Source organism: Veillonella faecalis, from assembly GCF_024677885.1.
Classification (GTDB): Bacteria; Bacillota; Negativicutes; order Veillonellales; family Veillonellaceae; genus Veillonella; species Veillonella nakazawae.
This window is the reverse complement of the sequence record NZ_JALBWL010000005.1, coordinates 1-103845: the sequence shown is the minus strand read 5'-3', so window position 1 is coordinate 103845 and position 103845 is coordinate 1. Positions and strand designations below refer to the sequence as shown.

Here is a 103845-nt window from a genome sequence, read left to right as displayed (position 1 = left end):
TACATTTAAGTAACTTTGAATTATGGTTGGTTTTGACTTTGTCAAAACCCGCACTCTGGCATATGTTCAATCGTATTGATTGATTACCTATCATTGTTCAGTTTTCAAAGATCTGTACCAGTTTCCACTACCTTCTTTCGAAGTGTTTCATCAACTGGCGACTTGATTATTCTATCAAGTTCAGCTCATTACGTCAAGCACTTTTTAAAACTTTTTCAGAAGTTTTTTGTGCTCGTCGTTTGTGCTGTGTCCTAACGACTTGTATAAGTATAGCACAAATAAAATAATCGTCAACATATAAAAACCTTGTTTTTACAACTTCATTTTAAATTCACTACATCTCATTATAAGCACGCCTTAATTCCTTATTAATTCAGGTTTTAAATTGTATAACACTTTTTTTCAATTACTTTAGTTCATTTTATTTTTAACTAACTTTCACTAATTACTACTAAAGCAAAAAAATCCTTATAGGATACTTTCAAAAGTATCCTATAAGGATTTATGGTTTTATCTAAATCTACGAAGGGAAACTTTCACAAATAAAATCCCTATATAACTATATTTCTAATGGAGTATATTTTTTAATCCATACATGATATAAACTGAGCGCTATGACCATAACTAACGCAGCAATAATATATAGGTATTGATATCCTAATGCATTTGCCAGTAATGCAAGTATAATTGAACCAGCGCCTACACTTATATCAAGAGCTAAGAAATATGTCGCCGTTGATACACCTGCTCGTTCAATAGGTGCTGATTGTATGGCTAACGCTTGAAATGCCGGCTGGGCCGCCCCATAGCCTAAGCCCAATAATGGGGCTGTAAGAATAATAGCCATTGGTGTTGTGGCAAGGCCTAAGCCAAATAGGCCTAATATAAATAAGCCTAACCCAGGATAAATAATGAATTTAGATCCATAACGAGCATAGACTTTCCCCACCAAAGGTCGACTGATTATAATCATCAAAGCAAAGATAGCAAAAAAAGCACTACCCCAAATACCTGCGCCCATACTATTCAGCTCGATAGGAATAAATACTAAAACACCTGAATAAGTAAAACCTATGAATAAACCCATTAATGCCCAAGGCAAACTTTTACTTTCTATAAATTGAGAAATATGCCAGCCTTTGCGCTTAGACAGTTTTGGTAAGGCTAACTCTTTTGAAAGAGGAATAACATTACTTAACAGCATAGCCAACCCTGTCATAGCAGTTAAAAATATATACAGTGCTATACTACCATATAATGATAGCGCATATAAACCAATAGCAGGCCCCAATACCATGGCTACGTTCGAAAAGATGGCAAACATATTAATCCCCTCCCCTTTTCGACTAGGAGGTAGTACTAATACAGCTAAAGCAGACATTACTGTTGTACCAAGGGCAAAGACAACACCATGCAAACCGCGTAGTACGAATATAGCATCTAAAGATGTAGTGAAATTAAAGAGCCCCATAATAATAAAAAACAATGCTGTTGATATTAGTAAAACAATGCGCTTATTAAATCCATCAATCAATCGTCCTGCAAAGAGTCTACATATAATGGTGCCGATTTGAAAATACGTCATCGCCAGTCCTGCATCTAAATCACTACCACTTAGTTCAGAAGTAATCACTATAGGTAATGCAGCTACCAATACATAATGAGTCATATATAATATGCCACAGACTAAAAAGAACCTCTCTAGACTGTATGCTAGAGAGGTTCAGTACTTTTACCATTATTATAGTAAAAGCAGTTATATATTATTGTTGATTGCGGATATCGTTTTTATTGCGACTTTTCCACATAACCCATAAGGATGTAGCTACACAGATAGAGGAGTACGCACCACTAGCAAAACCGATGATCATACAAAGAGCAAAGTTCTTTGTAGTGTCCCCGCCGAATAGGTAAAGGGATACACAGGCAAACATAACGGTAGCCAATGTATAGAAACTACGGTGAATACTTTGTGTAATAGACGCATTCGCCAAATCGGCAAATGTATCAGAACGTTTATGTGTATGTGTATTTTCACGAACACGGTCAAAGATAACTACAGACTCATTCATGGAGTAACCTACAACCGTTAGAATAGCAGCCAAGAAGGATGCATCAATTTCCAATTGGAAATAAGAGAATACGCCAAGCACCATGATTAAATCGTGGAAAATAGCAACAAGAGCAGAAATAGCAACTTTATATTCAAAACGATAAGAAATATACAATGCTAATGCTGCGAATGCTATAACAAGATTTAACAACGCATGTTCTGTAACCTCAGAACCAATTACAGCACCTACAGTTTCAATACGTTTAACTGTATTGTTTCCAATAGATTTAGTCAAAGACTCTACAACAGCGGCACTTTCACTAGACTCGAGATTACGTGTACGAATCATTACGTCTTCGCCCGCTGTTTCACCAGTAGTATCACCAGAAAGCTGAATTTGTGCATTTTCAAGATTATATTCTTTCAAAACGTCACGAACTTGACTAACCTCTACAGGTTGATCAAATACAACTTCAACAATTGTACCACCAGTATAATCAATACCAAAGTTAAAGCCTTTAGTAAAGATAGAAATCAAACTGATAATAACAAGTGTGGAGGAAATAGCAAACCACCAACGATGATGTTTAATTACGTCTAATGTCATTTGCGTTTACCTCCTTTCAAAGATTTTGGTGCAAATGCGTCAGCACTTTTGCTTGGAGAGATATTCGCACCAAACCAGAATGGATGGTTCGTAAAGTTACAGTCAATAAGTAAGCGCAACAAGAAATGACTCACTGTAATCGCTGTAAACATACTTACAACAACACCTACGCCTAAGCTGATAGCGAAGCCTTTTACCGGACCAGAACCTAAGATTGTCAAGATAGCAGCCGTAATAATAACGGATACGTTCGCATCTGTAATTGTTGCTAAAGCACGACTAAAACCAGCTTCCATTGCTACACGCATGGATTTACCAGAGAATACCTCTTCCTTAAATCGTTCAAAGATAAGGATATTAGCATCTACAGCAACACCCATGGATAAGATAATACCAGCAATACCTGGCAATGTCATAGTCGCATTAAAGCCTTTACCTAATACAAGTAATAAGAGCATTACATATACAAGTAATGCGATATTAGCTACGATACCAGAAAAGCGATATAAAATAACCAAGAAAATCATGATCATTGCAATACCAGCACTGAAGGCTACAACAGATTTATCCTTAGAGTCTTGACCTAAAGAAGGACCTACTGTACGAACTTCCAATACATTAATTTTAACAGGCAATGCACCGGAACGTAATAAAATAGCTAAGTCTTTAGCTTCTTCTAAGCTTTGACTACCAGAAATTGTTGCTTTACCACCTGTAATTGCTTGTTGCACTACAGGATTAGTCAATTCTTTACCATCCAAAGTAATGGCAATGCGACGGCCAATATTTTTAGATGTTAAGTCCGCAAATTTCTTAGCCCCTTCATCGCTTAATTCAATAGCAACGAGTGGTTGTTTATTTTGACCTAACTCTTCTTTCGCATCTTTTAAATCATCACCAGTCATAACAGTTTGACCTTGGTCATTTTTAAATTCTAAGACCGCAGTTTTACCGATACGTTTTATCGCTTCGTCAGGATCTTTTACGCCTGGCAATTCGATGATAATACGGCGAGCACCTTCACGTTGTACTAATGGTTCAGACAAACCCATTTCATTAATACGACGCTCTAAGATTTGCTTCGCCCGTTCCACTGCATCATTGTCAGCTTGACCAGTTGCAGAATCCTCTGCTTCCAATACGATATGCGTACCGCCTTGTAAGTCTAGGCCTTGTTTCAAAGAACCTGCTAAAGGTTGAATGAAATACGCAAATAATCCAATGATGGCAGCAATGACTACTAAAAACTTGATAATAGCTTTACCGTTCAAAATAGTTGCTCCCTTCTACTACTATACGCAATGTATAACGCCTTGCTCCGTTACAATCTTGTTCATCCGTTGGTCCAATTCATCCATAGGGATTGGTTCATCCCAAATTTGGATAGCCCAACATACGCCCATATATGTACTTGGTGAAAGTTCCTTGAGAAATCGATCATAATACCCATTCCCCATCCCCATGCGACCACCTTGACGGTCAAAGCCAGCACCAGGCACTAAAATCAAATCCAAGTCATGTGGATTAATAACCTCGTATGGCTCAGAGGGAATGCGTATATTTAACACACCCCGAGTGATAGATTCTAGAGACTTGAGACGAACTGCAATCATTGTCGTCTTATCTGTACAAACTGGAACATATACGGATTTACCATGTTCTAAAGCATGACGAATCACATCGTCTAAATTGGCCTCCTTGGGCATCGCCAAATAGGCCATAATGCTATTGGCTGATTTATATTCAGGAGTATTGACGATTTGCTCCGTCAACATTGATGTCCATGTATTACAATCAGCAACGGATAAAGCAGCGCGCTTGGACTTGCACGCCCGGCGCACTGCTTCCTTTGTATTCATTATTTTTCTTCCTTGTTTTTCTTGGAAAGTACGTTAGCAATTGCAGAACGCGCAAATGTTAACTCCACTTTTTCAGATACTTGAACCTTTACTTTTTCATCATCAAGTTCAACGATTTCACCATAAATACCGCCAATTGTAACGATTTTTTGGCCTTTTTTCAAGCTACCTAACAAATTAGCGCGCTCTTTTTGTTGTTTCTTTTGTGGACGCCATAATAAAAAATAAAAGATTACGACCATCAACAAAATAGGCCAGCTAGTTTGCAACACTTGTAAAATATCTTCCATTTTATCCTCCTAGTATAATAAATATATTTTTCTTTTCTAGTATAGCCACCTAATATAGATTTGACTAGACTTAATTACTATTTTTTAAAGCTATCCCAAAACTGCATTCTAAATTGAGGGAATCGATCTTCCAAAATAGCTTGTCGCATTTGACGCATAAACTCAAGCAAGAAGTAGAGATTATGGTATGTTACGAGACGCAATACCAAAATTTCTTCCGCCTTATACAAGTGACGAATATAAGCGCGGGAATAATTTTTACATGTATAGCACTGACAGCCTTCTTCTAAAGGACCCCAATCATGAGCAAACTGCGCATTTCGAATGTTAAGGCGCCCCTTCCAAGTCATAGCCATCCCATTTCGAGCAACACGTGTTGGATATACGCAGTCAAACATATCAATACCACGTGCCACGCCTTCAACAAGACAATCCGCTGTACCAACGCCCATCAAGTAACGAGCCTTGTTAGTTGGCAACAATGGTGTGGTATATTCCAAAATCTCGTTCATTAAATCATGAGGTTCCCCAACGGATAAGCCGCCAATACTATAGCCTTCAAAGTCCATGGCTACTAGCTCTTCCGCACTTTGTTTACGCAAGTCTTTATACATGCCGCCTTGAACGATACCAAACATACCTTGACGGTCATGAGCCTTACGAGCCTCTTGGCAACGATGAGCCCAACGTGTGGTACGCGCTGTAGAACGCTTCGCATAATCATGATCTGCTGGATATGGAATACATTCATCAAAGGCCATCGCAATATCAGAACCTAATTGCTCTTGTACCTTTGTGGCAACTTCTGGAGATAAAAACTGTTTAGAACCATCAATATGTGATCTAAAAGTTACACCTTCTTCAGTAATCTTACGCATGTCGCCTAAGCTAAATACTTGGAATCCACCGCTATCAGTTAAAATAGCTTGATCCCAATTCATAAACTTATGCAACCCACCTGCTTCTTCCACAAGTTCAGGACCAGGACGAAGGAATAAATGGTACGTATTACTCAAGATAACTTGAGAACCAATAGCCTTTAATTCTTCAGGTGTCATTGTTTTAACAGTTGCCTGTGTACCTACAGGCATAAACATTGGGGTTTGGAAGGTGCCATGTGGTGTATGCAATAAACCTGCACGTGCCCCCGTATGAGGACATGTCTTTTGTAATTCATAAGTAATACTTGGCATAGTCCCTCCTAACGAATAAACATAGCGTCGCCAAAGCTAAAGAAGCGATAACGTTCTCGAACAGCTTCTTCGTAGGCCGCTAAACAATGTTCACGACCGGCTAATGCACTAATCAACATTAACAATGTAGATTGAGGCAAATGGAAATTCGTTACTAATGCATCAATCATCTTAAATTTATAACCAGGATAGATAAAAATTTGAGTCCATCCACTAATACCTTGTAGTATACCGTCATCATTGGTAGCAGACTCGAGTGTACGTACAGATGTAGTACCTACCGCAATAATACGGCGTCCGTTTCTCTTAGCTGCATTAATACGGTCAGCGGTTTCTTGAGATACAACGAAGAACTCACTATGCATCTCATGATCTTCAATCGACTCTGCCGATACAGGTCTAAAAGTACCAAGACCAACATGCAATGTTACAAACTCAAGCTCTACGCCTTTAGCTTTTATTTTTTCTAAAAGCTCTGGTGTGAAGTGTAGACCTGCAGTTGGAGCCGCAGCAGAACCTTTCTCCTTAGCATATACCGTTTGATAACGGTCTTTATCTTCTAACTTTTCATGAATATATGGAGGTAATGGCATTTCACCAATTTCTTGTATCACATCATCAAATACACCATTGCAAGTGAACTCAATGATACGGCCTCCAAATTCAGTCTTATCTATTACAGTCCCACTTAAGCGGTCGTCAAACTCTATGACTTGACCAACAGGACATTTTTTACCAGGTTTAACAAGGCATTTCCACCGGTTTTCACCACATGGAGTGAGGAGCAATACCTCTACCTTGCCACCAGAACCTTGCCGTTGACCATATAATCTTGCAGGAATAACCTTTGTATTATTAAATACAAGTACATCCCCTTCATGAAGTTCATCAAGCAAATCGTAAAAATGCTCTTTATGCGCAACCTCACCGGTAACCTTATCCAAGGTTAACAGTCTTGCTGTATCGCGAGGTTCTACAGGATGTTGCGCAATTAGTTCCTCTGGCAATTCATAATCAAAATCTGTAACTTTCATCGTAATCCTTATTAGTACATTTTCTTTAATGTAATGCCACTATAGTAGTGACGCAAAATAGTTTGGTAATAATTTGTATCCCCTGGGGTAGCACGTTTCGCCATTTCTGCGGCACCCCATTGAGACATACCAAGACCATGCCCCCAACCGTGGCCTTTAATGTAGACAGTATCATTACTACCAGTAAAGTTATGATATGCCTTCCCCGCACCTTTAGTCGGGTTATGATTAACATAGAAATCAAATAGTGTAGATTTTAAACCTAAAATGCTACGTAGAGAATCCCCATCTATTGTCGTTTTTCCAGAAGTACCTATGAAAGTAGCACTCTTAATGCGACCAGATACACCGCGATCAGATGTTTGTTGACCTGGTTTACCAAGTGGTGTCAATTGAATACTCTTCAATTTCCCCACCCCTTTACTTGCTGCATTGAGCTTACTTTCAAGGGCCTGACGAGATGTAGTAACCGTCCAATTCGATGTAGATGTACCAGTACTAAAATCCTTTACACCTTTCAAATATGGTACATCACTGCCCCACACATTAACACTATCCTCAGTATAGCCACCACCATCAGAATGGAATAAGGCATTAATAGGGCGTTGATCATATAGCATAACCATCCCCTTTGTCTTATTTACTGCATTAGTAGTAGCCTGAGTTTCACCACTAACCCCATTATAGACTTGATGATCTGTGGACGTACTCACATCATACAATTTCCCTTTATTTTCTTCCATTGTATGAAGCGCATAAGTGCGAGCTGCTACAGCTTGTGCTTCCAATGCTGCTGCAGGCCAAGACGGAATGACTTCCTGTGGAACTACGCCATAAAGATAATCTTCAAGAGGTACAGAGTTGATAACCATCATTTTACCATTATTAGCACGTAATGTAAGTCCACCGCGATAACCTTTACCTTCAAACAAGAATGGCGCATCACTATTAGCTGGTTTTAAGGTAACTACACTATCAATAGCCTTGCCATTAACAACAATTTTACTACCTTGAACGCCAACAGAGGTACCACGGTTTGCACTGATTGTGCTAACTTGACCATTAGCACTATTTAACACAACCATATTAGCAGTAGATGTCACCTTAGCATCGGAGCTACGGCTTCCTAATAGAACACGTACATTTGGTACATGCTCTATGCGCTCCGTAGCAGGTGTTACTACAGAACCTACCTTATTGCGCGTAATAGCAGCTGTATTAGCTTGAATACTATTTGCATTAGATGTTTTTACAACCTTAGATGCAGTAGACTTAACACCAGTAGATGTAGTTTTTGCTACAGGTTTTGGAGCTACTGTTTTCTGAGCTTTCGTTGTAGCACTAGATGCTGCAGGTTTAGCAGCTGGCTTCGACGACACTTTTGACACAGGCTTTGGGGCCGGTTTAGTTACAAGTGGTCGAAAAGTTGACTTCTTAGTCGAATTTACTTTCGATACATTTATTGTAGATACTGTTGATTTCGGCATTGGCTTTTTAGTTACTACTGTACTTTTATGTTGCAATGTTGCCCCTTGCGCAACAGAAGCACCGCCAATATTTACACCTAAAAACAAAGTTGCCATTATCATCAATTGTAATCGTTTCGTTTTCATTGTTATTTCCCTGTCTGTGAAATACCTAAATGCTCATAGGCAAGTTTAGTAGCCACCCTCCCACGCGGTGTACGTCCTAAAAATCCTAGTTGCATCAAATATGGTTCATACACATCTTCGATGGTATCTCTCTCTTCGCTGATAGCTGCCGCAATAGTATCGATACCTACTGGACCGCCATCATACTTTTCAATAATACACTCCAACACACGTCGATCGATTCGATCGAGTCCTTCTTTGTCTATATATAAACGTTGTAACGCATCATCTGCAATGTCTTGAGTAATAACCCCATCACCAATAACTTGTGCAAAATCACGTACCCGTTTAAGTAGACGATTTGCGATACGCGGCGTCCCCCTTGAACGACGCGCAATTTCGCTAGCCCCAGTTGGCTCAATACCAATATTGAGTATTTCTGCGGCCCGAGTCACAATAAACTCTAATTCCGGTTGTTTATAATATTCCAACCGGTTAATAATACCAAAGCGGTCCCGCAAAGGCGCCGCCAAAGCCCCGGCCCGTGTAGTGGCACCTACCAAAGTAAACTTTGGCAAATCAATGCGCACCGTTCGAGCACTTGGGCCCTTACCGATGATAATATCGATAGCATAGTCCTCCATAGCAGAGTACAATACTTCCTCTACACTGCGAGACAAGCGATGAATTTCATCGATAAATAGTACATCGTGGTCATCTAAATTTGTTAAGATGGCAGCCAAGTCACCAGACTTTTCAATGGCAGGCCCAGAGGTTATGCGAAAATTAACACCCAATTCATTCGCAATAATCCCTGCCAAAGTAGTCTTCCCAAGACCTGGTGGACCATAGAGCAATACGTGATCTAAGGCTTCACCACGTTGCTTAGCCGCCTGAATATACACATTTAGATTACCTTTAGCCTCTTCTTGACCTACATACTCATTAAAGAACTTTGGTCGTAGACTATATTGCCACATATCTTCTTCGTGCTCGCCATTTCCGACAAGGCGTACTTCTTCGTTCATCCTTATCGTCCTTTCCCAAGCTCAATCAAGCTGACTTTAATCAACTCAGATACATCGCGCTTACCATCATCTAAAGACTCTACAATATCAGCTACATCTCGTTCTGAATAGCCTAGCGACACAAGAGCCTCAATGGCCTCACCAGCAGCACCACTAGCGGAAACACCAATCGGCTGTATAGCTGCTGGAGATTCTGCAGATATATGAGTCATTTTCGCTAACTTATCCTTTAATTCAAGAACAAGTCGCTCTGCAGACTTCTTACCAATGCCCGGCAATTTCGTTAATTGCTGCACTTGTCCATTGATAACAGCTAATTTGAAAGCCTCTGGTGTCATGCCAGACAAAATGCCAAGCCCCACCTTAGGCCCTATACCAGAAACAGAAATGAGTAAAATAAACAACTCATATTCCTCTTCCGTCCAAAAGCCATAGAGTTGCATCGCATCTTCACGTACGTTGAGATACGTGAATAGCGTTGCCTCATGACCTTCGATCAATTGTTGACGCGTAGTGGTCGGCACATAAACGCGATACCCTACGCCATGTACATCTACGTAACAGGACTCTTTAAAGAGATGTGTTACGATGCCCCGTACATACCCTATCATTATACCAACCTCTTCAATCTATCATTGTGAGAACTATGGGCCGTACAGATGGCAACAGCTAATGCATCTGCCGTATCATCGGGCTTAATTTTCTCACGAATCCCCAAAATATTCATGGTCATATAAATAACCTGATTCTTATCAGCCTTACCGTATCCTGTAACAGCTTGCTTGATTTGTAGCGGTGTATATTCATAAATAGGAATACACTGTTGTTCAGCTGCTAACAAGATAACTCCACGTGCTTGCCCAACCTTAATCGCCGTCGTTACATTGCGATTGAAGAACAATTCCTCTACGCCGAACTTATCCGGTTTAAATTCCTCTAGAATATCACTTAGATCATTAAATAAAATTTCTAACCGTTGTGAATCAGTTAATTCCTTAGGAGTTGTAATAGCCCCATAGGCTACTGGCGTTAATTTGCTGCCCTTCACGTCAATAATGCCATATCCACATATAGCCGTGCCTGGGTCAATACCTATTATTCGCATCTCAACCCCCTAGTTTAAAAATGAGATAAGCTGTCGCCTACCTCCATTACATAATCTATTTTATTATAGCACAATACCACATCGAAGTTCATGAATTTCAATATAAAATTTATAAGAAATCTATTAGTATTCTTAACATTTACAAAAACTCTAAATTTCATGAATCAATAAAAAAGGAGCACCCCTCAGAGTACTCCTTAATATTATTCTTCTTCGTCGTCTGGCAAAATACCATTGTGATATACATTTTGTACATCATCAAGATCATCCAATACGTCTAGCATTTTTTGCATTTTTACAGCATCATCACCAGTCAATTCAATTGTAGTATCTGGAATCATTGTGATTTTCGCTACTTCTGTTTCAATGCCCGCATCAGCAAGAGCTGATTCTACCGCATCATAATCTTCAGGAGTAGTATAAATTTCAAATACATCATCTTCGGACTTAAGATCTTCTGCGCCCGCTTCAAGAGCTAACATAGTCAATTCATCTTCGTCATGACCTTCTTTATCGATAACGAATACGCCTTTAGATTTAAACATCCAACCTACACAACCGCTTTCACCAAGGTTACCACCTTGTTTAGAGAATGCATGGCGTACATCGGCAGCCGCACGGTTACGATTATCCGTCATAACCTCTACAGTAACAGCCACACCAGCTGGACCATAACCTTCATATACGATTTCTTCGTATGCGTTCATATCCGTAGCACCAACGCCTTTATCGATGGCACGTTGAATATTATCCTTAGGAATATTATTTTCACGAGCTTTTTGCAAAGCCAATTTCAAACGCATATTACCTGTTGGATCGGCACCACCCATGCGTGCTGCAACGGTAATTTCGCGACCGATTTTCGTAGCTAATTTAGCCTTCAAAGCATCAGTTTTGCCTTTTTTATGTTTAATATTTGCCCATTTTGAATGTCCTGACATAGACGCCTCCTATTTATTCCACCATGCTTCGCCTCGTAACCGATCAAGAATGATTGATACAGCACTGCGCACGGATAAATGATTGTATTCACCATGGCCATATATAGGTTCTAAAATATAGTCAAAGCTTTCCATCGTTTCTTTTGTCATACCATAACCGGTACCGAATAATACTAACACAGGGCGGCCCTCATTTTCAAGGTGTTCACGCATCCGTGCATAGGAAATTGTATTATCATAAGTTCTAGCATCGGTAGTTGCTACGATAGGTTTTACCCCTTCTAGCTCCTCGATAGTACGCACCGCAACAGCGATGGAATTAACGAGTTCAACGCCTGTGAAAGCATCTTTTCTGTCCGGATTATAGGTACTACCAAAGCCTGACTTCCAATGCTCCATAATGGTAGCGGCTAATTCTCGTTGAGCCGGTATATTATGAATCACAAAATATTTAGATACATCATAGGTGATAGATGCGCGTGCAATATCGTGAATATCATAATTGGTAATGGCCGTCGTAATGACCTCTTTATGTTTGTTCATAATCGGATAATGAACAAGTCCGATATATAAATTAGCCAATGCCTTATATCTCCTATAACCTAACAACAAATATAAACAATATTAATAGAAATACCAGCTTTACAACAAATAGAAACTATAGTAACACTAGCCTAATAACTTTATGCTCCTAACCCTATAATTTATGTACCATTAATCATTCTACATAGTTTTTAATCAATAACTAAAGGTAAAAAATAGGCTTCTGTACCAGCAATTTCTTCAGGAGAGAAACGGGCTCCCACAGCAGAGGCTTGGTCCCCAAGCATAAAACAAGACAGCGTCAAGCACCCTTCTTTTGTACCACTATCTACAGTGTGAATAAAACGTTTTTGCTTAATAAAATCTTGGTACATAACCTTCTTACTGTCACGGCAAACAATGTCATCATAATTATCTACAAACTTTTCCATAAAGACCTTTGCTTGATCCCCATGTTTTTCAACGACTTGTATATTGCGCCCCTCACGACCCCAGATTTCCTTTTGAATATAAAGCCCCTCATCGAGGTTAGGAAAATCACTTTCAAAATAGGACGGAGTCAAATAACGTTCAATAATATCTCGCTCAGGACCCGTAAAAAATTGATTAGTTAAGTATAAGGCATACACCAAGGACATAAATGACTTATTTTGCAAAATGATCGCTTCTGGAGGATTAAATAAATTAAATCGCCCCTCATTATATAAATCTAAGAACATTTCACCTAACGGTTCTCCCGTTGCCGTCGTCTCATCGATTAACAATTCCATGGGATGCAAACGATACAGGTTTGATGCATGACTGCCATCAGGAAGTAAAATCCCTTCATCATCAATGACCATATCATAAAATGATAAGAATCGTACATCTGCCTCAGGACAAGCGGATTTCATCGTATTCATTAAAAACTTAGTGGTTCCTAAATCTTCTAAATAATCATGAAAGCAAGCAAACACAAATGGATTCGCTTCACCACTCTTTACCGTATTATATTTACTATTTTCCTGAGAAGTGCGTTCATAAACACGTTTCAAAAAACGCTCTAGCTCATCCCTAGCCCCTTCATTTGGATGCTCTTTATCAAAATAACGGGCGCCTACCTCATTAGCATAATAACTTTCAATCAAAAAACAAGGGGTATCCGCATTAATTTCCACCATGCGCAATCGCCCCTGTGTATCGAGAACAAAATCAAAGCGAGACAGCCACGTAGGTAGGCCTAACGGATTCCCTCGGTGAAGATAAGGAATCAGATTTTCCGGCATATCCATATTGAGAGCAAACTCATCAGGTGCCTGCTGAAAGACTTTAGTAGCCTTATAAAATATTTGGAATAACATACGAGATGCATGTCGTATTTCATCGTAAAACTCAGCAGGAAAAGATTGTACTGAAAGCGTTGGATATCGATCGTCATATCCTTCATAATCTACAAAAGGCAGTATGCCCGTATCTAACTCATCAATATAGGATTGCATAGTACCGCCTCCCATTACGAGCCACCAGAGCGTGAGCCAGCACTACCAAAACCCGACTTTTGACCTATAGAAGAGGCTTTTTGACTTCTTCTCTTTTCATAGTCTTTATAAGTTCGTCGCCCCAACGTACCATGCGTATTAGAGCCTGTGGTTGTATATACATTAGGCTCCTCATAGGGTTTCAAAGGTGCTGCCACACGATAGGTCATAGTTCGTCCATCCATACGTGCCGTAGGAGGATTAAATCCATGAAAAATATAGTAACCTGCTGCAATACTAGGCAAAAGTCCTGCTAGCCCTGCATCCCACACTAAATTGCCGCTAGTATCACGATGAAAGGTAACAGACCGATTGTCATCATATAAAGCTGTCTCTTTACCATCACCATGATTCAATAAAGAGTAGCGATTTCCTTGATTATCCTTTAATCGAACTTCCCCATCATTTGCTTCCGGGTAGATTTTATCACATACGGCATAAGCGATGTCATTCCAGTATGAAGACACACCAACGATGCCCGCCACAGCGGCAAAGGCACTCGTTATGTATATAGTTTTCTTACTTGGCTTATACATAGGACACTCCCTTAGTGCACAGCACCACTAACAACGAGAGCAAGACCTACAAAGATACCAAATACGAGAATACCAGCAGCTGTATTACCACGCATAATCTCTTCAGATAAATTATATTTACGATGCCATAGATTAATAAACATATAGCCTGTTACAAATAGTACAATACCAAGAATAGCATAAACAACACTTGCTACTACACCGTGCAATAAAGATGTATCTGCTGTAGTAACTACAGGAGACATGATAACAGCACGCAATATTTCACCAATACCGATAAAGGAACCTGCAGATAGCCATGCTACAGCACAGTTACCACGTTTGATTTCTTCACTAAATTTACCAGGTACAAAGAAATCAATAACCGTATTGGCAGTTAACATTAAGAAAATTCCAAAACAAGCATAAAAAATCGTCAATAATACATCTGGAATAAAAATCATGATAAACCTCCTAATATTGTCCCGTTATATTCATAGTCAACGGTTAAACATATAAGCCTTATCGGCTTCATTAAGATTGTGTATATTAAGGAATTTCTCGCGCCCACTACTATCCCGTTGGCGAACCATATAGGCATAGGAATCAAGCACATGTGTCTTGCGTATTGTACTATTAATGAGCTCCTGTTCTTCTGGTGTCAACTTTCCTGGTTCACACACCTTAACGCGGGTTTGCCCATCTACGTTAGTGATAATATAGGCAGACTTAGCATCATAAAATACAATAACTTCACGACCTTCTGCTAAGCTCTCACCTTCATTTTTAATATCCCCGTTTAAAGAATCTATTAATTCTAATGCTGTACTAACAGGATCTAAACTAGAAGTATATTCATTATCCGAATCCGTCTTAGTATAATAGACGGATGTATCATGCATATGCTCCTTTGCAGTATAAGGGAAGCCAAAGGTACCACGTATACCATGCCAAGTTAGGTCAGAATCCCAACTAACAAGGCACATCAAAAATAATGCGCCGCAGCCAATGGCCATGGCAACTCCTTCGAGTCGTTCTTTCAAACGTTGATTACGTTTCTTTTTACGAATAGCGTTAGCTGCCGCATCATTACAGAGTTTAATATTCACCAACTGTACTCGAGAGCCTTCGGCAAACATTTTTTCTCCTTTGAACCAATTTTCTTCAAAGAATACGCTAGCGCCGCCTTCACAGGGCAATTGATATTCCTTATACCCAGCTCGATCACCTACGGACGCACCACTATCACCATCTACGGCTACAACCTTTTCCAAACCGATTTGATGTAATGTAAAGCCTTTTGGCGCACGCTTCTTATAGGATGTTCTAGATACAGTGCACCACACATTATCATTGTACTCAATGGTAAGCCATATTTTATCAGTTCCCTCAACAGCCTCTAGGCCATATTCATGCCAATAATCACCAGGAGACTTTTGCATAGATGGTTTAGCCTTATAGGCTTGTTCCTGATCAGCTTTTGGAATAATCTCATTATATTTAATTTTTTCAGTTATTATATAACGGCTGCCCTGAACCTCAAGGACATCGTAACAATTAAACTCCATAAACAACCTCGTTAGAGTAGCAATACCTATTTACGCATATAAACTACTCTCTCTCCTAAACGGGATTTAATGAAATTAAGCTTTAAAGTAGCCTACACGTTCATGAATCGTTTCATTTTCAATAATAGAAATACCATATTGTTGTCCTATAGTAGCTGTTACAAGCACCTTAGCTACATCAGCAGTTTTTACAGGCTCTTGACTCATTAATACACGTGCTTTATTAATGACCCCAAATACAGCACAGCTAATACGTTCTACCAATTTAGGTTCCTCTCGAATCAAGGTGGCTGGACGAACAATAACAATCGCTTCAAATGGAAGTTCTAAGATAACCTCTTCCAATTGTCCTTTCATGGACATATAAAAGAATTTCGATTTTGGATTCGCCCCTAAAGAGGAGACTAATCCATATTTTTTTACTCCATTTTGAGCTGCAATGCGAGCCATTTCGTACTGGTAGGTATAATCGACTGTCCATTGTGCTTCTTTAGAGCCTGCTTGTTTACGGTTTGTGCCCATAGCAGAGAATAAAATATCTCCTGTTACTAGGTGTGCCCATTCACGAGGTTCATCAAAATTAACGATATGAACGGTTACCTTTGGAGATGTATACGTAACTTGACGACGTACAAATACATGAATTTCTTGAATTTCATGATTGTCAATCAATGATTCTACAATATGGCGCCCTACTGCACCAGTAGCACCTAATACTAAAGCTTTCATACTTCACCTGTATCTCTTTCAGACTCTTCAGCAATAATCTCTTTTAAAAGTTTAACATCCTCTTTTGTTAATGGTCGTTCCAATAAATCGGGCCGCAACAATCGTGTCCGTTTTAGTGCTTCTTTTTGACGCCATGCAGCAATATTTTTATGATGACCACTGCGTAATACATCTGGTACAGTCCAACCTCTAAATTCTGGTGGTTTTGTATATTGAGGGCATTCTAAAAGAGGCTCATAAAAGGAATCTTCTTGGGCCCCACTAGCTGCACCTAACACGCCAGGAATCATACGAGACACTGCATCGGCTACAACCATAGCTGGCAACTCGCCACCAGTTAATACATAATCCCCAATTGAAATAGTTTCATCTACTAAATATTCCTCTACGCGATAGTCTACGCCTTCATAATGACCACAAATAAGCACCAATTGGTCGTACGTCGCTAGTTCACGTGCCTTTTCTTGTGTAAAAGGTTGACCTGTAGGTCCCATAAAAATAACACGACGTCGTATACTTTCACTAGGATTACCAATAAGGCTCATTTCATCACACATCTCATCTGTAGAATAGGCGCTATTAGTTTCGCTATCATATTGAGCAATAACAGATTCTACCGCTTCAAAGATGGGAGGTGCCATCATAAGCATACCAGCCCCACCACCATACGGCGTATCATCAACTTGACCATGTTTATTATGACTAAAGTCCCGAGGGTTAGTTACGCCCATAGATAAGCGTTCCGCTTCGATAGCCCGTTTTATGATGGAATGACTAAAAAAAGCATCAAAAAACTCAGGGAATAAAGATACGATATCAATACGCATAGACCGTCCTCTGTACTTATTAACTCACATAAACTCATTAGCATTATCTATATATAGCTATATTATATAACTTTTACCATAATATACCTATATGTAGATAAAATAAAACCGCCTAAAGGATTATATCCATTCAGGCGGATCTACGATCATTAATTTATTTTCCACATCGATGTCTTTAACGACCTCTTCAATGGCTGCAAATAATTGATCTGGTTCTCCATCTTTGGAAACCACATAGACATCATTAGCACCAGGTTGCAATACATCAGTCACTGTGCCAAGCACATTTCCTTTTGTATCTTGTACTTCAAGACCAATGATATCAAAGATGTAGTAGCGACCTTCTGGTAATTCTACCAAATCTTCACGACGTACTTGAATCTCTTTCTTAGCGAATAATTCAGCTGCGTTGCGATCAGGAATTTCCTTAAAGGATGCTAGTACAAATTGTTTATGAAATCGTGCGGATGCAACGTGGTATTCTTTACCATCGATGTAACAGGCATCCATATGCATGAACCGTTCTGGAAAATCGGTTCTAGGCATAATACGAAGATCACCCCGCACGCCGTGCGGGGCGATGATAACACCTATTGTGATGAAATCGTTATGCTTCATTATTGACGAAACGCAACGATTTTACCGTCTTCTAATAGGATTTCAGCGCCCATCATGGCATCCAAATTATCCCCGATTTTAACGGTAACTGTTTGCTCTAATGTGCCTTGAGGAATTTCAGTTCCCAAAGACAATTCTTGAGCATCTTTCAATTTAGCTGTTACTTCTTCTTTGAAAGCCAAGCGTTTATTTTTCTCTTCGTCGATTTGTTGACGAATCGCAGTAAGACTTGTAGCATCAACTTTAGCCGCATCAGCCAAAATACGTTGAGCTTGGAACTCAATTGCTTCCAAATCTTTATTCACCATATCAAGGCGAGTTTCAAGATCGGATACAATCTTCGCTTTCAAGTCTTCTGTTACTTTTGCTTTTACTGCTACAGGGACACGTAATGTCATTTCTTCCATTGGAATACTCCCTTTTAGACAATATCAACAGATATCTTTTTGTTCTCTTTAATAGCCGCCGCTTTCACCACAGCGCGAATCGCTTTCGCAATTCGTCCTTGCTTTCCGATGACTTTGCCCATATCCTCTGGGGCTACATGAAGTTCGTAAACTTCCATATTCCCCTTTTGGACCATGGTAACAGATACGGCATCAGGCTGCTTCACTAATGATTTCGCAATTAATGAAATTAATTCTATCATCACAGTATGCCTCTCTATTAATTACTTTTTAGCGTCAGCAAATTTTTGCATAACGCCTTGTTTTTTGAACAAGGAGCGAACAGTGTCAGTAGGCTGAGCACCTTTAGCTAACCAAGCCAAAGCTTTTTCTTCGTCTACATTAACGATAGCTGGTTGTTTAGTAGCATCATATTGACCAATAGTGTCAACAGGACGACCTTCACGTGGAGCACGTGCGTCAGCAACAACGATACGGTAGAAAGGAGCTTTTTTAGCACCTAAACGAGTCAAACGAATTTTTAACATGTGAAATTCACCTCCTTATACTGATGTGGGTGGACAGGTTCAGCGCCCCTGCCCATGTATTACATAAACGGTAATTTAGGCATTCCAGGGAAGCCGCCCTTACCGCCACGTAAACCTTGCATGCGCTTCATCATTTTCCGCGCTTCTTCAAATTGTTTCAACAAGCGATTAACGTCTTGTACTTGCGTACCAGACCCCATTGCAATACGCTTGCGGCGAGAACCATTAAGAATACTTGGGTTTTCTCGCTCTGCTGCCGTCATGGATGTAATGATGGCCTCAATGCGGCGCACCTCTTTACTATTCAAATCAAGGTCTTTTAATTGATCCTTAATTTGACCCATACCTGGCAACATACCAATAATATTTTGTAATGGCCCTAACTTTCTCACTTGATTCATCTGTTTCAAGAAGTCATCCAAGGTGAAATTGTTTTTCGCCATTTTCTTAGCCATTTCACGAGCTTCTTCTTCATCGATAGCGCCTTGAACGTTTTCGATCAATGTTTTGAAATCGCCTAAGTCGAGAATACGAGAAGCCATACGGTCTGGATAGAATACATCGAAACCATCCATTTTTTCGCTCACACCAGTGAACTTAATTGGCAAACCTGTTACAGCTTTGATAGATAACGCAGCACCACCGCGCGCATCACCATCGAGTTTAGTAAGGATAACACCATCAACGCCTAATTTTTCATTAAATGTTTGTGCTGTTGTTACCGCATCTTGACCGATCATGGAGTCTACAACGAGTAAAATTTCATGAGGTCGGACAGCTGCTTTGATGTTGGACAACTCGTCCATGAGGACTTCGTCAATAGCCAAGCGACCAGCTGTATCGATGATAACAACATCTTTCAACATATGCGTACTTTGCTCTACGGCACGGCGCGCAATGTCTACTGGATTAGCACCAGGTGTTTCATCAGCAAATACGGGGATGTCGATTTGCTTACCTACAACTTGCAATTGAGTAATCGCGGCTGGACGATATACGTCGGCAGCTACGAGCATTGGATGTTTACCTTGTTTGCGAAGGTATACTGCCAATTTACCAGCTGTTGTAGTCTTACCAGCACCTTGTAAACCAACAAGCATAATAATTGTTGGTGGCTTACTGGAGATCATGATACGACTTTGTGTACCACCCAACAAGGCTGTTAACTCATCATTTACGATTTTAATAACCGTTTGCGCTGGATTTAAAGAACCGAATACCTCTTCACCGAGGGCCTTTTCCTTAATGGACTTCACAAAGTCCTTCGCAACCATAAAGTTAACATCCGCTTCTAATAGTGCTGTACGTACTTGACGCAACGCAAGATTGACATCATCTTCAGTAATTTTGCCCTTCCCTTTCAAGGATTGAAAGGCTTCTTGCAGTTTTTCTGACAAGCTATCAAATGCCATAATATCCCTCCATTTGCGCCAATACTTTTTGTACCTTGGTTTCAGCTAACACCTCTTCAGGCAAGTTCTCTTTCAACTGTGAAAGCAAACCTTCACGTTGTTCATATTGTTCTACCAAGTGCAATTTTGATTCGTAATCATTTAAAATGTGTCGAGCACGCTGTAAGTTATCGTGTACAGCCTGTCGTGATACGCCTAATTCCTCAGCAATCTCGCCAAGGGACATATCGTCTTCGTGGTGAAGTTGTAAGGACATGCGTTGCTTATCCGTCAATAGTGGCCCATAGAAATCTAAGAGCAAACTGATAAGTACTCGTTCTTCCATTTCGCCACCTCCTTCACTGTCAAGTCATATTACTTTACATATGGTACAGTATAAAAAAAGATGTGTCAAGTAGAAATACTTAACATCTAAATTATAGAGAATTATTTTCATATTTTACTTTTATATCTACTGTAATATGCTATAATAAACATATCTAATATTTTCAATATAAAGACAGGAGGTATTGTATGAATACCAAACATTATGATCTTATCGTTCTAGGTTTCGGCAAAGCCGGTAAAACATTAGCTGCTAAATTTGGCTCTATGGGTAAATCCGTAGCTATGATTGAAGAAAACCCACTTATGTATGGTGGCACATGTATTAATATTGCATGTATCCCAACTAAAACGATGATTATAGCCGCATCAAAAGGCTTATCTTATGATCAAGTATTAAACCAACGCGAGGTAGTTACATCTCGTTTACGGAATAAAAACTTCGGTATGCTAGACACTAATGAACATGTCGATGTATATACTGGACATGGTGAATTCATTAGTAATAAAGAAATCGCCGTTACAGCTGGGGAAGACAAAATCATCTTATGTGGTGAAACAATTATTATTAACACTGGTGCTGTAGCGATTAAGCCTAACATTGATGGCATCAGCGCAGCAACAGGCTTCTATAATAGCACAGATATTCAACAATTATCCCCTCAACCAAGTACACTAGGCGTCATCGGCGCGGGCCCAATCGGCCTTGAATTTGCCAGTCTATATGCTAAACTAGGTACAAAGGTAACAGTATTTAATATTGAATCTGGCATCTTAAAACGGGAGGAACCGATCGTACAAGAATTAGCTAATGAGTACTTGACTGAGCAAGGTATTACTATTCTTAACGATGTAACATTAAACTCTGTATCTAATGATGGCAACAAACCTGTTATTACTGCAAATGGTCAAAACTATACGTTTGATGCTGTTTTATATGCTACAGGTCGCAAGCCAAATACAGCTAACATCGGTTTAGAAAATACAGATATTACTACTAACGAACGCGGCGCTATCGTAGTTAATGATACGTGTGAAAGCTCCGTTCCTGGTGTATATGCAGTAGGCGATGTAAACGGTGGTCCTCAATTTACGTATATTTCTCTCGATGACTTCCGCATTGTATTTGGTGCACTTACAGGAAATGGCCAATACACATTAAAAGATCGCAAAAATATTCCTTACACAACATTTTTAACACCTCCACTGGCTCGTGTAGGTCTCACAGAAGAAGATGCTATCAACAAAGGATATACAGTTAAAACTAAAGAAATACTCGTAGCCACCATGCCAAGAGCTCATGTAAACGACTATTTAAAAGGTGCTTTTAAAATTGTAGTAAATGCAGATAACGATTTAATCCTTGGTGCTACACTTTATTCTCAAGGTGCTGAAGAGTTGATTAACCTCATTAAAATGGCTATGGACAACAACATTCCATATACATATTTCAAAAATCAAATCTTCACACATCCTACCATGGCAGAAAACCTAAACGACCTTTGTAACTTTTAATGCCATAAACAAACTCAATAACAATTGATATATACTGAAAAATAAAAGGGCGTTCATTAGCATATATATTAGCTAATGAGCGCCCTTTAACTATTTAGAAAATATCTAGACTGCCATAGGTAGGTTTTTCTGCGGCCGGGAGAAATTCTGCAAGCTTCGTATGAATATTAAGATAGTTCCATATAGCATCTGCAATTGTTCTCTCTATTAGTTTTTTGTAAATAATCTACGTACTACCTTTTGTAGTTTTGGTGTCAATATAATAGCCACCACAATACCTGCAGCACTTGTAATCAAGGAGTATTGAATTTTGCTAGCTGCTACGGCTGCACTTTCAAGAACAAACCACCATGCTAAGAAATAGCCAAATGCAGTCCAAATTGTACCAATAATAAGAGCAATCAAAATACGTGTAAAGGATGCTGTGGGCTTTGTGATGGATGGTGGCAAGTAACCTGCTGTCATACCACCTACAATAAGACCTGCAATACCTTTAATAAAGAAAGAGAATACAATGTATTGAGTATGTCCACCAAAGAGGTCAAATAATGCAGAACCAATAGCCGCACCTAAACCACCATATAAACCGCCAAAAAGAATGGATGACGTAAATAATGCAGCAGATCCTAAGTGAACCATGGCCCCACCTGGTATTTCAATGCGAATCGTTGTTGCTACTGCACATAAGGCAGCAATAAATCCAATATATACAATATCGCGCGTCTTTAATTTCATAATCTAGCTCCTCTCTTTTAGCTGAATAACTATATTTAGTATAACAAATCTCACTCAGTCTAAAAACACTAATTTCATAGGATTTAAATATATAGTCAGATTTAAAATAAAGCACCTATACCATGGTATAGGTGCTTTATAAACTTTAATCAACGCTATCAATTATTATATCTTATATGTTATACGATACAAGTTAAATTAAATCTTAGCTCGTTTCAAGCGAAGGGAGTTACCTACAACTGTTACAGAGCTAAATGCCATTGCTGTACCTGCAATCATAGGATTTAATGCACCGATAGCAGCCAATGGAATACCAATGCAGTTAAAGATCAATGCCCAGAATAGATTTTGTTTAATATTAGTCATAGTCTTACGACTGAGGCGTACTGCTTGTACTAGTGTGTGTAAATCATTTCTTACAAGGACGATATCTGCTGCCTCTACGGCAATATCTGTACCACTACCGATAGCAAAACCAATATCTGCCGTTACAAGAGCTGGTGCATCGTTGATACCATCACCAACCATGCCCACTACCAGACCTTTATCTTGTAACTCTTTTACCTTGCTAGCTTTATCTTGAGGCAACACTTCAGCAATAACGTGAGTAATACCTGCTTGTTTTGCAATATATTGAGCTGTACGGCGATTATCACCGGTAAGCATCCACACATCGATACCTTGAGACTGTAATTCTTTTACCACCTCAATAGTTTCTGGACGCAATTCATCCTCTACAGCCCACAAAGCACTGATTATACCATCTACAGCTAATACAGAAACGGAAGCACCTTGTTCTTCAAAACGAAGAATATCGTCTTGAACGGCACTTAAATCGTAACCTAATTCAGTCATCCAACGGCTATGACCAAGCTGTACAGATACACCTTGATAAGCCCCTTGTAAACCTTTACCTGGTACATCCCCAAAGCTTTCAAGTTCTACAGCGTTACCTTTATAACCATGATCTTCGCCATAATAAACCATGGCCTTTGCAATTGGATGCGATGTACCACTTTCAAGGGCCATCATAATAGACATATTTCTACTTTCATCACCATTATAGTTTTTGAAAACCGTTACATCGAGAACACCTTGTGTAAGAGTGCCAGTTTTATCCATAACGATGGCATCGAGTTTTCCTGCTTTTTCAAGATATTCTGCACTCTTGATGAGAACACCATGCTCCGCACCTAAGCCAGAGCCTACCATAATAGATGTTGGTGTAGCGAGACCGAGTGCACAAGGACAAGCGATAACAAGCACTGCTGTAGCATTAATGAGAGCTACATTAACAGAATCGCCTACAATAAAATACCATACAAGGCCAGTCAATACAGCGAGGCCAATAACGGTAGGCACAAAATATTGAGCAACGATATCTGCAATACGTTGAATACTTGCTTTAGAGGTTTGAGCTTCTTCAACGACCTTAATGATTTGAGATAACATCGTGTCGCTACCAATGCGTTTTGCTTCCATTGTGAAAGCACCGCTCAAGTTAATAGTCGCACCGATAACATCAGATCCCACTTGTTTTTCTACAGGCAAACTTTCACCGGTAAGCATAGCTTCATCTACAGTAGAATAGCCTTCAGTAATAGTACCATCCACTGGAATTTTTTCGCCTGCCCGAACTTGTAAGATATCACCTGCTACAACCTTAGATGTAGGAATATCTAAGAACTCACCATCACGCAATACATGAGCTGTTGCTGGTTGCAAGGCAATCAATTTTTGAAGTGCTTCAGAGGTACGCCCCTTAGCAATTTCTTCTAAAAGTTTGCCAAGAAGAATGAATGTAATGAGCCAAGCTGAGGTTTCAAAGTAAATGCCATGAGGCCCAAGTTCTGGATGGAACTGCCAATTATAAATACTGAATAGATACGCTACTGTCGTACCCATTACTACGAGCACGTCCATGGTAAGGGCACCATTCTTCACCGCACTCCACGCACTCTTATAAAACATGAGACCAGGTCCAAACTGAGCGATGGTAGCAAGAATGAACTCTACCCATACTGGCAACGCTTGAATGCCAAAGCGATGTAATGTCATGTTAATCATCATCGGTACAGCCATACAAGCAGCAATGATAAGACGTGTAATATGAGGTTTTAAATTAACCTTTTCTATTTCTTGTTTTGTTTCATCTGCCTCTGCAGCACCGAAACCAATATTTGTAATAGCATCGATAATTTGTTGTGGTTCTACAGTAGAACCGTCTTTATATTCAACGCTTCCCTTACGAGTGAGTAGATTAACCTTTACAGACTCTACGCCATCGACTTTAGAAACAACATTTTCAACACGCTTTACACAGGCGGCACAATGCATACCTGTTATATCAAACTCTTGTTTCTTCTTACTCATCATATCACTTCTTTCTAACATAATCTTCAAAGATATATGTTCCTATATATCTATATAAGTCAGAAACTCATAGTAGACATATCATACATCGGTAACAGAGTATTTTATAAACACGTATAGTTTATTATATGAACACATTTACATGAGGATACATTCATACGTGTTTATTCTATAATAACATAAATTCTCATTACGTCAATATCCTACTAAAACTAGGGGACTATTCCTTTTTCATAGGGGAATTAACATGTCCCCACCTATACACAACATTCACAAATAGATTATAATAAAGTGATGATGAATAAACATAAACTTTGATTCTAAAGGAGGTGAATATATGTGTGAATCAATAAGCCCTATAGTAGAATTTACTTCAGTAGCGAAGGAATTTCGCCATGAATATGTTGTTGAGAAGTCACGTTTTATCACAACTGTATGCCCTTGTTCTACAGAAGAGGAAGCACAGGCTTTTATTGGCCGTATCAACAAAGAATTTTGGGATGCACGCCATAATTGTACAGCCTTTGCATTAGGACCAAAACAAGAACAACAACGCTCTTCTGACAATGGTGAACCATCTGGTACAGCCGGTAAACCTATGTTAGAAGTACTCAAAAAAACAGGTATTACCAATGTGGCCGTCGTAGTAACGCGCTATTTTGGAGGTATTAAGCTAGGCGCAGGTGGTTTGATTCGTGCATATTCACACTCCGTTGCAGAAACATTACGTCTTTCCCCTAAAGAACTACACACAACACGAACTCAGTTGCAGGCTACCATAGACTATTCCATGTATGGAGCTATAGAAAGATATGTGCAAGATCAAAAACTACATTATGAAGCAAGTTTTGGCGAACATGTAGATATTACTATTTTAGTACCTCCTACTGATGTAGAGCGCATACAAAAAGAGCTCCAAGACATGAGTCATGGAGCTGCTACTTGTACTATATTAGATTCTATTGAAGTGGTGCTACCGCTAGAACAATAATCTTACTGACAAACACATTAATTAGTTATCACTATGGACTAATCCACTTATGCCTTGACTTAGTTCGTGACGTTTTTCATTAGTCAATGGATGAGGCCATACGCGTTCTAGTTGTTTTTTACGACTAAGACCTGTATTATGTGCAGTCATTAATCTACGTGCTTCCCAGTTGCGAATTGCTTTACTTAATGTTCTTTTTACTACGCCCATGATAGTACCTACTTTCTTAATCACTATATTATATAAAAATTTGTGATAAGGATAGAAAGTTTATTTTAAACACATTATTCTTTCTCTTTCCTTGATAACTATAGTATATATACCATTTTATTAAATGTGAAATTACTATTACTTAGTTCGTTATAAATTTTATTTATCTTATTTTGTGTATAATAGGGAGATTCTATGGATACATCTTACTACCACAATTTTATTACCCTCGTTCAAACGGGCAATATGACACAGGCCGCAGAGATTCTTCATATTACACAACCAGCTTTAAGTAAACAATTAAAATACTTAGAAGCTGAATTTGGGGCTCAACTCATCAATATCAAGCGCGGTCAACGAGGATCGAACTTACAACTTACTGATGCAGGTAAAATCTTCTACGAAAAAGCCCAACAACTATGTTCTATTGAAGAATCTACGTATAATGCGGTACATCAATTAAATTCACGCATTGAAGGTACGTTGAGAATCGCTACCTCTGCATCTCGTTCCACACCAATCGTACAACAATATTTACCAGCCTTTTCCATGAAATATCCATCAGTTCACTTTGAAATCTATGAAGGACTGATGACGAATGTAGTTAATCAACTGATTAATGGTAATGCTGAGCTAGGAATTGCCAACATCCAAATGGTAGACACTGACAAATTTGATATTCTTCTCACACAAGAAGAACACTTATATGCTATCTTCCGTCGTGATGTATTCTGGATAGACCGCGAACATGATACAATCACTTGGGATGATATCAAAAAATGTCCATTATCCCTTTCCGGCGGCTCTGTGCGAATGATTATGCAATCTAGCTTGACAGATATGGACCAACTCAATGCCGTTGCTATCACTACAACTAAGAGTTCTGCCATCGAATGGGCCTCATCTGGTAGAACCGTATCTTTGGTTCCAATGGATGCAAAGGAACTCATTAACCATCGTAAAATGGCCCGCATTAAATTACCAGAATTCTCTGGAGATTTCAAAAAAGCATTTATTACCCTCAAAGGACATGCTTTATCTCCGGTAGCACAGCAATTTATTGATTTCTATAAAGCTTATGTATAATTAAAGTTCTACATATGATTACTATTATGATATCAACAGTTTCTACGATTGGTACCTACCCTATGTTAGATACCAATACAATACATAAGAAAAGACCTAGTACATTATGTACTAGGTCTTTTCTTTGTCATCTTAATCTGTATGGTAAGCCATCTAAGCCGTACAAGTAAACTTTTAGTCATTACATTTACTAAATAGAAACTATTACTACCCTTGATGTACAGCACCTACTATATCAGTAATACTGTTTAGATTATATTGTTCCACATAATCGCCCATTTCACGAGCAATACGAGAAATCGCCGTTGGATCTACCATTGTAGCAACCCCAACTTGGACTGCTTGTGCACCAGCCATCATAAATTCAATAGCATCAGTGCCTGTCATAATGCCACCAAGGCCCATAATAGGAATATTGACCCCTTTATACACTTGGTGCACCATGCGAAGTGCAACCGGTTTAACAGCTGGACCAGATAAACCACCATAAATATTACCCAATACAGGTTTACGACGATGGATATCAATGGCCATACCAAGAATGGTATTAATGAGACTGACCCCATCACCGCCACCAGCTTCTACAGCCTTTGCGATTTCCACAATATCCGTAACATTTGGTGAAAGTTTTACAATAACGGGCTTATCTGTTACTTTACGAACCGCTTTTGTTACCTGTTCTACTACCTTTGGATCTATACCAAAAGCCATGCCTTCACAGGCAACATTTGGACAAGATACATTAACTTCAAGGCCTGCAATACCATCTACAGATAGTGTTTCTGCCATCCACGCAAATTCCTCTACCGTACCAGCAGACATATTTGCTAGCAATGGTACATCATATTTCTTGAGGTCTGGCAAAATCTCTGTAACAAAATGTTCTGCCCCTGGATTTTCAAGTCCAATACAGTTTAATACACCAGATGGTGTTTCTGCAATACGAGTTCCTGGATTACCATGACGACCTTTCGGTGTTAATCCTTTTACAGAAATAGCACCTACTTCATTACTAAGGTCTAAATAACCAGCATACTCAGGACCATTACCAAAGGTACCAGATGCAGCGATAATAGGATTTTTCATCTTAATCCCGCAATAATCTACAGCAAGCTTTGGATTAGGCGTAACGGTGTTATTTAAATCGCGTTCACTCATTAAAAGAACACCTCCTCAGCTGGGAATACAGGACCATCTTTACAGACTTTATAACGTTTGCCACCGGCACCATCACAAGCGCAGCCTAAACAACCGCCTGTACCACATCCCATGCGTTCTTCAAGAGATACTTGGCATGGTACATTGAGCTCTTTAGCAACTTGTGCGACACCCTTCATCATAGGGGTAGGACCACAAGTCATAACAGATGTGAACGTATTAGCATTAATAAGTTCTGGCATGATTGCTGTAGGGAAACCTTTTCTACCTACGCTACCATCATCAGTAGTGATATGCACCTCTACAGGCGTATCTTTGAATAAGTCTGCCCAGAAGGTTTCACTTTCATTTCTAAAACCTAAAATAACTTGTGCTTCTTCACCGTTTTGCAAGTGAGACGCGATGCATAGCATCGGTGCAATACCAACACCACCACCAACAAGTAGCATATTATTAGATGTTACAAATGGTTCACCCAAAGGTCCTAAACAATCTAATGTATCACCAGGCACGAGATGTGTCATAATTTCAGTGCCCTTGCCTACGACGCGATACAAAAGGGTAATAGTCCCCTTTTGTACATCGAATCCAGCATAGCTAATAGGGCGACGCAATAATGGCGCCGTAGAGTTCGCTACGCGAACATTACAAAACTGTCCTACCTTTGCTTCTGCTGCCTGTTTTGGTGCGTGAATATCCATAATCCACACATCAGAGCCTATTTGCTCATTGCGAACGACTTCGCCCTGTTCTACATAGCCACTCATGGTTTTACTCCAATTCAAAATCTTGTAATGCTTCTACATTGTAGTTAGCATCATCTTTACGATTAGCTACAACGCGCAATACTTCACGAGCTGTATCAAGGCTTGTTAAGCATGGTGTACCCATTTCTACAGCGAGACGACGCAATTGGAAGCCTTCACGTTCAGGGCGTTTACCTGCAGTCAATGTGTTAAGTACAAGATCTACTTTATCTTGACGAATGTGGTCAGCACAGTTGTCATCACCTTCAGAGATTTTGTTAACTACCTTGCAGTCAACACCATGTTCTTTGAAGTATTTACCAGTACCGCCAGTTGCTTCGATGTGATAGCCCAATTCAATAAAGCCTTTTGCTAATTGACTCGCTTCCTCTTTATCGCGATCTGCAACAGTCATAAGGATTGTACCATCTTCTGGGATACGCATGTTAGCGCCATTGATTGCTTTAAACAAAGCTTCAGAATATGTGCGACCAATACCCATAACTTCACCAGTAGATTTCATTTCAGGTCCAAGAGCAATTTCTACAAGGCCCATTTTGGAGAAGGAGAATACAGGTGCTTTTACAGCTACATATGGTTTGTTAGGTACAAGACCAAGTGGCAAGCCTAATTCTTTTAAGCTTTCACCAAGGGCAATTCGTGTTGCACATTCAACCATATTGATACCTGTAACCTTAGAAATGAATGGTACAGTACGGCTAGACCGAGGGTTAACTTCGATAACATTAAGTTCCCCATCAGCCACAATATATTGGATGTTAAGAACACCTTTAACATTAAGGCCAATTGCAATACGGCGTGTATAATCAACAATTTGATCGATAATTTCTTGACTTAAATGTTGAGCTGGATAAACGGCCATGGAGTCACCAGAGTGAACACCGGCGCGTTCGATTTGTTCCATAATGCCAGGGATACAAACATCAGTACCATCGGAAATAGCGTCAACCTCTACCTCCATACCAACCATGTAACGGTCGATAAGTACTGGATGTTCCTTAGATGCTACTACGGCTTCCTTCATGTATACATCGAGTTCTTTATCGTTGTATACGATTTCCATGGCACGACCACCCAATACATAAGAAGGACGAACGATTAATGGATATTTCAAGTTTTTAGCAGCTGCTTGCGCTTCTTCATCAGAAGTTACAAGAGCACCTACTGGACGAGGAATACCAAGTTTTGCCAACAATTCATCAAAGCGTTCACGGTCTTCTGCCATGTCGATGCTATCTACGGATGTACCTAGAATTTTTACACCGCGCTTAGCCAATGGACCCGCCAAGTTGATTGCTGTTTGACCACCAAATTGAGCAATAACGCCAGCTGGTTTTTCTTTATCAATGATTTCCATTACATCGTCCACTGTTAATGGTTCGAAGTACAAGGAGTCAGAAATATCGAAGTCTGTAGACACTGTTTCTGGGTTATTATTGATCATAATAGATTGGTAACCCGCTTTACGAAGTGCCCAAGAGGAATGTACAGAGCAGTAGTCGAACTCTACGCCTTGACCGATACGAATTGGACCGGAACCAAGTACTACAACGGATTTTTCACCTAGTGGTTTAACTTCGTCTTCTTGTGCATAAGCACTATAGTAGTACGGTGTTTTAGATTCGAATTCGGCAGCACATGTATCTACATATTTATATGTTGGAAGAATGTTCCATTCTTTACGTTTTGCACGAACGTCTTCTACGGTTGTATTAGCATAACGAGCGATAACAGAATCAGTGAAGGAATAACGTTTTGCTTTGCGCAATACGTCTTCTGTTAAACCATGTTCAGCTAACGCTTTTTCTACATTAACAATATTTTTGATTTTTTCAATAAAGAATGTATCAATTTTTGTAATGTAATGAATTTTTTCTACACTAATGCCCTTGCGAAGTGCTTCTGCTACAACATAGATACGTTCATCATCTACTAAATGTAAACGTTCAATCAATTGTTCCATGGACTCATGAGAGATTTTCTTAAGCTCAATATGGTCTAAACCAATTTCCAAGGAACGAATTGCTTTAAGTAAGGATCCTTCCAAGGAGCGGTCGATAGCCATAACTTCGCCAGTAGCCTTCATTTGAGTGCCCAATGTGCGATCTGCCAAATTGAATTTTTCAAATGGCCAACGTGGGAACTTAGTTACTACATAGTCCAGTGTAGGCTCGAAGCATGCTTTTGTTTCGCCTGTTACAGCATTTGTAATTTGATCCAATGTCATGCCTACTGCAATTTTTGCAGCTACCTTCGCAATTGGATAGCCAGTTGCTTTAGATGCTAATGCAGAGGAACGGGACACACGAGGGTTTACTTCGATAACGATATATTCATTGCTATTAGGATCCAAGGCGTATTGTACGTTACAACCACCTTCGATTTTCAAATAACGAATGATTTCTACAGATGCAGTGCGAAGCATTTGGTATTGAATATCGTTCAATGTTTGGCTTGGTGCCACAACGATGGAGTCACCAGTATGTACGCCAACAGGGTCGATATTTTCCATGTTACATACGATGATACAGTTATCTGCACTATCGCGCATTACTTCGTATTCGATTTCTTTCCAACCTGCTACAGAACGTTCTGCTAGGATTTGGTGAATTGGTGAAAGTTTCAAACCACGGCGTGTGATTTCATACATTTCATCTTCGTTATGCGCAATACCGCCACCAGTACCGCCCAATGTATAAGCAGGACGAATGATGATAGGATAACCAATGCGATTAGCAAACGCTACTGCTTCTTCAAGATCGTTAAAGATATCGGATTCAGGAACTGGTTGATTGATTTCCTTCATCGCTTCTTTAAAGAGCTCACGGTCTTCGGCTTGTTTAATCGCTTCAAGAGTTGTACCTAGAAGTTTTACACCGTATTCTTCTAATACGCCAGCTTCAGACAATTGTACGGCCATGTTAAGACCTACTTGGCCACCTAATGTAGCCAATAAGCCCCAAGGGCGTTCTTTTTTGATTACTTCTGTTACGAATTCAAGACTAATCGGTTCTACATATACGCGGTCTGCAATATCTGTATCAGTCATAATTGTAGCAGGATTGGAGTTAACCAATACTACTTTATAACCTTCTTCACGAAGGGAACGGCATGCTTGTGTACCAGCATAGTCAAACTCTGCAGCTTGGCCGATAATAATTGGACCAGAACCAATTACAAGTACTTTTTTTGCTTCTGTGGTCATATTATTTTCCCTTTCTCATTAAGTCTTCAAATTCGTCAAATAAATATAGATTATCAGTAGGTCCTGGGGATGCTTCTGGGTGATATTGTACAGAGAAAATAGGCAATTCTTTATGGCGCATACCTTCCACAGTGCCATCATTTACACTGCGATGTGTAATTTCTACAAAGTCTGGTAAGGAAGTATCATCTACTGCATAGCCATGGTTTTGAGATGTAATATATACACGGCCTGTACGTAAATCTTGTACTGGATGGTTAGAGCCACGGTGACCAAACTTCAATTTAAATGTTGTACCACCATAAGCTTGCGCCAATACTTGATGACCCATGCAAATGCCGAAGATTGGTTTTTTGCCGAACAATTTCTTTACTTCTTCTACGGCATAGCCAAGATCTTGAGGGTCTCCAGGGCCATTGGATAAGAATACACCATCTGGATTTGCTGCTAACACATCTTCAGCTTTAGCATCTGCAGGGAATACTGTAAGACGGCAACCAGCAGCTTCTAAAGAGCGAAGGATATTTTCCTTTACACCATAGTCCATTACAGCTACATGGAACTCAGCATTTTTATCGCCACGCATACCTTGCCATTTTGTAGTTACACGCATAACTTGATCTGTTGGCAAGTCTTGTTTAAATAATTTTTGAATATCTTCCATAGGGTAGTCAGAACGTACAAGTACGCCTTTCATTACACCATGGTTACGAAGAACACGTGTAATAGCACGTGTATCTACATCATAAAGGCAAGGGATGCCGTGTAAACGAAGATACTCACTAAATAGACCTTCATTTTGCCAGTTAGATGGGAAATCACACAGTTCGCCTACAATAAAGCCTTTACAATATGGTTTAGGACCTTGAGTAATAGCATTCAATGTACCATAATTACCAATCAAAGGATATGTTAATGTAATAATTTGATCCGCATAGGACGGGTCAGTCAAGATTTCTTGATACCCTGTCATACCTGTGTTAAATACAACTTCCCCTAATGTAGGAGCGCCACCTAATAAGGAACCTTCAAACACGGAACCATCTTCAAGAACTAACTTGCCTTTCATTATAAGACTACGCCCTCCTTCATAACTACTTTGCCATCAACTACTGTGAGTTTGGCCTTACCTGTAACAGTCATACCATCAAATGGGCTGACTTTGCCTTTTGTATAGAATTTATTGCGATCTACTGTCCACTCTTCAGTTGTTGAGAATACAGTAATGTCTGCTGGTTTACCAACTTCAAGAACACCTGCATCAAGGCGCATTAATTCAGCTGGACGTGTACTCATGTAGTACACAACTTGGTCGATACTAAGTTTATCAGGACCATACGCATTAGTAATAACCGCTGCTAAAGATGTTTCGAGACCACTGAAACCATTTGGTGCACAGCAGAACTCGTGGTCTTTTTCTTCATACGCATGTGGTGCGTGGTCTGTAATAATTGCATCAATTGTGCCATCTTTCAAGCCTTCTAATAATGCTTGACGATGATCTTCGGAGCGAATTGGAGGCGCCATTTTGAACGCTGGGTTATATTCGCGTAAATATTCATCTGTGAAAGATAAATGTTGGCTTGTAACTTCACAAGTTACATTAAGACCTTTTGCTTTTGCACGACGAACCATGTCCACTGTATTTTTACTACTTACGTGTGCAATATGAATGTGACCACCTGTCATTTCAGATAACAAGATGTCACGAGCAACCGCTAAATCTTCAGCTACTGCAGGACGACCAATAACACCTAATTCATAGGAAACGATTCCTTCATGCATATGACCATTTTTAGTCAATGTAATGTCTTCTGCATGGTCGATAACCATTTTATTAAACATGGAGGAGTACTCTAAGGCACGACGCATAAATGCAGCATTTTCTACATAGTGGCCATCATCGGAGAAGGCTACTACACCAGCTTCCGCCATATCGCCCATTTCAGCAAGTTCTTTACCTTCAAGGCCTTTTGATACAGCACCAATAAATTCTACTTTTACAACACCTGTAAGCTCAGCCTGTTTTTGTAAGCCTCTTACAAGAGCAGCATTATCTACAACTGGATTTGTATTAGCCATAGTGACAACACGTGTGAAACCACCTGCTGCAGCCGCTTGTGTACCGGAGTGGAAGTCTTCTTTCGCCTCTTGGCCTGGTTCACGTAAATGTGTGTGAATATCGATAAGGCCAGGTGCTACGATAAGACCTGTTGCATCATATACTTCAGCGCCTTCAGCACTCAAGTTTTGTCCGATGGCTGCAATTTTACCATCTTTTACAAGAACATCTGCCACTTCATTTTGTTTTTTTGCCGGATTAACTACCGTACCATTTTTAATAAGCAAGCTCACTACCGTCACCTCCGATAATAGTTAAGTACAATACAGCCATACGTACAGCTACGCCATTACGTACCTGTTCTTGAATTACGGATTGATCAGAATATGCTACATCTGGTGCAATTTCAAGGCCACGGTTCATAGGACCTGGATGCATTACCATTACATCATCTTTAGCCAATTTCAATACATCATTGTTAATACCGAAGATACGTGCATATTCTCTATTTGTAGGATACAACGCAGAATGAATACGTTCTAATTGAATGCGAAGTACGTTAACCACATCTGCATCAGCCACTGCTTCACGAATATCGTGGTGTACGGTAACACCTAATTTTTCGAGCTCTGGATATACCATAGTACGAGGACCAGCCAAATGTACTTTAGCACCCATTTTTGTAAGGCCATAAATGTTAGATCTTGCTACACGGCTATGCATAATATCGCCTAAGATAACAACTTTTAAGCCTTCAATAGATTCTTTTTTCTCTAAAATGGAGTACATATCTAATAATGCTTGTGTTGGATGCTCATGAGCGCCATCACCAGCATTGATGATGATAGGATCTACTGCTTTAGTAGCATATAGAGGAGCCCCTTCAGCACTATGACGCATTACAATAGCATCTGTGCCCATATAGGACAAAGTTAGCAAGGTATCACGGAAGCTTTCACCCTTCCCCATGGAAGAACCGCTTGGAGAAAGATTAATAACGTCAGCCCCTAAATATTTGCCGGCTAATTCAAAGGAACTACGGGTACGAGTACTAGGTTCCATAAAGAGGTTAATAATGGATTTCCCCTTTAAAAGTGGAACCTTCTTATCATCAGAAAGAACGATTTTTTTCATTTTCTTTGCCACATTTAAAATCAATTTGATTTCTTCAGGTGACACATTTTGCAAACCCAATAAATGTTTGCCTTTTAGGCTAACTTGTCCCATGATTTCCTCCTAACTCACGTAACAAAAAAGACCTTTTGCCCAGGGCAAAAGGTCAAATAGTTTGCACAAAGAAGCCCTTATGGGGCGCTTCAACTATATTCCTTTCTCAGCCTCTCTGGACTAAATTAAAAGGTTTTGTAATATGCAATGGTCTCTCGTACCATGGATGCATTTTCTTTATTTATTGTACTGAATCTCCTCTTGAAAGTCAATGTGAAAGCAAAAGTTCATAAGTATTTTAAAAAGAGGACAAACCCTTAAAAGTGGCTTGTCCTCTCTATACTTTACCAATTGTTTCCTTATAATCAATCTATAATTAGATACAAATAATTTTCATTATTATAAGCTAATATTACTGACCCATAGGATATAATTTTGGTGGATTTTGATCATCATTTTGTTGATCTTGCTGTGAACTATAAGGAGCTTGATCTTGTTGACCATTAGTCATTGGATTTTGCTGTGCATATTGTTGATTTTGTTGTGGTTGCCGTTGGTCACGACGACGTGTATTTTGAGATGCAGTCGGTCTAGGTTTAGTCAACTCATCAATAGATACAGCATTTGGAATAGTTACACTTGGTGTATCCTCATGTACATCATCAAGTTCACTGAAGGAAGGTCCTGTTTTAGCAGCTTGTGCTGCCTTACGTTCTGCCTCAATTTGTTGACGTGCAAGTTCTGCGCGATGACGAGCATTTTCTTGTTGTTCTTTGACACGTTGAATTGCTTCAGCTCGCTCTTTAGCTTTACGTTCAACTTCGGCTTGCGCAAGAGCTTGCTGACGTGCTTCTTCCGCCTTACGTTCCGCTTCTAAGTGAGCTTGGTAACGTTCTTCAGCAATGCGTTTTGCCTCTGCTGCTTGGCGTTCAGCCTCTGCACGTTCTGCAGCCAATCTAGCTTGCTCTGCTTTACGTGCCTCAGCAGCTATACGAGCCTCTTCTGCTTTGCGGGCTTCCTCAGCTCGTCTAGCCTCTTCTATGCGGCGCGCTTCCTCAGCTCTACGTGCTTCTTCTGCACGTTTCGCTTCAGCTGCAATTCGAGCTTCCTCTGCCTTACGAAGTTCTTCTGCTCGTTTTGCTTCTGCTGCTATACGAGCTTCCTCTGCTTTACGCAATTCTTCCTGCCGCTTTGCTTCAGCAGCAACGCGAGCTTCTTCAGCTTTACGAGCCGCTTCAAGTCGTTCTTGCTCGGCCTTGCGTTGTGCCTCAAGTCTAGCTGCTTCTAAGCGACGTGCTTCTTCTGCGCGGCGTGCTTCTTCGGCCATACGAGCTTCTTCAGCTTTACGGGCAGCTTCAATTCTTGCCTCTTCAGCCTTACGCGCTTCTTCTGCACGTTTAGCCTCTGCTGCAACACGAGCTTCCTCTGCTTTACGGGCCGCTTCGATTCTTACCTCCTCAGCCTTTCTCGCTTCTTCTGCACGACGTGCTTCTTCTGCTTTTCTTGCGGCTTCAATACGTTGTGCTTCTAAGGCTGCTTTTGCTTCTGCCGCTTTACGAGCATCTTCTTGACGTTTCGCTTCTAACGCAGCCTGTTCAGCTGCACGTTGTGCTTCTAATGCCGCTTTCGCCTCTGCAGCTTTACGTGCTTCTTCTGCGCGGCGTGCTTCTAATGCTTCTTGTTCTGCTTTTCGCTGTGCTTCTAAACGCGCTTTCGCTTCAGCTGCTAAGCGTTCTTCTTCAGCTTTTTTTGCCTCTAATGCTGCCTTTTCTGCTGCCCGTTGTGCTTCAAATCGAGCCTTGGCTTCTGCGGCTTGTCTAGCTTCTTCAGCTTTACGAGCGGCTTCAATACGAGCCGCTTCTATTCTACGTTCTTCTTCAAGACGTTTCGCTTCTGCCGCTACACGAGTTTCCTCTGCTTTACGGGCCGCTTCTAAACGATCTGCCTCAGCCTTTCTTGCAGCTTCAATACGCGCCATTTCTGCTTTACGTTCTTCTTCGGCCTTACGTGCTTCAGCTACTTTTCGATCAAGCTCAGCTTTTCTTTCAGCTTCTAGTCGTTTAGCTTCTTCTGCTTGGCGCATTTCTTCAGCTTTTTTAGCTTCTAATGCAGCTTTTTCTTTTGCAGCTTGTGCTTCTTGAGCCGCCTTCAATTCAGCAGCTTTGCGATCCGCCTCAGCTTTCTCTGCTAGTTTTCGCTCCACTTCAGCATGTTTTGCTTCTGCTGCTTTACGCGCCAATTCGGCCTTTTCTGCTGCTATACGAGCTTCTTCAGCCTTCTTACGCGCTAATGCTTCTTCTGCATCTTTTGCTTTTTTGAGTTGTGCCTCTTTTTTAGCATCTGCCGCAGCTTTATCACTCAATTTTTTTGTTTCTTCATGAGCGATATTCTCTGCCTGCTTACTAGGTGTCAATGTGGATTTTGTAGTATCTACAGTACCTTTATTGCTATCTTTACTACCTATAGGACCTACTGGAATTTGCGTAGTCCCTTGAGTTGGATGACCTAAACTATCTTTTACATCCTTAGGAACATTAACAGCAATAGTTTGATGTTTTTGTGGATTCGCAAGAGATTCAGGAATTAACAAGAACCGTATCGGCAAGTTAGATGCCCCTGCAGGCATAAAGTTTAATGTTAATAAATCACCTGCGTTATAGTTACCCATGATGCGACTATCTAAAATAGTTCCATCCCCAAGGGCAGAGATACCATCAGCACCGCCAATATGATAGGTTCGTGTATCTGTTTGACCTCGACGTGCGCCTTGTTGATGAAGTGCTTTTACCGTAAAGGAACCGGAATAGGGACCACCAAGAGGGTTAAAATACAATCTAAATGGTTCATTACCTTTTGTAGGAATTTTTAAAGTATATGAAACACCATAGTTACCACGGTCACGAACAAATGCTTTATTTTGCATTTCGTCTACACCGTTGATAAACATATCTTCACGGTCATTACCGATTTCTACAAAAGCACCACCTAATGTAGTATCAAAAGGTGTGGTAACCTCCATATTACGCTTAGACCCAGTATAGGTACCGCGCAACTGAATTTCATCAATAGGTAAATTCTTAGCCCAATGAGATGCATCAACAGCATCCATCCCCATAGGCAACATCATAACACGAGCAAAGATTGGTGCCTCTGTTTTAATATCTACGATACCGGTAAATAATGCATCTTGATATACTGGTGTATTTTCCAAATCACTAAAGATTAATTGGCGCCCTTGTGGCGGAATACTTAGCGAATATAAAGGTCTCGCATTGGGACTTTCATCTAAAGGATGCTCTAAGTCCTTTCGGGATAAATCACGACCAGCAGCGAAATAATCTGGTGTAGCCACAGATTTCAACTGTCTCATCACATGAACAGTATTGGGATACGCCGATTGATTCTCCAATACGATAGCAATCTTATGAGGCTGATCCATTTCATTTACATGGTAAAAATAGATACGACCATTTCCATTAATTGTACCTGCACTAAGTGTACCACCTACTGGTCCTACATATTCAGGGCTATCTGATAGTAGCAATGTATCCGTTTGAGACACCAAACTTGGTGGCAACGGAGAAAACTGAAAATATCCAATTGATTGTAAATCTATATCACGAGCCTCTACATGGCCTGTAAGAGCAGCCATGGCGGCCATCGCTGCGGCTACACAATATTTTGATTTATAAGAAAACATATATTAATACCTCTATATTTCTTCAAGCCCCATAGGGTCATACGTAAGTGCTAATGCTTCGATTTTCTTTAAACGATGTCCAATACCCGACTTAGATAATTCGCCATCCATCAATTCTTCAAGTTCTTTCAGACTCGCTTCTGGATTGTCCCATCTCAATCTTGCTACAATCCGCAACTTTTCAGGCAACTCATCAATACCAATTTCTCTATCGATAATTCGAATAGCCTTTACCTGGCGTACTGCAGCATCTACAACCTTTTGCAAATTTGCAGTCTCACAGTTTACTTGTCGATTAATTTGATTTCGTACAGTTTTCATTATGCGCACGTTTTCAAATTCCATCAGTGCTGATTGAGCACCCATAATTTGCAAGCAATTCGTTACAGCGTCCCCTTCTTTAAGATATACTACGTACTCTTCCTTACGCTCAGTCAAACCTGCATGAATATGAAATAACCGCAATACATGTATAATTTCCTTTGCAAAATTCTCATTGCCGGTCATAAACTCAAGATGATAATCACTTTGTGGCTTATTAACAGAGCCACCGCCTAAAAAAGCACCTCGTAAAAAAGCACGTCGTGCCTCCATAGATTTAAGCCAACTACGAGGAATTTGTTCAGTTACAGGCCATAAAGCAAGATCTTCTAACGCCTGTCGCCCTTCTATAGATGGCTCTACAGATAAAGTATACATATTTTTCTTGCGCAAGTTTAGCCCTTGTCGTACTAATACATTGGTAGGTAATTCATATTGTTTTTTTAATATGCCTAACAAGCGACGAGCTACTGCATTATTTGCAGTAGCCAATCTAATACCAACAGCACCCTTCATCCCCAGAATGATAGATCCACCCATGCGCAATAAGCAAGACGCTTCAATTTTCATGGCCAAATCTGCATCACTAGAGGATTCATATTGGCATAATTCATTTTTTACATCTTCAGCAAATGACATAGGTGTCCTTTCTCATTAATGATCATCTCGTTGGAGATAATACTCTAGGATATGTGGTTCAGTATTTGATTGCATAGCATGCACAATATCCATAATTACTTTACCTAACCGTTCAGGATCATGAACAGCGGGCTTTTTAGGACTTATCAATGTAGCCCGAATCGTACGTATTCCTCTAGCTTGTAGCTTCTTAGTATCTAATACTACAGGCTCTGAACCTACAGCACTATATTGTTCTACCATTTGAATTGGTAGTGGTCCATCGTTAGCAAGTACAGTATCTACAATGCCTTCACCACCATGTGCAATGAGAGCCTCCACATGATCACTTAAGGTATAACCTGTAGTTTCACCAGGTTGAGTCATAACATTAGCAATGTAAATTTTATTTGCCTTGCTAGCGCGTACATGAGATGCAATTTTATCAGTTAACAAATTCGGAATGATACTTGTATATAAGCTACCTGGTCCAAAGATGATAACATCTGCTTCATCGATAGCACGTAACGCAGCACCTTCTGGTTTTGGCTGTGCTGGCTCACTATACATATGGCGAATGCGTTTACCAGAATTAGGAATATTACTTTCACCTTCTACGATAGTACCATCGGTCATCTCCGCTACTAATTTAATGAACTCAGTAGACGACGGAATTACACGGCCTCGTACACGTAACAATTTACTAGCCGCTTCAAGCGCTTCCTCCACATCGCCATCATATACTTGAGCAAGTGCTGTGATAAAGAGATTACCAAAACTATGCCCAGATAGCTCATTTTCCCCTTCAAAGCGATAACGGAAAAGATTTTCCATAACCCCTTCTTGTTCAGCTAATGCAATCAAGCAGTTTCTCAAATCGCCAGGAGCAATCATTTTAAAATCTTCACGCAAGCGCCCCGATGAACCACCATCGTCAGCTACGGTTACAATAGCAGACAAATTAGAGGTGTGTATTTTTAATCCACGTAATAAATTTGATAGCCCTGTACCACCGCCGATAACAACGATCTTAGGACCTTTATCGAGGCGTATATTTTGGAAAATAATATCTGACACCTTACTATCAGGATTAGGTAATACAGCACGAATAATCGTTTTAATAACCTTACTCGTACCGATTAACATTAACACAGCGCCAATCGATAGTACAACAGCGCCTACAGCAATGAGCACATTATAATTGTAAAAGCCCGTCATATTATAAGAAAAGGCTAATACAATATCTTCAAGAACGGCAAGCCATTGATAATTAAATATCAATGAAATGCCTATGATTAAAAGACCTACACCACAACTAAATAGGGCAAGCCAACGTTTTATATTTAGGCCCGGAATAAGCCACCGAAACCATCTTTTTCGCAACATATGAACCCCTATCTAGTTACCAAATGTTTTAATTTCATGAGGATTATAATCTTCTTCTACATTATTTTTCATCATATCTCGATGTTCTACAGAAACGCGATAGCCGTTTTCTAATAGATGCGAATATAATGCTTCTGCCATAGCCACAGATCGATGCATACCACCTGTACAGCCTACAGCAACGATAAATTGAGACTTCCCTTCTTGTTCATAATTAGGCACAAGAAAATCAATGGTATCAAAATAACGCTTTTTAAATTCCTCTGTAACTTCAAAAGAATGAATATATTCATTTACAGCTTTCACACGACCTGTTTTATGACGGAAATCTGGAATGTAGAATGGGTTTGGTAAAAATCGAACATCCCAAACCATATCCGCATCCAATGGTAATCCATATTTAAAGCCAAAGCTTACAACTGTAATAGACATGCCATGTCCTTCGTCAACTTGAGTGAATCGAGTTTTTAAATACTCTTTGAGGCTCGCAGTTTTCATATTCGTTGTATCAATAATGAAGTCTGCTTTATGTCGTACAGAATTTAATATCTGACGTTCTTCTTTCAAACCTGTAGTGATCATTCCATCTGGAGCCAGTGGATGGCTGCGACGACTTTCTTTATATCGTCTAATTAACGTCTCATCTGTAGCATCCATAAAGACAATTTCATAATCTACCTTCATTTCTCTTAATGTTTCAAGAGATGATGAAAGGGCTTCAAAGAATTCACCACCGCGAATATCTACAACTAAAGCTACACGGTTTGTACGTTCTCCACCTTGTCGACAAATTTCACTTAGCTTAGGAATAAGTACAGGAGGAATATTATCAATACATAGATAGCCCATATCCTCTAATGCTTGTAGAACCTGAGTTTTGCCGGCACCAGACATGCCTGTAACAATTAATAAACGAAATGCTTCCATAGTTTTACTCCATTATAAAAGATTCTTTTCTATCCAGTGAGCTACACCATCTTCATTATGATGACCACATACTTCATTAGCCACAGATTTTACATGTTCTGTTGCATTTGAAACAGCTACCGAATATCCCGTTTCACTTAACATAGAAATATCGTTCTCTGCATTTCCAAAGGAAACTATATTTTCAAGACTAAGATTATTATCTAGAACTAATTGAGCTAATGCACGCCCTTTTGATACATTCGGTGCAGTGATTTCGAGGAAATCTCGTTGACTACGCACTAATGTAACTTGATTACCAACTAATGGGGTCAAGATATCAATAATTCTATCGATTCCTTCTTCTGTATCGATAGCAATGAGCTTATTGGGTTCTGAAGAAAGTGTATAAATTGTATCACCTAAAAACTCAGCTACAGCCCCTGTTTGCTGTTCATAATGATCGGATTGCCAATTTTTATGATGACACAGTAAATGATCATCTACGTACGATTGTATATGCCAACTATATTGTTGACCGAATTGAAAAACACGATGTACTACATCTATAGGAACAGTTTGTTCAAATAGCTTATATCCCGTTTCTAACTCCTGGATTAAACCACCAGAGAACAGTATCATAGGAACATTACCAAGTTGTAATGCTAATCCAATTGGTTTTGCCGTTTGATACATGCGTCCAGTTGCAATTGTTATACCAATTCCCTTCTGCTGCAAGCGATGCAATACATCAACTGTATACGCAGAAACTGTATTATCACTTCGAACTAACGTCTCATCACAATCGATGGCTACCATTTTTATATGAGAAAAAGAAGGATTCATTCTTACCTCCTTCACAAGAAAATCTAATACTCTTTATTATACCATTTATAATACTTATATAGATAGAAATATACAGTAATCCTCTATCAAAAATATTTTACACCTCCCAGTAATAAAGCTAATAAATGATCAAATTAAAGATAAGTATAATTTGTATATAAATCGATCTATAATTATCAAAATTGCATAATAAAAGGCATTCTATATCAATTTATTATAGAATTTTATATATTAACCATAAAAAAAGAGACTCCCGAAGGAGTCCCTTTTATATGGTTAACTATCAAATTAGAATTTGTAGTTAAGGTCTGCACGGTAGAAGTCGTTAAGATCAGCACCGTCTTGAGTTTTCCAGTCGAAACCGTAGTTAGCGGACAAGCCAACGTTGTTTTGCAATGCATAGTTAACGGAAGCCATCCAACCTTTAGCATTTGTAGTGTAAAGGTGGTTGTAAGTAGTATCAACGATAGGAGCGTTAGCTTTAGCGTTGAAGTATTGACCTTTAACATCCCAAGAACCTTTTTTAGCGATGTTGTAGTCGCCATAGCCAAGACCTGCAGTCCAAGCTTGAGATTCATCAACGTGGGAGTCTTTCAACCATTCGCCACCAACCCAAACTTTGTCGAAGTTAGCATCAGCGTTGAAGCCGTAGATGTTTTTGTAACCATTAGTGCTATCTTGGTTTACACGATCGTAGAAACCACCAACCATAGTGTGTTTACCTACTTTACCTTTTAAGCCAAGGTAAGTGTTAGTTACGTTTTGGTCTTTAGTTAAGCCAGCTGCTTCACCGGATACCATGTAACCGTAAGCTGCTTGAGCCATAATTTTGTCGTTGCCAGCGTTCAATTGAGCACCGTCGAAAGTACCATCAAATGCTAAGCCGCCACCGATAACTTGGCCGAAACGACCAGCTTTCAAGGATACGCGTTCGCCGAATTTATGGTTTACATAAGCGCGGTCGATTGTAGCGTTTGCATTACCACCGTTTTGGGAGTTACCCAATTCGAAGTTGCCAGAAGTCAAACGAACAACTGCGTCAGTACGATCGTTTACTTTTGCATTGAATTGTACACGTGCACGAGCGTCGAATTTGGATTTTTCATGTTCAGCATCACGGTAACGAAGACGAGCATCACCAGTAACTTTTACGTTACCTACGCGGTCTTCCAAGCGAGCTACACGAACGCCCAAGTTGTTCAATTCGTTGGAGAATTCATCAGCCAAACGGTTGATCATAGCTTGTTGTTCAGCGTTAGCGCGGTCTTGGTTAGCCATAGCTTTAGCTACCATTTGAGCCATTTCGTAACGAGTGATGTTGTTTTGGCCTTTGAAAGTGCCATCTGGGTAACCATTAACGATACCAGCGTTTGCCAATTGGGAAACTGCTTGGTATGCCCAAGAATCTGGAGTTACATCGGAGAATGGGTTAGCTGCGAATGCAGTAGTTACACCCAAAACTGCTGTTGCTGCGAAAATTGCTGCGAATTGTTTTTTCATAGTTGAATTCCTTCTTTCTGAAAAAAATAGAAATATTAAATGTTACAAGTCATAACATTCACATTCTACTCTGTTCTTAAGAATAAGAATTTTTGGGAGTGTCCACGTTTCCTCGCCACATTCTACATCGAAGTTCTTCGTTTCATGTGTTTGTTACTTCTTGTAGGGTGATATTAGCACAACCAAATTTTCGTGTAAACCCTTTTTTCTCAATTTCATTCTCATTATAAAAATTTTATAATTTAAAACGACCTCGAATTTAGATTTTATCTGGTTTTATAAGGTCTATTTTTTTTTAGTAAAAATATCAAATTTATCTTTTTTTATGTTAAATGAGATTTGTTATCATATATATTATTAAGTTTTGCTAATTAATGATATATTTATTAATTAGCAAAGGGCTATTTTATGCATAATTGGTTCATAAATACCTCATACAATATCTTGTGGAATAGATCAATATACATACTAATCAAATTAATTTTTAACGTTCACTATATATAGATTTATTTTACTATATATATACTATTATATACAAAAGTAAATATTATTTATCTATATATAACAAAAAAAGACTTCCGAAGAAGTCTTTTTTTTGTTTGTGAGGGAATTAGAATTTGTAATTTAATTCTGCACGGTAGAAATCGGAAAGATCGTTACCTTTTTGGTCTTTAGAGTTGAAACCATAACCAGCGGATAAGCCTACGTTATCTTGTACTGCGTAGTTTACGCTAGCCATGTAACCTTTGTAACCATTAGATGTATTTGTTAAGTCATATGCTTGGTCCCAAGTGGAGCTTACGATTGGAGCGTTAGCTTTTTGGTTGAAGTATTGACCTTTCACATCCCATGTACCTTTTTTAGCGATGTCGTAGTTACCATAACCAACACCAGCTGTCCAAGCTTGGGAATCATTTACGTTGGAAGCTTTTAACCATTCACCACCAACCCAAACTTTATCTTTACGGAAGTCTGCATTGAAGCCGTATACGTCTTGGCCATCAGAGCTTACTGTGGAACCGTTATGGTTCAAGTTACCGCTAGATAATTTAGAGTAGAAACCACCAACTGTGGATTCTTGACCAACTTTACCTTTAACACCTACATAAGCTACGGAAGGGTTATCGGATTTGGAGTTACCATCAGCAGCACCTGCCATCATGTAACCATAAGCACCTTGTACTTGAACTTTGTCATTACCTACGTTCAATTGAGCACCATCAAATGTATCATCGTACATTAAACCGCCACCAATTGTTTGTTGGAAACGACCGCCTTTAGCAGATACTCTATTACCAAATTTGTGATCTACATAAGCACGATCAATTGTTGCATCAGCACCTTTTGTAGAATCACCGAATTCGTAATTACCTTTTACACGAACAACAACTTCAGTTTTATCATTTACTTTACCGTTGAATTGAACACGTGCACGGCCATCTGTTAAGGATTTACTGTTATTTTTGTAAACGCCTTTATCTTCAGAACCTTGGTAACGGATACGAGCATCACCAGTTACTTTTACATTACCTACACGGTCTTCCAAACGAGATACGCGAACGCCCAAGCTGTTCAACTCATTGGAGAACTCGTCAGCCAAGCGATTAATCATTGCTTGTTGTTCTGCATTAGCACGATCTTGGTTAGCCATTGCTTTAGCTACCATTTGAGCCATTTCATAACGAGTGATATTGTTTTGGCCTTTGAAAGTGCCGTCTGGGTAACCATTAACGATACCAGATTGTGCTAATTGGGATACAGCTTGGTATGCCCAGCTATCTGGAGTTACATCGGAGAATGGGTTAGCAGCGAATGCTGTTGTTACACCTAATACTGCTGTTGCTGCAAAAATTGTTGCAAATTGTTTTTTCATAATGAATTCCTTCTTTCTTATAAATAAGAATTTATATTATCAGAAGACATTCACTGTATAAGTGGTATAACTATGAAAGATATATTAGGAGTGTCCACGTTTCCTCGACTATATTTTCTATCACAGTCTCACCTCTTTATTAGTGGTGCCTTTCTGTGATTAGAATATATCACCGTCCAAATTTTTTGTAAAGCATTTTGTACAACTAAATTTTATGAAATTTCTTTCATGAATAAAAATAAGCTTATAAACATAGATTTTATCTATATTTCTTGAAATTAAATTTTATACAATTTCATTTTATTTATCTAAAATTCATGTATTTTAGATGATAAACCTACAACTTTTAATTATTAAAAATAATAAATATTGTATTATTTAATATGTAATCCTAATATACAGACCTAAAATATTATTATATTCCTCTTTTCTATTATTAATATCTTTATTTTGTCTCTCTAATTTATATTAGTAATAACCTTATCAATGCCATGCATCATATATTAGCTCTTAAAATATGTCATTAATAATATTAAGCTTTAAATACCCCATTATTTAAATACAAAAAACCTCTCTATAGTAATTACTACTATAGAGAGGCTTTTAGAAGCATTAAATTGCATAGGATACAAAACCTAGGACGTGATCAACTGGAACAGGACCAATGAAACGACTATCACTAGAATGATTTCGGTTATCCCCCATCACAAATACATGTCCTTCAGGAACTGTAACAGGTGTAGAACGTGTATAATTCATTTTTGTATCTTTGGTATATGGTTCTTGTAATTGTTCACCATTACGCCATACATGACCATCTTTAAACTCTAATACATCACCAGGACGACCGATAACGCGCTTAACCCATACATCATTAGTTTGAGCAGCTTTATTAAAAACTGATGCATAGTTCATCAATGGTTCTTCTACATCATCTACCCAAGTACGTGCGCGATTAACACGACTATCAATGATTACAATTTGACCATAATTTGGCATTTCATTCATAATATGATGCCATTTCGTTACAATTAAATATTGGCCATTGTGTAATGTATCCTCCATTGATTCACCAGATACACGTGTTGGTTGAATCAAGAAAATATGAATTACCATGGCAATAATTAATGCCAATACAATGGCATAAATCCAATCTAATATTTCTTTTACTATTTTATTACTCATATTAACCCCTTAATGACCGTTCTTTGTAAATCTACCACCAAATACATCATGTACATCTTGAATCGTAATAAATGCCGATGGATCTACTTCATAAACAGTATTTTTTAACCTCATAATTTCAAGTCTTGTTACTACAGAATATAAAACATGCTTAGGTTGCTTTAAATAGCCCCCTTCACCATACATAATTGTAACACCACGATTAAGGTTCGCATTTAATGCATCTGCAAGATTCTTAGAGTTCTCTGCATCTGTAATAATCATTACCCCTTTAGATTCATCAAGGCCTGTAATTGTAATATCGATCATCTTATAAGCAATGAAATAAGCGATTAAGGAATACATAGCACTATTCCAACTATATACAAAACCTGCGGCACCAAGAATAATGAGATTCATGGCCATTACGATTTCACCAACGGAGAAAGTGGAACGTCTATCAAAGATGATTGCCACAATTTCAGAGCCATCTAAAGAACCACCATTACGTATTATGAGGCCTACCCCAATACCTAAAATGATACCACCAAAGATAGAACCTAAGAATGGATCTGTTGTGATAGGTGTAAAATCATGAGCAAAGGTAGAGAAAATTGCCATCCATACGATAGAAAATAGTGTAGAGAAAGTAAAGTTTTTGCCATTAGCTCTATAGCCAATATATAAGAAAGGCAAGTTAAAGAGTACGACGAAAATACTAAAAGAAATTCCGGAAAGCTCTGCAGCCATCAAGGAAATACCAACTACACCACCATCGATGATACTATTCGGTACTAAAAATAAATCTAAGCCTATAGTATAAATTAGAGCCCCTAAGATCATCATTAAGCAACGCATAATAAAATTTGACCACTTATGCGTTGAAGCTTCATTTTTCATGCACTTCTCCTTTACCGTACAACTGCTCCATAGCATGTAGTCTCTTTTCTTCCAACTCACTAGAGTCCATCATATCACTTTGTATATCATTAGCAGTTTGGTTTAACTGTTTTGTATAACGTAAACCAATAACAAAAGCAGTCAAATCATCTACAGGCTCTGGTGGAAATTGCATAGATGTAGGGATAATCTTACGCCACCCTGTAGGTGAATTATATTGCCAATATAATTTTCGAGCTTCCTCAGTACTATGCGATTCATCAATTAAACTAGTAGTAATTCTGTGATTTCGTCCAATTTGTTGGAGAGATGGATATAAATATTTATGATTTGTACCATTTCCACATACCATATGAACAATACCATAATATTCAGTTAATATACGTTCAATTTCACCATTGAACTGTTTTGTCATAATAATTTTACGACATACCATAGTACCAGAAGGTGTCACAATTGCTACACCTGTTTTTTCATTGCCTGGATCTACAGCCAAAATGTACGTAGTATCAGTCATATTACTATCCTCATTTCTAATACAGCATTTATATTTTAACACAAAACGAAGGTCTTATGTAAAAATTTACATAAGACCTTCGTTTAAAGTATATAAACCAAATTACTATTCAATTTAATAAGCTGGCATTTTAGCCTTATCATTAAAAACAGGCATTTGAGTAATACGTAACTTAAGATGTACAGGACCAGATGAATATGTATCACCATCAACATACGCTTCCACATGAACCTTGCCATGTATTGTAGCAATACGACGAATAGCCGTAAACAAATCATCCCCTGGTATCGTTCCGATATCACCAGATAAGGAGTCTGGAATAATACCTTTCTCTCTTGCCTTTTCATTTACTTGCTTTAAGAATTGAAGCATAGCAGATTGAGCGTTAGGTCCACCATCCATTACAGCAGAATGAATTACTTCCCCATTTTTATAAATAAATTGTTGTGGGTAAACTTGGATAACTGCTACCGCTGGTTCACCAGCAATAATATTTCCAGCAGCAACCACTTGAACCACCATTGGAGTCTTTGCACTATTAAGCTTTTGTGTAGCTACCTCAATATTCTGACGATCTACATATACAACAGCCTGACCTTGATCTTCTATACCAAGACGACGTAATACCAATTTATTTGTATCATCAATAATATTTTTGATGGCTGCATTGCTATCTTCTTCACTTAAACCAGGTCGAACAACAGCTTGCGCCAATAATTGATCAACTTGGAAAAGAATTGTACCTTCACGCAAATGAATAATGCCATTTTGCAACTGTTCCTGCGTTGTCTGTAAATCCTTAATATGAGCTTCCATCTTGGCTCTTGTAGCCTCTAAATCAGCTAATTTTTTAGATACTTCATCATATGAAGCTTGAAGTGTAGCTAACTCAGCTTCAGTCGCATCTTTAGCCGCTTGTGCACTAGCCAACTCAGCCTTAGTTGCATCAACCTCTTTACGAATTTGCTCTATTTCAGCCATTCGTTCTGCTAATTCTTGTTTATTTTGCTCAAGCAATGCTTGACCACGAATAAGCTCTTGTGTTTTAGCAGCCACCTCATCATTGAGTTGCTTCATATCCGCTCGCAACTGATCCATCCCAAAGAGTGCTGTTCTTACACTTTGAGAAGTAATGGTTAATACCCCTACTGTAGCAGCAGCAACTAATAAACCTGTTACGATAGTAACAATAATCGATGTATGCTTAGGCCTTAATCCAAAGAGGGACATGCGACGCTTACCAACTTTGGTGCCTAACTTATCCCCCATGTAGGCAATAAGTCCACCCATAAGGGCGATAATAACTAATATTTTAACACCTACTAACATCGAGTCCCTCCTTTCCTAAGATTACACAATTATTTTGTTCAAAAATACGATATTTCGTAAGTCAAATTTATTTCTTTATACGCTAAGTTACTTGGATACACGCCAATTTAAATATAAACCGGCAATGATACCTAATGTATCTGGAATTAATGCGGCAAATACAGTCGGCAATGCACCACCTTTACCTAATGCACCAGCAAATGTCATCACACCATAGTAGATAAAGATGATTAAAATACTGATACCAAAGCCAATAGATGAGCTAGAGCGTTGTTTTTGAAGGCCTAATGGAGCACCTACAAGAGCAAATACAAAGCTAGCTAATGGAATTGTAAAACGTTGGTACATTTCCATTTCTAGTTTATTGGCATTCGTATAAGCAGCCTTATACGCTTTGATTTGATGACGTAATTCTTTGATTGTTAGTTCTTCAGGTTTACGTTGATCTTGTTGAATATCCTTTGGTGCAGATTTAATTGGCAAGGATTGCTCCTTGAATTTCATTGTACGTTCTACACCATCACCGGCGGAAATATCATAAATGATGCCGTTTTGCATCACCCAATATTGACCATTCCAAACGGCAGTATCTGCATTTTCAACCTGTTGTAGCTTGCCACCTTCACCAAATTGTTGCACCGTAATCATGCTTAACTTTTTAGTTTCTGCATTGTAGCTTTTAGCATACATCAATGTACCTAAATCATTACCATTCATCGTTTTTAAAACGATATGATTTTGTGTTTGAGGTGATGCATTTTTCATAATCTGTTCCCGTACAATTGTTTGATACATATTATTTGTACGTGGTACAACAAATTCATTAAATGCGACAGCCCCAATTGAGATGATGAGAGCGATGATGTATACCGGCATCGCTAAACGTAAAAAGCTAAGACCACCGGCACGCATAACAACAATTTCACTGGTGCTACTCAAACGACTAAATGTCATAAGAGAAGCCAATAACACTGACATAGGGAATGTTAAGATAACAATGCTTGGTAAAGCCAATACAAAGGCTTTCATAACAAGCAATAATGGAGCCCCATATTCAGTAATATATTGAGCAATTCTAAATAATGTACCGGTACCAATAAAGATACTGGTAAAAGCAAATACCCCAAATAGGAACGGGCCTACAAAGGCTTTTAGTATATATTTATCTAATAATCTCATAGTCCCCTCCTATAATCTAAAGTTATCCCCTAAGTAATGCTCACGAGCGATTGGATTGTTCGCGATTTCTTCTGGGGTACCTTCTAGGAGGATTTTACCACTACTCAAAATATAAGCCTTGTCTACAATCCCCAATGTTTCACGTACATTGTGGTCTGTAATCAAGATGCCAATACCTCGATTTTTAACATGTAAAATAATTTGTTGAATGTCAGCAACCGCTATAGGATCGACACCAGCAAAAGGTTCATCGAGAAGAATAAAATTCGGTTCTAATGCAAGACAACGAGCAATTTCTACACGACGACGTTCACCGCCAGATAGTTGCATGCCCATACGATCCCGAACGTGACCAATATGAAATTCTTCAATGAGGGATTCCACAATCGCTTCAATTTCATCAGACTTCTTTGATGTTGTTTGTAACATTGCGCGAATATTATCCTCAACGGTCATAGAACGAAAGATTGATGCCTCTTGTGGAAGATACCCAATACCTTCAGCAGCACGTTTATACATTGGAATATTCGTAATATCCTTGCCATCAACGGTAATGATACCAGAACTAGGTCGTTCAATGCCTACAATCATATAGAATGATGTAGTTTTCCCTGCCCCATTAGGACCTAGGAGCCCAACGACTTGCCCCTTATCAACGCGTAAACTAACCCCGTCTACAACATTGCGACCGCTAAAGGTTTTGACTAAGTTTTTGGTTTCTATATACATATTTAATCCTTATTGATTTGGAACAATGATAAGTGTACTACGACCACCCAATGTTTCAGCAGAATCATCAGCTAAACGAATTTTAAGCTCTGGCGCATTGAGTACATTACCATTTTGAACAGCATGAGCAGATCCAGATAAAAGTACAACTCCATCATTTTGATTAGGTGTTTGCGTATAGGTAGCACGCTCTGCAGAGCCAGATACATTTCGTTCTGGATTAGAGAATGTCACATCCCCTTGTGCTACTGCACGAATTTCTTTTAGCCACCCTTCAACTTGATTACCTGTCAAAGTAGTGCCTTCTGCAATCAAACGAGCATTGCCAGATACAAGACCATACTCTGTATCTGTATTATATTCAACTTTATCGCCGAAAATTTGACGATCGCTACGTTGTAAATGAACTCCGCCATTAGCAGTGAATTTATTATTATTGTAACTGTGCACTGATTGTGCAGACATAGCCATATCAGAACCAATCATAGATACGCCGCCATCAAGATTTGCTTCCTGAGTTTTTGTATTATACCATCCATTGGCACCAGTCATCGTTTTATCAGCTTGAGTAATTACCACATTACCTTTTGCATCAGCCATTCCCGTATTGCCATCATAAGATAATGTATCTGCGCTAATAGTCAAAGGATCATTTGCGGCCCAAACTGTAACAGATGCTGTCATAAGCATAGCCAAAATAGCCATACCAATCTGTTTTTTCTTATTCATTATATTTCCTCGCATTACTTCTTCGTTAACTTTGCATTACCAATAGCTTTAATTTTCTTCAAGGACATATTGCCTTCAAGTTTATCACCAGTTAATGTTATATCTTTACCGTTATAGGTAAAGGCAGATTTAGATGTCAACGTTTTCGTCTTATTATCAAAGTGAAGTGCATCAGTTTTAAACTCAGCTCCATCAGTATTTGTGGCTGTAACACCTTGATCAATATCAAGGGAGTTACGATCACCGGTCAATACAGCGTGAGGTGCTGTGATTGTTGTAGTTACATCATCTTGATAAAAAAGACCTTTTAAATTAGTCAGCACAATAGCTTTTGTACGTGGATCATATTCAATCTTTTCAGCTGATAATGCCCATACTAGCTTGCCATCTTTTTCCTCTTGTAAATCGGCTCCTTGGAAGTTAACTAGTTGTCCATTCTGATTTTGAGTGGTACCAACATCACCAGAGTCTTTCATAATATATACGATAAGACCAATCAGAGCCAACACTATGGCGGCCACTATGGCAATTAATTTTTTATTGTTTTTCATGTGCCCTCTCCCGTGCAGCTACCTTCTTATCATAATCAATAATTTGATCCATCTTAGTCATCCAGCGATGTTGGAACCATAGCCACTCATCTGGATGCTCACGAATAAAGTCTTCTGTAACACGTACACATTCCTCAGTTAGACGATACATATCTGCATCTTCATCACCTGTATCTATATAATGTAAGGCTGGTAGAATGTGAACAATATGACCACCTTCTGGTTTTCGAGATGCAAAAATTGGAACTACTGGAGAGCCAAATTTTCTTGCAAACGTAGCAGGACCAATAACTGCCGAGGAATCTTGGCCTAAAAATGGAATCGGTAAACCATGTATATAGCCATCTTGGTCAGCTAAAAAACCAAGTAATTTTTTCTTTTTTAATGCTTTAGCAGCAGAAACGATTTCATTGCCACCACTAGCAAACACATCAAGGCCCACCATCTCACGATATTCATTCATAAGACGTGTAAATTGAGCATTAGGCTGTTTCTTAACAATAGTAGTGGATGGATAACCATGAGCCGCCATAGCAGCCCCCATCCATTCCCAGTTGCCAACATGTCCAGTAAGAACAATTATACCTTTATCTTCAGCGATAGCTTTTTCTAAATGTTCTACGCCTCGCATTTCAATATGTTTATTGATAAAAGACTTTGTCAGGTTTGGCATATATAAGACTTCCATAACACTACGGCCAAGATTTTTGAACAACTTTTCAATTAATTGTTCTGCCTCTTGATCATTCATGTTCATGCCAATCTTTATGTTTTTTATACCTCTAAGTTTTTGCTTCTTCGCTATGAGACCATATACTGGTCCTAAACTAGCGCCTATGAGCAAAATGAGCTTATATGGCAGTCGGCAAACGAGCCAGCTAATGCCTTTAACTAAATGGTATTGCCATTCGTTATTCATTCTGCCCACCTCCTTTATTGTCCATGAGCATGGGCCTCTCGTGCATAGTCTGCTACAACAGTTTCCCATAGACCTTGATTTTTCAAGATATATTCTACAGCCTCTCTAACGGCACCATGACCTCCATTGACAGTAGATATAAATTTAGCTAATTCTTTGACCTCTGGTACCGCATTGTTTGGCGCCATTGGTAAACCTACGATTTGGAGTGCCCCTAAATCATTTAGGTCATCCCCCATGTAAGCAATCTCTTCTAAATTGATTTGATGCTCTTTACAAAGGGTTCTTAATGCTTCTGTCTTATTGGCATGCCCCATAAGCAATGCATCAAAATGAAGCTCCTTAGCACGTCGCTCAACCATAGGAGATATCCGTGCTGTGATGATGGCAAGCTTAAGTCCTACTTTACGAGCTGCCGTTAATCCTAGGCCATCTTTTACAGAGAAAGACTTAAGCTCTTCCCCACTTGATGTGTAGATTAGAGTACCATCAGATAGCACGCCATCAACATCAAGAACAATCCATTGAATATTCATTATACAATGCCTCTACGCAATAAATCTGTAATATGAACAATGCCTAGACATTTATTATCTGTATCTACAACTGGTAACACCGTAATAGGGCGTGGTTGATTTTTCTCCATTAAATGAAGAGCTTCAGCCGCTAATTTGTCCTTTGTAATCGTACGAGGCATAGAGGTCATCATATCCTCTACAGGCCATTCTAAGAAATTACTGCCAGAATCTAATCCGCGGCGCACATCACCATCGGTAACAAGGCCTAATAAGTGACCTTCTTCATCAATAACATTAGTAGCACCTAAACCTTTTTCGGTCATTACAAAGAGTGCATCTCGCACTGTTGCACCTTTAAATACCGTAGGATTATCTTCACCACCATGCATAATATTTTCTACAGTCAACAATAATTTGCGACCAAGAGAACCACCTGGATGGAATACAGCAAAGTTTTCAGGTGTAAAGTGATGTCGTTCTAATAAGCATACTGCTAAGGCATCACCTAATGCTAAAGCAACAGTAGTACTTGTAGTTGGCGCTAACCCCAATGGGCAAGCTTCACGTTCTACTTCAGCTAGCAATACAATATCAGAATTCTTAGCTAATGTAGATTCTGGTTTACCTACAACACAAATTAATTTTGCACCTATGCGACGTAAGGATGGTAAGATACTGATGATTTCGCCTGTTTCACCACTATTGGAAAAAGCTAATACTACATCATCTTCTGTAATCATACCTAGATCGCCATGCACACCTTCACCAGGATGCATGAAAAGTGCCGGTGTACCAGTACTAGCCAAAGTAGCCGCAATTTTGCGACCAATATGCCCAGATTTTCCCATACCAGTACAAACTACACGGCCCTTACAAGCCAAAATCATATTTACAGCATTTACAAAATTGTGATCCAAACGAGAACTTAATTCCTCAATAGCACGTGCTTCCTCATGAAGTACCTGTGCTGCTTGTTCTAAAATAGTCACAAATACCGCCCCTAACCTTTTACGATTTTATCAATAGCTACTAAATCTCGTAGCAAAGCTTCAAAATTATCTAAGTATAACATGTTTGGACCATCGGATAAGGCTTCCTCTGGATTATCATGTACTTCAAAGAATAGACCATCTACACCACTTGCAACAGCGGCACGAGCCAAGTTTGGTACGAACTCACGATTACCGCTAGATTTTGTACCTGCACCACCTGGTAATTGAACACTATGTGTAGCATCAAATACTACAGGATAGTCAAAGGAACGCATAATTGGGAAAGCTCTCATATCTACAACGAGATTGTTATAGCCAAAGCTAAATCCACGTTCTGTAAGCATAAGATTTTCATTACCTGTTTCTTTCATTTTATTAAGAACATTTTCCATATCTTTAGGCGCCATAAATTGACCTTTTTTCACATTTACGCATTTGCCAGTTTTAGCTGCACCATATACAAGGTCTGTTTGACGACATAAAAAAGCTGGAATTTGTAAAACATCCAATACTTCTGCAGCCGGTTCGATTTGTTCAATGGAGTGAATATCACTTACAACTGGTACATTGAGTTCTTTTTTAATAGAAGCAAGGATTTTTAGACCTTCCTCAAGACCTGGTCCACGGAAAGAACCGTAGCTAGAACGGTTAGCCTTATCGAAAGAAGCTTTAAAGATATATGGAACTCCTAAGCGTTCACAAATTTCTTTTGCTCGTTTGCCAATAGCCAATGTACGGTCATAATCTTCAATAACACAAGGTCCAGCAAGGACAAAAAGACCTTTACCGCCACCGACTGTAATATCTTTAATTTGAACTGTTTTCATTTATTTCTCCTCTTGCTCGTAAATTGCATTTACACGAGCTAAGTCTTCCGGTGTATCAACACCGATAAATCGTTTATCTGTAAGAATAACACGAATAGTATAGCCATTTTCAAGAGCGCGCAATTGCTCTAACGATTCGGTTTGCTCCGCTGGTGTTGGTTCCATCTTTGCATAGTTTAATAAGAAATCTCTACGATATGCATAGATGCCAATATGTTTTAACGGCGCACGTACAAAATCATGACGTGGATACGGAATTAATGATCTAGAAAAATACATCGCATCATTGCGATTATTTAAAATAACCTTTACAGCTGATGGTTCATCGTATTCATCCTCCAATAAAGGAGTGGCTACAGTTGCCATTTGTAAGTTTGGATCTTCTTCAAAAAGTTGGGCCAATTCATCAATAAGTTTTGGCTCAATCATAGGTTCATCACCTTGAACATTAATAATGACATCTAAGTCTGTATAATGATTAGCAACCTCGGCTAATCGATCAGTTCCTGTAGGGTGATTAGGGTCTGTCATCATAACAGAACCTCCAAAGTTTTGAACTGCAGAATATACACGTTCATCATCTGTAGCAACAATAGTACACTCAGTTTTTGTCGCTTGTGACACTCTTGCATAAACACGTTCAATCATTGGTTTACCAGCTATATCCGCTAATGGTTTTCCTGGTAATCTTGTAGAACCATAACGAGCAGGAATAACGCATCCAAACTTCACAATAATCCCCCATTTCTGTTATTCGTGTATCTAATTATTATACACTAAATCTCTAAATTTTCTATGAATTCTTGTTTTTCAGAGATGAACTCAATTCCAATAGATAGCACTAGAATCGGCATTTTTAAGTCTTCAATTGCATGCAATTGACTCAACTTCACCGCATCCTTCTCCGTGATACAAATAGCATCTGCTTGATGAGCAAATGCCTCTTTCCAAATATCTACAACATCATCATTTTCGAAATTATGATGATCACCAAATGGCATTGTATGGACCACATTATATCCGATATCAGTCAATGTTTGTGTAAAGGATTGAGGGTTCCCAATACCACTAACCGCCATGATTCGATGCTTTTGATATGTATCGACGGGAGAACCATTTTCTCCGTTGGCCCACTCATCTAATGTATACATACATTGAGGCTTGTGGATTGTTTCATATACAGGTGTATTGGGAAGCATATGAGCTAAACGCTTACGGATACCTGAAACAACACCTGGTGCCACTTGATCCACCTTTGTAAGAACAATAATACTAGCTCTTTGTAAGCCACTAAGCGGTTCTCGTAATAAACCACGAGGTAATACATGGTCATAACCAAATGGATTAGAAGCATCAATAAGAACAATATCAATATCTCGAGCTAATGCGCGATGTTGAAATCCGTCATCCATAACTAAACAATCTGCACCGAGCTCATTTATAGCAATTTCTGCAGATTTAGCCCGTTCACGGCCAATGATCACATTAGACTTTTGCAATACTTTGGCTAACAACCAAGCTTCATCACCACTAATAAATGGCTCTACCAACATGGCACCATCTTTAGAAATAATTATATTTTTCTTATTATCCTCAGCTCGATAGCCACGACTAAGCACAGTAGGATGGAGTCCTTTTTGGGCGAGCACATCACATATAAATCTCACCATTGGGGTTTTACCTGTACCACCGGCAGTAATATTACCGACACTGATAACCGGAACGGTAACTTTAGTAACCCCTTTTCCCGCATCAAACCGAGCGTTTCGTATTGATACAGCCTTTTCGTAACCTTTACTTAGAAAGCCCAAGCTGGAACGAGCTATATCACCTAATATGGATTGATTCTCACCACTAACGATGGATTTAAATAATGCTTCCCCACTCATAGGTGACTCCTCCTATTATGTAACATCATAGATGAATCTAATAAATTATATCTAGCTTATGGAATAATATGGTGTTTTTCAAATAACTGACGTAACTCTTGTGTATTACGTTGTGTAGCACCGCGATTTTCACGAATAATATCAAGACAGTTTTGACCCATTTCCGTTGATAAATCCTTATCCTTACATAATCGCAATACCATATCAGTTAATTCTTTACCATTCTTCACCTGCTCACAAGCATGACGAGAATGTAATAAAGCGAAAATCTCTTTGAAATTGAACATATATGGCCCTACAAGAATTGGTTTACCATGTGCTGCCGGTTCGAGAATATTATGGCCCCCAGTTTTCACAAGAGAACCACCAACAAAAATAATATCCCCTAAGCTATATAAACGACCAAGTTCGCCAATAGTATCCAAAACAACTACAGGTATTCCTTCATGAACTGGCTCTGTCATATCACTACGACAAATAGCATTTAATTCATAACGCTTCGCTAGATTTTGAACATCATGACCGCGATATATCTCACGAGGCGCAATTAGTAAACGAGCTTGAGGGTATTCTTGTAATACTTGTTTAAAGGTCTCAAATATTGTTTCTTCCTCACCCTTATGTGTACTACCAGCAATAATTATAGGATGATTATTACCAAAGCCAAACTCTTCAAGAAGAGATTGTTTTTCTTCGTTTGATACAGTAGCGTACGTTTGGTCGTACTTCATATTCCCTGTTACGGTAATATCTGGTGTATGAGCTCCTAACACTTCAATATGTGCTGCATCAAACTTAGATTGCATACAAAAACGTTCAATAGAACGCAACATTTCTTTTGTGAATGCACTAATATATTTATAGCGTTTCATACTACGATCAGAAATTCGCCCATTAACCATCATAACAGGAATATCTTCTGATTGCGCAATACGCAAGAAATTTGGCCAAATTTCTGTTTCTACAAGCAAGATAGCAATAGGTTTAATAATATGCAAAATCTTACGTGTCAAATAAGGCAAATCAAGAGGGAAGAAAATAATACCTTCTGCCTCAGGAATAATGCGATGTGCCATTGCATGACCTGTAGCAGTTACAACAGATACGACCACAACGGCTTCAGGAAATTCCTTTTTTACCTCTTTTACTAACGGACTAGTAGCTACAATTTCCCCTACAGAAGCAGCATGAATCCAAATAGCACGACGTCCTTCAATTTTCTTTAGCAATGAGGCTGGCATATAGCCTGCACTCTGTTTGATACGCTCATAAAATCCATCTTCAAAGGCGAGACGGTATAAAATAACCGGAATCAAGCCAATCCAATAAAATATGAGCAATACATTATATATCCAGTACATGGTTATCCTTTGTTGGAGAATTGAACGGAATAGAGATGATTGTACAATCCGCCATTAACAGCTAACAGCTCTTGGTGAGTCCCCTGCTCTACCAAGTGGCCTTGATTAAGTACAACAATTTGATGAGCATTTTGAACTGTGCTCAATCGGTGGGCAATAACAAATGCAGTCCGCCCTTTCATGAGGCGATCTAGTGCCTCTTGTACAAGTTTTTCACTCTCTGTATCTAATGCAGATGTAGCTTCATCCAAGATTAGAATACGAGGATCTTTTAAAATAGCACGTGCAATGGCTACCCGTTGACGTTGACCGCCAGATAAGGAGCTGCCTCGCTCACCTACAACTGTATCGAGACCATCAGGCATCTTTTCTACGAACTCAAGAACATTAGCAGCCTTAGCAGCTTCATATACCTCTTCATCAGTAGCATCTAATCGACCATACAAGATATTCTCTTTAATTGTGGCATTAAATAATACTGTTTCTTGTGGTACAAGTCCGATTTGCTCACGTAATGATTTAAATGTAACATCTTTTACATTATAACCATCAATGGTAAGAGCGCCACCCGTTACATCGTAGAAGCGAGGTAACAAGTTAGCAAGAGTCGTTTTACCTGCTCCAGATGGACCAACAAGGGCTACACTTTCACCAGCCTTAACAGACAACGTGAAGTTTTCAAGCGCCGTTTTTTCACCATCATATGAGAAGGAAACATCTTTGAACTCTACATCGCCTTTAATAGATGGCAACGTAATAGCATCAGCTTTTTCTACAACATCAGTTTTAGTATCTAAGATTTCAAATACACGATCAGCTGCTGCTAAGGCTTTTTGAATGTTACCATACACTTGGCTCAAGCGTTTTACCGGGTTGGACAAGTTAATGGCATAAATCAAGAAAGCAATCAAAGAGCCTGCTGTAATAGTTCCTGTTACTACAGAATAGCCACCATACCAAAGAATGACTGCCACTGCAATAGCCGCAGAAAACTCAACCATTGGACTTAGTAAACTAGTCAACTTAGTAGCTTTAATAACAGCTTTAAAGTTGCGATCATTTTCATCTTCGAAACGCTTGCGCTCAAAATCTTCACGAGCGAAGGATTTCACAACACGAATTGCACTAATAACCTCTTGTAAAAGGGCTGTAATGTCAGCCACACGACCTTGTACATCATGACCTGCGACGCGAAGCTTTTTACCAAATACATTGATAATTACAAGCACTACAGGAACCGTAATAAAGGTAACGAGTGTCAATTTCCAGTCAATGAGAAGCATAGACACGAGAGAACCTATCAGTGTTACAGATTCTGTAATAAAGGAAATTAAGTTATCCACTACAGCAGACTGAAGCGCAGCAACGTCATTTGTAAGATTACTCATGATAACGCCTGTTTTACGGCGATCAAAATAAGATAAACTTAATTTTTGTAAATGATTAAAAATGGCCTCTCTTACATCGATGATGACACGCTGTCCAATGTAGGACATATTATAGGTTTGACCATAGGTAGCAAAACCGCGAATTAAGAATATAAGAATGATAGCCCCTACAATTAGGTTCAACATAAACATATTCTTTTCATCTAATACTTGGTCTACTACATTTTTAATTAGCCAAGGAACTACCAAGTAGGCTGCAGCCGCAACAATCATGCAAAATACTGCAAAGATCATGCGTTTATAATAAGGCTTTACAAAATATAAGAGCCTAGAGTAACTATTCATTACATTTCTCCTTACCGAGATTATATACTAATTCCGCTACACGCTTTACGGCGCCTGGTTCACCTAATTTATGATGTACTTCACGCAATTCACTGCGCATAGCTTTATTTTTCTCAACATCAGTTAGAAGAGGTTCCACTAAAGATACAATAGCCTGTGGTGTAACAGAATCTTGTAATAATTCAGGAATTACCTCTTTACCGGCCACAATATTAGGCAATCCTACATGTGATACATTTACTACCATTTTCCCAATACCATAAGTAATTGGGGATACACGGTACAGTAACACTGTCGGTAATTCCATCATTGCTGTTTCCAACGTAGCAGTTCCTGATGCGGCAAGGCACACATCACAAATCTGCATCAAGTCATACGTATGGTCTTCTGTAATCGTAACAGGCACCTTATGAGCATCGATAAAGGTTTCCAGCTCACTGCGATTGATGGTATGTGCTCGAGGTAAGAAGAATTGAATATCTTCATGGTTTGCCATCAATTGCTCACCACTTTTTAACATCGTATCAAGCAATGATAAAACCTCTTGTTTACGACTGCCAGGCATGAGTAAAACCTTTTTAGCTTCTTTACGGGCTCCAAAATATTCCTCAGCCTCATCTTTAGTCATTGTAGGATGTACAATATCTAATAAAGGATGTCCTACAAATTCTACATCGCATTTATATTTGCGATACGCTTCTGCTTCAAAAGGAAATATAGATGCCACCTTAGTGACATACTTGCGAATCGTATTGCCACGACTACTATGCCATGCCCAAATTGTAGGGGCAATGTAATATAGAACAGGAATCCCTAATTCATGAGCTACGGCTGCCAGTTTCATATTAAACCCAGGATAGTCTACACATACGAGAATATCCGGTTTTTCCTTCATCATGACACGTTTTAAATAGGTGCGAAGTTTAAAGAATTTTGGTAAGGATTTGACAATCTCTACAATCCCTATAACACCTAAATTTTTAATATCATATACGATGCGAACACCAGCGCGTTCCATCAAGGTGCCACCCATACCAAACATATCAACCGAAGGATCTATTTCTTTTAGTGCATTTGCAACGCTGGCCGCATGAGTATCACCGGATGCTTCTCCGGCAGAAAACATGACTTTCATTATGCATCCTTTCTGGAATTCACAAATTCTTGGTCTACAGCACAGATGACAATACCATGGCGATTAGCCATATCAAGTACGTCTTCTTGCTGAACAAAAATAGTCTTTTCTGCTTCAACAGCTAACACTTTACAGCCACTGTCAATCATAGACATTAATGTTTTAATCCCCACAGCAGGTACATCAAAACGCACGTCTTGATTTGGCTTTTCTGTTTTAACTACAACAGCCTCACCACGACCTAACTCACCGCCACGCAAAATGCACTTATCAGTACCTTCAATAGCCTCGATAGCCATTGCCGCTTTGTGTTTAACAACAACAGTTTGTCCAATATCAAGACCACCCATTTGTTTTGCTAATTCAAAGCCAAAGCAAATATCCGCCCATTGCTCATCAGTTGGTTGTGCTTTTGAAAGCACCCCCACCTTTGGCATAAATGGTTTTAGATATACGGTTTGATCTAAAACTTTAAATCCTTCTCTTTCAATTTCATCAACGATGGCAAGCATAATCGTGTCATCCTTGCGATTTTTCAAACGTTTAAGCACGCCTAATGTTTTCAAGTCTGGGAAAGCAAGGCCCTTAAAAAGAATTTCTTTAGTAACTTTGCCTAACATGGTTAGCTCCACAACACCTTCATTTTTCAAGGTTTTGAAGATTTTACCTAGTTTAGCAACACTAATATCATAGAAAGCATCGGCCTCAGCCTTCAAAGCCGGGTCTACATCTGGAACCACGCCGATAACAACTACCTCGTGACCTAATACATGAGCGGCTCGCATGAATTCTACAGGTAAAACTCCAATGCCTGCAATCAATCCTACCTTTGCCAAGACTATACCTCCTAGATGACCTACGGCCTATATATCAATTAGTAATTACAAATTTACAATAAATAATGCCTCAAAAAAGACATAATCATATACAATATATTGTACTATAAATGGATACTTTTTACCATTAAAACACTATGTTTTATGCCTATTTCTTCAACATTTTAACAGAATTATTTTAATCCCAATTTTACAACTTAAGAACGTAAAATATATTCAGATATTTTTATCAAAATATTTAATATTAATGAACTACTATTATAGAATTCTTATCTAATTAAAAGCCTAAATTTTATAGATTATATAAAAATATTAATATTTATAGATTACACAAAAAGACCTCGTACATTGTACGAGGTCTTTTGAATTAGTCGCGACGTGTACGCATAATACCACGATCGGCATTGCGTAAGAAGCGTAATAAATTTTCGATTTCTACAGAAGAATCAAGCTGCATTTCCATTTCTTCAATAGCCTTAGATAAGCTAAAACCAGAACGATAAATAATACGGAATGCTTGTTTCAAATCTCGTCGTACTTCTTCTGAAATACCTGCACGAGATAAACCAACAGAGTTAAGGCCGATAACACGCGCTGGTTGACCATCAGCAATAACGTACGGTGGAATATCTTGGACCACCTTAGCCATGCCACCAACCATAGCATTTCGACCGATCTTAACAAATTGATGAATACCTGCAAGGCCACCAATAACTACGCGATCTTCAACGATAGCGTGACCAGCTAAGCCTGCACAGTTACTCATAATTACATTATTGCCAACAATACAGTTATGAGCCACATGTGTACATGCTTGAAGCAAGCAGTTATTGCCTACACGTGTTTCTTCACCTTCTCCAGTAGCGCGGCTAATAGTGACAAATTCACGGATAACCGTTTCATCGCCAATATTACAATAGCTTTTTTCGCCTTTGAATTTTAAATCTTGCGGTTCCAACCCAATAGATGCGTTAGGATAAATCTCACAACGCTTACCAATGGTTGTCCAACCACCAATTACAACATGTGCACCGATTTGTGTACCATCGCCGATTTCGACATGTTCGCCGATTACAGCGCCAGGACCTACGATTACATCTTTGCCCAATTTAGCATTTGGATGGACTATGGCTGTACTATGGATGTTGGATTCTGCATTTTCCATGCCTACAACTATCACTACAATCACTCCTCAATCATTATACAAGGGCAAACATGTATTCACCGCTAGCGCACAATTTGTCGCCAACATAGGCACGGCCTTCAACCTTACCCATTTTACCTTTGATTTTTACAATATCAACTTCCATACGTACTTGATCACCAGGTTTTACAGGATGACGGAAACGAACTTTATCAATACCTGTAAACATAGGTGTAAGACCTCGGTTTTCTTCAGGGTATAGCAAAGCAATACCACCGACTTGTGCAATAGCCTCAGTCAATAACACGCCTGGCATTACTGGATTGCCTGGGAAGTGACCTTGGAAGAACAATTCGTTGAATGTAGCATTTTTAATGCCCACAGCGCGTTTCATAGGTTCTAACTCAACGATGCGATCTACCAAAAGCATAGGATAACGATGAGGTAAAATTTCTAAAATGTCTTCGTGATTAAGAATCATGGCTGTGTCTCCCTTATTTCTTCCATTATACTACGAGCCAATTTTGAGTTTAATTCATGACTCGATTTCATAGCAATTACATGACCTTCGATTCGTCCTAATAAGAATAAGTCGCCTACTACGTCTAATGCCTTATGACGAACTAATTCGTCATCAAAGCGAGGTACAGACAAACACTTCTCATCATCATAAACTAACGCATTATCTAAGGTACCACCTTTTGCAAGGCCCATAGCCTGTAATTGTTCTAATTCTTTCATAAATCCGATAGTTCTAGCAGCACTAATATGCTCTTTAAAGTATTCTGGTGAAACCTCAAAATCGCAATTTTGCGTACCAAGTAACGGATGACTGTTAACCGATGTAAATGTAATGCGATAGCCATCGTATGGCAAAATAACTACAAAACGATCACCATCATAAATAGCATGAGAGCGAGTTATTTTATATACATGACACGGTGCTGTTTGTTCTTGAATGCCAGCCTCTTCTATAAGGCCTACAAAAATAGCACTACTACCATCACCTACAGCAGGTTCAGGAGAATCCATCTCGATATAACAGTTATCAATATTCATAGCACTGAACGCAGCCATAACATGTTCTACAGTGAAAACCTTCGCTTCACCATTTTCCAATGTAGTAGCGCGCATAGTGTTCGTCACATTATCAATGTGTGCTCGCACAGAAGGATGACCTTCAATGTCCGTGCGGATAAACACAATTCCTGTATTTTCAGGTGCAGGTTTAAAAACCATATTCACTGGTTCACCGCTATGAAGGCCAATCCCTTGATATGAAATAGCCTGTTTAATCGTTTGTTGTGGCTTACTCATAAGAAAGTCCTTTCATAATCTGAATTCACGTTTACTATACACCAATATGTATTATACCCTATTTGCATAGGTGATACAAGGAATTTACCATATATTCAATGATTTTGAAAGCATTTTTCACATAATTAACTTTATATAAATTTAATTATAAATAGTACTTTATACACTGTAAAATAAAAAGAGACTTTACTATGCTTTATTCATGCGGCATCTAAATCGACACTGTACAAATACACATGTAAAATCTCTTTATATTTAATAATTAGCGATATACATCTGGCGGAGTTTCAATATGCTCGCCATAGAAACGACGTGTCCACTTCCAACGGTTATGAAGCCAGAACCAATCTTCAGGATATCTTCTAATATAATCTTCAATAAACTCATTTAAAAGCGTTGTTGTTACTGCTATATCACGTTTTTTATCATCTGTACGCTCCACATAAATTGGTGGATGTACTTCAATCTCATGCTTCTCAGAAAATGGACTATAATGTATTGTCACAAAAATGATAGGTACATCTTGCATACGAGCCAGTACAGCTGGTCCAGCAGCCGTCAATGTTTCATAACCAAAGAATGGTACAAGAACACCATCATCACCAGGATCCTGATCCATAATAAGGCCTAAAAAAGCACCTTTTTTTAGTTCATTGATCATTTCCCGCACACCAGTTTTATAAGTCACATGTTGGTGCATAATCTGACGATATTCATTGATAAACTTATCGGCATCACCATTCTGTTTCATGGCCACAGAAATCAACGGATACCCTTCCGAAGCAAGAACCCCCCCAAGGAGTTCCCAGTTGCCACTATGAACAGCCGCCAAGATTGCGCCTCGACCATTTTCTAAAGCATCATCTAAGTACTCTTTGTTAATAAACTCTACCATATCTTTGTATGCACCATCCTTAATTTCAGGATAGCGTAATACATCAATAATCATGCGACCAAAGCGTGTAGTACTAGCTTTCGCAATGCGTCGAGCTTCCTTGGGGTCATCGGTAATATTACAGAATAGAATTTGGCCTATCGCTAGGCGCTTGCGTTTAGGCGGCACTGCTAGCCACGCAATTTCACCAAGCAATGTACCAATAGCATATTGCAAACCTTTAGGTAATAAGCAAATAAAGGCACTAAAGATTTTCATAAACCTATACATGGATTATTAGCTCTCCTTCAGCTGTGCTTTCAAAGCGTCAATTTCTTTTTGTAGTTGTTTTACTGTTTTAACCATATCCGGCAAACGGTTTTCATAGGCTGCCAATTTTAACCATTCTTTATGTGGTCTCATAGGATAGCCCGCCATAATAGAATTAGATGGTACATTACCTGTAATACCAGTCTTTCCAGCAAATTGTACATTATCTCCAATTGTGATATGTCCAGTACAACCAGTTTGACCTGCAAAGATTACATGATTACCACATTTAGTACTACCTGCAATACCAACTTGAGCAATTAAGAAGCAATCTTCACCGATTTCCACATTGTGACCAAGGTGTACAAGGTTATCAATTTTTGTACCACGACGAACTAATGTAGATCCCATTGTAGCATTATCAATTGTTGTACAAGATCCAATCTCAACATCATCTTCAAGAATAACATTACCAACTTGTGGAATATGTGTATGTACGCCATTCTCTGTAGCAAAACCAAAGCCTTCGCCACCAATTACTGCTTTAGCACGCAATACAACGCGTTTACCTAAAATACAATTTTCATGAACAATAGCGCCTGCATAAATATCAGAACCTTCGCCAATACGCACATTATGTCCAATATAAACATATGGGCGAATTGTTACATTATCTTCAATGACTGCATTATCATTAATAACACAATAGGCACCAATAGAAACATTTTTTCCAATCGTTACATTTTCGCCAATAATAGCAGTGCTATGCACTTCTCTAGGAACAACAACAGGTGGATGGAAGAGTTCTAACACTTGTGCAAATGCTGCTTTTGCATTATCAACTACAATTTGAGCCATCGGTGCATCTGTCACTTCAGATTCAACGATCACAGCACCCGCTTGGCATAATGCAATATGTTCAACATATTCACCTACTGCAAAAGTTATGGATTGTTTTACGGCTTGTTCAAAGCTACGTGTCTCAGTAATAACAATAGATGCATCGCCTATAACACGACCACCTACTAATGTTGCGAGTTCCTGTAAAGTTTTTTCCAAGGTAAACTCCTCCCCCTGTAATAATCCTTAATTATTGTGCACTTTCCTCAGTATTAACTGCTGTAGTTTGACCTGCTTGTTGAGCATTTTGTTGTGCATCTTGTTGTTCTTGTGCTTTAGCCGCATTTTCAGCTTCTTTAATTTGGTCATCAGAAGCTTTGCCCATCTTCGCAATCAAATCATCAGTCACATCAGAGCCACCACCAACAACAGCACCTTTTTCGATAACAACATCAAGTTTTTTCTCTTTTACAAGTTCACCAACTTTTTGTTCTTGATATTGACGATATTCTTGTGCTTTTGCATTGGCAAAGGCGTTTAACTCTTGATTAGCTTGATTAAATACATTTTGTTTAGATGCTTCATCAGCGGCTGCAATTTTAGCATCCAACTCAGCTTTTTTAGCATTAATTTCTTTAGTGATTTCAATACCTTTTTCAGTGCTGTTTGCTACTTTCACGCTATCAACATAACCAATATTATTAGAACCACAACCACCTAAAACAGCCATAGAAGCCACTAAGGATGCACCTAATACTAAAGATTTAATACGTTTATTCATAATATAACTCCTTATTGAACTCGATAGGACGCTTTTACAGCATCAGTAATATCAAGCCCCTTAATATTACCACCATCATCGATGATGACTAAATCTAAATGTTGTTCCTCTGCAATAATTGCTACACGCATACGAACATCTTCTAAAATGGCCTCATGAAGTGCACTCACTTCAGCTTCCTTATCTGAAAGCTTTTTAGCCCAAGAATCATTCCAGTCCTGAGCAACAGGTAAGTTATTATTAGCAATAATAGATTGTGCTTGTTGTTGTACCATAGTATCCCGTTTTGCAGCCAACTCCTTTTGTAAAGATGCTGCATATTGGTTAAGCTCTTCTTGCCCTTTTTGTTGCATAGGAGCAAGTTCTGCTTGTACTTTAGCCTTAATAGAGTCCATATCTAGATTAGATGGTTTTCTCTTAGCTAATAACTCCTTCAATCGCTCCTCTTTCTTAGCCTTCTCTGCCATAGCTGCTTCTTTTTGTGCATCATCAATGTATACACGAGCATCATAAGCATAAAGATCTAACTGTAGATTAACGATTTCTAAATCATATTCATTAGGGCTAACTTTTAACTCAGCCAAATATTTTTGCGTAAGTTCGTTTCGTTTTGCATTTAATTGCTGATTCAATTCATTTTCTTTTGTTGCAATACGAGTTTGCAATTCCACCGTAAGAGCATCTGACAAGGTTGAATCTAATGCAAGAGATTTCAATTGTTCCTCTTGTGTCTCTGACTTGGCATTTAGAGCTTGTTGTTCAAGTTCATACTGACGTTGTAAAAGGTCCAATTCATTTTTAGCTTGTTTATAATCCTCATAAGAAGGATTAAACTCTAATACATCATCAATACGTACAACACCTATTGATACCCCATCAGGACTCTGCTGACGATTCGTCACAAATCCATAGGCCCAAACCATAGCACATAATGCAACAACGAGAAATATGGCAAATCCGATATATCGTTTTTTCCCGTTCATTGTCGTTCTCCCTTACATAGAACTACAGTTTATTTTTTCGCATCATTAGCTAATTTTTTCAATACTTGATCTGTAATATCTACACCACCATATAATACAGTGTCTTTAGTCATTACAACGCTAAGGCCTTTTGCATCACCCACAGCTTTTGCTGCTTCCATCGCTTTATCTTGAACGGATTTAGCAATTTCTTGATCTTTTTTTGCTAAGTTTTGACGTGCTTCTTCAGCTAATTTTTGTTTAGTCGCATCATCTTGTGCTGCATCAATTTTTGCTTGTGTTTCTTGTTGTAATTGGCTTTGATAGCTCATATATTCTTGAGCTGCAGAGATATAAATTGGATTATCTTGAGACATCATACGAGATGTATCGATAACACCAATTGTGCTGTTACCACTACTACCAGTTGGCGTAGCCATTTGAGTATATGCCAATGCACCAATACCGATAATAAAAATAGCAGCAATGACGATGGAGAAAATTTTCACATTCGCCTTGTTGTTCATCATTCGCATCATAATAGAGTGCCCTCATTTCTTTAAATTACTACATCAAAGGATGCCATATAGAGATATTGGTGAAAGCCTCTTTAGAAAAGAGGCCTCCACCATATACATTTACTATATTAGAATTGTGTGCCGAAGCTGAAGTGGAATTTATTTTTATGTTTACCCACGCCATAATCAAGTTTAACTGGGCCAATTGGTGTAGTAATACGAACACCAGCACCAACACCATAGTTAAATGTTTTCTTGCTATTGTACCAAGAAACATTTGGTGCATCCCATGCATCACCGATATCAGTGAACAATACACCACTAACCTTTTTAACGATTGGGAAACGGAATTCCAATGTAGCATTGTACATATACTTACCGCGGAATTGATCATCTTCGTAACCACGTAAGGAGTCTGCACCACCCAATGTGAACAATTGGCTATAAGGAGCATCACCTTGGATAAAGCCACCACGTGCGCGGAATGCCAATACATTCTTAGCACCTAGTTTTTTATACATACGTGCTTCAGCTGTGAATTTGTAGAAGTCGAAGTCACCGCCTAAGCCATGACCAGCCCATTGTGCTGTATAAGAAATACGACGACCACGTGTAGGTTCATAAATATTATCACGGGAATCGTATACCTTTTGCCATGTAATGGAATTGATACGACCAAAGTTTTTATCTACATATTTATCATTTGCAAAGTTGTAGGAACCATTATTCCAATTTTTACCTTTGCCCGCATTTTTGTCATAACGGAAGCCAGAGCTGTCATCATCATCCCATTTATAAGAATCTTTACGGGATTCAAGAGTCAAGTAATCACGAGTATATTCCCCTGTTTGACGACCGAAGGAAATATTGAAACCACGAGATTTCTTGTTATATTCAGCTACTTCATTACCGTCTTCGTTGTAATCAGTGTATTCATCTTCACGGTTGAAGAAGGAGAAGCCAAGAGATGTACCTTTGCTATCAATCCAAGGTTTCAAGTAAGAGATTTGGTAGTTTTTATATTTTTTCTTACCACCGATTTCCCAGTGAACTTTGAATTTATCACCAGTACCACGGAAGTTATCTTCACCAAATTCAATGATACCCATCAAACCATCAGATTTGGAGTAACCTGCACCTAATGTAATAGTACCTGTTTTATGTTCCAAAACATCGATTTCAATGATTACATTATTAGGATCTTGATCGCCAGGCAACATGCGAACATTTACATCATCAAAGAAGCCTAGGTTGTATACGCGTTCTACAGAACGGCGTACCAAGAATTTATTGAAAGGTTTACCTTTCTTTTGAACGAATTCACGAGTAATAACTTTATCGCGTGTTTTCTTGTTACCAGCAGGAATAATATCCTCTACAATGCCTTCCACGATATGTACATGAAGCACGCCTTGATCATCTACGCGAATACCATCAACGTGTGCCAACATGTAGCCATCACGAGCATATGCTGCATTGATACCTTGAACCTTTTGGCCTACATATACAGAGTTAAGAACTTGACCTGGTTGAATGTCCATGAATTTAGTCAATACTTCAGAAGTATAAACTGTATTACCTTCGAAAGCCACGCCAGTAGTAATCGGATTTACTGTAACAGCAAAGTCCAATTTAACGCCTTCAGGTACTGTAGTAAATACAGGGTTTACTTCAGAGAAGTAACCAGTATTACCAAGGTTAGTTACGTCTTTGAATACACCATCAACAGATACAGCATCGCCGATTTTTTCTGTCAAGATAGGCAATAATTGTGCTTGTTGTTCAGCTGTTACACCAGAAATAGATAAACCAGTAATCAATTTACCTACATATGGATTAATAGACTCAGCATTAGCAGATGTAACATATTGAGCTTCTACAGTTGTAACAGCTTGAGTTTGGCCATTTTCAGCAGCCTTATCAAGGTCAGTACCACCAGTAGTTTTAGACACCATTTTTACTTGTTTGTCATCTGTTTTCAAAGCAGCATTATTGACTGTAACAGTTCCGTCAGAACCTTTAACTACAGTACCATCGCTAGATACAGTTGTATCACCACGAGCTGCTAAGATAGCTGCATCAGTTTCATCTTGTGTTGTTGCAGGTGTCGCTGCATCAGCATTGTAAACAGCTTGTGTAGTAGTAGCATCATTAGTAGTTGCTGCACTAGTTGTTGTTGTGTTATTTAAATCTGGAGTATAGCCAGCTTGTACCTCTGCAGCAAATACACTGCCTGTCCCCATGACAGCAGTCAACACAGATGCTGCAAGCATACTTTTATAGGCTTTTGGTTTAAACATAAATTCCTCCTAGAACTCATCCCCATAAAAAGTTTACATCTTGTTTTATAAAGACTAATAAATCTTTATTATTATAGCATAAAATACTGGGAATGAGTACTATATTAAACAAATTTTATGAAATTAATATGACTAGAATGTGCATACCCATGGGATTTGCACACTCTAGTCATAAACTTAGAAGCTTCTTGTCCAACGACCCCCTAAATAATTGTTTCCTTGCGATGTATGCCATGCAGTAAACTTGAGGTTTCGTTTTACAGAATACTCTACACCATATTTATTTTGTTTATTATTGATACCTTGAGAATAAGTAAGCATTACCTTTGGCACAATATACTTGCCAATTTCAATATTGTAATTACCTGCCGTTGCCCTATTAGTTGGTTCATCAGGATCAATGGAACCTGTCGTAATATTAATCCGATCTAAACCTAATGTATTTTGCAATGCATCTTGCACATAGCCAAAGGCAAACATTTGTAAGCCTGCTGTAGCAACAGCATTTACATCTTCATTTGTCAATGTACTACTATTAGAATCTGCACCACGACCAAAGGTTAGCATGGAAATAATTTGCTTTCTAGACAAGCTAGGATTAGACGACAAAGTAAGATCCATATGGTCTACAGTCCCTTTTACACCAAGCATAATATTGTAGTTACTTACATTCGTTTCAGCCTCTAATTGTAAGTTTGGTAAATAAGAGCCACTTACAAAGTGTGCATTCCCCTTCGTAATATTAAATACATGACTTAAGTATTTGAATGTACCAGATTTAACATCAAACTGGCCACTAGCAGTTGGGTTTTGTAATGTGCCACCGAAATGAACATCACCACCGATAAACATGTTATATAGAGTTCGATCATATAAGCGTACTCCTTTGCCAGCATGAATATTAACATCTACACCCATATTAGTACTACTTTCACTAGACTGTAAGGAAAGCGGAATCTTGAATTGGATGTTTTCTAGGTCCAAATTACCTATCAAGGTAGGTAATCCATCACGTTCTGCAATGTAAAGTTCCCCATTTAACGGTCCCTTAATATATTCGCTACCTACATCTAAACCATCTAGTTGAACGGCAGCCTTATAGTTAGTAAGCTCATGGCCAGACCAATTTACCTTAGCAGCTAAACCTGCACTACCTTTACCCATGGTAATACGAGATTGGAAATCCCCTTGTTGTCCAGAGAATATCAAATCTCCGTCAATGCCTGTAATTTCACTATACACATCAGCAAGTTTCATAGTGCCGTTGCGTACAGACACCGTACCATATGCCTCAGGTTGGTCAATAGTCCCTGTGAGTCGGATTGCACCTTTCAATGGACCAGTAGCATCCTTAACTCGAGTTGTAACAAGAGGAATAACAGCCATATCAGCTTCGTTAAAGTCAATTGTTACATCCATAGATTTAGCATCACTAGCTTCTAAATAACCAGATGTATAAAGAGCCGCCAATGGAATTTTGCCATAAATACTAAGTTTATAGCCACCCTTAGCACCTTGAATACGCTGAATTTGAATGACATGATCTTGCATTGTAGCTAACGCAAAGCCTTCATCAATGCCAATTCCATTGAACGAACCGGACTCTACTGCTCCGGACAATTCAACCTTAGGATTTTTCGTTTCGCCAGTAACATTCACAACACCAGTTACCCAGCCTGTTGCCTGAATATCCTTACCTATGAGTGGCAAGAACGGCACTATATCGACATCCTTCAAGGCTACTTGTAAATCAGTTTGCCCATCCAGATCCAAAGTACCACCCATTGCAATAAGTCCTTCATCAACAGGTAGTTTTAAAGTGGTAATTTTAAACTTTCGATTAGCTAGACTAGCATCAATCGTTGCATCACCAACAACCTTATCATCAATAGTAACGTCGCTAATTTTACCATTCACAGTAACACTTGGATTATCCTTTGATCCTCCAAGCTCAACAGAGCCATTTAACTGTCCATCAAGATGTTCATTAGCTCGATCTAGTAATGCCAATAAATTCTTTACACTACCATTGGTAACATCTAAAACACCAAATAATTGTTTGCTATCGTCAAGCTTCATGCCACCTTTAGCAACATAACGCCCACCATTTGATTCAGCAAAAGAGAAATCTTGTACATTTACAACGGATTTATCTGCATAAACATGACCATGAATATCCGTCAATAACTGTCCATTAATGGATAAAGCATCAGATAAAATATAGCCATTGAACTGAGGGTTATCCATAGAGCCTGTTATAGTACCGCGGCCTGCTAATAAACCATCTACCTTATAATCGGTATTGATGAGCAATCTACCCATATCGATTTTCTTACCTTCAAAATCAATATTAATAGCTTCTTTCGACACAGTGCCGCCACCAGTAATAGTCGCACCATAACCTTCGATATCAAAACGATATAATTCTAATCTTTCATTTTTATAGTTATACTTTGCAAAAGCATTAGTTATAAGCTTTCCATATGCAGACCCATCCCATAAATGAGCTCGGCCTTCTACAATAGGATTGGCTACAGTCCCAGTTATATGGTTATCAGTTTCAAACCATCCTGTAATAGGAATATCGGTTACAGGACGAATTAGATTTTCAATACGTACAGCACGAGCTTTAGCATTTAAATCTAGGGCGTCAGTATTGATATTATACCAACCGGTAATATCATAGCCACCACTACCGTCACCAATATGACCATTGGTAATTGTTAGAACATGATTGTCTAAAGTAATATCACTATGAATATCATTAAAATGAGCACCCTTATAGAGAACCTCTTGTCCCCATACAGTACCAGTCACATTAGGATTATCTAAGGCGCCTTTTACATTAATAGATGTGCTAACAGTACCAGCAACATCTTCACCTATGATTGAACTAAGTGATGTTAACGGTAACGCATTACCAGAAATTGTGGCATCCACTTGACCATTTTGAATAGAACCATATCCACTAAAGGATCCAGTTCCCATATTTCCAACCATAGTTATATTGGTAAGATTGTCACTATGGGTTAGATCCGCTTTTACAGAATCCAACACTACACCACGGACCCCAATCTGATGGCCTTGAATAGCGCCTACAAGATCCGTAAGTTGATTATTCTTTCCCAAAACATGGACTTCTCCATCAACTGTCCCTGTAATAGGCATCGTCAAATCTTGTGTGAAAGTATCTAACGATAAAGCATGAACATTAGCAATGGCGTCAAAATCACCTGTATCTACGACGTATTGACCTTTAACTTTGGCATTACCAGCGCCAATAGATAATTGGGCATCATCGATACGAACCAATCCTTTATCGTATACTACATTTCCTTGCACTCGGTCCACATGGTACCCTTTGTAAGAAATACCATCACCACCGATTATCGCATCTACGCGAGGCGCTACAGTGGTACCGCCAATATGTGCGCGACCGCCAACAACACCTGTAATCCCCACATCAGTAATAGCTTCTAGCGCTACCTTATCCGCCACAACATTAAGGTTTAAATATTCTTCCTCTTTTCCTAACGTAATGAGACCATTAAGTTTTGCTGCTTGATCATTAATACGCCAAGAGCTATGGCTAATGACAATTTGGTCATGATTGAGCATAATACGACCTTCACCATCAGTGATGGTATACATCGTATTGCCCCGCTTATAAGTGCCTGTTAAACCTTTAAAGCCAACATTGCCACTCATAATATATTGTCCATCTTCACTCTTAACATTGAGATGTAAATCTTGTAATTTCCCCTTCGTTACAACAAGATCTTCGCGCAGTGGAACAAAGCTCATAATACCAGCAGTATCAATTTCATCGGCTTGTACAAAGACATCAAAATTAGACACATCGTCCATATCTATTTTGCCATTTACAAGAACAGATGAACCATCTACATCGGCAGTAAATGCCCCTTTGGACATACCACTCATATTAAGAGCAACGGTGCCATCAAGTTTTTCAATATCGCGTTTAACGCCATCTTTAGTGCGCAGCGCTACATGACCATTATTAATGGTAATATCACCATCAAAACTACCCGATTTATTCGGATCAGATGGTTTAACTAACTTTTCTATACTCCAAGATCCATCGTTCAATTGCCATATGTGAAGATCAGGTGCATCCACGGTAACATTGGATATAGCTGTCGCCCCTGATGTGTTACCCCCAATTATACTTGGTAATGCAGATAGTTTAACCCCAACAGCTACATCTTGTGCCGTCCCTACTAAGTGACCATCCCGATCTTTAATCACCACATCTGATAAAACTACATCACCATTCCAATTGATACGAAGAGAATCATAGTCCACAGATCCGTTTATGGTATTATTTACTTGTTCTTTAACCATAGGTTCTACATAGGTCTTAGCTATAGGGTTTATACTAGCACCAACTGCAGATAATCCTAAAATTGCAGCCCCTATGAGACACCACTTTTTACGGGTCATAATGATCTCCCATACACATTATGAATAAAATAAATATATATACTAATCTTACCACACACACAGTAATAACTATAGTATTTTAAGGGTAAATTTTATAAAACTAATATATTTTTTTACTAATCATTTTCTACAATAACTACAGATAAAATTATTTAAACATTACCATAACATAAAAATGAAAATATACAATGAATCTACGCTCTATAAATCTATAAAAAAAAAGACGACCGAAGTCGTCTTTTTTAGTATCCAATTATTGATTACCACCAAGTTGTGCTAGTTGTTCAGCTGCACCACTGTTTGCAATAATTCCTGCGCCTTGTCCAACTGGAGTATTCAATGGAACACCTGTCAATTGTTCAAGAGCTGCAATGCTAATATTGTAATTATAAAGAGCTTGTACATAGTTATTACGAGCATCTGTTAATTTAGTTTCCGCATCGAGTACATCAAGGTTTGTACCAACACCTGCACGATAACGAAGTGTAGCAATGCGGAAGCTTTCTTGACCTTGAGCAACTGCAGTTTGAGTGCTTTGAATTGTTTGCTCTGCAGACCGCAAGTTCAAGTATGCTTTTTGTACGGCTAATAATACAGCATCAACAGTAGCTAAATTAGCTTCTTTAGCTTGTTCAAGTTGTGCATTTGCTTTTTTAATAGCATTTTGTGTAGCACCGCCGTCCCATAAACTCCAGGATGCAGTAGCACCTACACTCCAAGATTTTGTACTTGTTCCAAAGTAACCATCTGGATCAGCATAGCCACGACCTGCTTTTACTGCCACAGTTGGTAAATAACCAGATTTAGCAGATTTTACAGCTTCTTCTGCAGATTTTACATCAAGGGCAGATTTTACAAGAGCAGAACGATGAAGTAAAGCATATGCTTTAGCTTGTTCCAATGTAATATTATAAGGTTTATATTGTAAATCATGTTCTGCCGTATTAATAGCTGTTTGTACAGGATATGCAATGACTTGATTTAAACTTGCTTCTGCTAAATTTGCAGCATTTTGAGCTTTAACAAGGCTCGTTTCAGAGTCAGCAAGATTTGTTTTAGCAGCCAACACATCAGAACTAGCTACCAAGCCAACATTATATTGAGCTTGCACATTTGTTACATGACCTTGGTAATCTTTAACAGCTTGTTGAGCCACATCAACAAGATTACGGTTCATGATCAAAGTATAGTACCCACTGATTGCATCGTATTTTGCTTGTTGCAATGCTTCTTCATAGCTAGCGCCAGTACCTTCACGTGTATAACGTGCAGAGTCAATACTTGCATCAAGTTGAGGATTAAATACAGGAGCACTAATGGAGAAGTTATGGCTACCGGATTTACCACGTCCAGTATCACCGCCTGTTTTTTGAGCAGACCACCCATAGCTAACACTAGGGTTCTTAGCTGCTGCTACTTGACTAACTGCAGATTTAGCAGCTTCATAACCCCATTTAGTTTGTTTTGCAGTACGGTTATTCGCCAATGCCAAATCTATAGTACGAGACTCATCGAGGTCCAATTTGCTCTCATATGTTTTGCTATCTTGAACAGATTTTTCAGCTAATTGCTTTTGTGTTAATTGAATAGCTTCTTTTTGATATTTGCTTAATTGGTCTCCATTATTAACGGAAGTTGTAACTACATCAGCAGCCATTGCACCTGTAGTAACCAAGGAGAGCATTACACCCAAGGATAAAACCTTTTTATTCATAATATGTACCTCCATACTCACCTAAAGTGAATGTATTAGTCTTTAAAATACTTGCTTGATACCAAAGTAGGTACCGCCATTCGTGGAACCGAACGGTCTGGTCATTTGAATAACCCCATAAGTATCTTTATGTAACCGTATGTCACTACGAATACGATATTTACGATTGTTAAGGTCATATACCGCTGCGGACAATGAAACAGGACCACGTAAATTATAGTCAACGCCAAGTCCTAATTCACTTTCAAAAATACCGCCACGTACTAGCCATTTAGAGCTAATGAATCGACCTGCATTTAAATCGAATTTAGTGCCATCACCGATATTGGAAAGGCCAAGCTCAGCCATACCTTTATCATTATAAGCACGAACGCGACCATTGATACGGAATTCATTATCTGTTGTGTTATACAACAGATCTACAGATGGTTCAACCTTAGGGGAAGACTTTTTTTCAGTTGTGCCAACCTCTACAATATTTCCATTTGTATCAGTTTGATACGCCTTACCACCCATCAATTTATTGATACGAGCAGAAATTTGTGCCGTATTATGTAATGTTTCCTTAATATTTTCTTGTGCTTTAGGATCTGTTACTGTAGATTCCATAGAACGAGCCATATTATCTACACGATCCGTAGTTTGTTTTAAATTAGTTAAAATAGCGCGCATATCATTGCCTGCATTACCATCTGCATTAAATTGTTGAGCAGCTTGATTTAGCTGTGCAGTTACATCAGCCATATTTTGTGTAATCGCTACAGCATTATCAGCCATCGTTGCAGTAGATTGCAGGGAGTGCTTAAGTGCATTTTGCGTTGCTGGATCACCAATAATATTATTGATAGATTGCAACATTTTTTCGGTGCCATCCATTAGTTTTTGAGCGCTTTGCATCGCTTTATCCATAGCGTCTGCACCTTCGCCCTTAACAGTGTCACCATCTTGTAAAAATACCTTAGATTGGCCTGGTGAAATTTGAATAAACTTATCACCTAAAAAACCATCTGATCCCAATGTGAACGTAGAGTCACTTGGAATTTGTGTTTTTTCATCAAGCTTCATTTTTACTACTACACCATGTGGTGTAATCTCTATATCAGAGACATTACCGATGGCCACACCTGAGTATTTAACTTGATTGCCATTTTTTAGGCCATTAACTTGAGCAAAATCACCGGTAATCGTCATTTGCGGTTTAGCCCATATATCAATGCGGCCTACAAACAGTATGCCCGCAATAAATAATGCTATACCTATTATCGTGAAAGCCCCTACCTTGGCCTCCGTTGTCCACTTCATTATACATCTCCCATCGCAGATACATTAATTGGTTCTGCTTCACCATGAATAAACTGTTGTACCTTTTTATTTGTAGAATTCTTAAAGTCTATTGTATCAGAAATTTCCACAAATTTCCCCTTATCAAGTAAGGCTATGCGATCAGCTACATAAAATGCAGATTGCATATCATGCGTTACTACAATAGAGGTACAACCAAGCCGTTGTTGCATTCCCTTAATGAGCATACTAATCGTACCGGATGTAATAGGATCCAAACCGGATGAAGGTTCATCATAGAGAATTAAGCTTGGATCTAGCGCTATGGCGCGAGCTAAACTAACGCGCTTTTTCATACCGCCAGACAATTCGTTAGGCATATAGGATTCATACCCTTTCAAACCGACCCAATCTAGTCGCTCTGCTACAATGCGTCGTATCTCATCATCCCCCAAGTCCGTATGCTGACGCAAACCAAAGGCCACGTTTTCGCCTACCGACATAGAATCAAACAGAGCAGAGTATTGGAATACCATCCCCATTTTTCTTCGTACTGTATTAAATTCATCTTCAGATAATGTTGTAATATCTGTGCCATCTACAATGATCTGTCCCGATGTAGGGCGCTGTAAGCCAATTAATAATCGAAGCAAGGTACTTTTACCACTGCCACTACCACCTAATATGACTAACGTCTCCCCATCATCAATGGTGAGATTAATGGAGTCTAAAATCACACGTGACTCATAGGCAACTACAACATTGCGTAGTTCTATCATAAATCCCTCTAATGTATCTACTAATATAACAAGGTAGATAAAAAGTAATTTAATACAAATACTAAAATGATACTAGTTACTACTGAACTAGTTGTGGAGAAGCCAACTGCTTCAGCGCCCATTTTAGTTTCCATCCCCTTGTAAGCACCTACCAATGCGATGACAGCACCAAATACGCTAGATTTCAAAAGACCTAGTGTAAAGTCTGAAATGGTAGAAAACATTTGAATAGAATCTAAATAAGTACTTGGCGCCAGACCTTTGATAGCAGTAGCTACAAAGTAACCACCTGCAATACCAATGACTACACCATAAAATGCCAAAATAGGCACCATAATCATACATGCTACTACACGAGGTACCACGAGGTAACCAACAGGATCGACAGCCATAACACGTAGCGCATCAATTTGTTCAGTTACCTTCATTGTACCAATTTCAGCCGTGATAGCGGCGCCAACACGGCCGGCCAGTACAACCCCTACTAAAATAGGCCCTAACTCACGACCCATAGCAACAGCCATAAGACCACCCACAGTGCTTTGAGCTCCATATGTAATTAATACATCTGTAATCTGTAAGGTCATAACCGCTCCTGCAAATAGTAGCGTTAAGCTAATAATCGGCAATGAATCTACACCTAGGTGAGCCATCTGCTGGAATACATGCCACAGATTAATCATTTTCAGTTGTTTTATTGTTTGCCACACTAATAATGTAGCACTACCCATCTGTGATAGGCCGTGTATTACAACACGACCTATCGATTCAAGCCAATTCAACAGTCTAGCCCTTTCCCCTTACATTTTCAGCTTATTCAGCTGCATTAGTATCATTTACTTTAGATTCATCCTTTTTATCAGGTGTTTTTGTGTCTTGTTTATCAGACTTTTTCACATCTTTTTTACTGGATTTATCCTTTTTTGATTGGTCTTCCAACTCTAATTTATGTTCCATCTTGATTTGATTTTTAACTTCTTTTACGCGTTTAGCTAGTGCTTTATCACGATCAGCTGGCTTCATAACATGAATTGTAAATTGACCATCACCTTGAACGATGTACTCTGTATCAATAGCAGTCTTTTCGATTTGATTATCATCATCCTTATTGGAACCCAAATCTTCTTGACCAATTTTTTTCTTTACATCCCCTGGCATAGGTTTTGATTCCACATCTTTAAGTTTCGCTTTTTTAACAGATTTAGAACCATCTTCATCAACAAGGCTAATGCCATCTTCTAAAAACTCTACAACGATTTGATTATTCGTATCAGTCTTTTGAATTTCATCATAAAGCTCATCAAAATCTTTGTGAACTTTTAATCGACGTAAGATTTCATCAGTTAAATTGTATTTTTGTTTTTCTAATACATAAGGTAATGGGATTTCACCGCCCCCACGCACCTCTAAGGTATACTGACCAACAGCTTGATCTTCAGGAACTTTAAAGAAGATTTGTTTAACAACTTTCTCCCCGCGGAATGGCTCCAACGTTACATCTACAACGATTGTATCCCCAGGAGAAACAATGGTAGAAGATGCAGACGCATCAATAAGCTTTGCAGTTTTCTTATCTTGTGTTACTTCAGTTTCTACAGAGATATCAGAGATTTCATAATTAATGAAGCGGTTATTCATAAGAACATCGATAACATTGTAGAACTCATCAACAGCCTTCTCTGAGATAGAGTCAGAACTATAGAACATATTAGTTCGTGTTAACGGTTTATGTTCTTTACCTCTTGGAGTAATAGTATAAGAAATTGTAGCTGTACCAGCGCCACTACGATCTAATGTTTTATTCAACATATTATATAGAGATGTAGCCGCTAAAGTCGGTGTCATTTCACTATCTTCAATGACCTTAACAGAGCTAGTTTTATCACGTCCCATATCAAGGTCTTTCAAATGGAATCGCATAGGGATCCCTGGAGAAATCACACCAGAAACACCTGCAATACCAGCACCTCTATCTTCAGTTACAGAGCCAACTTCCTTGCCCATAGAGCCCAATTTGAAAGCAGCATCATAACTTTTAACTACTGTAAAGATGCTTGCATTATGCATGAAGTAGTTTGAGGAGCCATGTTTTAAGAATGGATGACCAAAGGCAACAATCTTTTCCCCATCTACATAGGTAACAGTACCAATGGCCCCCAGTTTTAGGTCACCATCAACTAGTAATGCTGCTACAGAACCACCGGCTTCTAGAGGTTTAGCAATTTCATCACCACTAGCACTAGCCGTATCATATGTTTCATATTTATATTGTGGCAACTTGGATTTGAAGTAATCCATGGATGCTGCATCAAAGCCATAAGCCATAAGTGGCGTGCCAAGAGGGATCAACTGTTTATCGTCCCATGGTTTGGATAAGTTCTTCTCATATGGAATATTCCATAATTTCACCATATCCTCGATAGGGGTAATCATCCCAATCGTACCATCTGCAAAGCCCCAGCCATAAGCAACAGCACCAACGAGCTTACCATTTATATATACAGGACTACCACTCATGCCATGAGCGATGCCGCCTGTTTTTTCCATAACAGGACCAGAGAACTTCGCTAAAATAAGATGACCAGATGGTCCCTTATCCTTCATGACACCCAGTACCTTTACATCAAAGGTAGAAATGGTATCTCCTACAATTACAGTTTTTGCAATGCCTTCCATACCTGTAGTTACATCATTGACAGGCATGAAATCAACAGCCTGTGCAGCTGTAAGTGAAGTACAGAAGAAAAGCGCCAGTATCGCTTTTCTATACCGACGCCAAGAATGAGAAAACTTCATTCCTTCTCTCCTTTATTTACTTTCTACTGTGACAACGATTTGATCACGAGAAACGTCTGAGCCCACTGTAACATTAACCGCCGTTACAGTACCAGTTACAGTAGATTTAGCAGCAGCCATAGGGCCAGCCAATGTCTCTACAGTTACCAATGTTTGACCTTCTGTTACAGCAGAGCCAACAGAAACTGTAGAAGCAACTTTACCTGTTAATACACTTTGGTATGATACAGGGGCCGCCATTACAGAGCTAACACTTAAAATGCCTAAAGCAGCTAAGGCCAACACTACTCTTTTCATAACGATCCCTCCTTTTACAAAATTAGTTATGTATTTATAGTATACTAAATTATTACTAATATTTCAAACAAAATTGTATGCAACGAATTCATTTTATAATTACAATATCCTCATAGGTCGTAGGATTTGGAGTAGCTTTATGTACGTACGTATCATTAACCACCAAATCAACACTACCTTGATTTGATAATTCAGCACCATCTACGACGCCTAGCTTAGATAACAGTTTGGCCCCTTCTTGTTGTGTGACCCCTACGGATTGAAGGCCTGCTTTATCAACAGTGAGGACCACTAAATTATGATCTTTTGTAGTTCCTATGAAACTACGAGCTTTATTATGAGTCCCATCAGCACCTACATAATTGCCATTCTTCAATACCATAGTACCCGCTTGTAGCGCTGCACCACCAGTGGTGCTAACTTGTGCTAACTCCGGTCTATTTTGAATCGTAATCGGTGTGCCCACTTTTAATTTACGCAGTGCATCTCTTGATTCTCCATGCCCAGATAATACATATTGGTTTTCTCCAATTTTAGAATTTCCTTTTTGACCACTAATGACCTTACCATTGGCTACAGTCACTTCATAGCCGAAGTCATTAGTTTTTGTAGAAGGCCCATAAGCTGATGTATATAGGGTCAAGGCATTTTCTTTACGTCCTGTATTAACAGATGTAATTAGGAAGGTATCTTTTTGTGTTTTAGCTTGTAATAAGGGTCTCTTTTCCTCAATAAAATAGCCCCGATTTGGTGTATATCGCAAGGTGCCACGATTAGAAATACGCTCTAAATCAATCGTTCCATCACTAGCTACTGAATAAGGACGATCAAAACTTCCGCCCTTTACCTTTGCTCCAATGATGGCAGTATGTGATTGAATCACAGATGATAAGGTTTTTCCTTCTGGAACATGGGCTACTACCATAGGTGAATCATTATCAACAGATAACGCAAAGGCTTGAATCTTACCTTCTGCTACAGTGTTATTAATCCTGCTATACGTAACGGATTTATTTACATCTTTTGTTGTTTGTTGAGCATAGCCAGAAAATAAATCCACTACAATACGCGATGGCTTTTCCAATGTAAACTCATGATGTTGTACATCCTTATTAGCCGTCAAGGTTACTTGTAAAGCACCATTAACAGGTTGTAAGCCAATACCTTTTAAAACACCTGTTTTCGTGTTATTTTGAGCTACAGGTCCAGTCAATCCATTTGTCGTACCACCCAGGTTAAGGGTAAGAGCATGTGTAGACTCATTATAAGATTTAGTCCAAGATACAGGCATTTCAGACACATCTAATACGATTCGACTTGTACCTTCGTGATTAGATACACGTACGCCGGTTAAATTTCCAGCTTCCGCATAAGGTATTGTGCTGCCTAGAAAGCCTAACACAGCAAAAGTCATATATAAATATCGTTTCATTTACAATTCCTCTATAGCGATAACCTATATTAATAGATCTATATTCATACATCAATTTTATACAATATACTTTTACTATAGTATACATCATATAGATGAAAATTACAAAAAGGATGCACTAAAAAAGAAGTTACTATCTACCGTCGTTCCATTTTTAATGGCCTATCTATAAATAGTAACTTCCTCAAATTTTACATTATTTCAATGAAATATTTTATTGTAATTCATCCAATGTATCGCGCAATTGTGACATTTCATCAAGAGCTTTTGCAACCCCTTTAATAACAGCATATCGCGGAGACTCAACTAAATAAGATGCAATACCAACAGAACGTGTAATAACACGATCTAAACCATCGATGAGAGCACCGCCACCTGTCAAAATGATACCATGATCATTAATGGCTGCTACAAGTTCTGGAGGTGTTTTTTCTAAAATCGATTTAATGCCTTCTAAAATATTCATCACTTGCGCCTCTAAGGCACGTTGAATTTCTAAGGAATTAACAGCAACCATCTTAGGTAGTCCAGAGCTGGCATCACGCCCTCTAACCTCTATAGTTCGTTCTTTAGCACGTCGATCTACGGTACCAACAGAAATCTTTATCTTTTCTGCTGTTAAAGGTCCAATAACAAGTCGCTTTTTACGACGTATATAGCGAATAATAGATTCATTGAAGGAATCTCCTCCAATGCGAAGGGATTCACTCACAACAACGCCAGTATCACAAAGAACGGCAATATCAGTAGTACCGCCACCTACATCGACAACCATAGCTCCAACTTGGTCAGCATCATTGAGACCTGTACCCATAGCAGCTGCTAATGGTTCCTCTATAAGAACAGTCTTTTTAGCGCCTGTTCTAAGTAAAGCCTCTAAAATAGCACGTTTTTCAACAGGCGTAATTCCAGATGGCACACATACAATAATACGCGTTTTCATCAATCTAGAAGCAGGCACAACGGAACGAATAAAGTATTTTAACATAAATTCGGTCATATCGTAATCTGCGATAACACCCGCTTGAACAGGACGAATAACAGATATGCCTTTAGGTGTACGTCCTATCATAGTACGTGCAGCTTCGCCTAAGGCAAGAATATCCCCTGTTTTATCATCTTTCGCAATATAAGCTGGCTCATCTAAGACTAAGCCCTTACCTTTAGCGAAAATAAGAATATTCGCAGTTCCTAAGTCGATGCCCAAGTCAAAGTTTAATGAACGATTTAATCGTCCCATTAAATCGCCCACCTGCTCAGGACGAACTAGGCGCTTCAAGGTCATAGCTGGTGTAGTTTTTGCAATAGCTACAGTCTCACGATTACGACGTTCCACACGGCGCATCTTCGTGACTCTAACCATAGCTTCACGCATATTGGAAGCTAAATGGCTAGCTTGCTTTGCTACGCCCTCAGAAAGCTTTGTGGACTTGCGTTTTGTCCTACGCAATGGCTTTCGATTAGTGCTAGTTTTAGCATTCTCCACCTTAGCAGCGCCTAGATTTTGTTGCTCGTTGTATAAAGCCGGCCCTTTTGAGCGCCGGCTTCGTTTCTTTTTATTCTGTTTTGGCTCTGTACTTTTATTCGTCAACCCGAACAATATCAGCACCTAACCTTTGCAATTTACCTACGAAATCATCATAACCACGATCGATATGATGTAAACGACCAACTTCTGTTCTACCTTCTGCAGTCAATGCAGCACAAACAAGAGCCGCACCTGCACGCAAGTCTGTAGCATTAACTACAGCACCATGTAAGCGTGGCATACCTTCTACAATCGCTTGACGATTGTCGATATCGATATGAGCACCCATTTTGCGAAGTTCAGCAACATGCATAAAGCGGTTTTCAAATACAGTTTCTGTTACTGTACTTGTGCCTTCAGCGATTGTAGTAAGCGCCATAAATTGAGCTTGCATATCTGTTGGGAAGCCTGGGTATGGTAACGTTTTGATATCAACAGCTTTGATACCTTTACCAGTGCTGATAACGCGAATGCCATCAATTTCTTCCTCTACAGTAACGCCAGCTTCTTTTAATTTAGCTACTACTGGTTTCAAATGTTCAGGCAATGCATTTTCTACAAATACGTCACCACCAGCCATAGCAGCTGCAATCAAGTATGTACCAGCTTCGATACGGTCAGGAATAACCGTATGAATTGCACCATGTAATTGAGGCACACCTTCAATGCGAATTACATTAGTACCAGCACCGCGGATATTAGCGCCCATTGCATTTAAGAATGTCGCTAAATCAACGATTTCAGGTTCTTCCGCAGCATTTTCGATAACAGTTTTACCTTCCGCCATAGAAGCGGCCATAATTACATTTTCTGTAGCCCCTACACTTGGGAAATCCAAGTAGATTTGAGTGCCTTTAAGGCCTTCTGGAGCATGTGCATATACATAATCTTCAGTAATTTCAATTTTAGCACCTAGTGCTTCGAAAGCTTTTAGGTGAAGATCAATAGGACGTGCACCAATCGCACAACCACCTGGCATGGAGATTTTAGCCTCCCCTTTACGCGCCAAAAGTGGACCCATTACGAGGAAAGATGCACGCATTTTGCGTACAAGCTCATAAGGAGCTTCCGTAGCAGTCAATGTAGACGCATCGAAAATAATTTCATCATCTGCTTTATTACGAGTAATTTTAACCCCCAAAGACTCGATAACTTGGCAAATTGTACCTACATCTTCCAAATTTGGAATTTCAAGTAATTTACTAGGTGTTGATGCTAGCAAAGTACCGGCAATAATAGGGAGTACCGCATTTTTAGCACTACTAACACGTACACGGCCTTCCAACCGGTTGCCACCTTGAATGATTAGCTTTTCCAACAGAATTCCTCCTACACTTTATATCGATCATCTTGTATGAACTACAAGACGTTGTATTTATAACGTCATATACTAAATGTTATTATACTATTTTTCGATATATCTCATCAAGAGACTGTGAGAAAATACTGAGAAAAAAAGCCCCTCATTTTTGATATGTACCCCTTTGCTGGACAACCGGTAAAGGGGGTACATATCAAATGAGGGGCTTAATTATTTTTATTTTGCTTTTAAGGATTTTAGTTTCTCATCCATATGCACTGTATCTAAGAAACGAACAGTACCTGTTTTAGAACGCATTACGATAGTATGTGTACGCGCACCACCAGGGAAGTATTGAATAGCATTCAATAAGTTACCGCGAGTAATAGCAGTAGCCGCAAAGATAACATCATCTGTACGAACTAAATCATCCAATGTAAGTACTTGATTTACATCGGTAATACCCATTTCATGACAACGACGAATTTCTTCTTCTGTTTCTGGTTTCAAGCGCGCTTGCATATCGCCACCTACGCATTTTAAAGCTGCTGCAGCCAATACGCCTTCTGGTGCACCACCAGTACCAACAACCATGTGCACACCAGAACCTTCGATACAACATTCCATAGCTGGGTTAACATCGCCATCAGAAATTAACATAATACGTGCGCCAAGATCACGCGCTTCTTTCATCAAACCATGATGACGCTCACGATCAAGCATTACAAGTGTAATTTCATCAACATTGCGATTCATTTTTGCAGCTACATTTTTAATATTTTCAGTTAAAGATTTTGTAATATCGATAGCACCTGCACCACGAGGACCAACACAAAGTTTTTCCATGTACATATCTGGCGCATGTAACAAGCCACCTTTTTCAGCAATAGCCATAACTGCAATCGCACCATTTTGGCCTTTTGCAATCAAGTTTGTGCCTTCAATAGGGTCAACTGCGATGTCTACTTCTGGGCCACCCGCACCTACATGTTCACCAATGTAAAGCATAGGTGCTTCATCGATTTCGCCTTCGCCAATAACAACTGTACCAGAAATACGAACAGAGTCAAATGCTTGACGCATTGCGTCTACAGCAAGACCATCCGCTGCATCCTTTTGACCGCGACCAAGTAAACGACCACTGCGCAAAGCAGCCGCTTCAACGACACGAGCAAATTCCAAAGATAATGTACGATCCATAATAGGCCTCCTTATAAGTCCTGTGTGTATTGTAATATGACCCTTACATCGAGCCGAATACTTAACTTATTGATTAGCTTGTTTCCAATCTGCCATAAATTTTTCAAGCCCTGCATCTGTTAGTGGATGTTTCATAGCTTGCATAAGCACTTTAAATGGCACAGTTGCAATATGAGCACCAGCTTTTGCACATTGAATGATATGCAATGGTGTTCTCACACTAGCCGCAATAATTTCAGTTTCAATGCCATGAATAGCAAATATATCTGCAATATCTTGAATCAATGTAAGACCATCCATACTGATATCATCAATACGGCCAACAAATGGGCTCACATAGGTAGCACCTGCACGAGCTGCTAATAAGGCTTGGTTGGCAGAGAAGATTAAGGTTACATTAGTTTTAATGCCTTCTTTGCTTAGAACTGCAACAGCTTTAAGACCTTCTGGAGTCATAGGCACTTTAATAACTACATTAGAGCCTAATTTTACAAGCTCATGAGCTTCCCCGATCATACCTTCTGCATCAGAAGCAATAACCTCTGCACTCACAGGACCCTCTACCAAATTAGCGATTTCAGAAATAACTTGTTTTAAATCGCGTTTAGCTTTCACGATAAGGGATGGATTAGTAGTAACACCATCGATAAAACCAAAAGCATACGCCTCTTTAATCTCATCAAATTCTGCTGTATCAATAAAGAACTTCATAGAATGCCCCCTCTTATTTTCCAGCCTTAATTACTTCTACGCCGCCCATGTAAGGTACAAGTACTTTAGGAATCACAACAGAGCCATCAGCTTGTTGATAGTTTTCCAAGATAGCTGCTACTGTACGACCTACAGCAAGACCAGAGCCATTTAATGTATGAACGAATTCTGGTTTACCTTTAGGACCACGACGGAATTTAATGTTTGCACGACGAGCTTGGAAATCAGTCATATTAGAACAAGAAGAAATCTCTCTATACTTGCCTTGAGCTGGCATCCATACCTCTACATCATATGTTTTAGCAGAACCAAAGCCAATATCCCCTGTACAAAGTGTAATTACACGGAATGGCAACTCCAATAAGCGCAATACTTCTTCTGCATTATCAGTCAATGTTTCTAATTCTTTGTAAGAATCTTCAGGTTTAGCTAATTTAACCATTTCAACTTTGTTGAATTGATGTTGACGGATAAGACCACGAGTATCACGACCTGCAGACCCTGCTTCAGCACGGAAGCATGCAGTAAATGCAGTATAATATTTTGGCAATTCCTCTTCGCTCAAGATTTCGCCACTGTGATAGTTAGTCAATGTAACCTCTGCGGTAGGAATCAAGAAATATTCAGTATCTTCTACATGGTACATATCTTCAGCAAATTTAGGTAATTGACCAGTACCTGTCAAAGTTTCACGCGTTACCATGTATGGAGTCATCATTTCAGTGTAGCCTTGTTTATCTACATGAAGATCAACCATGAAGTTAATGAGAGCACGTTCTAAACGAGCACCCAAGCCTTTATATACAGTGAAACGAGCACCGCTCATTTTACCAGCGCGATTGAAATCAAGAATGTCCAGATTTTCACCTAAATCCCAATGAGCTTGTACATCAAAGTCGAATTGACGTGGTTCGCCCCATTTGCGTTGTTCTACATTTTCATCTTCATCAGCACCAACAGGAACAGATGCATCACACATGTTTGGCAACATCAATGCCGCATCACGTAATTTTGCTTCTACATCGCGAATACGATTATCAAGCTCAGCAATATCATCGCCTACTTTTTTCATTTCTGCGATTTTATCATCCGCATTTTCTTTATTGCGTTTTAATTGGCTAATCTCTTCAGTTACAGAGTTGCGAAGAGCTTTTAACTCCTCTACTTTACCAATCAACTGACGACGTTCATCATAAGCGGATACAAAGGTTTCCAAATCGCCTTTCGTGTGACGATTATCTAAGTTTTGTTGCACTAAATCAATATTTTCACGGACAAATTTCAAGTCTAACATGCTATAAACCTCATCTTCCAACTATGCTACGAACAATATATTCAATACGTTTAAGTATACCATATATTGGTGTATTTATCATTAAATTATAAGATATCTACTAGTTTTGTCGCTAATTTTTATGCTATTCATCATCATCTTCTTCTAGTAAATAATCTTTTGCCATCCATTTTCGAGTGCCTGTGAAAGAAATGGTAACCCATTTTTCCGTTGGATTCCCTCCGATTTCTTGGTCAATTTCATTGCGAATCGCATCGATTTCAGCAATCGTTTGATACGGAAAATTCTTGCGAACTAAAATATCAATTTCAATAATTCGAGTGTTGCCATATACTTGTACGCTAGAAACATAATCCTTGAAATTGTACTTTTCCATAAAGCGATCCATAATTTCCTGCACTTCATTATGTAATGAAGTTGGTGCCCACCCCAACACTTGTTTTACAGATGGGATGATAATGCGGAACGCAGACGGTATCATTTGCACCGCTAATACAACGAGAACAATGGGGTCAATATAAGCTGCCCAATCAGCATATTCAGTTCCTTCTAACATGATAGCCACGACGAAACTGATTAAGATAGCTGCTTCTAACAAAGCATCAACATACCAACTTACATTATCAAATTTAATTAAGTTGGACTGCAGACTCTTATTAATGCGACGCACATATAAGTAATATATTGTGTCCGCCACTGTAAAGAAGATAGCATAATAAATAGCGGGTCCAAAATCTACATGACGACCACCCGATATAAGATCTGTAATACCACTAGATAAGGCATAGATTACAATTAGTAATATAAAAAATCCTTCTACGGCCAATACCAAAGGTTCAAACTGCCAATATCCAAACTGAAAGCGCTTACTCGTTTCACGCGCTATTAATTTGGCGGTCATTAACATCATGATTTTAATAACAACATCGACAAAGGAAAATACACCATCTAATAAGACCGCACTAGAACCCGTGACAATCCCCATTATAGTACCGCTTACCGCTACTAGAGCCATCAGGCCAACGGATTGCATAAGTAACTTCTGCTCTATAGAGCGCCTTGCCCCTAATATATCCATCAAGTACCCCACTTTCTTAATTTATACATTATTTTATTATACACCAAGGGTATTGATGCGCAACATGAGGCCAAATCAAAACAGGTAGTTTGCCTTATATACAAACTACCTGTTATAAATAGTATTTAATTTTATTTTATATTCCCATGCTATTACATATCACATATTAACCTTGAGGATTAGGTACTATATGGCCAGCTACATAGCGCTCAACAATATGTCGATCATCACCAACATATAACCAACGTTCAAGCCGTTCCTCTAAGGTGCGTTCATTAGGGTCAAATAGTGATGTATCGTCAATGATAAGGGCATCTAAGTCACAACCTTTTTCAAAGCTACCAACCTTACCAAAGAACTTGCCGCCGCCCTTTGTAGCCATATAAAAGGCTTCACTTAATGTAAGTGGCGCATATGTTTGATCAACTTCTACCCATTTCATTTTTGACAATCCAATAGCTTCCGTAAGAACCTTCGCCATCGATACAATATGACCACCAGAAATATCGGAGCCCAAACCAATCGGTATATTCCGTTTCATTAGCTTACGAATTGGTGCAATACCACTTGATAGGTTTACATTAGAATATGGACAATGCGATACCATAGTTTGAGTTTCTGCCATACGATCCATTTCTACATCACTTAAATGAATGCAATGAGCCATTACTGTTGGCGTCCGCCCCATCAATTTGTGTTCATAATACACATCTGTATAGTTTGGTGACTCAGGATGTAAGGATGCAACCCAATCAATTTCACCGTGATTTTCAGATAAATGGGATTGAACTGGGACCTTGTACTCTTCTGATAATGTACCAAGGCCATCCATTAACTCGCTCGTGCAAGATGGTACAAAACGAGGGGTAATAATAGGTTTTACCATTGGACCAAATTGAGCCGATGCCTCTAACCAGTCTTTCGTATCCGCTAAAGATTGACTTGTTTCTTCAATCAAGAAATCTGGACTATTGCGGTCCATATTGACCTTGCCTACATAGGCAGATAATCCAGCTTTTTGTAAAAGTTCCATCAACACTAATGTGCTCTCTTTATGGATAGTGCCAAACAATATGCTTCTAGTAGTCCCATTGCGCCATAAGTCTTGTACAAAGGCACCATATACTAGCCGTGCATACTCTAGATCACTAAACTTTGCCTCTTCAGGAAATGTATAAGTTTCTAACCAAGGTAAAAGTTCTTTATCCATCCCAAGGCCACGATTACAATACTGTGGAGCATGTGCATGTGTATCTACAAAGCCTGGAATAATGAGATTATCACCATAATCAGTAACCTCACAATCTGCATAGGCTGGTGGAATACTTTCACCACAATATACGACTACACCATCTACGGCAATGATATAACCATGTTGAATCGATATAAATTCTGAAGGACGCGGTGTATATAATATATTTCCTTTTAAAATAAGTGTCGAATTCATATAACCTCCTTGCGTGATCAGAGCGTTGAAAGACTATGCCCAAATAACACGCTAGATTTTCTTTAATATTCTTTTTTCAATACATAGCCATAGGCTTGTTTATAGCCATTTGATTGTTCCGTAATGTATACACCTTGTATTTCCGGCGCAAAACCAGGCAGTTGATTAATACCTTCTTCTAAGGCTAAGAAATAGTCACACGCAGTCTTGGACCAACGCTCCCCTGGCTGCACACATATTACACCTGGCGGATACGGAAGAGCCCCTTCAAGAGCAATACGTCCTTCTGCTTCGATTAGCGGTACTAATTCGCCTTTATTTCGTTGGAACTCAAAATTTGCCTCTTGTGGATTCATTACATAGTCAGGGAAGTATTCACCCAAGAATAATCGCTGTTGCAAAAGACTTACATTTCTAGACTTATAAAAGTCATGCATTTCTTGGCATAACTGACGAATGTGGTAGCCTTTATATTTGTCTATATGACTATAGTAAATCGATGGCAACACCTCTTCCATCGGTACATCGCGATCTATGAGTTCTTCAAACCGAACGAGTTCCGCTACTAGCGCATCCATCTTACGCTTAGATTCTGCTGGTGTCATGAGGAATAAGATTGTATTTAAATCACATTTTTCAGGAATAATTCGATTTTCTCGTAAATAATTAGCAAGAATATTCGCAGGGATGCCAAACTCTTCATATTCTCCAGTTTCCACATCGATTCCCGGTGTAATCAGTTGAAATTTACATGGATCAATAAAATACTGTCCTTCACCATAGCCGTTAAAAGAATGCCACTTGGCTTCTGGCTCAAAAGCAAAATATTTTACATCACAAGCCATCTCATGGGTATTTCCCTCTTTCCATGGTTTACCATGAACAATTGGAGGTACTAAGGGGCGTAAATATTTACATTGTTTCAATACGGCTTTACGCGCATCAATAGCTACCTCAACACATTCACGCCATAATGTTTGTCCTAACTCGCCTTCATGAATTTTCGCATTAACATCAAGCGATGCAAATAATGGATAAAATGGAGATGTAGATGCATGCATCATAAAAGAGTTATTAAAACGTTTATGATCCACATAGCGTTCTTGTCCCTTTATATGACTGTCTTTTTTATGAATTTGGGATGTTTGTGAAAAGCCAGCTTGTTGCTTATGTACTGATTGAGTAACTAAAATGCCAGGGTCATTTGGGCCCAATCCTAACAACAATGGACTACAGTCTTTCATCATAGGAATAAACTGTTCATACCCAACCCAAGCAGAGTCAAAGAAAATATAGTCGCAAAGATGGCCTATTTTATCTACTACTTGCCGCGCATTATAAATCGTACCATCATAGGTTCCTAGTTGAATAACTGCTAGTCGAATGGGCCGTTTTGCATTTGCTTTTTCAGGTGATTTTTCTGCCACTAATTGACGTATATAACTTTCATCAAAGCAATGATCTAAAATACCGCCAATGGAGCCAAAGGGATTACGTGCTGTCTCAAGATATATAGGCGTAGCACCAGACATAACGAGGCCACCATGGCAGATAGATTTATGATTATTACGATCATATAAAATAATATCCCCCGGTGTTAAAAGAGCATTAAGCACTACCTTATTCGCAGAAGATGTACCATTCAATACAAAATAGGTTTTATCCGCATTGTAGACCTTAGCTGCATGTGCTTGAGCATCATACGCATAGCCTTCATGAATTAAGAGATCCCCTAATTTTACATCTGCATTGCAAAGATCAGCTCTAAATATATTCTCTCCAAAGAAATTGTAAAAGGCACGACCCGTAGGATGTTTATAGAAGAATTGGCCCCCTTGATGACCTGGACAGTCAAACTGTGAATTTTCATCCCCTACATAATCAGATAAAGCCCTGAAAAATGGTGGTAAAATAGATGCTTCATAGTTTGCTACAACTTTCTCTATCTCTGATGTACAGTCGTCGATACTCATAGATAAGAGCTCTATAATGGACGTGATACGATTTCTATAAAGAGATATATCTTTAGATGCATCAACTCTTAAGACAATAACAGGTATACCAAAGGAGCTAATTTGATTATTATTCACAAGATCTAGCTCACCATCATCGATAACAACGGCACCTACATCTGTAAAATCTGTTTCAAAAACGCCAACACATGTGCGTCCTGCTATGGATTTAATTTTGGATTGCACGGAATCAGATAAAGCAACCTTTAAATGTTTCACAGTCTTCTCCTTTCGTAACTAAATATCATAGTCAACATATACTTCAACACCACATGTAGAATAAATATAATATTCATAGAATACAATAATCATAAAACATAATATTCGTATCATATGACGAATAAAAAAGCTCCCTACTCAAAGAATAGGGAGCCTTTTGGTTTTAGATTATTCAGCTGCTTCTTCTTCAGCTTCAATATGCTTAGGAGCTTCTGGTTTCATCAATGGGAACAACAATACATCGCGGATGGATGCAGAGTCTGTTAAGAACATAACGAGACGGTCAATACCAACACCTAAACCTGCTGTTGGAGGTAAACCGTATTCAAGAGCTGTAACGAAGTCTTCATCCATACGGTGAGCTTCATCATCGCCAGCTTCGCGTTCTTTCAATTGATCCAAGAAACGTTGTTTTTGGTCGATTGGGTCATTTAACTCGGAGAAGCCATTTGCCAATTCACGACCATAAATGAACGCTTCAAAACGTTCTGTAGCCAATGGATTTTCACGACTTGCTTTCGCAAGTGGAGAAATTTCTTTTGGATGACCATATACGATAGTTGGTTGAATCAAGTTTTCTTCTACATAATCTTCGAAGCAAAGATTTAAGATTTTACCAATACCATCATTTTCTGTATATTCTACATTTAAACGATCTGCAATAGCACGAGCTTCTTCTACAGTAGTAACTGCATCAAAGTCTTCACCAGTGTATTTTTTTACACCTTCAGCCATTGTGATACGATTCCAAGGTGGAGTCAAATTGATTTCTGTACCTTGGTATGTGATTTCTTGTGTACCTAGAACCTCTTGAGCACAGTAGGACACAAGATTTTCTGTTAAGCGAATAGCATCCTCAACATCGCCATAAGCTTGGTAAGATTCGATAGTAGTGAATTCTGGATTATGACGGTTGTCGATACCTTCGTTACGGAAGCAACGGTTCATTTCGAATACGCGGTCCATACCACCAACGATCAAGCGTTTAAGGTATAATTCTGGTGCAATACGCATGTAAATATCGATATCAAGCGCATTGTGGTGAGTGATGAATGGACGAGCTGCAGCACCACCAGGAATAGCATGCATCATTGGTGTTTCTACTTCCATGAAACCATCACGCATCATGTATTCGCGAATTTTAGCAACGATTTGGGAACGTTTTACAAATGTATCACGCACTTCAGGATTTACAATCAAATCAACATAACGTTGACGGTAACGAAGTTCTGTATCCTTTAAACCATGCCATTTTTCTGGCAATGGACGTAAAGATTTAGATAACAAAGTTAATTTGTTAACTTTAATTGTAACTTCACCTGTATGAGTTTTAAATACATGACCTTCTACACCGATGATATCACCGATATCAAGCATTTTTACGTATTTATAAGCATCTTCGCCCAATACATCTTTACGGAAATATACTTGAATATCCCCAGATTTATCACGAATATTGGCAAATGCTGTTTTACCATGGGAACGGATTGTCATCAAACGCCCTGCAATAACTACAGGTTGACCATCATATTTCAAGAAGAAGTCATCTTTAATTTCTTTTGCATTATCTTTTACAACAAAACGTTGACCAAATGGATAGATGCCATCCGCTTCGTATTCAGCCAATTTGTCGCGGCGAATTTGCATTTGCTCATTCAGCTCTTCTTGTACATTTTTAATTTCTTCACTCATGTTATCGCCTCTTCGTCAGTAAATGTAAATTATTGGATTGCTAACACTTTGAATGTAACAGGACCATCTGGTGTGGAAACTTCTACTTCATCACCTTTACGTTTGCCCAAAATAGCTTTACCTACAGGAGATTCGTTAGAGATACGATTGTTGAATGGATCCGCTTCAGAGGAACCAACGATAACATATTCTAATTCATCATTGTACATTGTATCTAGTACCGTTACTTTACTACCTACGGATACAACATCACCTTTTACGGATTCGTCGATGATTTTCGCAGTGTTAATTTTATTTTCAAGCTCTACAATATGACCTTCGATGAAAGCTTGTTCATTTTTTGCATCATCATATTCAGAGTTTTCACTAATATCGCCATATTCAATAGCAGTCTTAATACGTTCAGACACTTCAATACGACGTACAGATTTATAATACGTTAATTCTTCTTCTAATTTCTTTAAACCGTCGGCGGTAAGTAATGTTTCTTTTACGTCTGCCATGGGTACCCCACTCTTTCTACATATAAATTAAATAAGAAAAAAGTGCCATAATAAGATGACACCTTATCTTTTATTTCTAAATTATCTCAACCATTATATAAAAATACTGTACATTTGTCAATCTGACTACATTTCAGACAATATTTTACGGTATGATTCTAGCTCATTGTGAAAGCTTGTTACAGTATGAATTGTATTCACACGATTACGCCAGTATGCTGATTCAGGGAGGCCCTTCATATACCAGCCTGCATGAGTTCGTATTTCCTTAACGGCCATACTTTCACCCTTATATTGACATAAGAGATCAAAATGCTTTAACAACATGTCGAGACGTTCAATATCGCTCGGCGCCGCCAATACTTCACCAGTCGCTAAATAGTGATGAATACGATTAAAGATCCATGGATTTCCCTGTGCACCACGGCCTACCATCACCGCATCACATCCTGTTTCATCGAGCATGCACTTTGCATCCTCTGGTTCCACTATATCCCCATTGCCCATAACGGGTACAGCCACGGCCTCTTTTACAGCCTTAATATAAGACCAATCAGCATGTCCACTGTACATTTGCTCCTTAGTACGGCCATGTACTGCAATAGCCGCCACACCTGTAGATTCGATGCGCTTAGCAAAGTCCACAACATTGATGGAATCACTATCCCAACCTATACGCATTTTCACGGTTACAGGCACATCCACAGCCTTAACCGCAGCCTCTGCTACGCGCGCGGCTAAGTCAGGATTCTTCATAAGCGCAGAGCCATCACCGGAGGAAACAACTTTTTTAACAGGACAGCCCATATTAATATCTACGATATCGGCACCTGCATCAGCTACGACCTTTGCACCAATGGCAATAGCCTCTGGATTAGAACCGAAGATTTGCATAGATACAGGCCGTTCTACCTCTTCAATACGCAACAATTCATGGGTGCGTTCATTTTTATATTTAATGCCCATAGCGCTGACCATTTCGGTGCAAACCAAGGCGGCCCCATGCTCTTTAGCAAGCAAACGATAAGCAATATCGCTGACCCCTGCCATTGGCGCTAATATGGCTTGTCCGTCAATTTTGACAGCTCCAATTTGCCATTGTTTATTATTCATATATATCCCCTAATAAAAAGGGTACAGCATAAGCTGTACCCGAATGTACACTACCTTGTTACATATTCGTAACTATATTATAGTAGCATTATTTATTTCTTTCGTAAATAAGGCGCAAACCTTCTAATGTAAGCATAGGTTCTACATGATCAATGCAGTCCGTAGCACTGCTAATGAGTTGTGCTAAACCGCCTGTAGCTACGACAGTTACATGATCACCCATTTCAGCTTTCATACGAGATACAAGGCCTTCCACTTGGCCTACATAACCATAGAACATACCCGCCTGCATAGAAGATACGGTATTACGGCAAATGACTTGACCTGGGTCTCTTACATCAATACGTGGTAATTTAGCAGCCCGTTGGAATAGAGCCTCTGCAGAAATGGTAACACCTGGTGAGATAACACCGCCCATATAATCGCCATTGCCTTTAACCGCACAATAGGTAGTAGCTGTACCAAAGTCAATAATGATTAAATCACCTTTATAACGCTCATGTGCTGCTACAGCATTTACGATACGGTCAGCACCTACTTCACGAGGATTATCATACTTAATGGCGATACCAGTCTTAGTGCCAGGCCCAACAATAAGAGGATTTACATTGAAATAACGTAAACATACGCGCTCTAATGTAGGCATCAATGGTGGCACAACTGAGGAAATGATGATATCTTTAATATCCTTCACATCAACCTTACGGTCATGGAAGAATAGGTTCATCATCAACATGCCATATTCATCGGTGGTCCGCACACGATCCGTGGAAATACGCCAGTGACCTACAAGCTCCGTCTTGTCGTATACACCGAGAACAATATTGGTGTTCCCCACATCAATTACTAATAACATGAATGCCTCCTATTTGCGCGGACGAATTGATACGTCCCCTGCCACAATACGTTTAACTGTCCCATCAGGGATTCTTACTAATAAGTTACCATCTTCATCAATATCTGTAGCTACCCCTTCATAGGTATTTCCTGGTGCTCTTACTTCAATTTCCTCACCAAGTGTTACCGATAATTGACGCCATTCATTGAGAGTTTCCTCAAAACCACTATCGAGGACTTCATAATATTGATGTTCTAAAGATTCTAATATAATTTTAAAAGCTTCCGTCCGTTCAATATCAATGCCTTCCATAGTTAAGGATGTAGCGATCAACTTCAATTCTTCCGGGAGCTCTTCTTGTTTAGTCTTTACATTGACACCTATGCCCATAACAATATAGGAAATTTCCTCCATAGAGCCAGACATTTCGGTCAAGATGCCAACTAGTTTACGACCATTCACAAGAATATCATTGGGCCATTTAATGCCTGCATCGGTGAGTCCCATTTTATGGAACGCTTTTGTTAAGGCTACGGCTGCCATCAATGTACATTTTGGTGCTTCTACAGGTGCAAAGTCAGGGCGCAAAATGAGACTAAACCATAGACCTTTCCCAAATGGAGAATACCAGCCCCGCGATAAACGACCTCGGCCAGCAGCCTGTTCCTCTGTTACAACAACAGTACCTTCTTCTGCACCTTGTTGTGCTAAGCGACGAGCTTCTAGGTTAGTAGATTCGGTAGTGTCCATATAGACATACCGTTTTCCAAATACATCTGTTTTTAAGATTTGCTTCATTGCTAATGGACTCAACAAATCAGGTTCCTCCAATAATCGATACCCCCTCTTGGTATAAGATTCTATTTTGTAGCCTTTTTGACGTAATGCCTTGATATGCTTCCAAATAGCTGTACGCGAAACATGACACGCTTCCGACATATCCTGTCCCGATACGAAACCACCTTGGTTTTGTCTCAAGAATTCTAATACTTCATCACGCATAGTTTAGAGCCCCTTTCTTTGTCAACCTAGGTTTACAATTCGATTGTACAAGTGTACCCTGTAAAATGCAAGGGTTATTTAAAAGAATTAATGGTATAATACATGTAGTATTAAGTTATACCTTATGCAAAAGATAACAATAGTATGGTCTATCATTATCTAGGGAGATATATGCAACAATTTACATTAGAAGAAAAAAATGAGGTTCTTGAGAACCCGTTTATTCATATTCATAGAAAGCTCGACGTCCTATTAAACATAGGCAAACTACTCATGGAATGTGGTGCCGATACAAATCGAATTATTGAAGAAATGCTTAAAGCCGCCACATTTATGGGTATTCCTCATGATTATTTAAATATACATATTTCCTATACTACGATTATGGTCAATTTACTGCATAAAGAACGATCTATTACCGTATTTAGAAAAACACCTGTCCATGTACCCAATATGGCCATGATCAATGCCGTATCTAAACTAACTTGGCGAGCCTTTGAACGACATTATTCACTTACAACTTATGAACAGTTAATTTCAAAATTAGATTCCACTATTCCAGTATATCCTGATTGGATAAAGGGTATTGCTTGTGCCCTCGGATCAGCAGGCCTTGCCTTTTTGTATAGTGGCGATATGATAGCTTTTATTGTAACTGTTATTTGTTCTCTAATCGGTTATTTTGGTCGTACCTTATCGGTACGCTTTGGTTGCAATGAATATGTAGGCATTGCAATTGGCGGCTTTGCCGCCATGGTTTCTGCCTATGGTTTCTATTCACATATTGAACAAGATTCGTTAGTTTACGTTCTTGTTTGTTGTACCTTATTTATGATACCTGGTGTACCGCTTATAAACTCCGTTATCGATACCATCAACAACCATATTTTATCGGGAATTACAAGAGCTATTAGAACGATCCTTATCGTTGGTAGCATGACCTTAGGCATGGCCATGGCATTATACTTTAGCCCTATGCCGGCCTTTAGCTTTGTAGATATTAAGCCTCATGTATTATCGATTGAGCAAATTATAGGGTCTTTTACAGCAGCCGCATCCTTTGCAGTACTATTTAACGCTCCTGTCCGATTACTAGTATCCATTGGCATTGGCGGTGTATTATGCGTATTTATCCGCAATTTATTAGCTGTTGAATTTGGCTTCTCCATTCCAGGTGCTACCTTTGTAGGCGCTGCTGTAATGAGCGTTATCTATGTAAAAGTTTCTACTTGGCTGAGAACATCTAGCACAATTATCATCGTCCCATCTGCCATAGCCTTAATGCCTGGTATTTTATATTACAGATTCCTCTTTGATATGCTTCATATCAACGCACTATCAGAGTCTGGTTTACTTCATATGGTCCAGAACGGTGTAACAGGCATCCTCACTATTGTAAGTATTGCGGTTGGTGTAGCAATTCCAAATGTACTGGCTCAAAAATATTTGAAAGCCCGAAAAGAGCGTAGAATTCAACAGTACTTGGCAACACGTCATATTAACGATGGCCAATAGCTAATCCTCACCAACTACATTACGAGCTTCACAATATAGATAGAATACTAAGTACTATAGCTAGTAATAGGTAATTATAATCAAAGGGTTATAGGACAAAACGTGTTGGTACTTTAATCCCAATCATTGAAAGATAATTTGTCATAGTTATGCAAATCACCCCAAGAAATGGCATCCCCCCAAGTTGGAATTATGCCTTGAAGTTGGG

At 39.0% G+C, this 103845-nt stretch carries 92 protein-coding genes and 1 pseudogene; 4 read left to right on the top strand and 89 right to left on the bottom strand.

Annotation, left to right across the window (positions count from 1 at the left end; all coding sequences use genetic code 11):
- Window positions 1–559 precede the first annotated feature (559 nt).
- The 25 genes and pseudogenes from MOQ65_RS09060 to ylxM form a co-directional block, all read right to left on the bottom strand.
- A pseudogene (locus MOQ65_RS09060) lies at window positions 560–1681 on the bottom strand (MFS transporter); the annotation flags it as partial.
- Between the two features lie 82 nt (window positions 1682–1763).
- Window positions 1764–2660 (bottom strand): protein translocase subunit SecF, encoded by an 897-nt coding sequence (gene secF, locus MOQ65_RS09055; RefSeq protein ID WP_257847342.1) that lies wholly within the window; start codon window positions 2658–2660, stop codon window positions 1764–1766.
- Window positions 2657–3931: a protein translocase subunit SecD gene (gene secD / locus MOQ65_RS09050; protein ID WP_257847341.1), complete on the bottom strand. Its 1275-nt coding sequence runs from the start codon at window positions 3929–3931 to the stop codon at window positions 2657–2659. The genes secF and secD overlap by 4 nt, the downstream gene beginning before the upstream one ends.
- 21 nt (window positions 3932–3952) lie before the next feature.
- Entirely contained in the window at window positions 3953–4519 is a 567-nt protein-coding gene (locus MOQ65_RS09045; RefSeq protein WP_129823868.1) for a 5-formyltetrahydrofolate cyclo-ligase, read from the bottom strand.
- Window positions 4519–4809 carry a preprotein translocase subunit YajC gene (gene yajC, locus MOQ65_RS09040; protein WP_005387358.1) on the bottom strand — a complete coding sequence of 97 codons (291 nt, stop codon included), beginning with the start codon at window positions 4807–4809 and terminating at the stop codon, window positions 4519–4521. The genes MOQ65_RS09045 and yajC overlap by 1 nt, the downstream gene beginning before the upstream one ends.
- A gap of 77 nt (window positions 4810–4886) precedes the next feature.
- Window positions 4887–6002 carry a tRNA guanosine(34) transglycosylase Tgt gene (tgt, locus tag MOQ65_RS09035; RefSeq protein WP_257847340.1) on the bottom strand — a complete coding sequence of 372 codons (1116 nt, stop codon included), beginning with the start codon at window positions 6000–6002 and terminating at the stop codon, window positions 4887–4889.
- An 8-nt stretch (window positions 6003–6010) separates the two neighbouring features.
- Window positions 6011–7036: a tRNA preQ1(34) S-adenosylmethionine ribosyltransferase-isomerase QueA gene (gene queA, locus MOQ65_RS09030; protein ID WP_156719940.1), complete on the bottom strand. Its 1026-nt coding sequence runs from the start codon at window positions 7034–7036 to the stop codon at window positions 6011–6013.
- An 11-nt stretch (window positions 7037–7047) separates the two neighbouring features.
- Window positions 7048–8649, bottom strand: a complete 1602-nt coding sequence (locus MOQ65_RS09025; protein ID WP_257847339.1) for a SpoIID/LytB domain-containing protein — start codon at window positions 8647–8649, stop codon at window positions 7048–7050.
- A gap of 2 nt (window positions 8650–8651) precedes the next feature.
- Window positions 8652–9656 (bottom strand): Holliday junction branch migration DNA helicase RuvB, encoded by a 1005-nt coding sequence (gene ruvB, locus MOQ65_RS09020; RefSeq protein WP_178885285.1) that lies wholly within the window; start codon window positions 9654–9656, stop codon window positions 8652–8654.
- A 2-nt stretch (window positions 9657–9658) separates the two neighbouring features.
- Complete coding sequence (gene ruvA, locus MOQ65_RS09015) at window positions 9659–10267, bottom strand: Holliday junction branch migration protein RuvA (RefSeq protein WP_257847337.1); 609 nt, start codon at window positions 10265–10267, stop codon at window positions 9659–9661.
- The gene (gene ruvC / locus MOQ65_RS09010) at window positions 10267–10761 is read right to left on the bottom strand and encodes a crossover junction endodeoxyribonuclease RuvC (protein ID WP_257847336.1); all 495 of its coding nucleotides are present in this window, start codon (window positions 10759–10761) and stop codon (window positions 10267–10269) included. Before ruvC ends, ruvA begins: the two co-directional genes overlap by 1 nt.
- Before the next feature lie 203 nt (window positions 10762–10964).
- Window positions 10965–11702 (bottom strand): YebC/PmpR family DNA-binding transcriptional regulator, encoded by a 738-nt coding sequence (locus MOQ65_RS09005; RefSeq protein ID WP_105086230.1) that lies wholly within the window; start codon window positions 11700–11702, stop codon window positions 10965–10967.
- Window positions 11703–11711: 9 nt separating this feature from the next.
- The gene (locus tag MOQ65_RS09000; RefSeq protein WP_038148738.1) at window positions 11712–12284 is read right to left on the bottom strand and encodes an RNA methyltransferase; all 573 of its coding nucleotides are present in this window, start codon (window positions 12282–12284) and stop codon (window positions 11712–11714) included.
- A gap of 152 nt (window positions 12285–12436) precedes the next feature.
- A complete protein-coding gene (locus MOQ65_RS08995) occupies window positions 12437–13723 on the bottom strand; it encodes a glutathionylspermidine synthase family protein (RefSeq protein ID WP_257847334.1) in 1287 nt (428 codons plus the stop codon).
- A gap of 14 nt (window positions 13724–13737) precedes the next feature.
- Window positions 13738–14298: a hypothetical protein gene (locus tag MOQ65_RS08990; RefSeq protein WP_257847333.1), complete on the bottom strand. Its 561-nt coding sequence runs from the start codon at window positions 14296–14298 to the stop codon at window positions 13738–13740.
- Between the two features lie 11 nt (window positions 14299–14309).
- Window positions 14310–14741, bottom strand: coding sequence for a DUF350 domain-containing protein (locus tag MOQ65_RS08985; protein ID WP_009352625.1), 432 nt, complete (start codon window positions 14739–14741; stop codon window positions 14310–14312).
- A gap of 36 nt (window positions 14742–14777) precedes the next feature.
- Entirely contained in the window at window positions 14778–15845 is a 1068-nt protein-coding gene (locus MOQ65_RS08980; protein ID WP_257847331.1) for a hypothetical protein, read from the bottom strand.
- A gap of 75 nt (window positions 15846–15920) precedes the next feature.
- Window positions 15921–16574, bottom strand: coding sequence for an NAD(P)H-binding protein (locus MOQ65_RS08975; protein WP_257847330.1), 654 nt, complete (start codon window positions 16572–16574; stop codon window positions 15921–15923).
- Window positions 16571–17401: a tRNA (guanosine(37)-N1)-methyltransferase TrmD gene (trmD, locus tag MOQ65_RS08970; RefSeq protein WP_257847329.1), complete on the bottom strand. Its 831-nt coding sequence runs from the start codon at window positions 17399–17401 to the stop codon at window positions 16571–16573. Before trmD ends, MOQ65_RS08975 begins: the two co-directional genes overlap by 4 nt.
- Before the next feature lie 120 nt (window positions 17402–17521).
- Window positions 17522–18019: a ribosome maturation factor RimM gene (rimM, locus tag MOQ65_RS08965; RefSeq protein WP_060924912.1), complete on the bottom strand. Its 498-nt coding sequence runs from the start codon at window positions 18017–18019 to the stop codon at window positions 17522–17524.
- A complete protein-coding gene (locus MOQ65_RS08960; protein WP_105086221.1) occupies window positions 18019–18426 on the bottom strand; it encodes a YlqD family protein in 408 nt (135 codons plus the stop codon). The genes rimM and MOQ65_RS08960 overlap by 1 nt, the downstream gene beginning before the upstream one ends.
- 14 nt (window positions 18427–18440) lie before the next feature.
- Entirely contained in the window at window positions 18441–18668 is a 228-nt protein-coding gene (locus tag MOQ65_RS08955) for a KH domain-containing protein (RefSeq protein ID WP_009352618.1), read from the bottom strand.
- Between the two features lie 21 nt (window positions 18669–18689).
- Window positions 18690–18953 (bottom strand): 30S ribosomal protein S16, encoded by a 264-nt coding sequence (gene rpsP / locus MOQ65_RS08950; RefSeq protein WP_004695565.1) that lies wholly within the window; start codon window positions 18951–18953, stop codon window positions 18690–18692.
- A gap of 59 nt (window positions 18954–19012) precedes the next feature.
- Window positions 19013–20365 (bottom strand): signal recognition particle protein, encoded by a 1353-nt coding sequence (ffh, locus tag MOQ65_RS08945; protein WP_105094782.1) that lies wholly within the window; start codon window positions 20363–20365, stop codon window positions 19013–19015.
- Window positions 20355–20690, bottom strand: coding sequence for a YlxM family DNA-binding protein (gene ylxM, locus MOQ65_RS08940; protein ID WP_060924915.1), 336 nt, complete (start codon window positions 20688–20690; stop codon window positions 20355–20357). The genes ffh and ylxM overlap by 11 nt, the downstream gene beginning before the upstream one ends.
- A gap of 188 nt (window positions 20691–20878) precedes the next feature.
- Between ylxM and MOQ65_RS08935 the strand changes: the two genes are divergently transcribed.
- On the top strand, window positions 20879–22204 hold the full coding sequence (locus tag MOQ65_RS08935; protein ID WP_257847328.1) for an FAD-containing oxidoreductase: 1326 nt from the start codon (window positions 20879–20881) through the stop codon (window positions 22202–22204).
- 207 nt (window positions 22205–22411) lie between these two features.
- On the opposite strand, the gene MOQ65_RS08930 is transcribed toward MOQ65_RS08935, so the two are convergent.
- Window positions 22412–22939 carry an ECF transporter S component gene (locus MOQ65_RS08930; RefSeq protein ID WP_005383003.1) on the bottom strand — a complete coding sequence of 176 codons (528 nt, stop codon included), beginning with the start codon at window positions 22937–22939 and terminating at the stop codon, window positions 22412–22414.
- 198 nt (window positions 22940–23137) lie between these two features.
- A complete protein-coding gene (locus MOQ65_RS08925; RefSeq protein ID WP_257847343.1) occupies window positions 23138–25312 on the bottom strand; it encodes a heavy metal translocating P-type ATPase in 2175 nt (724 codons plus the stop codon).
- Window positions 25313–25649: 337 nt separating this feature from the next.
- On the opposite strand from MOQ65_RS08925, the gene MOQ65_RS08920 reads away from it, so the two are divergent.
- Window positions 25650–26303 carry a YigZ family protein gene (locus MOQ65_RS08920; RefSeq protein ID WP_257847327.1) on the top strand — a complete coding sequence of 218 codons (654 nt, stop codon included), beginning with the start codon at window positions 25650–25652 and terminating at the stop codon, window positions 26301–26303.
- 21 nt (window positions 26304–26324) lie between these two features.
- On the opposite strand, the gene MOQ65_RS08915 is transcribed toward MOQ65_RS08920, so the two are convergent.
- Entirely contained in the window at window positions 26325–26513 is a 189-nt protein-coding gene (locus MOQ65_RS08915) for a hypothetical protein (RefSeq protein ID WP_105094777.1), read from the bottom strand.
- 195 nt (window positions 26514–26708) lie between these two features.
- On the opposite strand from MOQ65_RS08915, the gene MOQ65_RS08910 reads away from it, so the two are divergent.
- The gene (locus MOQ65_RS08910; RefSeq protein ID WP_257847326.1) at window positions 26709–27599 is read left to right on the top strand and encodes a LysR family transcriptional regulator; all 891 of its coding nucleotides are present in this window, start codon (window positions 26709–26711) and stop codon (window positions 27597–27599) included.
- A gap of 207 nt (window positions 27600–27806) precedes the next feature.
- Here MOQ65_RS08910 and MOQ65_RS08905 read toward each other — a convergent pair whose 3' ends face one another.
- From MOQ65_RS08905 to MOQ65_RS08605, 61 genes are all read right to left on the bottom strand, one after another.
- Window positions 27807–28757, bottom strand: a complete 951-nt coding sequence (locus MOQ65_RS08905; protein WP_257847325.1) for a dihydroorotate dehydrogenase — start codon at window positions 28755–28757, stop codon at window positions 27807–27809.
- Window positions 28757–29524, bottom strand: coding sequence for a dihydroorotate dehydrogenase electron transfer subunit (locus MOQ65_RS08900; protein WP_257847324.1), 768 nt, complete (start codon window positions 29522–29524; stop codon window positions 28757–28759). The genes MOQ65_RS08905 and MOQ65_RS08900 overlap by 1 nt, the downstream gene beginning before the upstream one ends.
- Before the next feature lie 4 nt (window positions 29525–29528).
- Entirely contained in the window at window positions 29529–32729 is a 3201-nt protein-coding gene (carB, locus tag MOQ65_RS08895) for a carbamoyl-phosphate synthase large subunit (RefSeq protein WP_257847323.1), read from the bottom strand.
- Between the two features lies 1 nt (window position 32730).
- Entirely contained in the window at window positions 32731–33798 is a 1068-nt protein-coding gene (carA, locus tag MOQ65_RS08890) for a glutamine-hydrolyzing carbamoyl-phosphate synthase small subunit (protein WP_060924922.1), read from the bottom strand.
- A complete protein-coding gene (locus MOQ65_RS08885; protein ID WP_039969456.1) occupies window positions 33798–35084 on the bottom strand; it encodes a dihydroorotase in 1287 nt (428 codons plus the stop codon). Before MOQ65_RS08885 ends, carA begins: the two co-directional genes overlap by 1 nt.
- On the bottom strand, window positions 35068–36018 hold the full coding sequence (locus MOQ65_RS08880; protein ID WP_105086209.1) for an aspartate carbamoyltransferase catalytic subunit: 951 nt from the start codon (window positions 36016–36018) through the stop codon (window positions 35068–35070). Before MOQ65_RS08880 ends, MOQ65_RS08885 begins: the two co-directional genes overlap by 17 nt.
- Window positions 36019–36370: 352 nt before the next feature.
- Complete coding sequence (locus tag MOQ65_RS08875; RefSeq protein ID WP_257847322.1) at window positions 36371–39658, bottom strand: ATPase; 3288 nt, start codon at window positions 39656–39658, stop codon at window positions 36371–36373.
- Window positions 39659–39670: 12 nt separating this feature from the next.
- On the bottom strand, window positions 39671–40618 hold the full coding sequence (gene whiA / locus MOQ65_RS08870; RefSeq protein ID WP_005387320.1) for a DNA-binding protein WhiA: 948 nt from the start codon (window positions 40616–40618) through the stop codon (window positions 39671–39673).
- Between the two features lie 15 nt (window positions 40619–40633).
- Window positions 40634–41983, bottom strand: a complete 1350-nt coding sequence (locus MOQ65_RS08865; protein WP_257847321.1) for a gluconeogenesis factor YvcK family protein — start codon at window positions 41981–41983, stop codon at window positions 40634–40636.
- 12 nt (window positions 41984–41995) lie between these two features.
- Window positions 41996–42910, bottom strand: a complete 915-nt coding sequence (rapZ, locus tag MOQ65_RS08860) for an RNase adapter RapZ (RefSeq protein ID WP_257847320.1) — start codon at window positions 42908–42910, stop codon at window positions 41996–41998.
- 12 nt (window positions 42911–42922) lie between these two features.
- Window positions 42923–43735 (bottom strand): Cof-type HAD-IIB family hydrolase, encoded by an 813-nt coding sequence (locus MOQ65_RS08855; protein ID WP_257847319.1) that lies wholly within the window; start codon window positions 43733–43735, stop codon window positions 42923–42925.
- 288 nt (window positions 43736–44023) lie between these two features.
- On the bottom strand, window positions 44024–45235 hold the full coding sequence (locus MOQ65_RS08850; protein WP_156719774.1) for a putative porin: 1212 nt from the start codon (window positions 45233–45235) through the stop codon (window positions 44024–44026).
- Between the two features lie 610 nt (window positions 45236–45845).
- Window positions 45846–47108: an S-layer homology domain-containing protein gene (locus tag MOQ65_RS08845; RefSeq protein WP_257847318.1), complete on the bottom strand. Its 1263-nt coding sequence runs from the start codon at window positions 47106–47108 to the stop codon at window positions 45846–45848.
- A 612-nt stretch (window positions 47109–47720) separates the two neighbouring features.
- Window positions 47721–48293, bottom strand: coding sequence for a signal peptidase I (lepB, locus tag MOQ65_RS08840; protein WP_213467080.1), 573 nt, complete (start codon window positions 48291–48293; stop codon window positions 47721–47723).
- Window positions 48294–48302: 9 nt separating this feature from the next.
- The gene (locus tag MOQ65_RS08835) at window positions 48303–49172 is read right to left on the bottom strand and encodes a YitT family protein (RefSeq protein WP_105090307.1); all 870 of its coding nucleotides are present in this window, start codon (window positions 49170–49172) and stop codon (window positions 48303–48305) included.
- Complete coding sequence (locus MOQ65_RS08830; protein WP_227720972.1) at window positions 49162–49689, bottom strand: RuvC family protein; 528 nt, start codon at window positions 49687–49689, stop codon at window positions 49162–49164. Before MOQ65_RS08830 ends, MOQ65_RS08835 begins: the two co-directional genes overlap by 11 nt.
- 114 nt (window positions 49690–49803) lie before the next feature.
- Window positions 49804–51018, bottom strand: coding sequence for a DUF3084 domain-containing protein (locus tag MOQ65_RS08825; protein WP_257847317.1), 1215 nt, complete (start codon window positions 51016–51018; stop codon window positions 49804–49806).
- Between the two features lie 87 nt (window positions 51019–51105).
- On the bottom strand, window positions 51106–52197 hold the full coding sequence (locus MOQ65_RS08820; protein WP_005387304.1) for an LptF/LptG family permease: 1092 nt from the start codon (window positions 52195–52197) through the stop codon (window positions 51106–51108).
- A gap of 9 nt (window positions 52198–52206) precedes the next feature.
- Window positions 52207–52926 (bottom strand): LPS export ABC transporter ATP-binding protein, encoded by a 720-nt coding sequence (gene lptB, locus MOQ65_RS08815; protein WP_005387303.1) that lies wholly within the window; start codon window positions 52924–52926, stop codon window positions 52207–52209.
- A 9-nt stretch (window positions 52927–52935) separates the two neighbouring features.
- On the bottom strand, window positions 52936–53655 hold the full coding sequence (locus tag MOQ65_RS08810) for an LptA/OstA family protein (RefSeq protein WP_257847316.1): 720 nt from the start codon (window positions 53653–53655) through the stop codon (window positions 52936–52938).
- A gap of 14 nt (window positions 53656–53669) precedes the next feature.
- Window positions 53670–54206: an LPS export ABC transporter periplasmic protein LptC gene (gene lptC / locus MOQ65_RS08805; protein WP_024065922.1), complete on the bottom strand. Its 537-nt coding sequence runs from the start codon at window positions 54204–54206 to the stop codon at window positions 53670–53672.
- Window positions 54193–55125, bottom strand: coding sequence for a lysophospholipid acyltransferase family protein (locus MOQ65_RS08800; RefSeq protein ID WP_213467084.1), 933 nt, complete (start codon window positions 55123–55125; stop codon window positions 54193–54195). The genes lptC and MOQ65_RS08800 overlap by 14 nt, the downstream gene beginning before the upstream one ends.
- Before the next feature lie 14 nt (window positions 55126–55139).
- Window positions 55140–55661 (bottom strand): KdsC family phosphatase, encoded by a 522-nt coding sequence (locus MOQ65_RS08795; RefSeq protein ID WP_105086193.1) that lies wholly within the window; start codon window positions 55659–55661, stop codon window positions 55140–55142.
- Window positions 55661–56632 carry a KpsF/GutQ family sugar-phosphate isomerase gene (locus MOQ65_RS08790; RefSeq protein WP_060924938.1) on the bottom strand — a complete coding sequence of 324 codons (972 nt, stop codon included), beginning with the start codon at window positions 56630–56632 and terminating at the stop codon, window positions 55661–55663. The genes MOQ65_RS08795 and MOQ65_RS08790 overlap by 1 nt, the downstream gene beginning before the upstream one ends.
- 11 nt (window positions 56633–56643) lie before the next feature.
- A complete protein-coding gene (kdsA, locus tag MOQ65_RS08785) occupies window positions 56644–57462 on the bottom strand; it encodes a 3-deoxy-8-phosphooctulonate synthase (protein WP_257847315.1) in 819 nt (272 codons plus the stop codon).
- Complete coding sequence (gene kdsB, locus MOQ65_RS08780; RefSeq protein WP_105094766.1) at window positions 57463–58194, bottom strand: 3-deoxy-manno-octulosonate cytidylyltransferase; 732 nt, start codon at window positions 58192–58194, stop codon at window positions 57463–57465. It lies immediately after the preceding gene.
- 44 nt (window positions 58195–58238) lie between these two features.
- Window positions 58239–59351: a tetraacyldisaccharide 4'-kinase gene (gene lpxK, locus MOQ65_RS08775; RefSeq protein ID WP_257847314.1), complete on the bottom strand. Its 1113-nt coding sequence runs from the start codon at window positions 59349–59351 to the stop codon at window positions 58239–58241.
- A gap of 56 nt (window positions 59352–59407) precedes the next feature.
- Window positions 59408–60712 carry a 3-deoxy-D-manno-octulosonic acid transferase gene (locus MOQ65_RS08770; protein ID WP_156719784.1) on the bottom strand — a complete coding sequence of 435 codons (1305 nt, stop codon included), beginning with the start codon at window positions 60710–60712 and terminating at the stop codon, window positions 59408–59410.
- 2 nt (window positions 60713–60714) lie between these two features.
- The gene (locus MOQ65_RS08765; RefSeq protein WP_060924942.1) at window positions 60715–62445 is read right to left on the bottom strand and encodes an ABC transporter ATP-binding protein; all 1731 of its coding nucleotides are present in this window, start codon (window positions 62443–62445) and stop codon (window positions 60715–60717) included.
- A complete protein-coding gene (lpxB, locus tag MOQ65_RS08760; RefSeq protein ID WP_257847313.1) occupies window positions 62438–63580 on the bottom strand; it encodes a lipid-A-disaccharide synthase in 1143 nt (380 codons plus the stop codon). Before lpxB ends, MOQ65_RS08765 begins: the two co-directional genes overlap by 8 nt.
- Complete coding sequence (locus MOQ65_RS08755; RefSeq protein ID WP_257847312.1) at window positions 63580–64416, bottom strand: LpxI family protein; 837 nt, start codon at window positions 64414–64416, stop codon at window positions 63580–63582. Before MOQ65_RS08755 ends, lpxB begins: the two co-directional genes overlap by 1 nt.
- A 367-nt stretch (window positions 64417–64783) precedes the next feature.
- The gene (gene lpxA, locus MOQ65_RS08750; protein ID WP_174683260.1) at window positions 64784–65596 is read right to left on the bottom strand and encodes an acyl-ACP--UDP-N-acetylglucosamine O-acyltransferase; all 813 of its coding nucleotides are present in this window, start codon (window positions 65594–65596) and stop codon (window positions 64784–64786) included.
- 19 nt (window positions 65597–65615) lie between these two features.
- Complete coding sequence (gene fabZ, locus MOQ65_RS08745; protein ID WP_004695477.1) at window positions 65616–66041, bottom strand: 3-hydroxyacyl-ACP dehydratase FabZ; 426 nt, start codon at window positions 66039–66041, stop codon at window positions 65616–65618.
- Window positions 66038–66877: a UDP-3-O-acyl-N-acetylglucosamine deacetylase gene (gene lpxC / locus MOQ65_RS08740; RefSeq protein WP_257847311.1), complete on the bottom strand. Its 840-nt coding sequence runs from the start codon at window positions 66875–66877 to the stop codon at window positions 66038–66040. Before lpxC ends, fabZ begins: the two co-directional genes overlap by 4 nt.
- 262 nt (window positions 66878–67139) lie before the next feature.
- The gene (locus MOQ65_RS08735) at window positions 67140–68042 is read right to left on the bottom strand and encodes a lysophospholipid acyltransferase family protein (protein ID WP_213467095.1); all 903 of its coding nucleotides are present in this window, start codon (window positions 68040–68042) and stop codon (window positions 67140–67142) included.
- A gap of 6 nt (window positions 68043–68048) precedes the next feature.
- Complete coding sequence (gene lpxD, locus MOQ65_RS08730) at window positions 68049–69080, bottom strand: UDP-3-O-(3-hydroxymyristoyl)glucosamine N-acyltransferase (RefSeq protein ID WP_156719787.1); 1032 nt, start codon at window positions 69078–69080, stop codon at window positions 68049–68051.
- Between the two features lie 31 nt (window positions 69081–69111).
- Window positions 69112–69642, bottom strand: a complete 531-nt coding sequence (locus MOQ65_RS08725) for an OmpH/Skp family outer membrane protein (protein WP_060924947.1) — start codon at window positions 69640–69642, stop codon at window positions 69112–69114.
- Between the two features lie 11 nt (window positions 69643–69653).
- Window positions 69654–70625, bottom strand: a complete 972-nt coding sequence (locus tag MOQ65_RS08720) for a coiled-coil domain-containing protein (protein WP_213467098.1) — start codon at window positions 70623–70625, stop codon at window positions 69654–69656.
- A gap of 29 nt (window positions 70626–70654) precedes the next feature.
- Window positions 70655–71143: an OmpH/Skp family outer membrane protein gene (locus MOQ65_RS08715; RefSeq protein ID WP_060924949.1), complete on the bottom strand. Its 489-nt coding sequence runs from the start codon at window positions 71141–71143 to the stop codon at window positions 70655–70657.
- Window positions 71144–71250: 107 nt separating this feature from the next.
- Window positions 71251–73422, bottom strand: a complete 2172-nt coding sequence (locus MOQ65_RS08710; protein ID WP_257847310.1) for a BamA/OMP85 family outer membrane protein — start codon at window positions 73420–73422, stop codon at window positions 71251–71253.
- A 177-nt stretch (window positions 73423–73599) separates the two neighbouring features.
- The gene (locus tag MOQ65_RS08705; protein WP_257847309.1) at window positions 73600–77886 is read right to left on the bottom strand and encodes a translocation/assembly module TamB domain-containing protein; all 4287 of its coding nucleotides are present in this window, start codon (window positions 77884–77886) and stop codon (window positions 73600–73602) included.
- A 253-nt stretch (window positions 77887–78139) separates the two neighbouring features.
- Window positions 78140–79600 carry a TolC family protein gene (locus MOQ65_RS08700; RefSeq protein WP_257847308.1) on the bottom strand — a complete coding sequence of 487 codons (1461 nt, stop codon included), beginning with the start codon at window positions 79598–79600 and terminating at the stop codon, window positions 78140–78142.
- A 42-nt stretch (window positions 79601–79642) separates the two neighbouring features.
- Window positions 79643–80902, bottom strand: coding sequence for an MlaD family protein (locus MOQ65_RS08695; RefSeq protein WP_257847307.1), 1260 nt, complete (start codon window positions 80900–80902; stop codon window positions 79643–79645).
- A complete protein-coding gene (locus tag MOQ65_RS08690) occupies window positions 80902–81660 on the bottom strand; it encodes an ABC transporter ATP-binding protein (protein WP_257847306.1) in 759 nt (252 codons plus the stop codon). The genes MOQ65_RS08695 and MOQ65_RS08690 overlap by 1 nt, the downstream gene beginning before the upstream one ends.
- A gap of 20 nt (window positions 81661–81680) precedes the next feature.
- Window positions 81681–82442 carry an MlaE family ABC transporter permease gene (locus MOQ65_RS08685; RefSeq protein ID WP_119206302.1) on the bottom strand — a complete coding sequence of 254 codons (762 nt, stop codon included), beginning with the start codon at window positions 82440–82442 and terminating at the stop codon, window positions 81681–81683.
- A gap of 31 nt (window positions 82443–82473) precedes the next feature.
- A complete protein-coding gene (locus MOQ65_RS08680) occupies window positions 82474–84456 on the bottom strand; it encodes a SpoIVB peptidase S55 domain-containing protein (protein WP_119206303.1) in 1983 nt (660 codons plus the stop codon).
- A gap of 12 nt (window positions 84457–84468) precedes the next feature.
- Window positions 84469–84753 (bottom strand): biotin/lipoyl-containing protein, encoded by a 285-nt coding sequence (locus MOQ65_RS08675; protein ID WP_005387253.1) that lies wholly within the window; start codon window positions 84751–84753, stop codon window positions 84469–84471.
- A gap of 88 nt (window positions 84754–84841) precedes the next feature.
- Window positions 84842–86185 carry a phosphodiester glycosidase family protein gene (locus MOQ65_RS08670; RefSeq protein WP_257847305.1) on the bottom strand — a complete coding sequence of 448 codons (1344 nt, stop codon included), beginning with the start codon at window positions 86183–86185 and terminating at the stop codon, window positions 84842–84844.
- A gap of 214 nt (window positions 86186–86399) precedes the next feature.
- Entirely contained in the window at window positions 86400–87785 is a 1386-nt protein-coding gene (locus MOQ65_RS08665) for a rod shape-determining protein (protein WP_227720993.1), read from the bottom strand.
- Entirely contained in the window at window positions 87766–89031 is a 1266-nt protein-coding gene (gene murA / locus MOQ65_RS08660; protein WP_105086170.1) for a UDP-N-acetylglucosamine 1-carboxyvinyltransferase, read from the bottom strand. The genes MOQ65_RS08665 and murA overlap by 20 nt, the downstream gene beginning before the upstream one ends.
- Window positions 89032–89250: 219 nt before the next feature.
- Window positions 89251–90213 carry a class II fructose-bisphosphatase gene (gene glpX, locus MOQ65_RS08655; protein WP_005387249.1) on the bottom strand — a complete coding sequence of 321 codons (963 nt, stop codon included), beginning with the start codon at window positions 90211–90213 and terminating at the stop codon, window positions 89251–89253.
- A 66-nt stretch (window positions 90214–90279) separates the two neighbouring features.
- Complete coding sequence (fsa, locus tag MOQ65_RS08650) at window positions 90280–90924, bottom strand: fructose-6-phosphate aldolase (RefSeq protein WP_005387248.1); 645 nt, start codon at window positions 90922–90924, stop codon at window positions 90280–90282.
- Between the two features lie 13 nt (window positions 90925–90937).
- On the bottom strand, window positions 90938–92218 hold the full coding sequence (serS, locus tag MOQ65_RS08645) for a serine--tRNA ligase (RefSeq protein WP_105086167.1): 1281 nt from the start codon (window positions 92216–92218) through the stop codon (window positions 90938–90940).
- Between the two features lie 124 nt (window positions 92219–92342).
- Window positions 92343–93296, bottom strand: coding sequence for a cation diffusion facilitator family transporter (locus tag MOQ65_RS08640; protein WP_195186366.1), 954 nt, complete (start codon window positions 93294–93296; stop codon window positions 92343–92345).
- 166 nt (window positions 93297–93462) lie between these two features.
- The gene (gene guaD, locus MOQ65_RS08635) at window positions 93463–94743 is read right to left on the bottom strand and encodes a guanine deaminase (RefSeq protein ID WP_257847303.1); all 1281 of its coding nucleotides are present in this window, start codon (window positions 94741–94743) and stop codon (window positions 93463–93465) included.
- Window positions 94744–94805: 62 nt separating this feature from the next.
- On the bottom strand, window positions 94806–96974 hold the full coding sequence (gene speC, locus MOQ65_RS08630; protein ID WP_257847302.1) for an ornithine decarboxylase: 2169 nt from the start codon (window positions 96972–96974) through the stop codon (window positions 94806–94808).
- Window positions 96975–97142: 168 nt separating this feature from the next.
- Entirely contained in the window at window positions 97143–98666 is a 1524-nt protein-coding gene (gene lysS, locus MOQ65_RS08625; RefSeq protein WP_105086163.1) for a lysine--tRNA ligase, read from the bottom strand.
- Window positions 98667–98695: 29 nt separating this feature from the next.
- Window positions 98696–99169, bottom strand: coding sequence for a transcription elongation factor GreA (gene greA / locus MOQ65_RS08620; protein WP_105090289.1), 474 nt, complete (start codon window positions 99167–99169; stop codon window positions 98696–98698).
- A gap of 126 nt (window positions 99170–99295) precedes the next feature.
- Window positions 99296–100282 carry a tRNA dihydrouridine synthase DusB gene (gene dusB / locus MOQ65_RS08615; RefSeq protein ID WP_105094753.1) on the bottom strand — a complete coding sequence of 329 codons (987 nt, stop codon included), beginning with the start codon at window positions 100280–100282 and terminating at the stop codon, window positions 99296–99298.
- 88 nt (window positions 100283–100370) lie between these two features.
- Window positions 100371–101138 carry a type III pantothenate kinase gene (locus MOQ65_RS08610; RefSeq protein WP_119206313.1) on the bottom strand — a complete coding sequence of 256 codons (768 nt, stop codon included), beginning with the start codon at window positions 101136–101138 and terminating at the stop codon, window positions 100371–100373.
- A gap of 9 nt (window positions 101139–101147) precedes the next feature.
- Window positions 101148–102122 carry a biotin--[acetyl-CoA-carboxylase] ligase gene (locus MOQ65_RS08605; RefSeq protein ID WP_105090286.1) on the bottom strand — a complete coding sequence of 325 codons (975 nt, stop codon included), beginning with the start codon at window positions 102120–102122 and terminating at the stop codon, window positions 101148–101150.
- A gap of 171 nt (window positions 102123–102293) precedes the next feature.
- Between MOQ65_RS08605 and MOQ65_RS08600 the strand changes: the two genes are divergently transcribed.
- On the top strand, window positions 102294–103637 hold the full coding sequence (locus tag MOQ65_RS08600; protein ID WP_257847301.1) for a threonine/serine exporter family protein: 1344 nt from the start codon (window positions 102294–102296) through the stop codon (window positions 103635–103637).
- The last annotated feature ends 208 nt before the right edge of the window (window positions 103638–103845 follow it).

Excerpts from the sequence above, each read along its gene's own strand:
- secF (WP_257847342.1), bottom strand. The coding sequence starts at position 2,660 with ATGACATTAGACGTAATTAAACATCATCGTTGGTGGTTTGCTATTTCC.
- MOQ65_RS09045 (WP_129823868.1), bottom strand. The coding sequence starts at position 4,519 with ATGAATACAAAGGAAGCAGTGCGCCGGGCGTGCAAGTCCAAGCGCGCT.
- yajC (WP_005387358.1), bottom strand. The coding sequence starts at position 4,809 with ATGGAAGATATTTTACAAGTGTTGCAAACTAGCTGGCCTATTTTGTTG.
- tgt (WP_257847340.1), bottom strand. The coding sequence starts at position 6,002 with ATGCCAAGTATTACTTATGAATTACAAAAGACATGTCCTCATACGGGG.
- queA (WP_156719940.1), bottom strand. The coding sequence starts at position 7,036 with ATGAAAGTTACAGATTTTGATTATGAATTGCCAGAGGAACTAATTGCG.
- MOQ65_RS09025 (WP_257847339.1), bottom strand. The coding sequence starts at position 8,649 with ATGAAAACGAAACGATTACAATTGATGATAATGGCAACTTTGTTTTTA.
- ruvB (WP_178885285.1), bottom strand. The coding sequence starts at position 9,656 with ATGAACGAAGAAGTACGCCTTGTCGGAAATGGCGAGCACGAAGAAGAT.
- ruvA (WP_257847337.1), bottom strand. The coding sequence starts at position 10,267 with ATGATAGGGTATGTACGGGGCATCGTAACACATCTCTTTAAAGAGTCC.
- ruvC (WP_257847336.1), bottom strand. The coding sequence starts at position 10,761 with ATGCGAATAATAGGTATTGACCCAGGCACGGCTATATGTGGATATGGC.
- MOQ65_RS09005 (WP_105086230.1), bottom strand. The coding sequence starts at position 11,702 with ATGTCAGGACATTCAAAATGGGCAAATATTAAACATAAAAAAGGCAAA.
- MOQ65_RS08995 (WP_257847334.1), bottom strand. The coding sequence starts at position 13,723 with ATGCAATCCTATATTGATGAGTTAGATACGGGCATACTGCCTTTTGTA.
- MOQ65_RS08990 (WP_257847333.1), bottom strand. The coding sequence starts at position 14,298 with ATGTATAAGCCAAGTAAGAAAACTATATACATAACGAGTGCCTTTGCC.
- MOQ65_RS08985 (WP_009352625.1), bottom strand. The coding sequence starts at position 14,741 with ATGATTTTTATTCCAGATGTATTATTGACGATTTTTTATGCTTGTTTT.
- MOQ65_RS08980 (WP_257847331.1), bottom strand. The coding sequence starts at position 15,845 with ATGGAGTTTAATTGTTACGATGTCCTTGAGGTTCAGGGCAGCCGTTAT.
- MOQ65_RS08975 (WP_257847330.1), bottom strand. The coding sequence starts at position 16,574 with ATGAAAGCTTTAGTATTAGGTGCTACTGGTGCAGTAGGGCGCCATATT.
- trmD (WP_257847329.1), bottom strand. The coding sequence starts at position 17,401 with ATGCGTATTGATATCGTATCTTTATTCCCTGAGTTTTTTGATGCTTTT.
- rimM (WP_060924912.1), bottom strand. The coding sequence starts at position 18,019 with ATGAAGCATAACGATTTCATCACAATAGGTGTTATCATCGCCCCGCAC.
- MOQ65_RS08960 (WP_105086221.1), bottom strand. The coding sequence starts at position 18,426 with ATGGAAGAAATGACATTACGTGTCCCTGTAGCAGTAAAAGCAAAAGTA.
- MOQ65_RS08955 (WP_009352618.1), bottom strand. The coding sequence starts at position 18,668 with ATGATAGAATTAATTTCATTAATTGCGAAATCATTAGTGAAGCAGCCT.
- rpsP (WP_004695565.1), bottom strand. The coding sequence starts at position 18,953 with ATGTTAAAAATTCGTTTGACTCGTTTAGGTGCTAAAAAAGCTCCTTTC.
- ffh (WP_105094782.1), bottom strand. The coding sequence starts at position 20,365 with ATGGCATTTGATAGCTTGTCAGAAAAACTGCAAGAAGCCTTTCAATCC.
- ylxM (WP_060924915.1), bottom strand. The coding sequence starts at position 20,690 with ATGGAAGAACGAGTACTTATCAGTTTGCTCTTAGATTTCTATGGGCCA.
- MOQ65_RS08935 (WP_257847328.1), top strand. The coding sequence starts at position 20,879 with ATGAATACCAAACATTATGATCTTATCGTTCTAGGTTTCGGCAAAGCC.
- MOQ65_RS08930 (WP_005383003.1), bottom strand. The coding sequence starts at position 22,939 with ATGAAATTAAAGACGCGCGATATTGTATATATTGGATTTATTGCTGCC.
- MOQ65_RS08925 (WP_257847343.1), bottom strand. The coding sequence starts at position 25,312 with ATGAGTAAGAAGAAACAAGAGTTTGATATAACAGGTATGCATTGTGCC.
- MOQ65_RS08920 (WP_257847327.1), top strand. The coding sequence starts at position 25,650 with ATGTGTGAATCAATAAGCCCTATAGTAGAATTTACTTCAGTAGCGAAG.
- MOQ65_RS08915 (WP_105094777.1), bottom strand. The coding sequence starts at position 26,513 with ATGGGCGTAGTAAAAAGAACATTAAGTAAAGCAATTCGCAACTGGGAA.
- MOQ65_RS08910 (WP_257847326.1), top strand. The coding sequence starts at position 26,709 with ATGGATACATCTTACTACCACAATTTTATTACCCTCGTTCAAACGGGC.
- MOQ65_RS08905 (WP_257847325.1), bottom strand. The coding sequence starts at position 28,757 with ATGAGTGAACGCGATTTAAATAACACCGTTACGCCTAATCCAAAGCTT.
- MOQ65_RS08900 (WP_257847324.1), bottom strand. The coding sequence starts at position 29,524 with ATGAGTGGCTATGTAGAACAGGGCGAAGTCGTTCGCAATGAGCAAATA.
- carB (WP_257847323.1), bottom strand. The coding sequence starts at position 32,729 with ATGACCACAGAAGCAAAAAAAGTACTTGTAATTGGTTCTGGTCCAATT.
- carA (WP_060924922.1), bottom strand. The coding sequence starts at position 33,798 with ATGAAAGGCAAGTTAGTTCTTGAAGATGGTTCCGTGTTTGAAGGTTCC.
- MOQ65_RS08880 (WP_105086209.1), bottom strand. The coding sequence starts at position 36,018 with ATGGGACAAGTTAGCCTAAAAGGCAAACATTTATTGGGTTTGCAAAAT.
- MOQ65_RS08875 (WP_257847322.1), bottom strand. The coding sequence starts at position 39,658 with ATGTTTTCTTATAAATCAAAATATTGTGTAGCCGCAGCGATGGCCGCC.
- whiA (WP_005387320.1), bottom strand. The coding sequence starts at position 40,618 with ATGTCATTTGCTGAAGATGTAAAAAATGAATTATGCCAATATGAATCC.
- MOQ65_RS08865 (WP_257847321.1), bottom strand. The coding sequence starts at position 41,983 with ATGTTGCGAAAAAGATGGTTTCGGTGGCTTATTCCGGGCCTAAATATA.
- rapZ (WP_257847320.1), bottom strand. The coding sequence starts at position 42,910 with ATGGAAGCATTTCGTTTATTAATTGTTACAGGCATGTCTGGTGCCGGC.
- MOQ65_RS08855 (WP_257847319.1), bottom strand. The coding sequence starts at position 43,735 with ATGAATCCTTCTTTTTCTCATATAAAAATGGTAGCCATCGATTGTGAT.
- MOQ65_RS08850 (WP_156719774.1), bottom strand. The coding sequence starts at position 45,235 with ATGAAAAAACAATTCGCAGCAATTTTCGCAGCAACAGCAGTTTTGGGT.
- MOQ65_RS08845 (WP_257847318.1), bottom strand. The coding sequence starts at position 47,108 with ATGAAAAAACAATTTGCAACAATTTTTGCAGCAACAGCAGTATTAGGT.
- lepB (WP_213467080.1), bottom strand. The coding sequence starts at position 48,293 with ATGAGTAATAAAATAGTAAAAGAAATATTAGATTGGATTTATGCCATT.
- MOQ65_RS08835 (WP_105090307.1), bottom strand. The coding sequence starts at position 49,172 with ATGAAAAATGAAGCTTCAACGCATAAGTGGTCAAATTTTATTATGCGT.
- MOQ65_RS08830 (WP_227720972.1), bottom strand. The coding sequence starts at position 49,689 with ATGACTGATACTACGTACATTTTGGCTGTAGATCCAGGCAATGAAAAA.
- MOQ65_RS08825 (WP_257847317.1), bottom strand. The coding sequence starts at position 51,018 with ATGTTAGTAGGTGTTAAAATATTAGTTATTATCGCCCTTATGGGTGGA.
- MOQ65_RS08820 (WP_005387304.1), bottom strand. The coding sequence starts at position 52,197 with ATGAGATTATTAGATAAATATATACTAAAAGCCTTTGTAGGCCCGTTC.
- lptB (WP_005387303.1), bottom strand. The coding sequence starts at position 52,926 with ATGTATATAGAAACCAAAAACTTAGTCAAAACCTTTAGCGGTCGCAAT.
- MOQ65_RS08810 (WP_257847316.1), bottom strand. The coding sequence starts at position 53,655 with ATGAATAAGAAAAAACAGATTGGTATGGCTATTTTGGCTATGCTTATG.
- lptC (WP_024065922.1), bottom strand. The coding sequence starts at position 54,206 with ATGAAAAACAATAAAAAATTAATTGCCATAGTGGCCGCCATAGTGTTG.
- MOQ65_RS08800 (WP_213467084.1), bottom strand. The coding sequence starts at position 55,125 with ATGAATAACGAATGGCAATACCATTTAGTTAAAGGCATTAGCTGGCTC.
- MOQ65_RS08795 (WP_105086193.1), bottom strand. The coding sequence starts at position 55,661 with ATGAATATTCAATGGATTGTTCTTGATGTTGATGGCGTGCTATCTGAT.
- kdsA (WP_257847315.1), bottom strand. The coding sequence starts at position 57,462 with ATGAAAACAGTTCAAATTAAAGATATTACAGTCGGTGGCGGTAAAGGT.
- lpxK (WP_257847314.1), bottom strand. The coding sequence starts at position 59,351 with ATGAGTGGGGAAGCATTATTTAAATCCATCGTTAGTGGTGAGAATCAA.
- MOQ65_RS08770 (WP_156719784.1), bottom strand. The coding sequence starts at position 60,712 with ATGTACTGGATATATAATGTATTGCTCATATTTTATTGGATTGGCTTG.
- MOQ65_RS08765 (WP_060924942.1), bottom strand. The coding sequence starts at position 62,445 with ATGAATAGTTACTCTAGGCTCTTATATTTTGTAAAGCCTTATTATAAA.
- lpxB (WP_257847313.1), bottom strand. The coding sequence starts at position 63,580 with ATGAAAGTCATGTTTTCTGCCGGAGAAGCATCCGGTGATACTCATGCG.
- fabZ (WP_004695477.1), bottom strand. The coding sequence starts at position 66,041 with ATGATTCTTAATCACGAAGACATTTTAGAAATTTTACCTCATCGTTAT.
- lpxC (WP_257847311.1), bottom strand. The coding sequence starts at position 66,877 with ATGAGTAAGCCACAACAAACGATTAAACAGGCTATTTCATATCAAGGG.
- MOQ65_RS08735 (WP_213467095.1), bottom strand. The coding sequence starts at position 68,042 with ATGTATAGGTTTATGAAAATCTTTAGTGCCTTTATTTGCTTATTACCT.
- MOQ65_RS08725 (WP_060924947.1), bottom strand. The coding sequence starts at position 69,642 with ATGAATAAACGTATTAAATCTTTAGTATTAGGTGCATCCTTAGTGGCT.
- MOQ65_RS08720 (WP_213467098.1), bottom strand. The coding sequence starts at position 70,625 with ATGAACGGGAAAAAACGATATATCGGATTTGCCATATTTCTCGTTGTT.
- MOQ65_RS08715 (WP_060924949.1), bottom strand. The coding sequence starts at position 71,143 with ATGATGCGAATGATGAACAACAAGGCGAATGTGAAAATTTTCTCCATC.
- MOQ65_RS08710 (WP_257847310.1), bottom strand. The coding sequence starts at position 73,422 with ATGTTTAAACCAAAAGCCTATAAAAGTATGCTTGCAGCATCTGTGTTG.
- MOQ65_RS08705 (WP_257847309.1), bottom strand. The coding sequence starts at position 77,886 with ATGACCCGTAAAAAGTGGTGTCTCATAGGGGCTGCAATTTTAGGATTA.
- MOQ65_RS08700 (WP_257847308.1), bottom strand. The coding sequence starts at position 79,600 with ATGAATAAAAAGGTTTTATCCTTGGGTGTAATGCTCTCCTTGGTTACT.
- MOQ65_RS08695 (WP_257847307.1), bottom strand. The coding sequence starts at position 80,902 with ATGAAGTGGACAACGGAGGCCAAGGTAGGGGCTTTCACGATAATAGGT.
- MOQ65_RS08690 (WP_257847306.1), bottom strand. The coding sequence starts at position 81,660 with ATGATAGAACTACGCAATGTTGTAGTTGCCTATGAGTCACGTGTGATT.
- MOQ65_RS08680 (WP_119206303.1), bottom strand. The coding sequence starts at position 84,456 with ATGAAGTTTTCTCATTCTTGGCGTCGGTATAGAAAAGCGATACTGGCG.
- MOQ65_RS08675 (WP_005387253.1), bottom strand. The coding sequence starts at position 84,753 with ATGAAAAGAGTAGTGTTGGCCTTAGCTGCTTTAGGCATTTTAAGTGTT.
- MOQ65_RS08670 (WP_257847305.1), bottom strand. The coding sequence starts at position 86,185 with ATGAAACGATATTTATATATGACTTTTGCTGTGTTAGGCTTTCTAGGC.
- glpX (WP_005387249.1), bottom strand. The coding sequence starts at position 90,213 with ATGGATCGTACATTATCTTTGGAATTTGCTCGTGTCGTTGAAGCGGCT.
- fsa (WP_005387248.1), bottom strand. The coding sequence starts at position 90,924 with ATGAAGTTCTTTATTGATACAGCAGAATTTGATGAGATTAAAGAGGCG.
- serS (WP_105086167.1), bottom strand. The coding sequence starts at position 92,218 with ATGTTAGACTTGAAATTTGTCCGTGAAAATATTGATTTAGTGCAACAA.
- MOQ65_RS08640 (WP_195186366.1), bottom strand. The coding sequence starts at position 93,296 with ATGGATATATTAGGGGCAAGGCGCTCTATAGAGCAGAAGTTACTTATG.
- guaD (WP_257847303.1), bottom strand. The coding sequence starts at position 94,743 with ATGAATTCGACACTTATTTTAAAAGGAAATATATTATATACACCGCGT.
- lysS (WP_105086163.1), bottom strand. The coding sequence starts at position 98,666 with ATGAGTGAAGAAATTAAAAATGTACAAGAAGAGCTGAATGAGCAAATG.
- greA (WP_105090289.1), bottom strand. The coding sequence starts at position 99,169 with ATGGCAGACGTAAAAGAAACATTACTTACCGCCGACGGTTTAAAGAAA.
- dusB (WP_105094753.1), bottom strand. The coding sequence starts at position 100,282 with ATGAATAATAAACAATGGCAAATTGGAGCTGTCAAAATTGACGGACAA.
- MOQ65_RS08610 (WP_119206313.1), bottom strand. The coding sequence starts at position 101,138 with ATGTTATTAGTAATTGATGTGGGGAACACCAATATTGTTCTCGGTGTA.
- MOQ65_RS08605 (WP_105090286.1), bottom strand. The coding sequence starts at position 102,122 with ATGCGTGATGAAGTATTAGAATTCTTGAGACAAAACCAAGGTGGTTTC.
- MOQ65_RS08600 (WP_257847301.1), top strand. The coding sequence starts at position 102,294 with ATGCAACAATTTACATTAGAAGAAAAAAATGAGGTTCTTGAGAACCCG.